At 64.3% G+C, this 113,646-nt stretch carries 98 protein-coding genes and 6 pseudogenes (1 of these 104 running past the window's edge); 64 read left to right on the top strand and 40 right to left on the bottom strand.

The window, feature by feature from the left end; all coding sequences use genetic code 11:
* The 3 genes from AruCF_RS23440 to AruCF_RS23430 form a co-directional block, all read right to left on the bottom strand.
* On the bottom strand, positions 1-700 hold the start of the coding sequence (locus AruCF_RS23440) for an efflux transporter outer membrane subunit (protein ID WP_049076548.1). Its footprint begins 788 nt before the window's first position; 700 of the gene's 1,488 nt are visible here — the first part of the coding sequence; its start codon is at positions 698-700; its stop codon lies beyond the left edge, outside the window.
* A gap of 67 nt (positions 701-767) precedes the next feature.
* Positions 768-3,983 carry an efflux RND transporter permease subunit gene (locus AruCF_RS23435; RefSeq protein ID WP_049076547.1) on the bottom strand — a complete coding sequence of 1,072 codons (3,216 nt, stop codon included), beginning with the start codon at positions 3,981-3,983 and terminating at the stop codon, positions 768-770.
* Between the two features lie 36 nt (positions 3,984-4,019).
* Positions 4,020-5,210: an efflux RND transporter periplasmic adaptor subunit gene (locus AruCF_RS23430; RefSeq protein WP_080977511.1), complete on the bottom strand. Its 1,191-nt coding sequence runs from the start codon at positions 5,208-5,210 to the stop codon at positions 4,020-4,022.
* A gap of 411 nt (positions 5,211-5,621) precedes the next feature.
* Here AruCF_RS23430 and AruCF_RS23425 point away from each other — a divergent pair, with 411 nt between their 5' ends.
* The 4 genes from AruCF_RS23425 to AruCF_RS23410 all read left to right on the top strand — a co-directional run bounded on the left by AruCF_RS23425 (position 5,622) and on the right by AruCF_RS23410 (position 10,008).
* Entirely contained in the window at positions 5,622-6,668 is a 1,047-nt protein-coding gene (locus AruCF_RS23425; protein ID WP_083036899.1) for a LysR family transcriptional regulator, read from the top strand.
* Positions 6,669-6,862: 194 nt separating this feature from the next.
* Positions 6,863-7,975 (top strand): AI-2E family transporter, encoded by a 1,113-nt coding sequence (locus tag AruCF_RS23420; RefSeq protein WP_049076543.1) that lies wholly within the window; start codon positions 6,863-6,865, stop codon positions 7,973-7,975.
* 178 nt (positions 7,976-8,153) lie between these two features.
* Positions 8,154-8,927 (top strand): phytanoyl-CoA dioxygenase family protein, encoded by a 774-nt coding sequence (locus AruCF_RS23415; RefSeq protein WP_049076541.1) that lies wholly within the window; start codon positions 8,154-8,156, stop codon positions 8,925-8,927.
* Positions 8,928-9,180: 253 nt separating this feature from the next.
* The gene (locus tag AruCF_RS23410; protein ID WP_049078169.1) at positions 9,181-10,008 is read left to right on the top strand and encodes an IclR family transcriptional regulator; all 828 of its coding nucleotides are present in this window, start codon (positions 9,181-9,183) and stop codon (positions 10,006-10,008) included.
* Positions 10,009-10,059: 51 nt separating this feature from the next.
* Here the strand turns inward: AruCF_RS23410 and dapA are convergent, their stop codons facing one another.
* From dapA to AruCF_RS23385, 5 genes are read right to left on the bottom strand one after another with little or no spacing between them, the layout of a single operon-like run.
* The gene (gene dapA, locus AruCF_RS23405) at positions 10,060-10,962 is read right to left on the bottom strand and encodes a 4-hydroxy-tetrahydrodipicolinate synthase (protein WP_049076539.1); all 903 of its coding nucleotides are present in this window, start codon (positions 10,960-10,962) and stop codon (positions 10,060-10,062) included.
* Between the two features lie 36 nt (positions 10,963-10,998).
* Complete coding sequence (locus tag AruCF_RS23400) at positions 10,999-12,774, bottom strand: ABC transporter permease subunit (protein WP_049076536.1); 1,776 nt, start codon at positions 12,772-12,774, stop codon at positions 10,999-11,001.
* Positions 12,775-12,778: 4 nt separating this feature from the next.
* The gene (locus tag AruCF_RS23395; protein WP_049078166.1) at positions 12,779-13,867 is read right to left on the bottom strand and encodes an ABC transporter ATP-binding protein; all 1,089 of its coding nucleotides are present in this window, start codon (positions 13,865-13,867) and stop codon (positions 12,779-12,781) included.
* A 22-nt stretch (positions 13,868-13,889) separates the two neighbouring features.
* A complete protein-coding gene (locus tag AruCF_RS23390; RefSeq protein WP_049076534.1) occupies positions 13,890-14,972 on the bottom strand; it encodes an ABC transporter substrate-binding protein in 1,083 nt (360 codons plus the stop codon).
* 39 nt (positions 14,973-15,011) lie between these two features.
* Positions 15,012-16,439, bottom strand: coding sequence for an FAD-binding oxidoreductase (locus AruCF_RS23385; protein ID WP_049076533.1), 1,428 nt, complete (start codon positions 16,437-16,439; stop codon positions 15,012-15,014).
* Positions 16,440-16,658: 219 nt separating this feature from the next.
* Between AruCF_RS23385 and AruCF_RS23380 the strand changes: the two genes are divergently transcribed.
* A complete protein-coding gene (locus AruCF_RS23380) occupies positions 16,659-17,807 on the top strand; it encodes an alpha-hydroxy acid oxidase (RefSeq protein WP_049076531.1) in 1,149 nt (382 codons plus the stop codon).
* 17 nt (positions 17,808-17,824) lie between these two features.
* On the top strand, positions 17,825-18,631 hold the full coding sequence (gene proC, locus AruCF_RS23375) for a pyrroline-5-carboxylate reductase (protein ID WP_049076529.1): 807 nt from the start codon (positions 17,825-17,827) through the stop codon (positions 18,629-18,631).
* 1 nt (position 18,632) lies between these two features.
* Here the strand turns inward: proC and AruCF_RS23370 are convergent, their stop codons facing one another.
* Positions 18,633-20,078, bottom strand: a complete 1,446-nt coding sequence (locus AruCF_RS23370) for an MFS transporter (protein ID WP_049076527.1) — start codon at positions 20,076-20,078, stop codon at positions 18,633-18,635.
* Positions 20,079-20,174: 96 nt separating this feature from the next.
* On the opposite strand from AruCF_RS23370, the gene AruCF_RS23365 reads away from it, so the two are divergent.
* From AruCF_RS23365 to AruCF_RS23340, 4 genes are all read left to right on the top strand, one after another.
* Positions 20,175-21,101, top strand: coding sequence for a helix-turn-helix transcriptional regulator (locus AruCF_RS23365; RefSeq protein WP_235432714.1), 927 nt, complete (start codon positions 20,175-20,177; stop codon positions 21,099-21,101).
* A 73-nt stretch (positions 21,102-21,174) separates the two neighbouring features.
* On the top strand, positions 21,175-22,071 hold the full coding sequence (locus tag AruCF_RS23360; protein WP_049076525.1) for a DMT family transporter: 897 nt from the start codon (positions 21,175-21,177) through the stop codon (positions 22,069-22,071).
* Positions 22,072-22,283: 212 nt separating this feature from the next.
* Entirely contained in the window at positions 22,284-23,219 is a 936-nt protein-coding gene (locus tag AruCF_RS30025) for a PadR family transcriptional regulator (RefSeq protein WP_235432713.1), read from the top strand.
* A gap of 25 nt (positions 23,220-23,244) precedes the next feature.
* Positions 23,245-24,060 carry a siderophore-interacting protein gene (locus tag AruCF_RS23340; protein ID WP_049076524.1) on the top strand — a complete coding sequence of 272 codons (816 nt, stop codon included), beginning with the start codon at positions 23,245-23,247 and terminating at the stop codon, positions 24,058-24,060.
* Positions 24,061-24,133: 73 nt separating this feature from the next.
* Here AruCF_RS23340 and AruCF_RS23335 read toward each other — a convergent pair whose 3' ends face one another.
* On the bottom strand, positions 24,134-25,012 hold the full coding sequence (locus tag AruCF_RS23335) for a LysR family transcriptional regulator (protein ID WP_049076523.1): 879 nt from the start codon (positions 25,010-25,012) through the stop codon (positions 24,134-24,136).
* A gap of 107 nt (positions 25,013-25,119) precedes the next feature.
* Here AruCF_RS23335 and AruCF_RS23330 point away from each other — a divergent pair, with 107 nt between their 5' ends.
* Positions 25,120-25,980, top strand: coding sequence for an isocitrate lyase/PEP mutase family protein (locus AruCF_RS23330; protein ID WP_100504921.1), 861 nt, complete (start codon positions 25,120-25,122; stop codon positions 25,978-25,980).
* 60 nt (positions 25,981-26,040) lie between these two features.
* Here the strand turns inward: AruCF_RS23330 and AruCF_RS23325 are convergent, their stop codons facing one another.
* The 4 genes from AruCF_RS23325 to AruCF_RS23310 all read right to left on the bottom strand — a co-directional run bounded on the left by AruCF_RS23325 (position 26,041) and on the right by AruCF_RS23310 (position 33,684).
* A complete protein-coding gene (locus AruCF_RS23325; protein WP_049078158.1) occupies positions 26,041-28,929 on the bottom strand; it encodes a WG repeat-containing protein in 2,889 nt (962 codons plus the stop codon).
* 2 nt (positions 28,930-28,931) lie between these two features.
* Positions 28,932-32,030, bottom strand: a complete 3,099-nt coding sequence (locus tag AruCF_RS23320) for a WG repeat-containing protein (RefSeq protein ID WP_049076522.1) — start codon at positions 32,028-32,030, stop codon at positions 28,932-28,934.
* 193 nt (positions 32,031-32,223) lie between these two features.
* Positions 32,224-32,787: an RNA polymerase sigma factor gene (locus AruCF_RS23315; protein WP_049076521.1), complete on the bottom strand. Its 564-nt coding sequence runs from the start codon at positions 32,785-32,787 to the stop codon at positions 32,224-32,226.
* Positions 32,788-33,045: 258 nt separating this feature from the next.
* Positions 33,046-33,684, bottom strand: a complete 639-nt coding sequence (locus AruCF_RS23310) for a response regulator (RefSeq protein ID WP_049076520.1) — start codon at positions 33,682-33,684, stop codon at positions 33,046-33,048.
* Between the two features lie 120 nt (positions 33,685-33,804).
* Between AruCF_RS23310 and AruCF_RS23305 the strand changes: the two genes are divergently transcribed.
* Positions 33,805-35,172, top strand: coding sequence for a sensor histidine kinase (locus AruCF_RS23305; protein ID WP_144419174.1), 1,368 nt, complete (start codon positions 33,805-33,807; stop codon positions 35,170-35,172).
* A gap of 153 nt (positions 35,173-35,325) precedes the next feature.
* On the top strand, positions 35,326-36,516 hold the full coding sequence (locus AruCF_RS23300; protein ID WP_049078156.1) for an MFS transporter: 1,191 nt from the start codon (positions 35,326-35,328) through the stop codon (positions 36,514-36,516).
* Between the two features lie 47 nt (positions 36,517-36,563).
* On the opposite strand, the gene AruCF_RS23295 is transcribed toward AruCF_RS23300, so the two are convergent.
* Entirely contained in the window at positions 36,564-36,944 is a 381-nt protein-coding gene (locus AruCF_RS23295; RefSeq protein WP_049076519.1) for a cupin domain-containing protein, read from the bottom strand.
* Positions 36,945-37,030: 86 nt separating this feature from the next.
* Here AruCF_RS23295 and AruCF_RS23290 point away from each other — a divergent pair, with 86 nt between their 5' ends.
* The 4 genes from AruCF_RS23290 to AruCF_RS23275 all read left to right on the top strand — a co-directional run bounded on the left by AruCF_RS23290 (position 37,031) and on the right by AruCF_RS23275 (position 40,068).
* Positions 37,031-37,513 carry an SRPBCC family protein gene (locus tag AruCF_RS23290; RefSeq protein WP_049076518.1) on the top strand — a complete coding sequence of 161 codons (483 nt, stop codon included), beginning with the start codon at positions 37,031-37,033 and terminating at the stop codon, positions 37,511-37,513.
* 86 nt (positions 37,514-37,599) lie between these two features.
* Positions 37,600-37,839: an Arm DNA-binding domain-containing protein gene (locus tag AruCF_RS23285; protein WP_049076516.1), complete on the top strand. Its 240-nt coding sequence runs from the start codon at positions 37,600-37,602 to the stop codon at positions 37,837-37,839.
* Positions 37,836-38,384, top strand: coding sequence for an ureidoglycolate lyase (locus tag AruCF_RS23280; protein ID WP_049076514.1), 549 nt, complete (start codon positions 37,836-37,838; stop codon positions 38,382-38,384). Before AruCF_RS23285 ends, AruCF_RS23280 begins: the two co-directional genes overlap by 4 nt.
* A gap of 301 nt (positions 38,385-38,685) precedes the next feature.
* Positions 38,686-40,068 (top strand): DUF1254 domain-containing protein, encoded by a 1,383-nt coding sequence (locus tag AruCF_RS23275; RefSeq protein WP_235432712.1) that lies wholly within the window; start codon positions 38,686-38,688, stop codon positions 40,066-40,068.
* A 94-nt stretch (positions 40,069-40,162) separates the two neighbouring features.
* On the opposite strand, the gene AruCF_RS23270 is transcribed toward AruCF_RS23275, so the two are convergent.
* On the bottom strand, positions 40,163-40,861 hold the full coding sequence (locus tag AruCF_RS23270) for an XRE family transcriptional regulator (RefSeq protein WP_049076513.1): 699 nt from the start codon (positions 40,859-40,861) through the stop codon (positions 40,163-40,165).
* A gap of 273 nt (positions 40,862-41,134) precedes the next feature.
* Between AruCF_RS23270 and AruCF_RS23265 the strand changes: the two genes are divergently transcribed.
* The 14 genes from AruCF_RS23265 (at position 41,135) to AruCF_RS23205 (ending at position 53,033) form a co-directional block, all read left to right on the top strand.
* Positions 41,135-41,728 carry a hypothetical protein gene (locus tag AruCF_RS23265; protein WP_080977597.1) on the top strand — a complete coding sequence of 198 codons (594 nt, stop codon included), beginning with the start codon at positions 41,135-41,137 and terminating at the stop codon, positions 41,726-41,728.
* 251 nt (positions 41,729-41,979) lie between these two features.
* Entirely contained in the window at positions 41,980-42,447 is a 468-nt protein-coding gene (locus AruCF_RS23260) for a phage tail tube protein (protein ID WP_049076510.1), read from the top strand.
* A gap of 5 nt (positions 42,448-42,452) precedes the next feature.
* Positions 42,453-42,926, top strand: a complete 474-nt coding sequence (locus AruCF_RS23255; RefSeq protein WP_049076508.1) for a phage tail assembly chaperone — start codon at positions 42,453-42,455, stop codon at positions 42,924-42,926.
* Positions 42,926-43,216 (top strand): phage tail assembly protein T, encoded by a 291-nt coding sequence (locus tag AruCF_RS23250; protein ID WP_049076506.1) that lies wholly within the window; start codon positions 42,926-42,928, stop codon positions 43,214-43,216. Before AruCF_RS23255 ends, AruCF_RS23250 begins: the two co-directional genes overlap by 1 nt.
* A 57-nt stretch (positions 43,217-43,273) precedes the next feature.
* The gene (locus AruCF_RS23245; protein ID WP_063568762.1) at positions 43,274-44,557 is read left to right on the top strand and encodes a phage tail tape measure protein; all 1,284 of its coding nucleotides are present in this window, start codon (positions 43,274-43,276) and stop codon (positions 44,555-44,557) included.
* A 2-nt stretch (positions 44,558-44,559) separates the two neighbouring features.
* Positions 44,560-44,898, top strand: coding sequence for a phage tail protein (locus AruCF_RS23240; protein WP_049078148.1), 339 nt, complete (start codon positions 44,560-44,562; stop codon positions 44,896-44,898).
* 184 nt (positions 44,899-45,082) lie between these two features.
* Positions 45,083-45,811, top strand: coding sequence for a phage minor tail protein L (locus AruCF_RS23235; RefSeq protein ID WP_049076505.1), 729 nt, complete (start codon positions 45,083-45,085; stop codon positions 45,809-45,811).
* A gap of 2 nt (positions 45,812-45,813) precedes the next feature.
* Positions 45,814-46,593, top strand: coding sequence for a C40 family peptidase (locus tag AruCF_RS23230; RefSeq protein WP_049076502.1), 780 nt, complete (start codon positions 45,814-45,816; stop codon positions 46,591-46,593).
* On the top strand, positions 46,590-47,195 hold the full coding sequence (locus tag AruCF_RS23225) for a tail assembly protein (protein ID WP_049076500.1): 606 nt from the start codon (positions 46,590-46,592) through the stop codon (positions 47,193-47,195). The genes AruCF_RS23230 and AruCF_RS23225 overlap by 4 nt, the downstream gene beginning before the upstream one ends.
* Positions 47,192-50,815: a TipJ family phage tail tip protein gene (locus tag AruCF_RS23220; RefSeq protein ID WP_053086028.1), complete on the top strand. Its 3,624-nt coding sequence runs from the start codon at positions 47,192-47,194 to the stop codon at positions 50,813-50,815. The genes AruCF_RS23225 and AruCF_RS23220 overlap by 4 nt, the downstream gene beginning before the upstream one ends.
* A gap of 4 nt (positions 50,816-50,819) precedes the next feature.
* Positions 50,820-51,185 carry a hypothetical protein gene (locus AruCF_RS29290; protein ID WP_144419173.1) on the top strand — a complete coding sequence of 122 codons (366 nt, stop codon included), beginning with the start codon at positions 50,820-50,822 and terminating at the stop codon, positions 51,183-51,185.
* Positions 51,166-51,381 (top strand): hypothetical protein, encoded by a 216-nt coding sequence (locus AruCF_RS23215; RefSeq protein ID WP_049076499.1) that lies wholly within the window; start codon positions 51,166-51,168, stop codon positions 51,379-51,381. The genes AruCF_RS29290 and AruCF_RS23215 overlap by 20 nt, the downstream gene beginning before the upstream one ends.
* Positions 51,378-51,974 carry a tail assembly protein gene (locus tag AruCF_RS23210; RefSeq protein WP_049076496.1) on the top strand — a complete coding sequence of 199 codons (597 nt, stop codon included), beginning with the start codon at positions 51,378-51,380 and terminating at the stop codon, positions 51,972-51,974. The genes AruCF_RS23215 and AruCF_RS23210 overlap by 4 nt, the downstream gene beginning before the upstream one ends.
* A 129-nt stretch (positions 51,975-52,103) precedes the next feature.
* Positions 52,104-53,033, top strand: a complete 930-nt coding sequence (locus AruCF_RS23205; protein WP_049076494.1) for a LysR family transcriptional regulator — start codon at positions 52,104-52,106, stop codon at positions 53,031-53,033.
* Positions 53,034-53,088: 55 nt separating this feature from the next.
* On the opposite strand, the gene AruCF_RS23200 is transcribed toward AruCF_RS23205, so the two are convergent.
* Genes AruCF_RS23200 through kce form a run of 3 tightly spaced genes read right to left on the bottom strand, consistent with a single transcriptional unit; the run spans position 53,089 to position 56,130 of the window.
* Complete coding sequence (locus AruCF_RS23200; RefSeq protein WP_049076493.1) at positions 53,089-53,907, bottom strand: SDR family oxidoreductase; 819 nt, start codon at positions 53,905-53,907, stop codon at positions 53,089-53,091.
* Positions 53,908-53,938: 31 nt separating this feature from the next.
* Positions 53,939-55,138 (bottom strand): ABC transporter substrate-binding protein, encoded by a 1,200-nt coding sequence (locus tag AruCF_RS23195; protein WP_049076492.1) that lies wholly within the window; start codon positions 55,136-55,138, stop codon positions 53,939-53,941.
* A 56-nt stretch (positions 55,139-55,194) separates the two neighbouring features.
* Positions 55,195-56,130 (bottom strand): 3,5-dioxohexanoate:acetyl-CoA acetone transferase, encoded by a 936-nt coding sequence (gene kce, locus AruCF_RS23190; RefSeq protein ID WP_049076490.1) that lies wholly within the window; start codon positions 56,128-56,130, stop codon positions 55,195-55,197.
* A 339-nt stretch (positions 56,131-56,469) separates the two neighbouring features.
* Here kce and AruCF_RS23185 point away from each other — a divergent pair, with 339 nt between their 5' ends.
* The 4 genes from AruCF_RS23185 (at position 56,470) to AruCF_RS23170 (ending at position 60,923) form a co-directional block, all read left to right on the top strand.
* The gene (locus tag AruCF_RS23185) at positions 56,470-58,041 is read left to right on the top strand and encodes a xylulokinase (protein WP_235432709.1); all 1,572 of its coding nucleotides are present in this window, start codon (positions 56,470-56,472) and stop codon (positions 58,039-58,041) included.
* A gap of 147 nt (positions 58,042-58,188) precedes the next feature.
* Positions 58,189-59,133: an ABC transporter permease gene (locus AruCF_RS23180; protein WP_049076486.1), complete on the top strand. Its 945-nt coding sequence runs from the start codon at positions 58,189-58,191 to the stop codon at positions 59,131-59,133.
* 14 nt (positions 59,134-59,147) lie between these two features.
* A complete protein-coding gene (locus AruCF_RS23175; protein ID WP_049076484.1) occupies positions 59,148-60,107 on the top strand; it encodes a sugar ABC transporter substrate-binding protein in 960 nt (319 codons plus the stop codon).
* A gap of 45 nt (positions 60,108-60,152) precedes the next feature.
* Positions 60,153-60,923, top strand: coding sequence for an ATP-binding cassette domain-containing protein (locus tag AruCF_RS23170; RefSeq protein WP_049076483.1), 771 nt, complete (start codon positions 60,153-60,155; stop codon positions 60,921-60,923).
* A 229-nt stretch (positions 60,924-61,152) separates the two neighbouring features.
* On the opposite strand, the gene AruCF_RS23165 is transcribed toward AruCF_RS23170, so the two are convergent.
* A complete protein-coding gene (locus AruCF_RS23165; RefSeq protein ID WP_006385706.1) occupies positions 61,153-61,434 on the bottom strand; it encodes a peptidylprolyl isomerase in 282 nt (93 codons plus the stop codon).
* Positions 61,435-61,574: 140 nt separating this feature from the next.
* Here AruCF_RS23165 and AruCF_RS29285 point away from each other — a divergent pair, with 140 nt between their 5' ends.
* Entirely contained in the window at positions 61,575-61,913 is a 339-nt protein-coding gene (locus AruCF_RS29285) for a hypothetical protein (RefSeq protein ID WP_144419172.1), read from the top strand.
* Between the two features lie 12 nt (positions 61,914-61,925).
* Entirely contained in the window at positions 61,926-62,510 is a 585-nt protein-coding gene (locus AruCF_RS23160; RefSeq protein WP_080977506.1) for an HNH endonuclease, read from the top strand.
* 46 nt (positions 62,511-62,556) lie between these two features.
* On the opposite strand, the gene AruCF_RS23155 is transcribed toward AruCF_RS23160, so the two are convergent.
* Positions 62,557-63,573: an amino acid ABC transporter substrate-binding protein gene (locus AruCF_RS23155; protein WP_049076481.1), complete on the bottom strand. Its 1,017-nt coding sequence runs from the start codon at positions 63,571-63,573 to the stop codon at positions 62,557-62,559.
* Positions 63,574-63,866: 293 nt separating this feature from the next.
* Here AruCF_RS23155 and AruCF_RS23150 point away from each other — a divergent pair, with 293 nt between their 5' ends.
* Complete coding sequence (locus AruCF_RS23150; protein WP_049076479.1) at positions 63,867-64,190, top strand: YXWGXW repeat-containing protein; 324 nt, start codon at positions 63,867-63,869, stop codon at positions 64,188-64,190.
* 137 nt (positions 64,191-64,327) lie between these two features.
* Here AruCF_RS23150 and AruCF_RS23145 read toward each other — a convergent pair whose 3' ends face one another.
* The gene (locus AruCF_RS23145; RefSeq protein ID WP_049076477.1) at positions 64,328-64,690 is read right to left on the bottom strand and encodes a hypothetical protein; all 363 of its coding nucleotides are present in this window, start codon (positions 64,688-64,690) and stop codon (positions 64,328-64,330) included.
* 59 nt (positions 64,691-64,749) lie between these two features.
* Here AruCF_RS23145 and AruCF_RS23140 point away from each other — a divergent pair, with 59 nt between their 5' ends.
* Positions 64,750-65,145 carry a type II toxin-antitoxin system RelE/ParE family toxin gene (locus AruCF_RS23140; RefSeq protein WP_269880653.1) on the top strand — a complete coding sequence of 132 codons (396 nt, stop codon included), beginning with the start codon at positions 64,750-64,752 and terminating at the stop codon, positions 65,143-65,145.
* The gene (locus AruCF_RS23135; protein WP_049076473.1) at positions 65,142-65,444 is read left to right on the top strand and encodes an addiction module antidote protein; all 303 of its coding nucleotides are present in this window, start codon (positions 65,142-65,144) and stop codon (positions 65,442-65,444) included. Before AruCF_RS23140 ends, AruCF_RS23135 begins: the two co-directional genes overlap by 4 nt.
* A 390-nt stretch (positions 65,445-65,834) precedes the next feature.
* On the opposite strand, the gene AruCF_RS23130 is transcribed toward AruCF_RS23135, so the two are convergent.
* The 6 genes from AruCF_RS23130 to AruCF_RS23105 all read right to left on the bottom strand — a co-directional run bounded on the left by AruCF_RS23130 (position 65,835) and on the right by AruCF_RS23105 (position 75,527).
* A complete protein-coding gene (locus AruCF_RS23130; protein ID WP_083036897.1) occupies positions 65,835-68,345 on the bottom strand; it encodes a DEAD/DEAH box helicase in 2,511 nt (836 codons plus the stop codon).
* Positions 68,338-69,135, bottom strand: coding sequence for a PD-(D/E)XK nuclease domain-containing protein (locus AruCF_RS23125; protein WP_144419171.1), 798 nt, complete (start codon positions 69,133-69,135; stop codon positions 68,338-68,340). Before AruCF_RS23125 ends, AruCF_RS23130 begins: the two co-directional genes overlap by 8 nt.
* Positions 69,136-69,638: 503 nt before the next feature.
* Positions 69,639-71,891 carry an argonaute/piwi family protein gene (locus tag AruCF_RS23120; protein WP_080977504.1) on the bottom strand — a complete coding sequence of 751 codons (2,253 nt, stop codon included), beginning with the start codon at positions 71,889-71,891 and terminating at the stop codon, positions 69,639-69,641.
* Between the two features lie 264 nt (positions 71,892-72,155).
* Positions 72,156-72,386: an antitoxin VbhA family protein gene (locus AruCF_RS23115; protein WP_080977503.1), complete on the bottom strand. Its 231-nt coding sequence runs from the start codon at positions 72,384-72,386 to the stop codon at positions 72,156-72,158.
* A 601-nt stretch (positions 72,387-72,987) separates the two neighbouring features.
* Positions 72,988-75,210 carry a DNA/RNA helicase domain-containing protein gene (locus AruCF_RS23110; RefSeq protein ID WP_083036895.1) on the bottom strand — a complete coding sequence of 741 codons (2,223 nt, stop codon included), beginning with the start codon at positions 75,208-75,210 and terminating at the stop codon, positions 72,988-72,990.
* Positions 75,207-75,527: a nucleotide pyrophosphohydrolase gene (locus AruCF_RS23105; RefSeq protein WP_049076465.1), complete on the bottom strand. Its 321-nt coding sequence runs from the start codon at positions 75,525-75,527 to the stop codon at positions 75,207-75,209. The genes AruCF_RS23110 and AruCF_RS23105 overlap by 4 nt, the downstream gene beginning before the upstream one ends.
* A 492-nt stretch (positions 75,528-76,019) precedes the next feature.
* On the opposite strand from AruCF_RS23105, the gene AruCF_RS23100 reads away from it, so the two are divergent.
* Positions 76,020-77,396, top strand: a complete 1,377-nt coding sequence (locus tag AruCF_RS23100) for a tyrosine-type recombinase/integrase (RefSeq protein WP_144419170.1) — start codon at positions 76,020-76,022, stop codon at positions 77,394-77,396.
* Positions 77,397-77,631: 235 nt separating this feature from the next.
* Here AruCF_RS23100 and AruCF_RS23095 read toward each other — a convergent pair whose 3' ends face one another.
* Genes AruCF_RS23095 through AruCF_RS23085 form a run of 3 tightly spaced genes read right to left on the bottom strand, consistent with a single transcriptional unit; the run spans position 77,632 to position 80,342 of the window.
* Entirely contained in the window at positions 77,632-78,858 is a 1,227-nt protein-coding gene (locus AruCF_RS23095) for an NAD(P)/FAD-dependent oxidoreductase (RefSeq protein ID WP_083036894.1), read from the bottom strand.
* Positions 78,859-78,867: 9 nt separating this feature from the next.
* Positions 78,868-79,185, bottom strand: a complete 318-nt coding sequence (locus AruCF_RS23090; RefSeq protein WP_049076458.1) for a non-heme iron oxygenase ferredoxin subunit — start codon at positions 79,183-79,185, stop codon at positions 78,868-78,870.
* Positions 79,182-80,342, bottom strand: a complete 1,161-nt coding sequence (locus AruCF_RS23085; RefSeq protein ID WP_049076456.1) for an aromatic ring-hydroxylating oxygenase subunit alpha — start codon at positions 80,340-80,342, stop codon at positions 79,182-79,184. The genes AruCF_RS23090 and AruCF_RS23085 overlap by 4 nt, the downstream gene beginning before the upstream one ends.
* Before the next feature lie 131 nt (positions 80,343-80,473).
* Here AruCF_RS23085 and AruCF_RS23080 point away from each other — a divergent pair, with 131 nt between their 5' ends.
* Complete coding sequence (locus tag AruCF_RS23080; protein ID WP_049076454.1) at positions 80,474-81,784, top strand: citrate/2-methylcitrate synthase; 1,311 nt, start codon at positions 80,474-80,476, stop codon at positions 81,782-81,784.
* Here AruCF_RS23080 and AruCF_RS23075 read toward each other — a convergent pair.
* A complete protein-coding gene (locus tag AruCF_RS23075; protein WP_235432707.1) occupies positions 81,776-82,693 on the bottom strand; it encodes a LysR family transcriptional regulator in 918 nt (305 codons plus the stop codon). The genes AruCF_RS23080 and AruCF_RS23075 overlap by 9 nt on opposite strands.
* Positions 82,694-82,826: 133 nt before the next feature.
* On the opposite strand from AruCF_RS23075, the gene AruCF_RS23070 reads away from it, so the two are divergent.
* The 3 genes from AruCF_RS23070 to AruCF_RS23060 all read left to right on the top strand — a co-directional run bounded on the left by AruCF_RS23070 (position 82,827) and on the right by AruCF_RS23060 (position 86,616).
* Positions 82,827-84,392, top strand: a complete 1,566-nt coding sequence (locus tag AruCF_RS23070; protein WP_235432706.1) for an FAD-dependent monooxygenase — start codon at positions 82,827-82,829, stop codon at positions 84,390-84,392.
* Between the two features lie 48 nt (positions 84,393-84,440).
* Positions 84,441-85,445 carry a Bug family tripartite tricarboxylate transporter substrate binding protein gene (locus tag AruCF_RS23065; protein WP_049076451.1) on the top strand — a complete coding sequence of 335 codons (1,005 nt, stop codon included), beginning with the start codon at positions 84,441-84,443 and terminating at the stop codon, positions 85,443-85,445.
* A 502-nt stretch (positions 85,446-85,947) separates the two neighbouring features.
* Positions 85,948-86,616, top strand: coding sequence for a FecR domain-containing protein (locus AruCF_RS23060; protein WP_083037082.1), 669 nt, complete (start codon positions 85,948-85,950; stop codon positions 86,614-86,616).
* Here AruCF_RS23060 and AruCF_RS23055 read toward each other — a convergent pair.
* Positions 86,558-87,466, bottom strand: coding sequence for a LysR family transcriptional regulator (locus AruCF_RS23055; RefSeq protein ID WP_083036892.1), 909 nt, complete (start codon positions 87,464-87,466; stop codon positions 86,558-86,560). The genes AruCF_RS23060 and AruCF_RS23055 overlap by 59 nt on opposite strands.
* Before the next feature lie 140 nt (positions 87,467-87,606).
* Here AruCF_RS23055 and AruCF_RS23050 point away from each other — a divergent pair.
* A pseudogene (locus tag AruCF_RS23050) lies at positions 87,607-88,036 on the top strand (transposase domain-containing protein); the annotation flags it as partial.
* Between the two features lie 116 nt (positions 88,037-88,152).
* Here the strand turns inward: AruCF_RS23050 and AruCF_RS30260 are convergent.
* Positions 88,153-88,365, bottom strand: a pseudogene (locus AruCF_RS30260) (IS110 family transposase); the annotation flags it as partial.
* A 360-nt stretch (positions 88,366-88,725) separates the two neighbouring features.
* On the opposite strand from AruCF_RS30260, the gene AruCF_RS23040 reads away from it, so the two are divergent.
* The 16 genes and pseudogenes from AruCF_RS23040 to AruCF_RS22965 all read left to right on the top strand — a co-directional run bounded on the left by AruCF_RS23040 (position 88,726) and on the right by AruCF_RS22965 (position 105,353).
* Positions 88,726-89,007: a helix-turn-helix domain-containing protein gene (locus AruCF_RS23040; protein ID WP_049076450.1), complete on the top strand. Its 282-nt coding sequence runs from the start codon at positions 88,726-88,728 to the stop codon at positions 89,005-89,007.
* 35 nt (positions 89,008-89,042) lie between these two features.
* Complete coding sequence (locus tag AruCF_RS23035; protein WP_049076449.1) at positions 89,043-89,612, top strand: Hsp20/alpha crystallin family protein; 570 nt, start codon at positions 89,043-89,045, stop codon at positions 89,610-89,612.
* A 93-nt stretch (positions 89,613-89,705) separates the two neighbouring features.
* Positions 89,706-92,557: pseudogene (gene clpK, locus AruCF_RS23030) on the top strand (heat shock survival AAA family ATPase ClpK).
* A 17-nt stretch (positions 92,558-92,574) separates the two neighbouring features.
* The gene (gene cls, locus AruCF_RS23025) at positions 92,575-94,005 is read left to right on the top strand and encodes a cardiolipin synthase (RefSeq protein ID WP_049076447.1); all 1,431 of its coding nucleotides are present in this window, start codon (positions 92,575-92,577) and stop codon (positions 94,003-94,005) included.
* Positions 94,006-94,032: 27 nt separating this feature from the next.
* The gene (gene ftsH / locus AruCF_RS23020) at positions 94,033-95,862 is read left to right on the top strand and encodes an ATP-dependent zinc metalloprotease FtsH (RefSeq protein WP_049076445.1); all 1,830 of its coding nucleotides are present in this window, start codon (positions 94,033-94,035) and stop codon (positions 95,860-95,862) included.
* Between the two features lie 78 nt (positions 95,863-95,940).
* Complete coding sequence (gene hsp20-GI / locus AruCF_RS23015) at positions 95,941-96,399, top strand: small heat shock protein sHSP20-GI (RefSeq protein WP_001275372.1); 459 nt, start codon at positions 95,941-95,943, stop codon at positions 96,397-96,399.
* Between the two features lie 22 nt (positions 96,400-96,421).
* Positions 96,422-97,336, top strand: a complete 915-nt coding sequence (gene yfdX1, locus AruCF_RS23010; protein ID WP_049076443.1) for a heat resistance protein YfdX1 — start codon at positions 96,422-96,424, stop codon at positions 97,334-97,336.
* 102 nt (positions 97,337-97,438) lie between these two features.
* Positions 97,439-98,326, top strand: a complete 888-nt coding sequence (gene yfdX2, locus AruCF_RS23005) for a heat resistance protein YfdX2 (RefSeq protein ID WP_049076441.1) — start codon at positions 97,439-97,441, stop codon at positions 98,324-98,326.
* 96 nt (positions 98,327-98,422) lie between these two features.
* Complete coding sequence (hdeD-GI, locus tag AruCF_RS23000) at positions 98,423-99,034, top strand: heat resistance membrane protein HdeD-GI (RefSeq protein WP_049076439.1); 612 nt, start codon at positions 98,423-98,425, stop codon at positions 99,032-99,034.
* Between the two features lie 79 nt (positions 99,035-99,113).
* Positions 99,114-100,259, top strand: coding sequence for an RNA polymerase sigma factor (locus AruCF_RS22995; protein WP_049076437.1), 1,146 nt, complete (start codon positions 99,114-99,116; stop codon positions 100,257-100,259).
* The gene (trx-GI, locus tag AruCF_RS22990; RefSeq protein WP_049076434.1) at positions 100,249-100,689 is read left to right on the top strand and encodes a heat resistance system thioredoxin Trx-GI; all 441 of its coding nucleotides are present in this window, start codon (positions 100,249-100,251) and stop codon (positions 100,687-100,689) included. The genes AruCF_RS22995 and trx-GI overlap by 11 nt, the downstream gene beginning before the upstream one ends.
* A gap of 3 nt (positions 100,690-100,692) precedes the next feature.
* The gene (kefB-GI, locus tag AruCF_RS22985; RefSeq protein ID WP_049076433.1) at positions 100,693-102,408 is read left to right on the top strand and encodes a heat resistance system K+/H+ antiporter KefB-GI; all 1,716 of its coding nucleotides are present in this window, start codon (positions 100,693-100,695) and stop codon (positions 102,406-102,408) included.
* Positions 102,405-102,902, top strand: coding sequence for a heat resistance protein PsiE-GI (gene psiE-GI, locus AruCF_RS22980; protein ID WP_049076431.1), 498 nt, complete (start codon positions 102,405-102,407; stop codon positions 102,900-102,902). Before kefB-GI ends, psiE-GI begins: the two co-directional genes overlap by 4 nt.
* Positions 102,880-103,845, top strand: a pseudogene (locus AruCF_RS22975) (zinc metalloprotease HtpX). The gene psiE-GI and the pseudogene AruCF_RS22975 overlap by 23 nt, the downstream one beginning before the upstream one ends.
* A gap of 24 nt (positions 103,846-103,869) precedes the next feature.
* A pseudogene (locus AruCF_RS22970) lies at positions 103,870-104,562 on the top strand (S1C family serine protease); the annotation flags it as partial.
* Positions 104,563-104,603: 41 nt separating this feature from the next.
* Positions 104,604-105,353, top strand: coding sequence for a TonB-dependent siderophore receptor (locus AruCF_RS22965; RefSeq protein ID WP_235432835.1), 750 nt, complete (start codon positions 104,604-104,606; stop codon positions 105,351-105,353).
* Positions 105,354-105,569: 216 nt separating this feature from the next.
* On the opposite strand, the gene AruCF_RS30200 is transcribed toward AruCF_RS22965, so the two are convergent.
* The 5 genes and pseudogenes from AruCF_RS30200 to AruCF_RS22940 form a co-directional block, all read right to left on the bottom strand.
* Complete coding sequence (locus AruCF_RS30200; RefSeq protein ID WP_080977502.1) at positions 105,570-105,728, bottom strand: M48 metallopeptidase family protein; 159 nt, start codon at positions 105,726-105,728, stop codon at positions 105,570-105,572.
* Positions 105,724-107,190 (bottom strand): annotated as a pseudogene (gene tnpC / locus AruCF_RS22955) (IS66 family transposase); the annotation flags it as partial. The gene AruCF_RS30200 and the pseudogene tnpC, both read right to left, overlap by 5 nt.
* 62 nt (positions 107,191-107,252) lie before the next feature.
* Complete coding sequence (tnpB, locus tag AruCF_RS22950) at positions 107,253-107,597, bottom strand: IS66 family insertion sequence element accessory protein TnpB (protein WP_158324582.1); 345 nt, start codon at positions 107,595-107,597, stop codon at positions 107,253-107,255.
* Positions 107,585-107,923: an IS66-like element accessory protein TnpA gene (gene tnpA, locus AruCF_RS22945; protein ID WP_080977500.1), complete on the bottom strand. Its 339-nt coding sequence runs from the start codon at positions 107,921-107,923 to the stop codon at positions 107,585-107,587. The genes tnpB and tnpA overlap by 13 nt, the downstream gene beginning before the upstream one ends.
* Before the next feature lie 69 nt (positions 107,924-107,992).
* Positions 107,993-108,874: a helix-turn-helix transcriptional regulator gene (locus tag AruCF_RS22940; RefSeq protein WP_144419169.1), complete on the bottom strand. Its 882-nt coding sequence runs from the start codon at positions 108,872-108,874 to the stop codon at positions 107,993-107,995.
* Between the two features lie 921 nt (positions 108,875-109,795).
* Between AruCF_RS22940 and trfA the strand changes: the two genes are divergently transcribed.
* Together trfA and AruCF_RS30015 are read left to right on the top strand one after the other, a co-directional pair.
* Positions 109,796-110,893, top strand: coding sequence for a plasmid replication initiator TrfA (gene trfA, locus AruCF_RS22935; protein ID WP_049076427.1), 1,098 nt, complete (start codon positions 109,796-109,798; stop codon positions 110,891-110,893).
* 277 nt (positions 110,894-111,170) lie between these two features.
* On the top strand, positions 111,171-113,039 hold the full coding sequence (locus AruCF_RS30015) for a site-specific integrase (RefSeq protein WP_235432705.1): 1,869 nt from the start codon (positions 111,171-111,173) through the stop codon (positions 113,037-113,039).
* A 123-nt stretch (positions 113,040-113,162) separates the two neighbouring features.
* On the opposite strand, the gene AruCF_RS22925 is transcribed toward AruCF_RS30015, so the two are convergent.
* Entirely contained in the window at positions 113,163-113,642 is a 480-nt protein-coding gene (locus AruCF_RS22925) for a helix-turn-helix domain-containing protein (RefSeq protein ID WP_080977499.1), read from the bottom strand.
* Between the last annotated feature and the right edge of the window lie 4 nt (positions 113,643-113,646).

Below are 113,646 nucleotides of genomic sequence, written 5' to 3'. Positions count from 1 at the left end.
GGTCCAGCTCGCTGATGTCGCCCGCGTCATAGCGGCGCTGGATCAGTTGCAGCGTCTCGGTGCGCAGTTGCACTGTCTGGCGGTACAGCGCGGCTTCGGCATCCTGCTCGCGCACCAGGAAATAGGTGGTGGCGACATCGGCCTGCAGCGCCAGCAGCACCGAGCGGTACAGCGCCTCGCTCTGCTGCGCATCGGCGGTGGCGGCGTCGGCGGTGGAGGCGACGCGGCCGAACAGGTCGGCCTCGTACGACACCGTGCCTTGGGCGCGCCAGGTGGTCACCGGCCGCGTCGGCGTGCCGTCAGGCAGGCCTTGCGACACCGCCGAGGGGCGCTGGCGGTTCGGGCCGAAGCCCGCGTCCAGGCTGGGGAAGAAGCCTGCGCGGGCCTCGCGTTGCAGCGCGCGGGCCTGGGTCAGACGGGCGGCGGCGGCCTGCAGGTTCTGGTTGGCCTTCAGGGCCTCTTCCTGCAACTGGTTCAGGCCTTCGTCGCCGAACACCTTCCACCATTCGCCGCGCAACTGCTCTTCCGAGGGCTGGGCGGTCTTCCAGGTGCCCGCTTCCGAGGCGGGCAGGGCGGCTTCCTTGTACGCCGCCGGCGTGGCGGCCGCGGGCCGTTCGTAGGTCGGACCCACCGCGCAGCCGGCCAGCACGAGCAGGACGGCAAGCAGGGCGGAACCGCGGATCAGTCTTTTGGTCTTCATGACGATTCTCTTGGGCGCGCGCCCCGCCGTTCGGGACGGGACGCGCTGGCTATTTTTGCGGGCCGGATCAGGCGTTGTGCTGCGGCGCGGGTGGCGCGTGCGGGTCGATGTGCGGCACGCACACAGGCGCTTCGTGCGGCGCGGCCGAGTGCAATTTCTTGCCGCCCATCGAACGCAGCAGCACGTAGAACACCGGCGTCAGGAACAGGCCGAACAGCGTCACGCCGAGCATGCCGAAGAACACCGCGACCCCCATGGCGTGGCGCATTTCCGAACCGGCGCCGGACGACAGCACCAGCGGCACTACACCCATGATGAAGGCGATCGACGTCATCAGGATCGGACGCAGGCGCAGGCGGCTGGCCTCGATCGCGGCTTCCAGCGGCGAGCGGCCGTTCATCTCCAGCTCGCGGGCGAATTCCACGATCAGGATCGCGTTCTTCGCCGACAGCCCCACCAGCACCATCAAGCCGATCTGGGTGAAGATGTTGTTGTCGTTGCCGGTCAGGTAGACGCCGGTCAGCGCCGCCAGGATGCTCATCGGCACGATCAGGATCACGGCCAGCGGCAGGGTCAGGCTTTCATACAGCGCGGCCAGCACCAGGAACACCAGCAGCACGCTGATCGGGAACACCCACAGGCCGGCGTTGCCCGCCAGGATCTGCTGGTAGGTCAGGTCGGTCCATTCCAGCTTCATGCCGCGCGGCAGGGTTTCGGCGGCCACGCGCTCGGCCGCGGCCTGGGCCTGGTCGGACGAATAGCCCGGCGCCGGTCCGCCGTTGATGTCGGCGGCGGTGTAGCCGTTGTAGCGCACCACCATTTCGGGGCCGAAGGTCTGCTTGACGGTCACCAGCGACGACAACGGCACCATGTCGCCGGCGGCATTGCGGGTCTTGAGCTGCAGGATGTCATCGGCATGCGCGCGGTATTGCGCGTCCGCCTGCGCCCGCACCTGGAACACGCGGCCGAACCGGTTGAAGTCGTTGACGTACATCGAACCCAGGTAGATCTGCATGGTGTCGAAGACTTCCGTCACCGGCACGCCCAGCTGCTTTGCCTTGACACGATCCAGGTCCACGTCCAGCTGCGGCACGTTGATCTCGTAGCTGGAGAACGCGGGGCCGAGCTCGGGCGCCTGGCGCGCCTTGGCCAGGAACGCGGACTTGGCCTTGTCCAGTTCGGCGTAGCCGGCGGCGCCGCGGTCCTCGATCTGGAACTTGAAGCCGCCCAGTGTGCCCAGGCCCATCACGGGCGGGGGCGGGAACACGGCGATGAACGAGTCCTGGATGGCCGCGAACTTCTGGTTGAGCGAAGCCGCGATGGCGTTGCCCGACAGCGCGGCGCCCTTGCGCTCGTCGAAGGGTTTGAGCATCACGAACACGATGCCGGCGCTGGAACTGTTGGTGAAGCCGTTGATGGACAGGCCCGGGAAGGCGATGGCGCTCTGCACGCCGGGTTCCTTCAGGGCGATGTCGCTCATGCGGCGGATCACGGCGTCAGTGCGGTCCAGCGAGGCGCCGTTGGGCAGCTGGGTGAAGCCGATCAGGTACTGCTTGTCCTGCGCCGGCACGAAGCCGCCCGGCACCAGGTACGACACGCCGATGGTGGCGGCCACCAGCACCGCATAGACGCCCATGGCGCCGGCCTTGCGGCGGATCACGCCGGACACGCCCACGCCGTAGCTTTCCGAAGCGCGGCCGAACATGTTGTTGAACCAGTTGAAGAAGCGGCCGAACACGCGGTTCATGCCCCGCGTCAGCCAGTCCGGCTTGTCGTGGTGGCTCTTGAGCAGCAGGGCCGACAAAGCGGGCGACAGGGTCAGCGAGTTGAACGCCGAGATCACCGTCGAGATGGCGATGGTCATGGCGAACTGCTTGTAGAACTGGCCGGTCAGGCCCGTCATGAACGCCAGCGGCACGAACACCGCGCACAGCGTCAGCGCGATGGCGATGATGGGGCCGCTCACCTCGCGCATGGCGCGATAGGTCGCGTCGCGCGGACTCAGGCCCGCCGCGATGTTGCGCTCGACGTTTTCCACCACCACGATCGCGTCGTCGACCACGATCCCGATGGCCAGCACCATCCCGAACAACGACAGGGCGTTGATGGAATAGCCGAACATCAGCAGCAGGCCGAACGTACCCACGATGGACACCGGCACCGCCAGCAGCGGGATGATGGACGCGCGCCAGGTCTGCAGGAACAGGATCACCACCAGCACCACCAGCGCGATGGCTTCCAGCAGCGTGTGCACCACGGCCTCGATACTGGAGCGCACGAACTGGGTCGGGTCGTATTCGATGCGGTATTCCACGCCCGGGGGGAAGTCCTGGGCCAGCTCGGCCATGGCGGCGCGTACCTGCGACGACACGTCCAGTGCGTTGGCGCCCGGCGACTGCATGATGCCCATGCCCACCGCCTGCTTGTTGTCCAGCAGCGAACGCAGGCCGTATTCCTGGGCATCCAGTTCCACGCGGGCCACGTCCGACAGGTGCGTCACGGCGCCGTCGGGCGAGGTCTTGAGGATGATGTCGCGGAATTCCTCTTCGGTCTGCAGGCGGCCGCGCGCATTCACGTTCAGCTGCAGCGGCACGTCGCCCAGGGTCGGGGACGCGCCGATCACGCCGGCGGCGACCTGCACGTTCTGCTCGCGGATGGCCGCGACCACTTCGGCGGCGGTCATGCCGCGCTGCGCGACCTTCTGCGGGTCGAGCCACACGCGCATCGAGTAGTTGCCCGCGCCCCACACCGTCACTTCACCCACGCCGGTAATGCGCGCCAGGCGGTCCTTGATGTTCAGGATCGCGTAGTTGCGCAGGTAGGTGATGTCGTAGCGGTCGTTGGGCGAGATCAGGTGCACCACCAGGGTCAGGGTGGGCGAACTCTTGGTGGTCGTGACGCCCAGCCGCTGCACGTCCGGCGGCAGGCGCGGCAACGCCTGCGACACGCGGTTCTGCACCAGCTGCTGCGCCTTGTCCGGGTCCACGCCCAGCTTGAAGTTGACCGTCAGCGTCAGGTTGCCGTCGCTGTTGGCCTGCGACTGCATGTACAGCATGTTTTCCACGCCGTTGATGGATTCCTCCAGCGGCGAGGCGACGGTTTCGGCGATGACCTTGGGGTTGGCGCCCGGGTACTGCGCGCGCACCACCACCGAGGGCGGCACCACTTCCGGGTATTCCGAGATCGGCAGCTGGAACATGGCCAGCAGGCCGCCCAGCAGCACCAGCACGGACAACACCCCGGCGAAGATCGGCCGGTCGATGAAGAATTTCGAGATATTCATGAACGTTCTCGTTCTGCTTTGCGGTTCACCGGCGGCTTAGTTGGCGGCCGCGGTCTTGACCGGGTTGCGTTGCGCCGCGACCATCGGCACCACGGTCGGGCTCACGGCGTCGCCGGGGCGCACGCGCTGCAAGCCATTGACCACGATGCGTTCGCCAGGGGCCAGGCCGGAGTCCACGACCCGCAGGCCTTCCTGGTTGGCGCCCAGCTTCACCTGGCGGTAGTTGGCGTGGTTCTTGTCGTCCAGCACCAGCACGTAGCGCTTGTCCTGGTCGGTGCCGATGGCCCTCTCGTCGATCAGCACGGCGCTGCGCGGCTCGCTGCCGCCCAGGCGGATGCGGGCGTACAGGCCGGGCAGCAGGGTGCCGTCGGCGTTGTCGAACTCGGCGCGCACGCGGATGGTGCCGGACGTGGCGTCCAGGCGGTTGTCCACCGATTGCACGAAGCCGGTGCGCGAATAGCCTTCCTCGTTGGCCAGGCCCAGCTCGACCGGCACCGAGCCGGCCTTGCCGTTGCGGGCCGGGTTCACGTACTTCAGGAAGGTCTGCTCGTCGACGTCGAACGAGGCGTACATCTTCGAGACCGACACCAGCGTGGTCAGCGGCACCGAGGTGGCGCCGGCGGCGACCACGTTGCCGACCGTGACTTCCGCGCGCGACACGCGGCCGGCGACCGGCGCCTCGATGCGGGTGTAGCCCAGGTTGAGCTTGGCGTAGTCCAGCGCGGCCTGCGCGCCCTGCAGGTTGGCCGCGGCTTCGCGCGCGGCGTTCTGCTTTTCCTCGAAGTCGCGGCGGGCGATGGCGTTGTCGGCCAAGAGGCGCTGGCCGCGTGCCAGTTCGGTGGCCGTGTACGAGGCGCGGGCCTTGGCGGCGGTCAGGGCGGCGGCGGCGCGGTCCACTTCGGCCGCATAGGGACGCGGGTCGATGGTGAACAGCACGTCGCCCTTCTTGACGATGCTGCCGTCCTGGAAGTGCACGGCGGTCAGGGTGCCGGAGACCAGCGGGCGGATGTCCACGCGGTCGATGGCTTCCAGGCGGCCGGAATAGCGCTGCCAGTCGACGATGGTCTTGTTGACCACTTCCGCCACTTCGACAGGGGGCGCGGCGGGCGCGCCCTGGGCCTGGGCCGCATTGGCGCCCGCCGGGGCGCGAAACAGGGCGTAGCCACCGCCGGCCGCGATGACGGCCGCGAAAACGACGAGCATAGCAATACGATTACGCGAAACCATGATGTTCCTTGTGGGTGATGTCGGGGTGAAGCGCGCTTGCCGGAACCGCGAGGGGGCGGGGGGCGGCGGGGGCGGGCATCGCGGCGGGTCTGTCAGTCCTGAAACACCGATGTCATATTGCAGTGCAACATGCAACGCGGTTACGTTTCCCTGGTGAAATCCGTCTATTTGGGGACGGGTTCTACCGGGATCGGAATCTGAGGATTGACAGGCCCTGGGGATGGCGCCGGGCGGCAAGGGCACTTCAAGATGGTTTGCATTCTGAGTGTTTTGCCGGCGCGGATAAACACTGCTATCTCGGCAACACTGTTCGGTGGATTTGTCTAATCCTGGCCGAATTCGGGTTATGCTCCGTACACCCCGACCAAATTGCCCTTATAGGACACCGTCGCCAAGGACCGTTTTCAGGCTATGCAGGTGTTTGTGCGCGTCGTGGACGCCAATAGCTTCACCCGGGCGGCCGACAGCCTCTCGCTTCCGCGCACCACCGTCACCACCATCATCCAGAATCTCGAACGCCTGCTGGGCGTGCGCCTGCTCAACCGCACCACCCGCCGCATCGGCCTGACGCCCGACGGCGCGGGCTACTACCAGCACTGCGTGCGCATCCTGGCCGATGTCGAGGAAACCGAGGCCTGCTTCCAGGAAGCGGCGCTGCGCCTGAAGGGCCGGCTGCGCATCGACGTGCCGACCTGTATCGGCCGGCTGATCCTGATCCCCTCATTGTGTGATTTCCACGACAAGTACCCCGACGTCGAGCTGGTGCTCGGCCTGGGCGACCGGCCGGTGGACATGGTGCAGGAGGCCGTCGACTGCGTCATCCGCGCCGGCGACCTGGAAGATTCCAGCCTGGTGGCGCGCCGCATCGGCACCCTGCAGACCGTGACCTGCGCCTCGCCGACTTACGTCGCGCGCCATGGCATGCCGCAGACCATCGAGGAACTGCGCAATCACCACGCGGTGCATTATTTCTCCAGCCGCACCGGCCGCAACTGCGCCTGGGATTTCAAGATCGACGGCAAGCACCAGGAAGTGGACATGCGCGGCACCGTGGCGGTGAACGAAGCCGGCGCCTACCTGGACTGCGGCCTGAAGGGCTTCGGCTTGATCCAGACGCCGCGCTACATGGCGCTGCCGTACCTGCAATCGGGCGAGCTGATCGAGGTGCTGCCGCAATGGAAGCCCAGCGCCACCGCGATCTCGGTGCTGTATCCGCAAAGCCGCCAGCTGTCGCCCAAAGTGCGCGCGTTCGCCGACTGGGCGGCCGAACTGTTCGCCAGCTGCCCGCTGCTCAGCGGCCGCGACGAGACCGATCCGGCCGCCGCCAGCTGCGGCGTGTTCCAGCAGCGCCAGATCAGCCAGGCCAAGCAGATGGCCGTGGCGGGCGTGGCCGCCGCCAACGATCCGCTGCCGCGTCGCCGCACCGCGCGCGAAGAGGCCGCCGAGTACGCCCTCTAGGCGAATCGCCGGGGCCAAGGTGGCGGGCCCCGTGGGTCCGCCACGCGGGCAATTCGCCGGTAATTCGCCGGCAAAATCCCGGAAAATCAGGGGAAACCCCGTAGTAAATACAGGCCTTGCGTCCCTCGTATTTTGCGAAACGTCTGTATAGTCCGACAGTCAAAGCCTCAACGCATTCACTGTCGATCCGCTCCATGCAGCCCGTCCTCCCCGCTTACCTGATCGCCCGTTGGCTTTTACTGCTCGTCCTGTTGGCGGGGGTGTATTTCCTCAGCGGCTTCCTGGTGCCCGCGCTGGCCGCGCTGATCATCGGCCTGGCCAGCTGGCCGCTGTACCAGCGGCTGGTCGAACGCTGCGGCGGCCGCACCGCGCTGGCCGCGTCGCTGGCGCTGCTGGTGGTGGTCGTGGTGCTGATCGTGCCGATGTCGCTGGCGCTGTCGTATGCCATCAAGGAAGCCAGCACCTTCTTCGCCTGGGCCATCGCCGCCAACCGGCATGGGGTCGACGTTCCCAACTGGATCACCTCGATGCCGGTGGTCGGTGACCGGCTTTCCGAATACTGGCAGGCCTACATCGGCCAGCCGCATGCGCTGGGCGCGCTGGTCGAAGCCGTCAGCGGCGAACACCTGGGCAATATCTACCGCATGGTGCTGGCCGCCACCGGCAACGTGTTCCAGCTGCTGCTGACCGTGCTGTTCATGCTGATCACGCTGTTCTTCGTCTACAAGGACGGCGTGCGCATGGTGGCGCAACTGGACGTGCTGGGCGAACGCATCCTGCCGGCGCGCTGGCAGCGGTTTTCGCGCGTAGTGCCGGCCACCATCAACTCCACCGTCACCGGCATGGGCCTGATCGCATTGGGCGAGGGCGTGGTGCTGGGCATCGCCTACTGGGTCGCGGGCGTGCCGTCGCCGGTGCTGCTGGGCGTGGTCACCGGCTTCATGGCCCTGATCCCCGGCGGCGCGCCGCTGTCGTTCACGCTGGTGTCGCTGTATCTGGTCGGTTCCGGCCACATGGTGGCGGGCATCGCGCTGATGGTGTGGGGCAGCGTCGAACTGTTCATCGTCGACAAGACGCTGCGGCCGCGCCTGGTGGGCGGCCCGGTCAAGCTGCCGTTCCTGCCGACCTTCTTCGGCCTGGTGGGCGGCGTGAAGACCATGGGCATCGTCGGGCTGTTCGTGGGCCCGGTGCTGATGGCGCTGCTGGTGGCCGTGTGGCGCGAATGGGTGCACCACGAGGAAGTCGAGCGCGATACCGCCCGCCTCCGGGCCAGCGCGTCAACCGACAACACGCCGGCCGGGGGCTAGCGCCGCCGCGCGGCCTGGCGCCTGGCGTCCGGGCGGCTGAGAACAACCGGCCGCCCGCGCATTTGGGTGTAATCTAGCTCTCCCCGCGCTCGCCGGCGCCTCGTCCGGCACGCGCCTGCCCTGTGCGCAGACGCTTTGCAGCTTACGCCGCGGGGTCCGAGGGGTTGGCAGGTTCATCATGTCCGCGTCGTTGCAAGAAGATGAGTTAGCGGTCCTGCGCGAGCAGGGTTTCGTGGTCGCGCGCCAGTTCGCCGACCCGGCCGAGGTGGCGGCGCTGCGCGCGCTGGCCGAGCGGCATTTGCGCGAGCACATCGCGCCCATCGAGTACGAGGCGGACCTGCGCTATCCCGGCGCGCCCGAGTCGCGCAATGCCGAAGGCGGCCTGACCGTGCGGCGCCTGCTCAGCGCCTACGGGCGCGATCCGTTGTTCGCGCAATGGGCCACCCATGCGCGCATCGGGCAATCGCTGGCCCGTTATTTCGGCGAGACGCCGGTGCTGTCCACCGTGCACCACAACTGCGTGATGACCAAGCATCCGGCCTATGGCAGCCTGACCGGCTGGCACCAGGACATCCGCTACTGGTCGTTCTCCGACACCGATCTGGTGTCCTGTTGGCTGGCGCTGGGCGACGAAACCTGGGACAACGGAGGCCTGTCGTTCATCCCCGGGTCGCATGCGGCCGCGTTCCAGCCCGCGCAGTTCGACGAACAGAAATTCTTCCGCGACGACGCGCCCGAAAACGCCGAATGGATCGCGCGCGCCGTCTGCCCCGAGCTGCGCGCTGGCGACCTGGTGTTCTTCCATTGCCGCACGTTGCATGCGGCGCAGGGCAACCGCAGCGATCGCGTCAAGCTGTCGCTGGTGCACACGTATCATCCCCAGTCTTGCCATCCGTTGCCAGGCACGCGATCGGCCAGCCAGCCGGGCGTGCCGTTGGCCGCGGCGGATTGACGGCGGGCCTGCCCGCGCTTGGATCGGGGGCGGGGAGGCGCCGCGGGCTGGCGGCGCTGTCGACGGACGGGGGCCGCAGGGTTGCCGCGCGAGCGAATATCCAACGGGCGCCTGCCGCATTTGATAATTGGAATTTGCTATTAATAATTGAATTACAATTAAATGGTGTGCGATACGCGTGATTGCCGCCGGCAAGCTGGCAACCGCGCCTTCCAACCTGCGCGCACGTTCCTTCCTCAATAGGCTGTTTCCCGTGCCCAAAAGCAAGCCCGACGATACGGACAAGACGCAGGCGGCGACCGAGACCCGGTCTTCGCTGTTTGTAGGCTCGACCGAAAAAGCCTTCCAGGTGCTGCATGCTTTCGACGGCCCCAAGCGCCACATGACGCTGGCCGACATCGCGCGCGCGTCGGGCCTGGACCGCAGCGCGACGCAACGCCTGGTCTACACGCTGGAAATGCTGGGCTATCTGCGCCGCATTCCGGACACGCGCAATTACGGACTGACGCCGAAGGTGCTGCAGTTCTCGTACAACTACGTGCGCGCCAATGAGTTGATCGACAAGGCGTCGCCCTATCTGCTGGACATCAGCCGCACCCTGGGCGAAACCACCAACCTGCAAGAACTGGACGGGCACGAGATCGTGTTCGTGGCCCGCTTTCCCGGCCATCACCTGGTCAACGTGGACATCGCCGTGGGCAGCCGCCTGCCGGCCTATTTCACCGCGTCGGGCACGGCGATCCTGTCACGCCTGTCGGATGAGCAGCGCCGCGAAATCCTGGCGCGGACTCGCCTGGAGCCGATCACGCCCTACACGGAAGTCAATCCCGACAAGCTGCTCGAGCGCGCGCAGCGCGTGGCCGAGAAGGGCTACGCGATCATCGTGAACGAAACGGTGCTGGGAGATATTTCGGTGGCGGCGCCGGTGATCGATCATCGCGGATTGGCGGTGGCGGCGATCAACATCTCCGTGCCGACGACGCGGTGGACCGTTGCCAGGGTCGAGGCGGAGTTGGCGCAGCACGTGCAGGTGGCGGCCACGTCCATCTCCAAGTCCAAGTTCTCGGCGTATTCGAGGTAAGGGCCGGGCGCCATCGATCGATCGCGCCCAGTCCTTCCCGAATCGCCTGTCTCAAACGCCTTCGAACTCCGCCAGCAACGGCTTGACCACCGCCCGCAAGGACGCCTGCAGGTCGGCCCCGGGCTGCACCAGGGGATCCAGGACTTCCGGCGCATCGACGCCGATCAGGTCCATCACGGACTTCATCGGTCCGGGATTGGTTTCGGCGAATGCGAGGTTCATCAGCGGGATCAGGCGGCGGTGCAGCAGCATGGCGTCGCGCGTGCGGCCCGCGGCGGCCAGGTCATAGACCTTGCGCCAGGCCTTGGGCAGCAGGCTCGCCGTCACCACGATGCCGCCTTGGGCGCCGGCGGCCAGGTGAACCGGCAGCAGCGTGTCCTCGCCGCTGAACACGGCGAACGATTCGTCCACGCCGGCCACCGTGCGCAGGAAGTGGTACATGTCCGTGTTGCAGGCCTTCATGCCGATGATGTTCGGGTGGCGCGACAGTTCGTGCAGCACTTCCGGCGCGATCGCGATGCGCGTGCGATACGGGATCTCGTAGATCATCACCGGCAGCGGCGATGCGTCGGCGTAGCGCAGGAAATAGTCGCGGATGCCGGCCTGGGTGGGGGTCGTGTAGTAGGGCGTCAGCACCATCAGCGCGTCGGCGCCCGCGTCGGCGAACTCGCGGCCGGCCTGCAGGGCGTCGTGAAAGCCCGGGTCCAGCACGCCGGGGATCACCGGCACGCGCTTGGCCACGGCATCCACCGTCAGCTGGCACATGCGGATGCGTTCGGCCCGCGCCAAAGCCCCATATTCGCCCGTGCCGCCCAGCGGCACGATGCCGTCGATGCCCTGCTTGAGCAGGTAGGCGATCAGCGCCTGGGCCGCCGGGGCGTTGATGGTGTCGTCGGCGTTGACCGGGGTGGGAATCGCGGGAAACACGCCGCGCAGGTGGCTTGCATTCAACATGGAAAAATCCTGATGGAAGGGAAACGGCGCCGCGCCTCAGCCCGCCAGGCTGCGGCGGCGCAGCCGGTCGGCGAGCCAGATCAGCGCGGCGATGAAGATAAACAGGCAGGTGGACACGGCGGCGATCACCGGGGAGATCTGCAGCGTCACCTCATCCCAGAACTGCTTGGGCAGGGTGGCGTTCAGGCCGCCCGAGGCGAACAGCGCGATCGTCAGCTCGTCGAACGAAGTCGCGAAAGCGAACAGGAACGATGACATCAGCCCCGCGCCAAGGATCGGGAAGGTCACGAAGCGCAACGTCGCCCAGGGGCCCGCGCCCAGGCTCTGCGCCGCCAGGTCCAGGCGCGTGTCGTAGTTGCGCAGCACCGCCATCATGGTGATCACCACGTACGGCACCGCCACCACTGTATGCGCCAGGATCAGGCCGACGGTCGAACCGACCAGGCCGACGCGGGCGAAGAAATAGAACATGCCCACCGCGATGATCATGCGCGGCACCACGATGGGCGACAGCACGAAGGCCAGCATGGCGGATTTGCCGCGCATGTCGGCGCGCACCAGCAGGAAGGCGGCCGGCGTGCCGATCAGCATGGCCAGCAGGCCGGTGCCCACGCCCACGACCAGCGAGCGCGTGATGGCCTGCATCCACACCGGCGACGTGAACATCTGCTCGTACCATTGCAGCGAAAAGCCCTTGGGTGGCCAGGTCAGGCCGGAACCGGAATCGAACGACAGCGGGATCATCAGGAAGGCGGGCGCGGACAGGAAGGCCAGCACCGCCAGCACGATCCACCACAGGGTGCGGGATTGGCCGGTGCCCGACACCGAACGGCGCAGGCGCGTGGGCAGCAGCGAGAACAGGCGGTCGGACAGCGCGGCCAGCAGGTCCAGCAGGGCCTCGCCCGCGCGGCGCGCCAGGCCGGGCTTGGCCGAGGCGCGGGGGCGCGACGCGCCGGCGCCGGTCATGGTCGACAGGCCGAGTATCCGGTCGTACAGCGCGAACACGGCCAGCACCACCACCAGCAGCAGCACCGACACCGCGCCGGCGAATTCCCAGTTCATGGTCTGCTGCACCTGGTCGATGATGATCTGGGTGATCATTGTCTCCTTGCGGCCGCCCAGCAGCGCCGGGGTGATGAAAAAGCCGATGGCGGTGACGAACACCATGATGGCCGCGGCGGCCACGCCGGGCATGGACAGCGGGAAGTAGATCTTCCAGAACGCGGTGCCCGGGCGCGCGCCCAGGGTGGAAGCGGCGCGCGGCAGGTTGCGGTCGATGTTTTCCATGACCGACAACATCGTCAGCACCGCCAGCGGCATCAGCGCATGCACCATGCCGACCAGCACGCTGCCGAAGTTGTAGAGCAGGTTGGCCGGCGCATCCAGGATGCCCAGCGCCTGCAGCATCTGGTTGACCACGCCGTTGCGGCCCAGCAGCACGACCCACGCGAAGGTGCGCACCAGGAAGCTGGTCCAGAACGACAGCAACACCCAGAACAGCAGCGACGTCTTGCGCCGGGCCGACAGGCTGGAGATCAGGTAGGCGACCGGGTAGCCGGCCACCACGGCAAAGAAGGTCGTCCAAAGCGAGATCTTCAGCGTGATGAGCAGCACGTTGACATACACCGACGACTCGAACAGCCGGTGGTATTGCGCCAGCGAGAAGCCCTGGTCGCCGTAGAAGCTCAGCAGCAGTAACTGGCCGACCGGATAGATCAGCAGCACCAGCAACAGGATCGCCAGCGGCGCGGCCATGAGGAAATGGCGGCGGCCCTGGCTCATGCGCTTGCGGGGAGGGGCGAGGGGGCTCATGCGCTCACTCCGCGATGGCGACCGCGTCGGCGGCCTGCCAGGTCACCGACAGCGGCTGGCCGATGGCGTACTGCTCGGCCTGGCGGCGCGTCGGGTAGGCGACCACGAGCGGGGCGCTGTCGGGCGCGCCCGAATCCAGATAGAGCTTGGTCAGGCTGCCGGTCACCATCACGTCGAGCAGCCTGCCGGTCAGGGCCTGGCCGTGTTCCCGGGCGGGGCCGGCCTGCAGGTTCTGCGGCCGCACCATCAGCGTGACCTTCTGGCCGACCTTGATCGCGGCGCCGTTGGACAGGGCCTGCCCGGTGACGCCCTGCTGCGCCAGCCTGACCGTCAGGGTGGGGCCGTCGATGGCCGTGACCTCGCCCCGCAGCAGGTTGGATTCGCCCAGGAAGTCCGCCACGAACAGGGTGCGCGGACGGAAGTACAGGTCGGCTGGCGTGCCCAGTTGCTCGATCGCGCCGCCATTCATCAGGCAGATGCGGTCGGACATGGTCATGGCCTCTTCCTGGTCATGCGTCACGTAGACGATGGTGGTGCCCAGTTCGCGGTGGATGCGCTTGATCTCCAGTTGCATCTGGTCGCGCAGCTTCTTGTCCAGCGCGCCCAGCGGTTCGTCCATCAGGATGATCGCGGGGCGGTAGACCATGCAGCGCGCCAGCGCGATGCGCTGCTGCTGGCCGCCCGACAGTTCGCGCGGCAGGCGCGCGCCGACCTGCGGCAGCCGCACCATGTCCAGCGCTTCCTGCGCGCGCCGCTTCGCCTCGGCCGCCGGCACCTTGCGCATCTTCAGCGGAAAGGCGATGTTCTCCAGGATGGTCATGTGCGGGAACAGCGCATAGTTCTGGAACACCATGCCGATGTCCCGCTCGTACGGCGCGCCGTGGGTGACGTCGTTGCCGTCAATCAGCACGCGGCCCTCGTCGGGCCTGGCCAGGCCCGCGATCAGGCTCAGCAGCGTGGTCTTGCCGGACCCGGACGGGCCCAGCAGGGTCAGGAATTCGCCGCGGGCGACATCCAGGTGCGTGGGCGCCAGGGCGACGAAATCGCCGTAGCGCTTGCCCAGGCCCGAGATCTGCAGATTGGAAGAAGACATGGTGTTCGGCGTATGCAAGGTGTTACTTCAAGACCCAACCGTTGAAGCGCTCGAGCACGTCGCGCTGCTTGTCCAGCCAGTAGGCGGCGTTGATGTGCAGGCCGGTCTTGATGTTGTCGGGGTGGGTGGGGCAATTGCGCGCCACGTCGGGTTTGATGTGGTCGAACGCGGCGGGTTGGGTCACGCCGGCGGCGAAGAACTCGACCAGCGCGGCCTGGCGCTTGGGGTCCGAGGCGAACTTGATGAATTCGCGGCAGGCGTCGGCGTTGGGCGTGCCCTTCAGGATCGACCAGTTGTCGCAACCCCAGATGTTCTGGTCCCACACGATCTGCACGGGCGCGCCGTTGGCGATGGCCGATTGCGCGCGGGAAACCCAGGTGGCGATCATGTCGACTTCGCCGGAGCCCAGCATCTGCTCGACCTGGGCGCCGGTGTTCCACCACACATCGACCGACGGCTTGATCTTGTCCAGGCTGGCCAGGGCGCGGTCGATGTCGCAGGGGTAGACCTCGTCGGTCGGCACGCCGTCGGCCATCAGCGCTTCCTCGATGGTGTCGAACGGATGCTTGCGCAGGCCGCGCCGGCCGGGGATGTTCTTGACGTCCCAGAAGTCCGCCCACGACGCCGGGGCGCGGCGGCCCTTGAAGGCGTCGGTGCGATAGGCCAGCACCGTGGTGTAGACGTTGTTGCCCACGCCATAGGGCGACATGTATTGCTTGGGGATGGTGGCCACGACCGGGTCCGATTCCAGGCCGTGTTTTTCCAGATAGACCTTGCCGCCTTCGGTGAGCATCAGGATGGCGGGCTGGCTGATCTTGGCCATGTCCCAGGTGTAGTTGCCGGTGTCCACCATGCTGCGGATCTGCGCGGTGGGCTCGGCGTTGGCCTGCACGCCCACCACCTGGATGCCGGTGGCGTCCGTGAACGGCTTGTAGAACACCGCGCCGTAGGCCTTGCTGTAGATGCCGCCGTCATCGCGCACGACGATGCGCTTGGAGGCCGCGCGCGACGGCGTCCAGATCATGGGCATGGCCAGGGTGGCGACGCCGGCGGCGGCGGTCTTGAGCGCGCGGCGGCGCGAGGCGTTGTAGGAGGGGGATTTCATGGAAGGGCTCCAGCGGGACGGCGGACGGGAAGGGCGGCTTCAGGGCAGCAAGCGACCGGGATTGAAGAGGGCGGCGGGATCGAAGCTGGCTTTCAGCGTGCGCATCATGGCCAGTTCGACCGGGGACTTGTAGTGCGCCATTTCGGCCAGCGACGTGCGGCCCACGCCATGCTCGGCGCTGAAGGTGCCGCCCAGCGCATCGGCCACGTCGTTGACGGCGCGGCGGATGGCGGCCGCCATGGCGTCGCGCTCGGGCAGCGCGTTCCAGGCGTCGAACGTGAAAAACGGAATGAAGTGGACGTTGCCGTCGCCCAGGTGGGCGACGATCAGGATGGGCAGGTCGGGCACCAGGCGGCGCACGGCGTCGGTGGCGGCGGCGATGAATCGCGGCACGCTCGAGACGGGCACCGCGCTGTCGGTGGTCAGGCCCACGCCCGCTTTCTTGTTGCCTTCCGAGACGCTGTGGCGGACTTCCCAGAGCGCGGCGCGCTGGCTGTCGTTGCTGGCCACCACGGCATCGTGCAGCAGGCCCTGTTCGGACGCCTGCTCCAGGATCTGCTGCAGCACGTCCTGCAGTTCCGTCCCGCCGCCGGTGTCCGACAGCTCCACCAGCACATGCCACGGATGCGCGCCACTGAGCGGATTCTTGCGCCCGGGCACGTGCGTCATGACGATGTCCAGCTGGTTGCTGTCGATCATCTCGAAGGCGGACAAGCGCGAGCCGCACTGCTGTTGGAACAGGCCCAGGATATCGAGCGCGGCCTGGGGATCGGTGGGCGCCAGCCAGGCGATGGCGTGGCGGGTGGGCAGCGGGTGCAGCTTCAGCACGGCCGCGGTCACGATGCCCAAGGTGCCTTCGGCGCCGATGAACAGGTGCTTCAAGTCGAAACCCGTATTGTTCTTGCGCAGGGCGGTCAGGCCGTTCCAGACGGAGCCGTCGGGCAGCACGACCTCCAGGCCCAGGATGTTGTCGCGCGTATTGCCGTAGCGCAGCACGCCGGTGCCGCCGGCGTTGGTGGCGATGGTGCCGCCGATCTGGCATGAACCTTCCGCGCCCAGGCTGATGGGATACAGGCGGCCTTGTTCCGCGGCGGCCTGCTGCACGGCGGCCAGCACGCAGCCGGCTTCGACTTCCATCGAGTTGTTGGCCGGGTCCACGCGGCGGATCTGGCGCAGGCGGGAGAGATTGACGATGACGGGGGGCGGGCCCGCTTCGTCCGGCACCGCGCCGCCGCACAGGCTGGTGTTGCCGCCTTGCGGCAGCACGGGGGTGGCGTGGGCGTTGCACAGGCGCACGATGTCGGCGACCTGCTGCGTGGAATTCGGCAGGGCCACGCAGAGCGCCGCGCCCTTGTAGCGGCCGCGCCAGTCTTCGGTGTAGCCGGCCATGTCGGTGTCGGTGCGCAGGATCGCGCTGTCGCCCAAGGCCTGGATGAGCGCATCGAGCAGGGAGGTGCCTGTGGTCATGTCTGTCGTCCCATGGAGATCGGGGGTAGAAAAGCCGATCACGTTGAGACACAGCATACGATTACTTAAATCGCTTTTCGATTTAAGTAATCGTATAACGATTGAATTGAGGGTATGTCCTAGGGCGGAACATCCTGGCAATCGTCTAAAAAACAATCGAAATACAATCGATACGTTCGATATGTAATTTAATTGGATTCCCGCCAACAAGGAAGAGAGATGCTGCCCAGCGTGATGGATTACCGGGCGCAGGCGCGCAAGCGACTGCCTCGGCTGGCCTTCGATTATCTGGACGGGGGCGCCGAGGACGGCGCCTCGTTGCGGCGCAACGTGGCCGCCTTCGGCGCGCTGGAATTCGTGCCCGAGGTGCTGGCGGACGTCACCGACTGCCAGCTGCAAACCACCGTCCTGGGCGCGGCCGCGGCCATGCCCGCGATCGTCGGGCCGACGGGCCTGAACGGGCTGTTCTGGCCCGACGCGGACGTGCACCTGGCGCGCGCCGCGCATCGAGCGGGGCTGCCGTTCGTGCTGTCCACCGCATCGACCTCGCTGCTGGAGGAAGTGCGCGCGGCGGGCGCGGGCGAGCTGTGGTTGCAGTTGTACGTGCAGCGCGACCGCCGCATCGCCGAACACCTGATGGACCGGGCCTGGAGCAGCGGCTACACGGCGCTGTTCCTGACGGTCGACGTGCCGGTGCATGGCAATCGCGACCATGACAAGCGCAACGGCTTCCAACTGCCGCTGCGTCCTTCCGGCCGCTTGCTGCTGGACCTGGCGGCGCATCCTGGCTGGTGCTGGCGCATGCTGCGCGGCGGCGGGCCGCAACTGAAGAACCTGGCCGTCAGTTCCAACGCGCGGGAGAACATCACCGAACAGGCGTCCGCCCTGAGCCGCCAGATGGACCTGGCCTTGACCTGGGACGACATCGACTGGCTGCGCCGCCGGTGGCGCGGCCGCATCGTCATCAAGGGCATCCAGACGCTGGCCGATGCGCGCCGGGCCAAGGCGCGTGGCGTGGACGGCATCGTGCTGTCCAACCACGGCGGCAGGCAGTTGGAGTGTGCTCCCTGCCCGCTCGAAGTCCTGCCGGAGGTCGCGGCCGAACTGGGGCAGTCGCTCGACGTGCTGGTGGATGGCGGGGTGCGGCGCGGCAGCGATATCGCCAAGGCGGCGGCGCTGGGCGCGCGCGCGGTGCTGCTGGGCCGCGCGCCGCTGTATGGACTGGCGGGTCGGGGGCCAGGCGGCGCGGGCGAGGTGCTGGCAATCCTGCGCGCCGAGCTGGAAAACACATTGCGGCTGCTCGGGCGCACTCGCATTGGCGCGCTGGATGCCACGGCGGTGCGCAGGCGCCGGGCCATTTTCGATTGAGGAAAGGAATCAGGATCATGCAAGAAAAAATCGTCTTCATCGGCGGCGGCAACATGGCCAGCGCCATCATCGAGGGATTGCTCGGACAGGGCCGCCAGCTGGCGGATTTCCTGGTGATCGAACCCTTCGAGCCCACCCGCGCCGGCCTGCTCGCGCGCGGCGTGAACTGCCGCGAGAGCGTCGGCGCCGAGATCGCCGACGCGGCGCTGTGCGTGCTGGCGACCAAGCCGCAGGTGTTGCGCGAGGCGTGCGGGCAAGTCCAGGCGCATCTACGCGCGCAGACGACGGTGGTCAGCATCGCGGCGGGGGTCAATCTCAGCGCGCTGTCGCAATGGCTGGGCGGCCATGCCCGTATCGTGCGCGCCATGCCCAACACGCCGGCCAAGGTCGGGCTGGGCATGACGGGCCTGTACGCCAGCCAGGCTTGCGGCGCGGCGCAGCGCGAGCAGGTGGACGCATTGTTCGCCGCCGTGGGCGAGCGCATCTGGGTCGATCGCGAAACCCTGATCGACGCGGTCACCGCCGTGACCGGCAGCGGTCCGGGCTATGTGTTCCATTTCATGGCGGCGCTGGAAAAGGCGGCGCTGGCGCTGGGCTTTGACGCGGCCGACGCGCGCCGCCTGTCGGTGGCGGCGTTTCGCGGCGCGGCCGAGCTGGCCGCGCGCGACGAAGCGCCCCTGGTCGAACTGCAGGAACGCGTGACCTCAAAGGGCGGCACCACCTACGCCGCGCTGGCGCATCTGCGCGAGGCGGGCGTGGCGCCCGCCATTACCGAGGCGGCGCTCAAGGCGGAGCAACGCGCGCGCGAATTGTCGGCGGGCTAGTTCAGCGCCGCCGTCCCAGCCACCATAGCAGCAATACCGACGTGGCGATCGCCGCCACGTTGAACTGCATGGCGCTGGCGAACGCGCGCGCATAGCGATCGCCGAGCGCCGCGTCGGCGTGCGCGTCCAGCGCGCCGCTGAACAGCATGCCGGCGGCGGACACGCCCAGCGCCGCGCCGACCTGTTGCAGCGTCGAGACCACGCCGGCGGCCATGCCCGCGTGATGGTCCTGCACCAACCCCAGCGCGAGGTTGACCAGCGGTGTATTGACCGCGCCCTGCGCGGCGCCCAGCCAGATCAGCGCCGGCACCAGCGACCAGGGCGCAAGCAGGGCGCCGGCCGCGTCCACCTGCCACATCAACGCGGCCGTGGCGCCGCCGTACAGCATCGCGGCCACCATGATGGCGCGCGTGCCGAAGCGCGCCACGAGTCGCGGCGCGGCCATCGAGCCCGCCACGAAGCCGACGCTGGCGGGCGCGAACACCGCGCCCGCTGTCAGCGCGTCTACGCCCAGCCCGGTCTGCAACAGCAGGGCGTAGCACAGGAACATCGCGCTGGCGGTGGAGAACACCAGCGTCACCAGCAGGCAGCCTGCCGCGAATCGGGGCTGCGCCAGCAGCGCCATATCGACCAGCGGCACGCGCCCGGCGGCGCCGGCGCGGCGCTGCGTCCACACGAACAGCGCCAGCAACGCGACCGCCGCCGCGCCGCAGGCCAGCGTCCACGCGGGCCAATGGCGCGCCGGGCCTTCGACCAGCGCCAGCAACAACAGGCCCAGTCCCGCCCCGACCAGCGCCGAGCCGCCCCAGTCCATCGGCGCGCCGGCGGCGTCGCGCGATTCGGGGATGTGGCGCGCCAGCCGCCAGGCCAGCACGCCAAGCGGCACGTTCACCAGGAAGATCGTGCGCCACGCCAGGCCGAACAGGTCGGCGTGCACGATCCAGCCGCCCAGCACCTGGCCGGCGATGGCCGCCAGCCCCAGCGTCATGCCGAGCAGGCCGAAGGCGCGGCGTCGCGCGTGGCCGTCGTAGCTGACGCGGATCAGCGCGTAGACCTGCGGGAACAGCATGGCCGCCGCCACGCCCTGCAGCACGCGCGCGCCGATCAGCGTGTTGGCATCGGGCGCCAGGCCGCACAGCGCCGAGGCCAGGGCGAAGCCGGCCATGCCCAGCATGAACAGGCGCCGGCGGCCATGGCGATCGCCGAGCCGGCTGCCGGCGATCAGCAGCACGCCATAGGCCAGCTCGTAGGCGACGATGATGAAATTGATCTGTGCGAAGCTGGCCGACAGCGTGTGTTGCATGCTGGGGATGGCGACGTTGACCACGAACAGGTCGAAGATCGTGATGAAGCCGCCGGACAGCAGCACGGCCAGGCCGAGCGGGCCCGGCGTGGCGGGGCGGGCGGAGGTGTCGGGGCAGGGCGAGGGCAGGGTGGCGCAGGGCATGGACTAGGCCGCGGGAGTGGGGATCGGCGCTATTCTGTGAGCTGTTCCAGACTTATACAATTTAGCTGTTTATGCTATTACTGAAGGCAATAGCCTATGCCCCGTTCCCCTTCGCATGACGCCGCGCCCGCGCCGCGCACCGGCGCGCTCGACACGGGCGCGCAGCGGCTGGACCGTACCCGCGCCGACCTCGCCGAATTCCTGCGGCTGCGCCGCGAGCGTCTGAGTCCGGCCGCGCTGGGCCTGCCCGCCGGCGGCCGCCGGCGCACCCCTGGCCTGCGGCGCGAGGAAGTGGCGGCGCTGGCCGGCGTCGGCCTGGCCTGGTACACCTGGTTCGAGCAGGGCCGCAACATCAGCGTGTCGGCCACCTTCCTGGAAAACCTGGCGCGCGTGCTGCGGCTGGACGCGGCGGAACGGCGCCACCTGTACCTGCTGGCGCACCAGCGTCCGCCGGCCGAGCCGGGGCGCACCTGGTGCACCGTGCCGCCGCAGGTGCGGCGCCTGATGGACGACCTGCCCGCGCGTCCCGCCTACATCCTCAACCTGCGCTGGGACGTGGTGGTGTGGAACGCCGCCGCCGAACGCGTGTTCGGTTTCGGCGCGCAGCCGACGGGGCGGCGCAACCTGCTGTGGATGCTGTTCGTGGATCCGGCGATGCGCGAACTGTTCGTCGATTGGCCGGCGCAGGCGCCGGCCATGCTGTCCACCTTCCGGCGCGATTTCGCCTCGGCCTCGGGCGCGCCGGACATCACCGAACTGGTCGACGAACTGGAGCGCGTCGCGCCCGAGTTCAAGGCCTGGTGGCGCGAGCACGACGTGCACGGCGCCTGCATGGGGGTGCGCAGCCTGCGCCTGCCGACGCTGGGCGAGGTGGCGTTCGAGCACGCCACCCTGTCGGTCGATGAAAGCCGCCACCTGCGCCTGGTGGTGTACGCGCCCGCGCCCGACGAGCCTCAGGCCATGGCCTTCGCGCGCTGGCTGGCGCGCAAGCCGCGCACGGCCGTGCGTGGCTCCAGAGATTAGGCGCCGCGTGGTTCTACGGCGGGGGCGCGACGCGATTCTATAGTCGGGGCGATCCGCTACTTCCGCCCACGCCATGTCCACTGAAATCCTGCCTCGCCGCCAGGCCTTGTCGCTGCTCATCGTGGTGGTGCTGGCCTGGGGCTTCACCTGGATCGTCAGCAAGCTGCTGCTGCAATACATGACCCCGCTCTGGGCGGTGGCCGCGCGCAGCGTCGTCGGCGCCGCCGCGTTGCTGGTGCTGGGCGTGGCGCTGCGGCGCGTGGCGTTGCCGGTCAGGGCCGACATTCCGGTGATCCTGAGCGTGGGCCTGCTGCACATGGGCGCGTTCGCCGCGCTCGTCAGCCTCGGGCTGCAATACGTGCCGGCCGGCCGTTCGGTGGTGCTCGCCTACACGACGCCACTGTGGGTCATCCCGGCCGCGCGCGTGTTCCTGGGCGAGCCGATCGGACGCGGCCGGCAACTGGGGCTGGCGCTGGGCCTGTTGGGCCTGGCCGTCATCTTCAATCCGTTGGCGTTCGACTGGGGCAATCACGAGGCGGTGTTCGGCAACGGCCTGGTGCTGCTCGCGGCGCTGTGCTGGGCCGCCAATATCGTCTACGTGCGCGCCCACCGCTGGGTCACGCCGCCGTTCGAGTTGGCGTTCTGGCAGGCGCTGCTGGCCTCCGGCGTGCTGGCCGCGGTGGCCTGGGCGGCGGAAGGCGCGCCACGCGTGGTGTGGCATGCGGACCTGGCCTGGCTGTTGGGCTACGGCGGGGTGTTTGGCATCGCCGTGGCCTATTGGGCGGCGGTGAACGTGAACCGGTCCCTGCCCGCGGGCGTCACCGCGATCGGCCTGCTGGGCGTGCCTGTGGTGGGCCTGCTGTGCTCGGCGGCAATGCTGCATGAGCCGTTGACCCTGCCGCTGTCGCTGGGGATGGCGTTCATTGTGGGCGGCATTGCCGCCGGGGTGCTGGACAAGGGGCGCGGCTAGGCGGGGCAAAAAAAGCGGGGCAAAAAAAGCGGAGGAAAAAGGCGAAGGAAAAAGGCGAAGGAAAAAGGCGAAGGAAAAAGGCGAAGGAAAAAGGCGAAGGAAAAAGGCGAAGGAAAAAGGCGCTTGACGGCCGCAATCGGGTCTGTGTATCGTACGATCTATATCTTAAGATATATCTTAAGTAGTACGTCAGATACCCAGCGAGGCCATTCATGCGCCACTTCCATTTCCTGACCGCCTTTGCCCGTGGCGCCCGCCACGAATCGCGCGATGCCTACCCGGGCGGCCATGGCCACCCCGGGCATCGTGGCCAACACGCATTCCACGAGCACCCGGACCGCCACGATCATCATGATCGCCACGGCCATCATCACGACCGCCACGATCATCACTCACGCGGCGACTATCACGGCCATCAAGGCCTTCACGACCACCAGGCCGTCGACGGTCATCGGGGCCCGCGTGGCCACGGCGCGGACTTCGCGTCCGGCGGTTGGCACGCGGGCGGCCGCGGCCGTCACGGACGCCACGCCGGCGGCGGCGGGGGTGGCGGCTGGTTTGGCGGCCCGTGGGGCGGCCGTGGCGGCGATGCCGACGACAGCTTCGGCGGCGACGGCCGCCACTTCGCGCGCGGCCGCAAGGTCACCGCCGACGACCTGCAGCTGATGCTGCTCGGTCTGCTGGAGCAGAACCCCAGCCACGGCTACGAACTCATCAAGGCGCTGGGCGCCCTGTCCAACGGCTTTTACACGCCCAGCCCCGGCATGGTCTATCCCGCGCTGACCTACCTGGAGGAACTGGGCTACGCCACCGTCGAGCAGGAAGGCAGCAAGAAGCGCTACCACCTGGCAGACCCCGGCCGCGCGCACCTGGACGCCAACCGCGAGCGGCTGTCGGTGATGTTCAACAAGCTCAAGCATGTTGCCCGCAAGATGGACTGGATGCGCCAGGCCTGGAGCGGCGAACCGCGCGCGGCCGCCGGCAACGACGAGGACGCCGCCGGCTGGATCGACGAATTCGTGCACGCGCGACAGGCGATCCGCCATGCGTTGCTGCAACGCACCGACGCGTCGCCGGCCGAGCAGCGCCGCATCGCCGCCATCCTGCGCCGCGCCACCGAGGAAATCACGGGCAAGGACTGTGCCTGATCCCGTTTCCCTCATTGGAGATCCCATGACCCAGACCGACCTGACCGTCGAACGCGTGCGCCATCCGCTCAAGATGCGCACGCTGACCGTGGCGCGCGTCGAACGCATCGCGGGCCTGCTGGCCCGCGTCACCTTCCGCGGCGAAGACCTGCGCGACTTCGTGTCCGCGTCCTTCGACGACCACGTAAAGCTCTTTTTTCCCGCCGATCCGTCGCAGCCGCTGGTGTTGCCCGAAGCCGGTCCCGATGGCATCAAGTTCCCCGAGGGCGCGCCGCGCCCGGCCGCGCGCGACTACACGCCGCGCCGTTTCGACACGGCGCGGCAGGAACTGGACATCGACTTCGTGCTGCATGGCGATGGCCCCGCCTCCACCTGGGCCGAGCAGGCCGCGGTCGGCCAACGCCTGGGCATCGGCGGCCCGCGCGGTTCGTTCGTGGTGCCCACGGGCTTCGACTGGCACGTGCTGATCGGCGACGAAACCGCGTTGCCGGCCATCTCCCGCCGCCTGGAGGAATTGCCCGCCACGGCGCAGGCGCTGGTGCTGATCGAAGTGCCGGGCGCCGCTAACGAGATCGCGCTGGCTACCCGGGCCCAGGCCTCGGTGCGCTGGCTGCATCGCAACGGCACCGCGGCCGGCTACAGCACCTTGTTGCTGGAAGCCGCGCGCGAGCTGGCGCTGCCGCCGGGCGAAGGCTACAGCTGGATCGCGGCGGAGTCGGCCGTGGCCAAGGCGGTGCGCGAGATCATGGTGGCGCAGCATGGCGTCGACAAAAGCCGCATCCGCGCCGCCAGCTACTGGAAGCGCGGCGCCATCGCGGTGCACGAGTCGCACGAAGACTGAGGCCGGGCGCCCGCCGCCGACGACCCGGGCGCGATTCCCGCAGGCGACAGCCGTGGCCCGGCCATTGGCGCGCCTATCCTTGCGCCAGCGCCAGCAGATTGGCCACGCGCCCGCCGGGCGCGTCCTCGCGCACCGCCAGCCCCAGCACCGCGCGCGGCCAGTCCAGCGCGAAGGGGCGATAGACCACGCCGTCCGGGCGCAGGTGCCGCAGCGACGCGGGCACGATGGCCACGCCCATGCCCGCCGCCACCAGGTTCACCGCCGATGACAGCTGCGGCGCGCGCTGGCCGGGCAGTGGATTCAGCCCGTGCTGCCGGCACGCCGCCATGATGTCGGCGCTCAGGCCGTAGCCGGACTTGCGCGAATACTGAATGAAGCGTTCCCGCGCCAGGTCGGCCGGCGCCAGCCGCTTGCGCCGCGCCAGCGCATGGCCCAGCGGCAGCGCCACCACCAGGGGCTCTTCCGTCAATTGCGTGAAGCGCAGGCCGCCGTCCATGGCGAATGGCGGCCGCACGAAAGCCGCGTCGATCAGGCCGTCGCGCAGGCGCGCCACCAGCGTTTCGCTGTCGTCCTGCGACAGCGTCATTTCCACATCGGGGTATTGCTGGCGGTACAGCCGGATCAGTTCGGTCACGACCGGATGGAACGAGGCCGATTCGGTGAAGCCCAGCGACAGCTCGCCGACCTCGCCGCGCGCCGCCCGTTGCGCCGTCCGCACCGCGTCCTGTGCGCGTTGCAGGATGTCCTGCGCGCACTCCAGGAAGGCGCGCCCGGCGTCGTTCAGGCTGACGCCGCGGCCGCGCCGGTCGAACAGCGGCGTGCCGACTTCCTCTTCCAGTTGCCGGATCTGCTGCGACAGCGGCGGCTGCGCCATGCCGAGCTGCTCGGCCGCGCGGGTGAAGTGCTGGGCCTCGGCCGTGACAACGAAATAACGCAGATGGCGCAGTTCCATTCAGGTACTCAAAAAGTATTGATTAAAAATTTTCCATATATTGGACATTCTAGTTTGGCGGAACGATGATGCGCGCATCGACGTTTCGTTTTTCAAAGGAATGCTTCATGGCTACGACCCTGACTCCCGGCGCCCGGCTGCGCCAGCATCTCGCCCAGGACATTGTGGTGGCGCCCGGCGCCTACGACGGGCTGTCGGCCCGCCTGGTGGCGGCCGCCGGCTTCAACGCGGTCTACGCCAGCGGCGGCGCGATCGCGCGCGCGGCCGGCTATCCCGACATCGGCCTGCTGAGCTTCACCGAGGTCATGGACCGGGTGGAGAAGATCGTCGATGCCAGCGGCCTGCCGGTGGTCGCCGATGCCGACACCGGCTTCGGCGGCTCGGCCAACGTCGAACGCACCGTGCGCGTCATGGAGCGCGCCGGCGTGGCCGCCTTCCATATCGAGGATCAGTCGTTTCCCAAGCGCTGTGGCCACCTGGATGACAAGAGCCTGGTGGATGCCGCGGAAATGTGCCGCAAGGTGCACATCGCGCGCCAGACGCTGGCCGATGCCGATACGCTGGTGATTGCGCGCACCGACGCCATCGCCGTGGAAGGCTTCGACGCCGCCATCGCGCGCGCCGAGCGCTATGTTGAGGCGGGCGCCGACATGGTGTTTGTGGAGGCGCCGGAAACGCTGGAGCAGATCCGCGCCATCGCGGACCGGCTGCCCGGCCTGAAGCTCATCAACATGTTCTATGGCGGCAAGACGCCACTGGTGCCGCTGCCCGAGCTGGCGGCCATGGGCTATCGCCTGGCGATCATTCCCTCGGACCTGCAGCGCGCCGCCATCCACGCCATGCAGGCCACGCTTGCAGCCATCCGCGAGACAGGCGACAGCAGCGCGCTGGCCGACCGCCTGACCAGCTTCAAGGAACGCGAAGAGATCGTGCAGACGCGCCGCTACCTGGCGCTGGACACGCAGTAGGCCGCGCGCGGCGCGCGCCAAGGCGGGCGGGCGCGGTCATCGCGCGCCACCCGCGCGGCGTCACCGGCGGCAGTGCTGCGGCATGGACAGCGGCCACAGGCGCTGGTTGTAGGCGCCATAGAGCGTGCGGATGCCGCATTCCAGCGTGACGCGCGCCACCATCGCGCCGCGCTCGTCCAGGATCATCGACTGTTCGCGCGTCGACACCACGGCGCGTTGGCCGGCGTAGTCCGAAGCCCACAGGTAGACCGGCGCGATCGCCATCCGGCCCTGGCCATCGGCGTAGCCGTAACGCTCGCCCACGGCCGCGACCGACAGGCCGTTGCGGCGCGGCCCCAGGTGGGCGAAGGTCGGCCCGGAGGCGGCTCCCTTGTCGTTGATCGCGCGCATGCCGCCGTTGGGCAGCGCCAGCGCGGCCTGGCCTTCCGAGAACGCGGTGCCGTCGCCGGCCAGCGTCAGGCGGGTCTTGCCCGTGGCGTCGACGTAGGTGGTGGTCGGCTTGCCGTTGTCGTCGCTGCCATGGCGCATCAGCCAGGCCGATCCCGCCGGCCAGTACCATTGGCCGGCCGGCAGATTGACGACGGTCTTGCCATGTTCGTCGATCAGCCGCGCGCCGTCGTCGCCGCTCACCAGCGCGCGCGCCGGCGTGCCCTGGAAGCGCGTGCCCGCCACCGGACCGGGCGCGACCTGCCAGCGGCCCTGGCCGTCGACATAGCCGTGCCGGTCGGCGCGGCGGATCGCCAGCCAGTCGCCCATCTGCGTATAGCTAGCGTCTTCCAGGTCGAGCGTGCCGGAAGCGTCCGGCGAGACCAGCCAGCGCTGTTTTTCGCTGTAGGCCAGGTAGGTGCCATTGGCCTCGCGCGACACCTCCAGCGCCGGCTGGAAGGCGGTCAGGACGCGCCCATCGCGGTTGACCAGCGCGGTCGGCCGGCGGTATTCGTTTTCCTGCGGCCCGGGCTGCTGCACCAGCCACAGCTTGTCGCTGACGCGCTTGACGGCGTGATAGCGCGGCGGCACCACCCACTTGCCCTGCTGGTCGATCACGCCGGCCTTGCCGGCGCCCAGCGAGGCGGCGGCCTGGCCGTGCTGGAATTCGCCGATGTACTGGAAGGCCGGCGGCGACACTTCCTTGCCCGCGATGAAATCGTACAGGCCCCACGGGTCGCCCTCTGCCGCGGTCTTCAGGTAGCGCACCAGCCCGGGCGCCACCACCTCCGCCTCGAAGTAATCCGGCAGCGAATAGACCTTGCCGCCGCGGTCGATGAGGCGCGTCTGGCCCTTGTTGTAGATCAGCGCGTAACCCTGGTGGAAGGCGCCGATGTGCTGCTGCGGCGGCAGGTCCAGCGGCTTGCCGCGGCCATCGAGCAGTTGCACGCCCGCTTCGGTCTGCGCGGCAAAGCGCAGGTCATCGGCGCCGAGCGGCGCGGGCTCGGCCTCTTCGTCGGTGGCGTAGTCGTCACGCGGCTCATCCAGCGGCACGACCTCCGTCCAGTCCTTGTGGGTGGCGACGCTGCCGTCCGCCAGCACCAGGCCGGCGCCGCCGTCGTTGCAGTGGCAGTAACCCTGGCCCAGCAGGCCCAGCGGGCCGCCCGGCACGTTCAGCGGCAGGTCGCGCAGTTGCGCGCCCTGGGCCGCCGCCAGGGCATCGGGTTGCAGGATCGCGCGGCCGTCGGCGTCCAGCGCGTTGAGCAATTGGCCGTCCTGGCCGGACAGCCACAGCTTGCCCTGCCGCAGCGTCATGCGGCCGACGTCGGCCAGCCACGGCGGCGCGCTGTCGCCGTGCAGCCACGCGCCCTTGGGCGTCAGCAGCCCGGCCACCTGGCCCGCCTGGTCGCGGAACAGCAGGTAGCCTTCCTCGTTCTGCTCGGGGCGCATGCCGCTGCCCAGCGTCACCGGTTCGGCGCGACCGGCCACATAGGCCTTGAGCGTATCGCCGGATACATAGACCAGGGTGTTGTCGTAGATCTCCGAAGACTGCGCTTCCTCGGCCGTGAGCGCGCCCAACGATTGGCCCGCCGCGTCCAGCAGGGCGTAGCCCTTACCGCGCGGCAGTTGGGCGCTCCAGAAGGCCTTGCCCACGCGCTTGATGCGCTCGTAGCGCTTGCCTTCGCCGATCACCTTGCCGGCGGGATCGATCAGCACCACTTCCTCTTCGCCGATGCCCAGCGCCAGAGCGTTGCGGTCCAGCCGCGAGATGTCGCTGTATTGCGGCGCCACGCGCCAGTTCCAGTCGCCGTCGAGCAGGCCATGCATGCCATGGTTGTCGACGCCGATGAACAGGCCATCGCCATAGCTGGAAATCACCTGCACGCCGGGCTTGGCGTAGCGGCGCTCGCCGCTGGTTGAACGGAATTCCTCGCGATACGTGATCGACAGCCGGGCCGGCTTGCCTTCGCCCAGGCGCACGCTGTCGACGCTGGCATCGATGGCGTCGCCCACCGCCTTGCCGGCGCGGTCGATCAACTGGTACCGGCCATCCACCGTCACCACCGCCAGGCCGCCCTCGACGAAATCGGAGGCGCTGTCGTAACGCGGGGGCACCGCCATCTTGCCCTTGGCGTCGATGTACCCCCACTTGCCCTTCCAGCGCACCGCGGCCAGGCCGTGATGAAAATCGCCGACCCGCTCGAACTGCGGCTCGACCGCCAGTTTGCCGTTGGCGTCGATAAAGCCCCAGGCGTGGCGGCGCAGCGAGGCGTCGGTGGGGACGCGGTCGATCTCTTCCAGCGAGGACGGCAGCAGCACGGCGGCGCGATTGTCCGACAGCGGGCCGATGCAGCCGGCGGGACCGGCGTCGCCGTGGCGGGTGTCCTGGACCGCGGTCAGATCCATGGGGCCGTCGACGCAGGGGATGCCGTTCTGGCGGTATTGGGCGTGGGCCGACAGCGAGAGTCCCAGCGCGGCCAGGGCGCAGGCGAGACGGGTGGCGTGAAACGCGCGTGATGTCATGGTCATTGTGCTTGGGCGGATTCAGGGGCGGGCGCGTATTCAAGGTCGCCGGCGTCGGGGCAGGTCAGCTTTTCGCGCGGCCAGGTCAGGCGACCCTGCGCGTCGAACACGACGACTTCGCCGCAGATCAGGCCGAACAGCGTCATGGTCGTGCCGCGCGTGTCGATGAATTCCAGCAGGCCTTCACGGCGCACCAGGGCGCGGCCTTCGCTGAAGTCATCGGCCCAGCCGAATTCCGGCGGGATGACGTAACGGCCGCTCAGGTCGATATAGCCTAGCAGCTTGCCGCTGCGCTGCTCGCGCCGCGCCAGCGCCAGGCCGTCGCGCAGCGGGCCCAGCTTATCGAAGTACGGTCCGACCACGCGCTTGCCGTCGGCGTTGACGAAGCCATAGCGGTCGCCCTGGCCGCGATAGACCACCACGCCCTCGCTGGCGCTGCGTTCGTCCAGCGTGAATTCGCCCTTGAAGCGGGTGATTTCGCTGCCCTGCAGATCGGTCATCACGCTTTGCGAATTCTTGCTGTCGCGGAACACCGCGCGCTTCATCGACGCCAGCGGCGTGCCATCGCCACGCGCTTGCAGCAGCGTCTTGCCGTTCTCGTCCATCAGCCGGTAGCGTTGGCCGTCGGAGACGCGCGCCAGGCCCTCGGGCTGCACGAAGAATGGGTTGAACTCGCCATAGGTGGGGGGCACCTTGAAGTTGCCGCGGGCGTCGATGGCGCCATTGCGTGAGCGGTACTGCACGTAGATCCAGTCGCCGAACTGCTCCTTGCGCTCGGGCTCGCCTTCGAATAGCCGCGTCATGCCGCCCTGGGCGTCGAACAGCAGCGTTGCGCCGTCCTTGCCTTGCGCCAGGTAGCGGCCCTGCTTGAGATCCTGCGGCCGGTCGTGCAGCGCCACGCTGCGCTTGCCGGTGCGAAGATTGATCAGGCGATAGTCGTCGCGGTAGCTGGAGCTGTCTTCTCCCTTGGGTTCGCGCGCCAGCAGGTAGCCGTTGCCCAGGTAATCGAGTTCATAGCTGCCGGAGTACGTGGCGGGCACCACCCATTTGCCCTGGCGGTCGATGACGCCCCAGCGATCGTGGTCCTGCGCCTTGGCCCAATCGTCGGTGAAGTCCTCGATGCGGTCGAGCGTCGGTTTCACGGTCTCGCTGCCTGCGCGGACGTTCCACAGGCCCCAGCGACGGTTGCGGCGTTCGTCCAGCGCATAGAAGTAGAGCAGGTCGCCGTCGAGTTTTTCGCCATTGACCTCGATGCGCGCCGGCAATTTCTGCGGATTGCCGCGGGTGTCGATCAGCACGGCGGCGTTGCGGTCCATGTCGGGCGTGCGGGCCCAGGAATAGGGGCCGTTGAAGCCGCCGATGCCGGCATATTTCGGCGCCAGGATCCAGTTGCCCTCGGCGTCGATGGCGCCGACGGTGCGCTCGCGGGTCTGCACCAGCAGCGGCGCGGTGGCGTCGTAGCTGCTCATGTCGTCCCATTCCGCATTGGTGACGATCTTGCCCGAACGCGTTAGGATGCCGGTCGGCTGGTTGTAGTCGTGGGGCCGCAGCAGCGCCAGCGGCAGCGCGTCGGCGTCCGCCCGGCCGTCGCGCGCCTTGCCGGCCGCGCGCTTGGCGCTGAACGGCATGACGCGGTATTGGCCCAGGCGCGCGACGGTGTCGGCGTCCAGCAGCGGCGTGCCGTCGGGGCGATAGATCTGCGCCAGGGTCGCTTCGGATTCGTAGCCGCCCGCATCGGCGCTGACGGCGGCGTCGCTGGCCGCCGTGGCGGCATCGGCCGCCGCATCCGCAGCGGCGTCTGCCGCCGCCGCATCCGCAGCGGCGTCTGCCGCCGCCGCGGCCTCGACGGCTTGCGGCGCGGCAGTGGCGGCGTCAACCGCCTGCGGCGCGGCGGTCGCGACATCCGCGGCCAGCGGTGGCGAGGGGTCGAGGGACGCTGCCGAGGGCGCCGCCACGCTGGCGGCAATGTCGGCCTGCGCGGCGGACGGCGCCGCCCCCGCACCGGCCGACTGCTGGGCGTTGATCCAGGCCAGGCCGTTTTGGATGGTGACGCGGCCGAAGGCCGCGGGGACCACCTGCGGTTTGCCGTCGGGCGGGATAAGGATCACCGCGTCGATGTCGGTCAGCACCTTCCAGCCATCGGTCGCCTCGACGCCGACATACTGATTGGTGAAGCTGCGCAGCGGCTTGAGCTGGGCGTCCAGCAGTGCGTAGGGACCGTCACCCTTGGGCTTCACCAGCCACAGGCCGGACGCCACGCGCGTCACGTTTTCATAGCCGTCGCCGTTCAACGCCGAGCCGTCGGGCCGCACGAACCGCCAGGTGTCTTCGCGCTGCACGGCCAGCGTGTCGCCGTCGCGCAGCGGCGGTTGCTGCGAGCGCAGCACGTCGGGCGCGATGGCCCAGCGGCCGTCGGCATCCAGCAGGCCCCACCAGCCGCCATAGCGCGAACTGCGCCGCTGCGCCGGCAGGGAGCCGGCGTCGTCGGAGGACGCCAGCATCATCACATCGGCGGGCAGCGTCAGTGCGCGGCCGGTCGCGGTGTTGAACAGCCGCGGCGGCTGCGGCACTTCCATCTCGGCCAGCTTCTGGCCGCGTTCGAAACCCCACGAGCGCGTGCCCAATTCGAACGTCTTGACCACCTGCCCCTGGCGATTGATCAGCACGTCGCGTTCGTCCAGTTCGACCAGCGCGGTGCCTTCCGCATTGAAGCCCGAGGCGCGCGCATAGCGAGGCTTGACGGCCCAGTTGCCGCGCTTGTCGATATAGCCCCACAGCCCCTCCTGGCGCACCGCGGCCAGGCCGTTCTGGAACGACTCCGCTTCCTGGAACGCCGGCTTGATGACCATCCGGCCTTGCTTGTCGACGTAGCCCCAGGTGCCGGCCGAGTCGCTGGCCTTGCCGGTGATCACCCCGGCCAGCCCTTCGGCATAGGCGCGTTGGCAGCTGACGTCAGGGGTGATGGCGTAGGTGCGGCCGACGCAGTCGTGCTGCCAGTCTGCGTATTCGTCGGCGCTGGCCGGCGCGCTGCCCAGCGCGGCCAGCGCCACGGCCAGCGCCAGCGGCCGCAAGCCTGTTCGCAAACGCAAAGCGGCGCTCATGATGCGGCGCCCCCGGGTTGCGCCAGGGCGCGCGTGGGCGCGGCGGAAGGGGACGAGCGAAGCCGGACGTGCCGCATGGTCGAAGTGCCTGTCTAAAAAAGGGACGAGGACAGCACTGTAACCAGCAGTAGCACTCAAAAAAACGGCAAATGTAACGATAGAAAACGAACCGTTAACATCGCGCCGCGCGGGGTCAGGCGTCGAGCCAACCGCCTTGCTGGCGCGCCCGGGCGCGCAGCTGGGAGCGGGCGCGCGACAGCCGGCTGCGCACCGTCCCGATCGGCAGATTCAACTGCGCGGCGGCTTCTTCGTACGACAGCTCTTCGGCGCAGATCATCCGCAGCACCTCGGCCAGGTCCACCGGCAAGGCGGCCAGCGAATGGTCCAGCAGGCGGATCGCCTGTACCAGTTCCAGGCGCGCGGCAGGATCCGAACGGCAGTCATGTTCGCCCGCCAACTCCTCCTCGCCGACAAACGCGTAGCGCCGTTCGGGAGCGCGCGAGAGGTGATTGCGGATCAGGTTGCGGGCGATGCCGAACAGCCAGGTCGATGGCTTGCTATCGCCGCGAAAGCTGTCGTAGGAGACCGACATCTCGACAAAGGCCTGCTGGGTGATGTCGTCGGCGTCGGGGCCGTTGCCCACGTGGCGCAGCACGAAGCGCCGCAGGCGCTCGGATTCCTCGCGCACCAGCTGGCTGACCGGATCGGGACGGCGGGAGGACGGAGCGACGGCGGCGGATCGGGGAGCAGGGCGCATGGTGGGGCTGCATGACATGGACGGGATGCTCGGCGCGGCGGCGCGGGCGCACGGCTTCTGCGCGCGGGCCGGGGCGATCCGCGCCAGGAAGGGGGAAAGGTGTCGGGAGGTCCGATGCGGGGCCGCGGTCTTCCGGGGCTCTGGTGGAGGGAGCGCCCGGCCCAGCAAAACCAGTCTACGTTTGGAAGATTCCGTAGCAAATACGACGCGTGCCGTATTTTTTTGGCGGGCGCGGGCGCGGGCGCGCCCGGCGCGGTTTCAGGCGCCCGGCAGGCCCAGGCGCACCGCGTAGGCCACCAGTTCGGCGGTGCTGTGCAGGCCGAGCTTGCGCATCAGGTTCTCGCGATGCTTGCGCGCGGTCAGCGGACTGATGTGCAGGGCCGCGCCGATCTGCGCGGCGGTGCTGCCCTGCGCGGCCAGCGCCAGCACCTGGTGTTCGCGCCGCGTCAGTGTTTCGGCGGGGGCCGGCGTGTGGGTCGGGCGGACGCGCGCCGGCCCGCCGACGTGGCCATCGTGCAGCCGCCGGATCGCCGCCATCAACTCGCGCGAGCTGCCCGTCTTGGCCAGGTAGTCGTCGGCGCCGGCCTCCAGGATGGCCTGGCGGCTGCGCGCGTCGGTATTGGCGGTGAGCACCAGGATGTAGAGCGCGGGATGGCGTTCCCGCAGCGCTCGCACCCAGGCCGAACCGGCCACCCCGGGCATGCCCAGGTCCAGCACCAGGACATCGGCGCCGTGCGCGGCCAGCAGGGCCAGCACCTGCTCGCCCGTGGCGGCCTCGTCGACCGAGCCAACCATGGCGACCGCCTGGCGCAGCACCATCGTCAGGCCCTCGCGCACGATGGCATGGTCATCGGCCAGCAGCACGCGCAGGAGGGGTGGCGGGGAGGAAAGGGGCATCGGGAGCGGCGGCGACGCCAGAGTATGTGTCAGAATGATGCACCATTATAGGGACCGATCCAGGCGCATGACCGCCCCCGCCGCGCTACCCACGCCCCGCCCGCCGGGCATCCTGTTGCCATGACCGGCGCGCCGGGGGTGGCGCCGGTTGCCGAGGCCGTCGCGGCCGAACTGGCGACCCTGCTCTACAGACAATCCTATGGCGTGCTGTTCGCCAATTTCGCGGTGGCGGTCCCGGTCGCCTACGTCATGCGCGAGATCGTGCCTGGCGGGCCGCTGCTGGCGTGGCTCGGCGCGGTCTACCTGCTGACGCTGGCGCGCGTGGTCGTCTGTCGCCGCTTCCTGCGGCGCGGCGCGGGCCCGCTGCGGCCCTGGGTCGCGGGGTTCTGCGCGCTGTCCTGGAGTTCCGGCCTGCTGTGGGGGCTGGCTGGGCTGGCCGCGGTGCTGTCGGGGCAGGACATGATGCTGGCGTTCGGCTGCGTGATACTGGCCGGCATGTGCAGCGGCGCGGTGCCATCGTTGTCGGCCTATCCTCCGGCCTATGCCGGATCGGCGCTTGGCATGGTGGCGCCGTTCATTCTGGCCTGCCTGGCGGCGGCGGACGGCCTGCACCTGGTCTACGCCGCCTTTGGCGTCTGCCTGCTGGCGGTCAACCTGTATTTCAGCGCCGTCACCTATCGCAGCCTGAAGACCACGGTGGCGCTGCGCTTCGAGAACACCGCCCTGATCCGCGGCCTGGAGCGCGAGCGTGACCGTGTCGCCGCCGCCGATCGCGCCAAGACCCGGTTCCTGGCCGCGGCCGGGCATGACCTGCGCCAGCCGGTACACGCGCTTGGCATGTTCACCGACATCCTGGCCAGCCGCGCCGAGGACGGCAGTGTCACGGCGCAGGACGCGCTGCACGTCGCGCGCCGCCAGCAGGCCGTTCTGGACAGCCTGAACCGCCTGCTCGACGGCTTGCTCGACGTATCGCGCATGGACGCGCACCTGTTGCGGATCGAACGCCGCACGGTCCACCTGGATGCGCTGTTCGACGACATCCGGCTGGACTTCGAGCCGCAGGCGCGCGCGCGCGGCCTGCGCCTGTCGGTGGCGCCCACCCGGCTGGCGCTGGACACCGCCCCGGCCCTGCTGCGCCGCATTCTCGACAACCTGCTGCGCAACGCGCTGTCGTACACGCTCCAGGGGCGGGTGCTGCTGTCGGCGCGGCGGCGGCGCGGGGGCGTCGTGATCCAGGTGTGGGACACGGGCGTAGGCATCGCGCCCGAGCTGCAGGAAGCCGTCTTCACCGAGTTCATGCGCGGCGCCGGCGCGCCCGCCGCGCCGGGGAGCGAAGAGGGGCTGGGCCTGGGCCTGGCCATCGTGCGGCGGCTGGCCGGGCTGCTGCATGGAGAGATCTCGCTGCGCTCGGTGCCGGGCAAGGGGTCTGTGTTCTCGTTGTGGGTGCCCGCTGGCATTCCCGCCGCGCATGCCGCCGGCGAAAAATAATCAGTTGAAGGGCCGCCGCCGCGCCCCTGTAATAGCGGTTAGTCGCCCGCGCGCGGGTTCGAGGTATCACGCCAGAGGGTCGCCATGTCCGCCGCCATTCCGTCCGTCGCTGCTTCATCCGGTCCCGCCACGCCGTCGCGCAACCTGTGGCTGATGGTGCTGGCCGGCGGCATCGTCATGGGCCTGGCGCTGGGCGTGCGGCACGTGCAGGGCCTGTTCCTGCTGCCCATCACCATGGACCGCGGCTGGTCGCGCGAGACCTTCGCCATGGCCCTGGCGGTACAGAACCTGACCTGGGGCGTGGTGCAGCCGTTCACCGGCATGATCGCCGACCGCTACGGCTCGGCCAAGGTGATCCTGGGCGGGCTGGTGTTCTACGCGTTGGGGCTGGCCGGGATGGCGCACGCCACCAGCGCGGCCGCCTTCATGTGGAGCGCCGGCATCTGTATCGGCGTGGCCCTGTCGGGCACCGCGTTCGCGGTGATCTACGGCGCGCTCAGCCGGCTGGTGCCGCCCGAGCGGCGCGGCTGGGCCCTGGGCGTGGCGGGCGCGGTCGGCGGGCTGGGACAGTTCACCATGGTGCCGGCGGCGCAGTGGCTGATCGGCGGCGCGGGCTGGGTGAGCGCATTGCTGGTTTTCGCAGTGGTGCTGGCCGTGCTGACGCCGCTGGCCTGGCCGCTGAAGGAAACGGAGCGCGCGGCATCGAAGGCCGGCCCCGCGCAGCCCGACCAGCCGCTCGGCGCGGCGATCCGCGAGGCCTTTTCCCAACGCGGCTTCTGGCTGCTGAACCTGGGGTTCCTGGCCTGCGGCTTCCAGCTGGCCTTTATCGGCACGCACCTGCCGGCCTACCTGATGGACAAGGGCATGCGGGCGGCGGATGCCGTCGCCGCGCTGGCCATCATCGCGCTCGCCAACGTGGCCGGCACCTACGTCTGCGGCATCCTCGGCGCGCACCATCGGCGCAAGTATCTGCTGGCCGGCATCTACCTGCTGCGCACCGCCGCCATGGCGCTGTTCTTCCTGCTGCCGCTGTCGCCGTGGTCGGTCTATGTGTTCGCCGCGGTCATGGGCTTCGTCTGGCTCGGCACGGTGCCGCTGACCAACGGCCTGATCGCGCAGGTGTTCGGCGTGCGCTACATCACGACGTTGTTCGGCTTCGTCTTTTTCGGCCACCAGCTCGGCTCGTTCCTCGGCGTCTGGCTGGGCGGCGTCGTGTTCGAGGCGACCCACTCGTACGACCTGATCTGGCTGGGCGCGATGGCGCTGGGCGTGTTGTCGGCGGCGCTGCACTGGCCCATCGACGACCGCGAGCTGCCGCGCGTGCGCGTCGCCGTGGCCGCCTGAAGCGGCCGTCCGGGAAGGCCGGCGGCCCGCGCGCGGCGCAAGCGGGCCTACAGCGGCCGGTGCTGCGTTCCCGCGCCCAGCGTGACGTGCAGCATGCGACAGGGCTCGATCACCTTGACGGTATGCCAGGCGCCCTTGGGGATCACATAGGCGTTTCCGGCTTCCAGTCGCACGGACTGGATGCCGGTGGGCCATTCCAGCTGCAGCTCGGCCGTGCCGGACATGAGGCGCACGATTTCGTCGGCCTGTGGATGCATTTCCCACTGCGGCCAGTCGGCGCTGAAGCTGTACTCCGACAGCAGCCAGCCATGGCCGTAGGGTTCCAGCGCGTCGCGCGGCAGGGACCAGAAGGCGTCGCCGCCCTTGACCGTGGCGGCATGGCCGCTGGCATCCAGAAAAATGTAATGCGACGACAGGTCGGTGGGCATGGGGCTTCTCCAGGGGGCGGCCTATACGCGTTATAACAGGGTCGTCGGCCGCGTCCGCCGCGCGTCATCGAGGCAAGGAATTCCGCATGCAGATCGAATCCCGCTGGTTGTTCCCATACGAGCCTCGCCATATCTGGCCGCATTTCCTGCACGCGCGCATGGACGACACCCGGCCGTTGCTGTTTCGCCTGGGCGTGCCCAAGCCGATCAGTTGCAAGGTGCTCGAAGGCGTCCCCGCCGTGGGCCACACGCGCCAGTGCACCACCGACCGTGGCACCATCGACCAGCGCATCCTGATCCTGCAGCCCGACCAACGTCTGCGCTACCAGATGCAGCGCAGCACGGTGTGGTGCGCGGACTGGGTCGGTTCCCTGGTCGACACCTTCGAGTTGCGGCCGGTGCCGGGGCAGGGCACCGAGGTGCGGCGCGTCACGCAGTTCGAGGCCGCGGGCGCCCTGCGCTGGGCCAAGCGGCTGGGCCTGTGGGCCGGTCTGCGCCAGGCGCACGCCTATGCCAGCCGCAATTGGCGACGGCTGGCGGCGGCCAGCCAGGCCTCGGAAAACCGCTGAAGCCGCGAGCTTCGTATCGGGCAAAAACTGCGATAATCCCGAACTTTCGAGCAGGCGCCAGCGCGCCTGTGGCGCGAGGGGGCGGCATGAGCAAAGGGTTCGACGGCGTCAGGCCGGCATCCGAATCGTCCATCGAGATCGGTTTCTTCTACCAGGGCCGCCATTGCGTGGAGCGCATCCGCGTCAAGCCCACTGCCGCCAACCTCAAACGCGCCGCCGGCCGCCGCGCCGCCATCCTGGCGGCCATTGCGCGCGGCGACTTCGATTACGACGCCGAATTTCCCCGGCGTGCCGCTGCCTCTCTTCCCGCCAAGGACCCGACATGACCCGCGCCGCCGCCTTGCCCGTGCACGACCTGACCGCCGATGCCTTCACGTCCTATGGCTGGATGCTGGGCAAGCCCATACCGCTGGGCAACGGCGTGCCCCTGTTCAGCAACGAGGCCACCGACTTCTGGCAGGAGCATGTCTTCAACACCGGCGCCGGCGGCGACGCCGAAGTGCTGTGGGTCAATTACCGCAGCGCCGAGGGCGAGATCGCCAGCCTGGAAAAGCACCTGCTGACGCAGCAGGCCATCGTGCCGTTGACGGGCGCCATCATCCAGGTGGTGGCACGCAGCGCCGCCGACGGCAGCCCCGACCTGGAGACGCTGGCGGCGTTCCGCGTCGAGCCGGGGCAGGGCGTGTGCATGCGGCCGGGCTGTTGGCACGCCACGCGCGTGGCCGACGCGGAAGTCACCTGCCTGATGCTGACGCGCCGCTCCACCACGCTGGACCTGATCCAGCACCTGACCACCGACGCCGCCGCCAGCGAAAGCGCGATCACGCCGATTCCGGCGCGGCAGCTCGAGGGCCTGCGCTTGCCGGATTGAATCCCGGCAGGGGTACTGGCGCGCCGCGCCCGTGCGACATGGTGTTGGCGCGTTGCATCGTCAGGCCCGCCGCGCTCGAAAAGATAGTGCTGTCATCTCCGTGCGGTTTCACTACCTCGGGGAAATGTGCCAGAATTTCAGCGACTGTCTGTCCCTGTCCGCGACGCTGCCGCCATTCGGGCGTTGCCAACCGTTACCCGAGTTGGAGCATGGAATGCGCATACGCCGCGTCGGCGTCGGATCTTCTCCCCGGCCTTTTCCCGGGCTCGCCCTTTGTCTGCGAGGCCTCGCCGTCCTGGCATTGATCGCCGGCGCCAGCGGTTGCAGCTTCACCTCGCCCGACGCGGCGACCGGCTCGCAGTACGTCGGCATCGACGGTGTCGCGGCGCCCGAGGCGCAACGCATCGCCAAAGAGGCCTACATCTACGGCTACCCGATGGTCGCCACCTACCAGGCCATCCACGCCGCCAGCATCGATGCGGGCAATCCGCACTACCAGGCCCCGTTCAACACGCTCAGTCATGCCATGCCCGACGATGCCGCGGCCTTGGCGCCCAGCGTCGACGCCCCGGTATCCTCGGCCGTGCTCGACCTGCGGGCCGAACCTGTCGTCATCAGCGTGCCGGCGATGGAAGCCCGACGCTATTTCTCGGTGCAACTGCGCGACCTGTATGGTTTCAATTTCGCCTATCTCGGCAGCCGTGTCAGCGGCCATGGCGCAGGCAGGTATCTGGTGATCGGCCCGCGCTGGAACGGCGCCGAGCCCAAGGGTTTCACCAAGGTGATCCGGGCCGAGACCGAACTGGTCAGCATGACGGTGCGCACCCAGCGGTTCGCGGCGTCGGACCTGGCCCAATTCAAGCGCATCCAGGCCGGCTACCAGGTCCAGCCGCTGTCGGCCTACCTGCGGAAAAAGCCGGCGCCGGCGCCGGCCCCGGTGGCCTGGATAGTGTCCGCGCCGCCCGCGCAGATGCGCAGTTCGCTGGAGTTCTACAACCAGCTGGGGTTCCTGCTGCAATTCGCGCCGGTCCAGCATGGCGAGCGCACGCTGCGCAAGCGCCTGGACAGCCTGCGCATCCGGCCGGGCGCGCCGGTCGTCACCGAGTCCATGAATCCCCGGCTGCGGCAGGTCATGCAGGAAGGCATGCACGATGGCCAGAACGACATCGACAGGCACCGCGTGGCGCTGGCCGGCAAGACCGACACGCTGTTCGGCGACCGCCAGTCCCTGCGCCATGACTATCTGGCGCGCGCCACCGGCGCCCAGGTCAGCCTGGGCGGCGACAGCCGCGAGGAGTCGATGGCCACGGTGCTGACCACTGATGCCGCGGGCCAGCCCCTGGATGGCGCCCAGGCCTACACCCTGCGCTTCGCGCCGCGCGGCCTGCCACCGGTCAACGCGTTCTGGTCGGTGACGCTGTACCGCATGCCCGGACAACAATTGGCGCCCAATCCCATCAAGCGCCACGTGATCGATGCCGCGATGCTGCCCACGCTCAAGCGCGACCGCGACGGCGGGCTGACGCTGCGCATCCAGCACCAGTCGCCGGGCAAGGGCGGCGATGCCAACTGGCTGCCCGCCCCGGCCGGGCCGTTCATGTTGACGCTGCGCTACTACTGGCCCAAGCCGGCCTTGCTGGACGGCTCCTGGCAGCCACCGCAGGCGCAGCGCGTGGGGCTGTAGCGGCGTTGCGGGCGATGGTGGATTGACGGCTGGATTGACGGCGACGAGGCGGTCGACACCGCGACCGTCCTGCGCGGCCAGGTGGCGGTGACCGCTACAGGTCCTCGCTGCGCCAGACCTTCAGCACGCGGCCGAAGATCTGCAGGTCCATGTCTTCGGTGATGTCCCAGGCGTCGTACTTGGTGTTCTCGGATTTGGCTCGGATCAGCAGCCCCTGGGCGCTGGGAATGCGTTGCAGCCGCTTGATGAAGCCCTCGTTGCCGACGCGAAAGAAGAACACGCCATCGACGTCGGCCTTGACCACGCCCAGGTCCACCAGCAACGGATCGCCCGGGTTGTACATGGGCCGCATGCTGTCGCCGAAACCCGTCACCACGCACAGGTTGGCGGCCGCGGTGTAGTGCCGCAGGTTCTTGTGCAGCCATTCCTGGCTGACGCGCAGGCTCTGGATCACGCCGGGCTGGTCACGCAGTTCCACCCCCGCGCCCATGGCGCCGCCGGTGTCGAAGCGCGGAATGCGCAGGTCGCCGGCCGCATCGTCGGCGGCACGCGCCAGATCGCCGCCGGGCTCGGCCAGCACCACATCGGGGGGATATTGCGCCGCCTCGTCCAGTAGTTGTTCCAGCGACAGTCCCAGCCCCGCCGCCAGGCGGGCCGCGTACTTGGAGCGTTCGCTGTCGCGCCCTTCGAGGGCGGCGATGGTGCCGACCCCCACGCCGGTGCGCGCTTCCAGCTGTTCCAGGGTGAGACCGAGGGCGGCGCGGTAGCGCCTGATTTGTTTTCCGAGAGCCATGGCGGGGACGCTAAACAGTTGTGGAAAATTGTGCAACAACAAGTGTTGAAATCACGATTATACATTTGTAGAATTCTACACATGGATTACCCAAAACGTGTGCTGTTATCAGACGGAAGCGTGGGTAGCGTATCGCTACCAAAGGGCTTCTCCCGGCAACCCGACCGGACGGCGGCAACGCCCGTCCGCACCTCCGGCGCCTCCATGGCGCCCACCCGGCACCCCGCGCAGGCGGCGGGCGCCGCCATCGAATCCCACAGCAAGGAGCGGCAAATGAATCAGGCAGGAAACATGGCGCTGCGGGCGCCGCAGGACTGGATCGCCGCGGCATCCCAGGCGGGCGCCGCGATCGCGCGTTCGATGGCCGCGCGGCCGGCCCCGCCACAGGCGGGCCGCCAGGAAGGCGCGCGCGGCCAGCAACCGAAGGGGCAGGACATGACGCGAGAGGAATCGGACCAGGTCGAAGCACTGATCATGGAGTGGTACCACTGGAGCCGCGGCTACCGGCCGCAATTGGGTGTGGGCAGGGTCTCGGCTTTCGCGCGCGGCATGACTTCCGACGAGGCCTACGATGACGAGGACGTCGACGCCCGTCTGGCCGCCACCCGTGGCGAGCAGACCGAGCTGTGCATCGACGAACTGCCGTGGCAGCAGCGCTCCGCCATCGGCGTGCATGCCGGCAACAAGGCCGCCGGCGCCCACGTCTTCAGCAATCCGCGCCTCACGCCCGCGCAGCAGCATGCGGCCTATCAGGAGGCCAAGGCGGCGTTGCTGCCCGCCTTGCGGCGGCGCGCGCTGGTGACCACCGCGCAGGTGCGACACGCGGATCGCGCCAAGCCTTGCGATGCGCGCGGCGCGTCCGCATAATTGAGTCGTCGGGCAAGTTGCGCCCGCACCAAATCGGCCCGCTGGGATTGCACTTGCACCCGCGGGTTTTTTTATGAGAGCCGTCTGAACCGATGCCGCGCTGTGCGCGTGCCGCGCGGCTTGCTTCCCCTTTTTCCGCTACACCGATCCAGCCCCGCGGCATTCGCCGCGGGGCTTTTTCGTGGCTGCTCCGGTTTGCCGTGGCGGTCACCGCTGCCCGCCACTGGCGGGCTTTTTTATTGGAGTCTGCAATGGCAGGTACTACCGTTTCGCAATTCGTTCAAACCCAGGGCACGCAACTGGAAGTGTCGACCACGGCCACCGAAGACCTGGGCGCCGCCGGCCTGACCTATGCCGATCTGGCCATCACCATCAAGGACCCGAACTTCCAGGGCGGCCAGACCACCGAGATCGACGTCACCGTGCTCAAGTCCACCGCCAAGGAATACGCCCTGGGCCTGGACGACAGCGGCACCTTCAGCATGGCCGGCAACTGGAAGGCTGGCGATCCCGCCCAGAAGGCGCTGGTGGCCGCGCGCAGCGACAAGAAGACCCGCGCCTTCCGCGTGACCTTCGCCGACGGCGCCAAGTTCGAGTTCCTCGGCCTGGTGACGCAATACCAGTGGCAAGGCCAGCTGGACAACGTCGTGTCCGCCACGTTCAACGTGCGCGTCACCGGCGCCGTCAAGCTGACCGACGCGCCCGCCAACGGGGGCTGAACGCCATGACGGACACGTCGATCCATTCCCCGGCCCGCGTCGCTGGCCTGCGCGGCCTGGCGGTCGATCCGCTGGCCGGCTTCGCCCACGAAACCCTGACCGTGCCGCAATGGCAGGATGCGCGCGTCATCGTGCGCGCGCCCAGCGCCGGCGATCACCTGTTCCACATCCGCGCGATCTGGGCGGCGGCGGGCGTGCTGCCGGGCGAGGACAACGAGGTGGTGCGCGCCAAGCTGGACGCGCCGGGCGTGGACTACACCCGCGCCTCGGCCAGTCTGCTGGTGCGCACGCTGTTCGAGCAGACCGAACAGGGGCCGCGCCGTGTCTTCGACGACGAAGACGTCGACGTCGTGGCCGCGGCCTACGGCCCGGCGCACGCCACGCTGGTGGCCAAGGCGATCGAGCTGGGCAACCTCGGGGAGGGAGCGCAGGCGCGCGCAAAAAAGCCCTCCAGGAAACGCCAGACCTCCGTTTCCTGATGGTCCTGGCCCTTCGACTGGGGCGCACGCTGGGCGAGTTGATGGACACCATCGACACCCATGAAGTGTCGCTATGGCGCGAGTGGGACCGCACGTCTCCGCTGGGAGACGACCGGGCCGACGTGCTCACGGCCAGCCTGGCCGCCACGGTGGCGCAGGCGGCCGGCGCCAAGGTGCGCGCCACCGACATGCTGGTGCGCTGGGGCGCGCAAGACGAGGAACCTCCCGCGGAAGCGGGGGCGGACGCGTTGAAGGCGTTCCTGATGTCGAAGGTCAGGAAGGGGTCTTGACGACGTGTCCGGCCCGCGCAAGCGGGCCGGAGGCGGATCTATGTGAGGTATAGGACCATGGCAGACAACAACAACGCCGCGAACATCGAGGCGGAAAACAGGGCGCTCAGACAGAACACCGTCGAGCTCAATCGCAACGCGGCGGCCCGGCGGGCATGGGAGAGCGCCGTTGCGAGGGCCGCGACCGAGTGCCGGAAGAGCAACGACGCCACCAACAAGGGCACCGACAGCAAGAAGAAGTCGACGGACGCGCTGAACAAGCATGCCCAGGCGATCCGGTCCGAGGCGGTCGAGCAGGCGCTGGCGGAAATGAAGAAGGCCGGCGCGATGCTGGGCCGTTCATCCGAAACCGCGAAGATGGAGTACGAAACCGAGGCCGGCCGGTTCGCGGGTGAGAGTCCCAGCGACAAGTACAGCCTGACGACCGCCGCGTGGGATCTCGACAGGCTGCGCGACCAGACGAAGATGCGCGCCTACATCGAGAATCTCGCGGATCCCGATGCGGAATCCAGACGCGAGAGGACTCAGAAGCAATGGGCGCTCGACGACGCGCTGCGGGACGGCACGCTCACCCAGGACAAGTACGACAAGGAACGGCGCAATCTCGGGCTCGTCGAGAAAGACGGCGACTTCATGGCGAAGGTGAACGACAAGCTGATCGAATCGGCGCGCAATGGAGCAGGCAAGATCCAGGACATCCTGGGCACCAAGATGTATGACTTCGTCTCCGAGAAATTCGACAAGATGGGGCTGTCGTTCCTGGACAACGTGGCCAAGATGGTGACGTCGGCCGCCTCCGCCAAGCTGATGGAGACGCTGCTGGGCAAGGAATTCATGTTGGGTTCGGGCGGCGTGGGGGGCTGGATTAGCCAGGCGGGCGGCTTCATTGCTGGGCTGTTCGGTTCGGGTGGCGCAAGTACCGCCAGCGCCATCGTGCCATCGGTGGCCCAGGCGTTTCCCGTCCAGTTCGCCAAAGGCGGCGCCTTCACCAACGGCATGACCGCCAGCCCCGTCGCCTTCCCCATGGGCGTGATGGGTGAAGCCGGTCCCGAGGCCATCATGCCGCTGCATCGCGGCGCCGACGGCTCGCTCGGCATCCGCGCGGCCTTCCCGAATGTGGGCGGCGACACCAACCCGGTCGCGGGCGGCGTGGCCGTGAATGTCTACGTGCAGGACGGCAAGGTCAGTTCCTCGAGCGAATCGGGCGAGGGCGGCTGGCAGCAGTTCGGCCAGCAGATCGGCGAATACGTCACGCAGCTGGTCGACCGCCGCATGACGCAATCGTATCGCCAGGGCGGCCTGGCCTGGCAAGCCAACAACAACCGTTTAGCGGGGGCATGATCATGGCAATCGAAACCTTCACCTGGTCGCCGCGCGTCAATCCGCAAGGGCGGACGAAATTCCGCGTGTTGAGCGCGCAGTTCGGCGATGGCTACAGCCAGGTCGCAGCCGATGGCATCAACAACAAAGTGGCTTCATGGCCCTTGCAGTTCTCGGGGGCGGCCGGGCAGATCGAGCCGATCGTGGCGTTTCTGGATCGACACCAGGGGTACCGGGGCTTCCAATGGCAACCGCCGCTGGGCGAGCCAGGCTACTACACCGCGACGGATTACGACCTGACCGCAATGGGCGGCGAGATGTACTCGCTGGCCGTCACTTTCCAACAAGTCTTCAGGCCTTGACGCCATGGCGGCGCGCCGCGCGCGAAGCCGCGGGGCGTCGACAGCTCCCGGCGGGTGCCGCGCATCGTGTGCGGCATGCAAGCAATGAGCCGTCGTATCGAAGCATGGGCTGGCCAGGTCGAGCGCCGGGGGGCAGGCCTGGCATATCCGGGCAACCGTCGCGGCAGGCCGCGGAGGAATAGAAATGGGCATTTACTCAGACGTACAAAAACTTGAAGTGGGCGCGTTGGTCGAGCTGTTCGAGCTGGACGCTACCGAGATCGGCGGGCAGGTCCTGCGCTTTCACGGCTACACGCAGGTGGGGCCTGTCTGGTGGCAAGGGCGGCAATACGACCCTTGGGCGATCCGGGCCGAAGGATTTGAACAGGTGGGAGAAGGGCAGCAGCCCTCGCCGACGCTGTCGGTGGGCAATATCGGGCAGGATGGAAAAGGCAAGCCTGTTGTTGGCGTGATCTCCGCTTTGTGCATCCATCTTGACGACCTGGTCGGCGCGCGCGTGGTGGTTCGCCGCACGTTGGGCAAATACCTGGACGCCGCTAACTTTCCCGAGGGGAACCCGACGGCCGACCCCCAGGAGGAATTGCCGCCCGAGGTCTGGATCGTGCAACAGAAAACCGTCGAAACGGCGCAGGTCGTGGAATTCTCGCTGTCCAGCGCGCTGGATTTCAATGGCCAGAAATTGCCCGATCGTCCGATCATCGCCGGCGTGTGCTCGTGGCTGCGCAAGGGCGGTTATCGCGGTCCCTACTGCGGTTACACCGGCAGCCGCATGTTCGACCTGGATGGCAAGCCGGTCAGCGATCCGACGCTGGACCGCTGTTCGGGCCTGATGTCCGACTGCAAGAAGCGCTTCGGCGAATACGAAGTCATCAACTTCGGCGGCTTTCCGTCCGCCGACCTGGTCAGGGGATAGCCATGCTCAAACGCACGATGCAGGCCATCCGCGATCATGGCGTGGCGACGTATCCGCAGGAATGCTGCGGGCTGGTGGTCAAGGCCGGCCGGCGCGAATGGTATGTGCCGTGCCGTAATACGGCCGCCAGCGAAGAACATTTCGTCATGTCGGCCGAAGACTATGCCGCGGCCGAGGAAAGCGGCCGGATCGTGGCGGTGGTGCATTCCCACCCGGATGCGCCGGCCATTCCCAGCGAGGCGGACAGGGTCGCATGCGAGGCGTCCGGCCTGCCGTGGTACATCGTCGCCGTCGAAAAGGACTTCGATGGGCGCGTGAGCGCGGGGGAAATCCGGGGCTTCACGCCGGAGGGCTTCCGGGCGCCGTTGCTGGGCCGCCAGTTCGCGCATGGGGTGCTGGACTGTTATTCACTGGTGCGCGATTGGTATGCGCGCGAGCGTGGCATCACGTTGCGGGATTTTGCGCGCGAAGATGGCTGGTGGGAGCGCGGGCGAGCGGGTGACCTCTACATGGAGCACTACGCCGAGGCCGGCTTCCGGCCCCTGGCGCCGCATGAGACGCTGGCGCCGGGCGACGTGGTGGTGATGCAGGTGCGCTCGGATCGCGCCAACCACGCGGGCGTCTTTCTGGGCGCGCAGCCGCTGCGCGAGGCGCCGGACCTGTTTCCGCTGCCTGACGCAATGTTGCATCACCTGTATGGACGCGACTCAGAGCGGGTCGTCTACGGCGGGTTCTGGCGCGAAGCGACCCGGTTGGTATTGCGTTATGGAGAAGAAACATGAGCGACAAGGTGCGTCTGGTGCGGCTGTACGGTTGGCTCGGCAAGCGCTTTGGCCGCGAACACCGCCTGGCGGTGGCCAGCCCGGCCGAGGCGGTGCGCGCGCTGTGCGCCCTGTTACCGGGGTTCGAGCGGGCCCTGCTGGATAGCGAGCGGCGCGGCGTGCGCTTTGCCTGCTTCGCCGGCCGTCGCAATCTGTCGGAAGACGAACTGCGGCATCCGGTGGGTTCGGACGCCATCCGCATCGCGCCGATGCTGGCGGGCGCCAAGAACGGCGGACTGTTCCAGACGGTGCTGGGGGCGGTGCTGATCGCCGCGGCCGCGATCTACAGCGGCGGCTTGACGGCGGCGTTCCAGGCCGGCGGGCTGCTGCAGGCCACGGCCTCCATGGGCCTGTCGATGATGCTGAGCGGCGTGGCCCAGATGCTGTCGCCGCAGCAACGGCAGCTCAGCGCCAGGGACCGCCCCGAAAACGGTGCGTCCTACAACTTCAACGGCCCGGTGAACACCACTGCCCAAGGCAATCCCGTGCCCCTGCTGTACGGGGAAATGTTCGTCGGCAGCGCCACGATCTCCGCGGGCATTTATTCGGAAGACCACGTATGAAACAACGACATCGAATCAGGAACCAGGCGCCCGCGGGCGCCTTTTCTTTTGCCGGCAAGGGGCGGCCGGAGGAAGCGGCGCTGGTCGGCCACAAGGGCAAGGGCGGCGGCGGCGGCCGCACGCCGGTGGAATCGCCCGACAGCCTGCACAGCACCGCCTATGCGCGCGTCATCGACCTGCTGGGCGAAGGCGAGATCTACGGCCCCGTGCATGGCATGGACAATGCCCTGCGCGACGTCTACCTGAATGGCACCCCCGTGGCCAACGCGGACGGTTCGCTGAACTTCACCGGCGCATCCATCGACTTTCGCACCGGCACGCAACTGCAGGACCCGCTGCCCGGCTTTCCCGCGTCGGAAAGCACGATCGGCGTCAGCGCCGAGCTCAAATCGAGCCAGCCGTGGACACGGCTGTTCACCAACCTGCAGGCCTCGGCCGTGCGCGTCACGCTGGCGGTCGAAGGCCTGAGCCGCGCGGACACCAAGAACGGCGACATCAACGGCTATCGCGTTGAATACGTGATCGAATTGAACACGGACGGCGCCGGCTACCAGACCGTGCTGTCCAGCGCCTTCGATGGCAAGACCACGCAGCGCTATGCGCGCTCGCATCGCATCGACCTGCCGCGCGCGCGCCAGGGCTGGACCCTGCGCGTGCGCCGCATCACGCCCAATGCCAACAGCAACACGATTTCCGACCGGACAGTGGTGGACACGGTCACCGAGGTCATCGATGCCAAGCTGCGCTATCCCATGTCCGCGCTGGTAGGCATCAAGATCGACGCCTCGCAGTTCCAGAGCATACCAACGCGCGCCTATCACGTGCGCGGGCGCATCATCCGCGTGCCGTCGAATTATCATCCCGACCTGCGCAGCTATGACGGCGTGTGGGACGGCACCTTCAAGCTGGCCTGGACCAACAATCCGGCCTGGGTCTTCTACGACCTGGTCAGCAACGACCGTTACGGCCTGGGCACGCGGGTGCCCGCCGGCTGGCTGGACAAATGGGGCCTGTACCAGATCGGCCGCTATTGCGACGAGATGGTCGACGATGGCTTCGGCGGCAAGGAGCCGCGCTTCACCTGCAACGTCTACCTGCAGCAGGCCGCCGACGCCTATCGGGTGGTACAGGACTTCGCTTCCGTTTTTCGCGGCATGGCCTATTGGGCCAACGCCGCCGTGTTCGCCTCGGCCGACATGCCGGGCGATCCGGTCTATACCTTCTCGTCGGCCAACGTGGTCGATGGGCGCTTCAACTATGTCGGCTCGGCGTTGACCACGCGCTATACGGTGGCGCTGGTTTCCTGGAACGACATGGCCGAGATGGGCCGCCAGAAGGTCGAGTATGTCGAGAATCGCGAAGGCATTGCACGCTATGGCATCCAGCAGGTCGAGGTGACGGGGTTCGGCTGCACCTCGCGCGGCCAGGCCCACCGGATCGGCAAATGGATGCTGCTGACTTCCAATTCGGAAACGCGCTCGGTCACCTTCTCGGTCGGCCTGGACGCCTGCCGCGTCCGGCCCGGCAGTGTCATCCGCGTGGCGGATCAGCACCTGGCAGGCCGCCGCATCGGCGGCCGCATTCGCGAGGGTTCGGTAAGCAAGGTCACAGTGGATGCCGAACTGGGGGTGAGGCCGGGCGACCGCCTGACCGTCAACCTGCCTAATGGCCTGTCGGAGACGCGCGTGGTCGCCACCGCGGTGGGCACCGGCCTGACGGTGGACAACACCGCCTTTACCGTGGATTCGACCGAGCTGACGGCGGACCTGGTGGGCTTGCCGGGCACGGTCCTGCATATCACCGTGACGACGCCGTTCTCGCAGGCACCCGAGGCCGAGTGCGTCTGGACGCTGGAATCCGAAGCCCTATCGGCGCAAACCTTCCGTGTGCTGAGCGTCAAGCGCAAGCAAGGGCTGGTGGCCGAGATTGCCGCTGTTCAGCACGAGCCGGGCAAGTTCGACAATGTCGACTTCGGCACCCGCCTGGATCCCAAGCCGATCACCGTGGTGCCGCCATCGGTGCAGTCCGCGCCCGTGAACATCCGGCTGGCCTCGCGTTCGGTGATCGATCAGGGTATCGCGCGCCATGTGGGCGTCATCAGCTGGGATGCGGCGCCTTCGGCTGTCGCGTACCAGGTGCAATGGCGGCGTGACAACTCCGACTGGGTCGAGGCCGGCCGCACCGGCGCGCTGACGCTGGAGTTGCCGGACATCCGCGCCGGCGCCTATGTGGCGCGGGTGCGCGCCATCAATGTGTCGGACATCTCGTCGGTGTGGGCCAATTCCGCCGAAACGGCGCTGGAAGGCGATATCGCGCCGCCGCCGGCGCTGGCCCTGCTGACCACCAAATCCCTGGTGTTCGGCATCGAGTTGCGCTGGGCTTTCCCGGAAGGGCGGTTCACCGCGCAGCGCACCGAGATCTGGTACAGCGCGTCCAACGACCGCGCCAGCGCCATCAAGCTGGGCGATTTTGCTTTTCCGCAAAACGCCCATACCCTGATGGGCTTGGCGGCCGGCAAGCGCTTTTACTTCTGGGGGCGCATCGTCGCGCTCAATGGCGAGATCGGCGCCTGGTATCCGGGCGACCAGGGCGTGATGGGCGAATCCAGTTGGGAAGCCAGCGAGATCCTGGAATACCTGAACGGCAAGATCAGCCGCGACGAGCTGGCCCAGGAACTGACCGGCACCATCGACGGCCTGACCAGCGGCCTGGATGAGACTCGCGCCGCGATCACGGCGGAGGAAACCAAGCGGGCCGATGCCGATGGGGCATTGTCCTCGCGCGTCGATACCGTGCTGGCGGCCGCCAATGGCGCCGCCGCGGGTGTCGAGGAGACGCGCAATGCGCTGGTGGACGTGGATGGCAAGCTCAAGGCCACCTGGAGCATCAAGGCCCAGGTTGCGAAGGACGGCAAGATCTACGCTGCGGGCATGTCGGCAGGCGCCTATTCCCAGCCCGACGGGAGCATGCAGACAGCGGTGTATTTCCTCGCGGATCGGTTGGCGCTGCTGAACCAGGCGAATGGCGCGACCACGACGCCGTTTGTTATCGAAAACGGGCAGACGTTCATCAACGACGCGGTGATCGGCACGAGCCGGATAACCAATGCGATGATTCGTAGCCTGGACGCGGGAAAGATCGATGCGGGCTACATCAGCGTAGATCGATTGGATGCGAATGCGTTGACCGCCAAATTGGCGAACCTTGACAAGGCGTACATATCGCGGGCACACATCCGTGAGGCGCAGGTGGATACCCTGTCGATCGCAGGAAATGCGGTCACGATTCCCGTGTCGTGGGCGGGGACAAACTCGGGCTCGGTTGTCTTGGTCAGCAATGTGGAGGGGCCTGCAGTCATCATTGCGTATCGAGGCGGCTATCCCTCCCAGCCAACCGCTCTGAGGATTTACGCGAATGGCGAGGAAATCGATCGGGTCGACCCCGCGTACACCTCCACGACCCCGAATGAGGGCGGGGGCCTGCTCTACAACACGATGCCGTTATCGGTGATGGCAGTAAAGACGCTGCCTGCTGGTAGTTCGGTAATCACGGTCAATTCGGCACATAGCTACGCGAGCGGCGCGCCGCTGCGATTGATCGTACTGATGACCAAGAGGTAATGATATGAAAACCGCTTCTTTCTATGACGCTGAGGGTCGGATTGTTGGCGTGATGACTGGTCCGCTGGACTGCGTGGTGGCGACTGGTCGGCACAATCAACAGTTCTGGGTGGAAGGGGCTGGAGACCCCGACGTGCAATGCGTGATGGACGGAAAACTGACGCCAAGGCCACAGAGTCCGGCGACGCTTTCCGGCCTGACGTTGACCGAACTGCCGGTCCCTTGTTTCATCAGGATTGGCGATAGCGGCTATCCGTGCACAGAACGGGTTGCCGAGCTGGAGTTCGCTCAGCCTGGAAGCTATCTCGTCATCGTCGAAGCCTGGCCCTATCTCAACAAGGAGTTCACCGTTGAAAATCCGCCACTATGAACCCTACGCGCCGCTGCGCGCCCGCGCCTATCCCGCCATCGGCGACCAGCTCGACGCGATCATGAAGTTCGCCGCGCACCTGCAGGCGTCGGGCCAGGCGCTGCCCGCCGAGGTGACGCAATGGGTGGCGCAATGCCAGGGCGTCAAGCAACGCTATCCGAAGCCGGTCATCGATGCAGAGGGGGACGCGCCATGAGCCAACCCCTCGCAACCGTCCGCCTCTACGGTCGCCTGGGCGCGGAGTTCGGGCGTATGCATCGGCTGGCTGTTTCCAGCACCGCCGAAGCGATACGAGCGCTATGCGTCCTGCTGCCCGGCTTCGAGAGCCGTCTGCTCGACAGCGAATCCAAGGGGGTGCGCTATGCCTGCTTCATCGGCCGCCGCAATCTGGGCGAAGCCGAGCTGGCGCGCCCGTCCGGCACCGAGGACATCCGTATTGCGCCCATGCCCACCGGCGCCAAGCGTGGCGGCCTGATGCAGGTGGTGGTGGGCGTGGCGATGATCGTGGCATCGTTTATTCCGGTGGTCAACGCGGCGCTGTGGGCGAGCGCCAGTACCTCGCTGTTGACCATGGGCATGGCGATGACGCTGGGCGGGGTGGTGCAGTTGCTGACGCCGCAACAGCGCGCGTTGAGCGTCAAGGACGGGCCCAACAACGGCGCGTCGTACAACTTCAACGGCCCGGTCAACACCACGGCGCAGGGCAACCCCGTGCCGGTGCTGTACGGCGAGATGTTCGTGGGCAGCGCCACCATCTCGGCGGGTATCTACTCCGAAGACCAGGTGTGAGGCGAGCCGGCAGTCCAGGCATACCGGACGGGTTTCCCGTCCGGTATGCCTGCCTTCAGCGGCAAGACGACCTAGAATCAGGCATCGGGTGGAGCGGCGCTTCGCCCTGACGGGGAGCCGCGACACCGCATGAAACGCAATTTCAACATCCACGACCTGCGCATCTTCTACACCGTGGTCATGACCGGATCCACCCGGCAGGCCGCGCAGGCCATGCACCTCACGCAGCCCGCCGTCAGCCACGCCATCTCGCGGCTCGAACAGTCGACCGGCGTGCAGTTGTTCGACCGCTCCCACAAGACGCTGCGGCCCACCGAGGCCGGCCAGTACCTGTACGGCGAAGCCAAGTTCGTGCTGGATGAATTGGTGCGCATCGACGAGGCGCTGCACAGCATCGAGCAGTTCGGCGGCCGCGGGCTGCGCATTGCCTGCTCGCCCGCGCTGGCGCTTTCGTACGCGCCCGACGCGGTGCGCCGCTACCTTAAAGCCAATGGCACGAGGCCGTTCTCGCTCGATCTGGAGTCATCGGTGCAGGCGATCAGCGCCGTCGACACCATGCGCGCCGATTTCGGGCTGGGGGCGGTGTCGCAGCAGAGCGCGCGGCTGGCGTTCCGGCCGTTCCTGCGCACCGAGGTCATGGCCATCGCGCATCGCGAGCATTGCCTTGCGCGTGGCGATATCGTGAGGGTGGGAGACATCCGCCCCGATAGCTACGTGCAGCCCTTGTGGTCCGACTACGTCATGCCCCAGGGCGACATCGCCGAGTCGATGCAGTTGCGTTCCGGCATGCGGGCCCATATGTCGCTGCTGGCCGGCACCGTATGCGCGGTGCGCGGTGTCAGCATGGTCAACGCGCTGTCGGCGGCCGACATCGCGGCAGCCTATCCGGAACTGGTGGCGCTGCCGTTGGCTTCGCGCCAGTGGTTTGATTTCGTGTTGATCGCGCGCAACGAGGCGGCCAGCCAGGAGCCGGCCGAGCGCCTGGTCGAGGCGCTGCACGCGGCCGCGCGCGAACGGCAACGCGGGGTGTACGAGCAAGCGATCCAACTGCTCGCTTAGGCACCGGGCGCCGAACGCCGGTGGCCGCGCGCCCCGGTGCGGCTGGGGAAAATCCTCAGTCCGCGGGCGGTTGCCACGGCAGCGATTGCAGGTCGCCGTCGATGCTGATGGCCTGTCCGCTGACCATCGCGCCGAAGGGGCTCGCCAGGAACAGCGCCATGTTGGCGATGTCCGCCGCGCGCACGAACTGCCCCAGGCTGACGCCGGCCAGTTCGAGCCGGGTTTCCTCGGCCACCGTCACGCCCATGTTGCGGGCGCGGGCCGCGATAACCCGGTCGATGCGCGGTCCCGCCACCAGGCCCGGCAGCAGCGCGTTGACGCGGATGCCGTAGCCGCCCAGCTCCACCGCCAGCGAGCGGGTCAGGCCGACCACGCCCCACTTGGTGGCGGCGTAGGGCGTGCGCATCGGCACGCCCATGCGGCCGGCGACCGAGCTGATGTTGATGATGCTGCCGCCGCCCGCCTCGCGCAGCGCGAGCAGCGCGTGCCGCACGGTATGGAACTGCGCGGCCAGGTTGATGTCCAGCGTCGCCTCCAGGTCCTGCGGGGCGATGTCGCCGATGCCGGCGGTCGGCCCGGCGATGCCGGCGTTGTTCACCAGCACGTCGAGTCCGCCCAGGTGCGACAGCGCCTCGCCCATGTAGCGGTCGATCTCGTCGCGTCGGCTCACGTCGGCGCGCGAATGGGGATGCGGGCACGCCGCCAGCGCCTGTTCGTCCACATCGCACACATGCACCCGCGCGCCGCGCGCCGCGAAAGCGCCGGCGATGGCGGCACCGATGCCGGCCGCGCCCGCCGTGACGATGACGCGTTTGCCCGACAGGTCCACGGGCAGGGCGCCGATGTCCGCCGGGACGGGGTTCTTCACAGTCATGCTGGTTCCTCCAGGGATGACCCGCGCGGGGTCAGGGTTTCATCAGGCGGCAGGTCGATTCGGCCGGCGAGGTGTAGATCTGGTCGCCCGGCGCGCGCGCCACCAGCTTGTAGTAGTCCCAAGGCCCCTTCGATTCCGCGGGCGCTTTCACCTGCATCAGGAACATGTCGTGCACCATCAGGCCGTCGGCGCGGATCCTGCCGTCTTTCACGAAGAAGTCGTTCACCGGATTGGCTTTCAGCCACTTCATCACCGTGTCGCCATCGGTGCTGCCGGTGGCGGCCACGGCCTTCAGGTAGGTGGTGGTGGCCGAGTAGTCGCCGGCCTGCAGCATCGACGGCTTCTTCTTCATCTTCTCCTCGAAGCGCGCCGCCCACTGGCGCGACGCGTCGTCCTGGTCCCAATACCACGCCGTGGTCAGGTACATGCCCTGCGCCGCCGGCAGGCCGAGCGCGTGAATGTCGGTGATCAGCACCAGCAGGCCGGCGATCTTCATCTTCGGCGTCAACCCGAATTCGGCGGCCGCCTTGACCGCGTTGCTGGTGTCGCTGGCGGAGTTGGCCAGCCCCAGCACCGAGGCGCCCGACGCCTGCGCCTGCAGGATGAAGGACGAGAAGTCCGCCGTGTTCAGCGGATGGCGCACGCGCCCCTTGACCGTTCCGCCCTCGGCCTGCACGACGGTCGACGCGTCTCGTTCGAGCGCCTGCCCGAAAGCGTGGTCCACCGTCAGGAAGAACCAGTCCTTGTTGCCTTCCTTGAGCATCGCCCGCGCCGTGCCGCGCGCCAGCGACACGGTGTCGTAGACGTAATGGACGGTGTAGGGCGTGCATTGCGAATTGGTCAGTTCCGAGGCGCCCGCGCTCACCACGAAGAACGGCGTCTTCTTCTCTTCGGCCACCTTGGCCATGGCCAGCGCGGCCGCCGAGTTGGCGCCGGCGATCAGCATGTTCACGCCTTTCTGGTCGAGCCATTCACGGGCCCGCGACGAGGCGATGTCGGCGCGGTTCTGGTGGTCGGCCACCAGCACCTCGACCTTCTTGCCCGCCACCAAGCCGCCCAGGTCCGCCACCGCCATCTTGATGGCCTCGGCGCCGCCGGGACCATCGGCGTCCGCCGACAGGCCCGACATGTCGGTGATGAAGCCGATGCGGATCACGCCCTCATCGGCCCGGGCCGCGCCCGTCCATCCCAGCACGGCGGCCAGCGCGGCCGCGCACAGTGTCTTTTTCATGTGTGTCTCCTCGATCCCGCGGATCTCGTTGTGGTGGATGGCCCTGCCGCCTTGGTTCAGAAGGCGACGTCCTGGCCGCCCTTCAGTTGCAGGGTCGCGCGCGCTTCATCGGGCGTGGCGATCTGCAGCGACAGGTCTTCCAGGATGCGGCGGATGCGCCGCACCTGGTCGGCGTTGGACCGCGCCAGTTCCCCTGGCCCGTCCCACAGCGAATCTTCCAGTCCCACTCGCACGTTGCCGCCCATCGTCGCTGCCATGGTGGCCAGCGGTGTCTGCTTGCGTCCGGCCGCGAGAACCGACCAGGTGTAGTCGGCGCCGAACAGGCGGTCGGCGGTGCGCTTCATCATCATCACGTCCTCGGGGTGCGTGCCGATGCCGCCCCGGATGCCGAACACGGACTGGATCAGGAAAGGCGGCTTGAGCAGCTTGCGGTCGACGAAGTGGGCCGCGGTGTACAGGTGGCCGATGTCGTAGCACTCGATCTCGAAGCGCGTGCCGTTGTCGCCGCAGGATGTCAGGATGTGCTCGATGTCCTTGAAGGTGTTCTTGAAGATCAGGTCGTTGCTGCCTTCCAGGTAGGGGCGTTCCCAGGTGTGCGAGAATGTCTTGAAGCGCTCCAGCAGTTCGTACATGCCGAAGTTCATCGAACCCATGTTCAGTGACGCGACTTCCGGCTTGAAGCGCAGCGCCGGCGCCATGCGGTCGGCCAGCGGCAGCACCGGCGAACCGCCCGTGGTGATGTTGATCACCACATCGGACGCGGCTTTGATGCGCGGCAGGAACTGCGCATACAGCGCCGGGTCCTGCGTCGGCTGGCCGGTGTCCGGCCGGCGCGCGTGCAAGTGCACGATGGCCGCGCCCGCCTCGGCCGCCTCGATGGCGGAGCGGGCGATCTCGTCGGGCGTGACGGGCAGGTGGGGCGACATCGACGGCGTGTGGACCGAGCCGGTGATGGCGCAGGTGATGATGACCTTGTTCCTGGATGGCTTCATGGGCCTGGACCTCTTGGATGTGAAGGCCCGGCTGTCTCCCGCCAGGCGCAGGCCATTCTGTCGCACGCCGCCGGCCGCTGTCACCTGAACAGAAATTATCAATTGATAGGGAATCCGGTGCTGCGGCGCAACGTAGGGAGGGCCGGCGACGGAGGGGGGGCGGGATTGGGGGCAGGGGCCCGTGCGGGTCGGCGAAGCGGCCTTTCAGTGAGTGCCTTCCTCGTATATCGAAGTATGGGCGGGGGCCGTGCCATCGCTTCCATTGATGCGCCGGAAGGGGCGTTTTCGTAATATGCCGGTTCCGGCGCGCCCGTCCCCTTGCCCTTTTCGATCGATGTCATGAATGCTTCTGTGAACTACGTCCTCGCGGTGGACCTGGGCGGCACGCGCTTTCGCGCGGCGCTGGTCGACGGGGAAGGCGGCATCGCCCATTCCTGCTTCATCGACAGCCCGGCGGGTGTCGCGCCTCAGCCTGGTTGGGACGAGATCGACGCCGACGCCTGGTGGCGCGGCCTGCAGGCGCTGGCGGACACCCTGGCGGCGCAGGCCGGCGCGGCGGCTTTCGACGCGGTCCAGGCCATTGCCATCTGCGGTGTCACGCGCACGCAGGTGTTCGTGGACGCGCACGGCGCGGCCATCCGGCCCGCCATCACCTGGCGCGATACGCGGGCGGCCGCGGACCTGCCCGAATGGTTGTCGTCGCTGCCGGCCGGCCATCCGGAAATCGGACAGATCAACGCCTTTCATCCCTGGGCGCGCATCGCCTGGTTGTTGCGCAGGGAACCGGCGCACGCGGCCCGCGTGCGGGCGGTGCTGGATCCCAAGGATTACCTCAATCTGCGCCTGACCGGCCGGGTGGCCAGCGACACGGTTTCGCTGGCTCGCCTGGCGGCTGCGGCGTCCCCTGTTCCGATATACGCCGGGCCGGCGTCCCCGGCTGTTGCGGAGGTGCCGGGCTCGGCGGCGCCCGCCAGCGACCTGCTCACCGCCATCGGCGCCGACCCCGCCTGGGTGCCCGACCTGCTCGATCCCCTGGACACCGTCGGCCCGGTGCGGTCCGGGCTGCCGGGCGCGCTGGCCCGCCTGGCCGGCCGTCCCGTGATTGCCTGCGCCAACGACACCTGGGCCGCCGTCGCCGGCCTGGGCGCGTTGCGCCCGGGGTATGCCTACAACATCTCGGGCACCACCGAAGTGTTCGGCGCGGTCGGCGCCGAGCCGGTGCATGCCGAGGGCCTGATGACCGTGGATTGGGGCCGCGGCCATCACCAGGTCGGCGGGCCGGGCCAGAATGGCGCCGACACCATTGCCTGGCTGTTGCCTTTGCTGGGCCGCCTGGGCGCTGAAGGCATGGCCGGCGTCGGCCCGGCGATGGATGCCCTGCTGGGCGCGCCGCGCGATCCGCAACCGGCGCTGTTCCTGCCGTACCTGCAGGGCGAGCGCGTGCCTTACTGGGATCCGCACCTGCGCGGCGCCTTTGTCGGCCTGAACCGGCGCCATGGCCCGGGCGACCTGGCCTGGGCCGTGCTGGAAGGCGTGGCGTTCCTGAACCGCATCGTGCTGGAGCGCGCCGAGGCGGCGCTGGGCCAGCCCGTGGCCGAAATCCGTTTCGGCGGCGGCGCCGCGTCCAATCCGCGGTGGTGCCAGGCCAAGGCAGACATCTGCGAGCGTCCCGTCATCGTCGGCCAGGCCGACCAGCCCGGCATTCTTGGCGCGGCGGCCACGGCCTGGACCGGGGTGGGGCGTTACGCCAGCTTCGCGGCGGCGCAGGATGCGCTGGCGCGCGTCGCCCGGCGCTACGCGCCTCGCGCCGATCGGCTCGCCGATTATCGGGCCCTATATGCCCAGTTCCGCGCCGCCGAAGCCGCGCTGGCGCCCGTGTCGCATGCATTGACGGCGCTGCGGCTGGGGTAAAACCCTAGGCGCGATCCGGCGCGCCGCGCTGCCGGCGCGCGTGTGCCGGGTATACACTACGACGCCACAGGCCCGGACCACGATCCGGCCGGCGGGCGCGGCATGATGGACGCCCCGCCATCAATCACATGCAGCAAGGGCGAGTCGATGCGCGGCATCCTGGAAAAGTACGGTACGGCAATCGCGGGATTGGTCCTGGTGGGCTTTTTCGCGATAGCCGCCCCGAATTTCGCCGCGCCCGGCAACCTGCTGAACATCGCCAAGGAAACCAGCTTCCTGGCCATCATCGCCATCGGCTTCACGCTGGCGCTGGTGACCGCGGAACTGGACCTGTCCGTGGCCGACGTGGCCAGCCTGGCCGCCGTGGTCACCGGCGCCCTGGTGCATACCGGCCAGCCCGTGCCGCTGGCGATTGCCGCCGGCCTGGGCGTCGGCCTGTTCTGCGGCCTCTTCAATGGCTTTGCCGTCACCCGGCTGCGGGTTCCCTCCCTGATCGCCACGCTCGGCATGGCCGCCATGGCGCGCGGCTTCGCCTTCATGCTGACGGACGGCGTCTCGTACGTGGGCCGCTGGCCCGCCGCCTTCACCGACCTGGCGCGCGGCAAGCCTTTCGGCATTTCCGCGCTGGTGCTTTGGATGGTGGGCGCGGTGCTGCTCGCCTTCTTCCTGGTCAAGTGGACCCCCACCGGCGCCCGCATGACCGCCACCGGCGAGGCCGGCGAGTCCGCCCGCCTGGCGGGCATCAACATCCGCGCCATGAAAAGCATCGGCCTGGCGCTGTCGGGCCTGTGCGCCGGCCTGGCCGCCGTGCTGCTGACTTCCAGCCTGTCCTCCGCCGCGCCCAACATGGCCGGCGACTATTTCCTGTACGCCATCGCCGCCGTGCTGCTGGGCATGACCATGTTCAATCCCGGCCATGCCAACATTCCCGGCACGCTGGTCGCCGCGCTGATCCTCAAGGTCCTGGGCAATGGCCTGGTGTTGATGGGCGCGGCCTATTACGTGCAGGACATCGTCCTGGGCTTCATCATCGTCGCGTCCGTCGCGGTGTCATCGGCCGTGCTCAAGAAAGCGGCCTTCAAATTCGGATAGGAAGGGGAAACAGCATGAACCGATTCATCAAGCGCACGTTGCTGCTGGGCGCGTTTGCCGCGCAGGCGCTGGCGGCCAGCGCCGCGCACGCCTTCGACGTCGGCGTGGTGGCCTTCCAGATGTCCTCGGAGACCCACGCGCGCGCCGCCAACGCCGCCGCCGAGGCCGCCCGCGCCAAGGGCTGGACCGTGACGCAGTTGAACGCCGAAGGCTCGCTGCCCAAGCTGGCCGAGCAGCTCGACACGCTGGTCAACAAGAAGGTCGACGCCATCGTCATCGCCATGGGCAAGCCGGTCGAGACCGACGCCCAGTTGCAGGCCGCCAAGGAAAAGGGCATCGCCGTCGTCGGCGTCATGTCCGGCGCCAGCCCGCACATGCTGTTCGACGTCGAGGTCAATGAATACGCCACCGGCGCGCAATCGGTGCTGTACCTGCTGGGCAAGATGGGCTACCAGGGCAACATCCTGTCGGCCCGCTTCGACGGCAACTCCGGCACCCGCATCCGCGGCAAGATGCTCGACGCGGTCCTGTCGGAAAACACCGCCGTCAAGGACCTGGCCAAGTTCAGCATGGCGCGCACGCAAAGCTGGCGCGACGACGTGCGCAACGGCATGCAGGCGCTGTTCCTGCGCAACCAGGGGCAGTTCAAGGGCGTCTGGGCCTCGTTCGACGGCCAGGCCTACGTGATTGACGACCTGCTGCAGGCGCAAGGCATGAAGAAGGGCGACATCACGCTGGTGTCGGTCGACGGTGGCCCGGAGACCTATCGCCGCATCGCCGATCCCAACAGCCTCATCACCGCCACCATGATGATTCCGTTCGAGCAGTTGGGCGTCACCGCCGTCGACGCGATTGACCGCATCGTCGTCAAGAAGGAAGCCAAGGACAAGATCGCGTCCGGCCCCTACCTGTTCATGGACTCGGTGCTGGTCGATGCCAGCAACGTGCAGAAATTCCTGACTCCCGCCAAATAGGCCCACGGCAGGCGGCGTGCCGCGCCGCCCGCCGCCGCATCATTCATGTCCGCTTCCGCCACCATGACCGCCGCTCCGCCCGCCGCGCTATCGCTTCGCCAAGTCCGCAAGTCCTACGGCGCCGTCGAGGCCCTGAAGGGCGTCGATCTGGAGGTGCCGGCGGGCCGCGTCATGGCCATCTGCGGCGACAACGGCGCGGGCAAGTCCACGCTGATCCGCATCATCTCGGGCGCCCAGGCGCCCACGGGCGGCGAGTTGAGCCTGGATGGCAAGCCGGTGGTGTTCGGCTCGCCGCATGACGCGCTGGCGCAGGGCATCGCCACCATCTACCAGGACCTGGCGCTGGCGCCGCGCCTGTCGATCTGGGAAAACGTCTTCATGGGCGCCGAGCTGGTGCGCCGCATCGGCCCGCTGCGCGTGCTCGACAAGCGCCGCATGGCGCAGGAGGCGCGCGGCTACCTGCAACGCCTGTCGGTGCCGATCGACGACATGGACCGCCCGGTCGAACGCATGTCGGGTGGCCAGCGTCAGGCCGTGGCCATCGCGCGGGCGCTGCGCTGGGATGCGCGCGTCGTCATCATGGACGAGCCCACCGCCGCGCTCGGCGTCAAGGAAACCGCGCTGGTCCTGAACCTGGTGCGCAAGCTGCGCGAGGAAGGGCGCACCGTTATCCTGATCAGCCACAACATGGCGGACGTGGTCGCCCTGGCCGACCGCGTCGCGATTCTGAAAAGCGGCGTCAAGGTCGTGGAGCGCGACGTGGCGGGCCTGGACGCCGACGCGCTGGCGCACATGGTGATGACGGGCAAAGCCTGATGGCCGAGGGACCCATGGCGTGCTGCCGCGAGCGGGCAGAAGTGCGACATGGCCGCGATCAGAGAACGGACAAGGTCGGGCGCGAACGTCGTGGAACGCCACACGGATTCCGCATGTTAGCGGCGTGTCTCGTTGCCGATGCCGCGCGCCTTGCCCATGACGCTGGACGTAAAAAAACCGCCGCCGGCGTTGCGCCGGCGACGGTCCCTTGACCTGACGCGACGAGGACTCAGTCCTTGCGGCTGGTCACTTCGACCAGGTGATAACCGAATTGGGTCTTCACCGGGCCCTGGACTTCACCGACCGGGGCGCTGAACACCACGGTGTCGAATTCCTTGACCATCTGGCCCGGGCCGAACGTGCCCAGGTTGCCGCCGTCGCGGCTGGACGGGCAGCTGGAGTTTTCCTTGGCCAGCTGGGCGAAGTCGGCGCCGTTTTCGATGGCGGTCTTCAGTTCGTTGGCCTTGGCTTCGGTCGAAACCAGGATGTGGCGGGCGGAGGCTTGTGCCATGTTGGGCTCCTTGCGGGGGAATGATTGGGGTGGGGAGAGTAACGCATTTGGGCGGACTCGCTACGACGCCATCATAAACGGGCGGGGAGTGAGGGGCTTCCATCTGCTCCACGAATTTGCATGTGATTTCAAGTTGATCCATGAATGTCGCTACTATTACAAAAGATAACAAGGAGCGATGGATGAACTTCTGGTGGGTGAATCACAGCAAGTCTTACAAGAAGGAGCTTGAGGGCGGGTACATCTGGTGTCCGCAAGTTCGTCCGGGCCATGTGCAACGAATTCCTTGGCTGAATGTCGCGAAGGTTAGGCCTGGTGACGTGATCATTTCTTATGCCAAACAGCATGTTCAGGCGATTGGCATTGCCCTACATGCCGCAATAGATTCTTCTCCTAAGCCTGGGTATGCGGAGATGGGATGGGATGTCCCTGGTTGGGAGGTAAGCGTTCGATGGGAGCGGTTACCTATGCCCTTTTAGTTGCAGCCCTACATGGATACGATTCGAACGTTCTTGGCACCTAGAAATGCCCCATTGCTGCCCAACGGCAACGCTCAATTGGCTTATCTCTCGGCTATCAGTAATGAGTTTGGACGCTGGGTTCTGGGTAATGTTGAGACGAACGAGGCGTTGATTGTTGGCGTATCAGCGGATGCAGAATTGGAGGCGCAGGCCATTCCCGCAACGGAAAAAGCACGCCTTTATCAAGCGCGTATCGGGCAGGGCGCCTATCGTCGAGAGGTTTTGAAACTGGAGCCAAAGTGCCGACTGACCGGCGTGTCCGATCCGGGGTTTCTGGTGGCCAGTCATATCAAACCGTGGCGGCATAGTTCCCATGCCGAACGTTTAGATGGTCATAACGGTTTGATGTTGGCCCCGCATGTCGACCGTCTGTTTGATCAGGGTTGGATTTCTTTTCAAAACAATGGTGATTTGCTGGTGAGAGAGGCAGCGTTGGCGACCCTGAGAGCTTGGGGGCTACCGGAACGGGAAAATGTGGGAGCATTTTCGGCCCAGACCGCGGAGTACTTACAGTTTCACAGAGAAATGGTCTTTAGAGCAGAGCGGGTTGATTAAAAAACGGGCGCCTCTTGCGCCCGTCGTTCCATTCAGCTATGCCGCGTCACCGCACCGGCCACCCATACATCAACCCGCCATTCCGATACGACGCGTTCAACCCCCGCGACAGCTTCAGCGGGCTGCCGGCCCCCAGATTCTTCTCGAAGCTCTCGCCGTAATTGCCGATCTGCTTAATGACGTTGTAGGCCCACTTGTCATCCACGCCCAGGTTCTTGCCCATGCCCGGCGTCACTCCCAGCAGGCGTTGCACGTTGGGGTTGGTGCTCTTGAGCATCTCGTCCACGTTCATCGAGGTGACGCCGTATTCCTCGGCCTCCAGCATCGCGAACAGGGTCCAGCGGACCACGTTGAACCACTGCTCGTCGCCCTGGCGCACCATGGGGCCCAGCGGTTCCTTGGAGAAGTTCTCCGGCAGGATGTCGTATTTCTCGGGATTCTCAAGATTGGTGCGGGCCGCGGCCAGTTGCGACTTGTCGCCGGTGAAGGCGTCGCAGCGGCCCACCGCGAAGGCGCGGACGATTTCATCCATGCGCTCGACCACCACCGGCTTGAAGGCGATGTTCTGCGAGCGGAACCAGTCGGACAGATTCAATTCGGTGGTGGTGCCGGGCTGCACGCAGACGGTGGCGCCGTCCAGCTCCTTGGCGCTTTTCACGTTCAGCGACTTGTTCACCATGATGCCCTGGCTGTCGTAGTAGTTCACGCCCACGCCGATCAGGCCCAGCGTGGTGTCGCGCGTCATGACCAGGGTGGTGTTGCGCGGCAGGACGTCGACTTCGCCGGATTGCAGGGCGGTGAAGCGCTGCACCGCGCTGACGGCCATGATCTTGGACTTGGAAGCATCGCCGAACATGGTCACGGCCAACGCGCGGCACAGGTCCACGTCCAGGCCGGTCCAGCCGCCCTTGCTGTCATTGACCGAGAAGCCGGCCACACCGGTGGACACGCCGCACTGCACGAAGCCTTTGTTCTTGACGTTCTCGAACGTCGCGCCCGCGCTGGCGCCCCACGACGAGAGAAGGAGCGCGGCGCCTGCCGCGACGGTAGTCAGTGCTTTCATGGTGTCTCCGCGCGGGCGCGCAACTTATGGGTCTATGTCCGCCGGGAGGCGGAAATGCGGCGAATGGTATCGGCCGGGCCTGGGGCGGAGAATCAGGGAATTCCCGTTAAATCCACTGGGCGGAATTTACGGGGCCGGATGGCGCCAGCGAGGACCGCTGGCGTGAGGAGCGCCACCGCGGAAATCCACTGAAACCGTCTGCCCCCGGCGCGTAACCATTTCGATAATTCCTTCCGCGCACACTGCCCTCACCGCGTCCGCATCGGCGGACGCGATTGCGAGGGAGATGCATCATGAAGAGTCTAGTCAAAGCCGCCATGACCGCGGGTGCCGCGGCGGTCCTGTCCCTGGGGGCGCTCGCCGTGCCCGGCGTCGCGCAGGCCGGCGTGGCCATCAGCATCGACGTGGCGCCGCCGCCGCCCCGGGTGGAAGTCGTGCCGCCGCCGCGCGTGGGCTATGTGTGGGCGCCGGGCCATTGGGAATGGGTCGGCGGCCGCCATGCCTGGATCGAGGGCGCCTGGCTGCCAGCGCGGCCGGGCTATGTGTATCACCGTCCCGAGTGGCGCCAGCGGCATGGGCATTGGGTGTATTACGAGGGGCGCTGGGGGCGGTATTGAGGTGGCGCCTGGCGTGAAGCAATGATCACGCTCAGGCGGAGGGAAGCTCCGCGCGGATCATGATCGCTCGCGCCGGCGCGCCCGCCGCCCAGCCTTCGGCGAAGATCAGTTTGCCCTGGAAGCGGGCGTGGGGATATTCAAGCAGGACACGGGGGGCGGTCCTCGAAATGCAGGCCGGCCCTGATCAACCGCGCCAGGCGGGACTGCACACGCTGCGGCGTCTCCGCATCGGAAATGTCCCGGGCGTGTGAGTCATGGTCCGCCGGCCACGGCATGCCAACGTGTTCGCGCACGCCATAGCCGAACGACACGATCTGGAAGTTGAAGTCGTTCTGGTTGGGAAGAAAGGTCCTGGCGATCTCGCCATACATGACCTTGCCATCCACATCGACCGCATAGGTGTCGTGTCCGCGTTCGTCCCAGCCGCGGATGCTCCCGGCGAATCGGACTCGCCCTTCGGCCGCGGGCACCCAATCGAAAGGGCGCTCGTAAATGTCCATGTCGAGGTCTCCGTGCTTGTCGGGGAGCTTACTCTGCTAGTTGATGGCCCGGGCGGCTGATGCGCTTTCCTGTCGCGGATGGCGCACGGCGCGTCTTTGCGCCGTGTGAAGTTGGGCTTTTATCCCTTTTGAGCGACAATGCTGAGATGTTGAGGTTCCGCGAAACCGACGTTTTTTCAAGATGGATCTTGGGGTTGCGGGACATGCGGGCCAAGGCGCTGATCTTGCGTCGGCTGGCCCGTGCAATGGCCGGGCATTTCGGCGATATAGCGCCTGTAGGTGACGGCATCAGTGAAATGCGGATCGACGCGGGCGGTGGTTATCGGGTCTATTACCGCCGCCAGGGGCAAGACCTGTACTTGCTGCTGTGCGGTGGCGACAAGAAGTCCCAGGCGCGCGACATTGCGACCGCGAAGCGGCTGTGGGCCGAACTCAAAGGGAAGGCATTCAAATGACCCAGTTGCGTGATTTCGATCCGGCGAATTATCTGGCCGATGACGAGACCATTGCGCATTACCTGGCGGACGCGGCGGCCGATCCCGATCCGGACGCTTTTCTCCAGGCGCTTGGCGATGTTGCCCGCGCGCGCGGTATCGGGGCCATTGCGAAGGAGACCGGCCTGGCGCGCACGAACCTTTACCGCGTGCTCGCGCCGGGTGCCAATCCAAGCTACCTGACGCTGCGCCGGGTCATGGATGCATTGGGCGTATCGCTCACGGCCGTCGCCAAGGGCAAGGACACCGCGCACGCATAACGCCGCGCAAACAAAAAGCCGCTCTGCGTTGCAGGAGCGGCTTTTTCAATCTGGTGCCCGGGGCCGGAATCGAACCGGCACGCCTTGCGGCGGGGGATTTTGAGTCGGTGATTTACAGTGTCTCTACAGGGAAATGGGGCGAATTCTAGCGTAGGTTGAAATAGGTAAAACCAGTTTCAAATCAGTAGGTTAGAGTATTTTAGCTGAATTGGTGAAAACTGATCACTGTACTTGTACTGTCCCGAAAATATGCTCCATGCATAGCGCCTGTACTTTGGACCGGCTCGGCGGATACTCGCTCTCCGGTGTGTGTCGGTACCCCGATTAGATACATTAGCGGTGGAGATCGAGTCAGAACACGGTCATGGCACGGTACTTACTTCTGACCCATCATTCATCAACAAACCTAGTGAGATATGACTTAGATAGCCTGCGTGCTTCGACAGGAGAATTGACAAGCTGCCGTGCGCACTCAGCAACCAGTTCTGTCGACGGAAGTTGTGATTCGCACAACTGTGTGAGGAGTGTGCGCGCGTCCGAAATCAAAGAGGTAAGCTTTTCATAAGTCAGAGGGTAGGAATCTGTTGCCGCCGCAGCCTTGGTGGCTACGCTCCTTGCATGGACGGACACGCGCTGGCAGTGCGCCCCTTTGTAGTGTTTTCGGAACCACTCTTCAGCCACGAGCAATTGCCCATGCTCCTCTTTTGTGAGGGCCTTTGTTCCGCTCTTACGACTTTTTGCTTCGATCACCCATGCTTCGGCGTCTGGCAGCAACCACAATACGTCTGGGCCTTGTCCGTTGGAGTCATGGCGTTCCGTCGAGATGCCGATCATCGTGCCAAGCTCTCCAAGTGCTTGTTCGAATTGATTGGCGGACGCTTCGGCATGTAGGTGAGAAATCACTTCCTCGAAGCGCTGGAGAAAACCCCGTCGCATGCGATAGCTGCTGATCGCATCCGCGATTGCGCTGGCCTGGGCGCCGGGAACGGGAAGTGCTTTATACGGGGAGGGGACCTTCGGTCGTACGAGGTTCCGATTGTTTGCGTAGGCCTCCCGCTGAAAATCCTCCGCGCGGTCCCGTTGCCCCCACTGATCCGCAACGCGCGCTGCAAATTGCTGCAACCATCCGCGCGTTTGAGCGTCCATGCTTTTCGATTCAGAGAGCATCCGCTCAATGCGGCTTAGGGATTTTTGATGGTAGCCGTCGTGCCAAAGGTTGAAAGCCTTGCGTTCGTCGGCAGCCTGAGAAAAACGTTCAGAATCAGCGTGCTCGGCTTCCACGTTTTCGGCCAGGGTTTCTGCGTGATATTCAACCCAATCGGAGTTACGGTCATAGCTTTTGCTAATAGTGCCAGCGAGCTCTTTAAGGCTATTCACCGCTTTGCTAACCGTCGATCCCATGTCAAGCTGGGCACGGGTCGCGCTGGTCAGCAGTTTGAAGTTGGCATCTTTAGCGACCCAACTCGCCAAGCTTGCGCCCATTAGTAGCACCACACAATGATCGCCGGAACCACGTGCGCCCCGACCAATCCCTTGTTCAATTCGTTGTGCAAGCATGCGAGAAATCGTGGCGCCGCCGTACAAGGCACTAGCGCGAAAGAGTTCGTAATCAGACGTTCCCGCCGGCAAACCATCCATGATCAATAGCCGACAAGAGTCTGCGGGCAAGTCGATTCCGTCGTAGCGACTAGCGAACACGACGGGCCCGCGCGACGATCCGTCTTGCAGACTGCTGACTTGCTCTTGAACTTCCTTCGAACCTTTAGCTACCGTTGCCACATCTGCCCATCGTTCCGCTGCTGCATCAGATGGAACAAGAACCACGGCGCCGCAATCCTTCTTCTCTGTCGTCCAGCTCAATAACTTGTCCGCTGCCTTTCGGGCATCGAACTTGAACGGCATGAGGTCCGGAATAAGGATCATGCGTTCGCTGATGCCCGCCAGGGACCTCGAGGTAAGCGCTTCATTAACTAACTTCGGGTCGGCGTCAAAGGTTCTAACTATCTCGCTGTCATCGGCAATGGTGGCGGACATGTAGATCCTCCGGGGCGCCTCGGAGAATGTGGGGAAGAGATTCACCAAAGGGAGCGCCGGTGTGATCGTAAATGCGTCCTTGCTGATCAACGCGTGGCATAGATGCAGATTGTCTCGTAGCAGAGGCCAAGTTAGAGCATACTTGCTCGCATCGGAGCGAAGTTGTTCACGCACCGCGTCGAGCTGGTCGTTCCAGGCCGAATACGGTACCTCTAGCACGCCGTAGCTCAAGCCGGACAACGTATCATCAAAGGTTCCGAGTCGATCCATGTCGCGAAACGCTTTGCGAAACAGCCCTGTCAGTTCCTTATAGCGCGCTCGCTCGTCCTCGGCTGTGACTTCAAGTGTGAAGGTGTCACGCACAACGGAAAATGCTACATGAGCATCATCGAGAATAATCGCAGCTGTTTTCAATGGGGGCTGCGCTCCTCCTCGGACGCCGAACTTGCTTAGCCCATTAAAAAGGGCTTTGTAAGTTGCGACCATGACAGCTTTCCCATTGACGAATTTGTCGTCGAGTGACGCCCCCCTTTGATATGGAACCGCTGCGATTCCAAGCGATTTGGCTTTCTCAAGCGTCTGACTGACCAACTGTGTCGTCGGAGCCAAATAGAGAACCGGCTCGTTCGTCTCGTTAATGGTCGATTGCGCCATTAGTAGACCGACAAGCGTCTTGCCGCCACCTGTGTGGAGTTTCAAAACAATGTCGCGCTGTTTGCGCCGTTGGTACCATGTGTCCAATACTTCGGCTTGACTGGTATAGAGATCATTGATTCCGGGAGGCTTGGGCAGCCGACGGAATATCTCCAACGGTTCTGTCTGTGTTGCTTTCTTCTTCTGTGTTCTGAGCTGTGCGAAATCAACCATCGGTTTTTTTCCTCTTTGATCTGACTTGCGGCGATGCATCTGCTCCTTGCACCGCCACCGACACTGTCGCTTTCTCCCATGCTGTGCGGTCGGAAGACTGGGGCAAATGGGATGGCCGGCTGACGATGAGTACGTCGGCAACGCCTGGCACTGTGATGAGCGCATGGCGTGTGGTCTCATGTTCCTGGACACTGCAGGAGTCGTCATAGATGAACACTAATACCTGCCTGTAGCGCTCCGGCGACCTTAGATAGGGAACTATGTCCTCGAGCACCTGCTTCTCGATCTCCTTGAACTCTGTCGCCGATCTCGCAAACTTCACTTCGATGAGCAGCCCGAGGCTGGGAATACCTAAATCAGCACGATAGGTGGAGTGGCCGAACTTCGGTAGCGTGTCTTCGTCTTCCAGGTCGGGAAACATACTCCGAAGGATGATCCAGAGAATGTCCTGCACCTCACGCTCGCTGCGGATTAGCCAATTGACCGGCACTTTCAGATCAGCGGAATCCCAGCGCCAGCGGCGTAAGCTGCTTTCAAACTGGCCGAGGATGTGCGTCACCGTAGACGTTGATTGAAGCAGTGATCCGCTGCCGTCGGCGACTGCAGCTCTCAGCGCACGCCATAGTAACGCCGCCTGATGTGCTGACCGATGGCCCGTGAACTCCGCCAGTGCGCGTTCCACTAGCGCGGCGCGCAAATTCTGTCGCTGTTGCACATTGAGGAACGGTTCGGCTTCCGCATGGTCGCACCACCAGTCGACCGCCGCGCAGTAGTCGAGTGGTGCATGCAAGTCGAAATGTGGCCGGCCAATGCGAGCCCCCGCCAACTGAGCCGCGTAAGCAAGTAGAGGGTCAATACGAACAGTCGCCGCACTCGCGATTGCGCTTACGGCCCGAGCACACCAGGCGAGATACTGCGGGTTGCCATTGTGTAGCATGCGGGCGGCAAGGATAAGCCCGATCAAAACTGCCGGGTCATGTAGAGCGTCACCCTGTCTCGCTATGCTTGGATCTCGGGCACTCGCCCGCTGAAGACCTTCCTCAAGCAAAGTGCCGTATCGTAGCCCCGATTGATACGTGGCCGTGTACCCAAGCGCGGCGACACTGGGAAGACTCGAGGGGTCATAGCTTTTTTGAAGCCAGTTTTCATCGCAGTCCACGTCCCAAGTTACTTCGAGGCGTGGATCGCCGCCGACTATGTGTCGCGCTAGCAAGCCTTCGACGTTCCCTCTAATGTTCGCTGTCGTGATGTCCGACCTACATCGTTGAAGCAACTCTGAGAGTGGGCGTTCCATCATAAGAACCACCTGCTCTCTTTCAGTTTGGTGATCAAAATGTCTGGATTAAAGTTCTGAATCAGTCGGAGGTTGGCAAGCAAATCTACAACTAGATTAGGATAGGCGATAGAAACCGGGTGAGTCGAAGGCATAAATGTGCGCCATGACATGAAGGTCAGGTCAAAAACCTGTTTGGCAATGTAGTCGAGACTGCTGAATGTTGAATTTGGATGAACACTCACTAGCATGGGACTCGGACATCCCTGTAGATCGGTCTTCAGTTGCTGCGGCCCAGTAAGGGTAACCAGGGCCGCGCGTGGTCCAAGCGGGACGATCTGACCACGCTCCGGCACGGCGATACCTTTGCGGGACTGCCGATATACGGCGCCCTGTGACGATGCGTCGAATAATTTCCAATCGTGATCTCCGCTGACCTGCACGAAGGCATACTCAACTTCGAATTCTCTGAGTTCATTGACTAGGCTTTCCACCGCCTGCGCCTCGGTTTCTTTGTAGCGCTTGAACGCCTGATGGAAGATGATCCGCAGTTTGTCACCCGCTCGCCAGCCGAAGCGCCGTTTTAGCTCATCAAGCGACATTCGCAAGGAGTTAAGCAGAGCCACCTGATACTGATCGGCTGTTGCCTCGGTCGTGGCATTGCCCAGCAGATAGTTCCCATCACCACTGAACACTGTGGTAATTCCGACTAAGCGTTCACGCTCGGACAACCGGTCAAAGCCAATCCGGGCGCTGCCAATACCAACGACGATCTCGTGGACCAAACGCTGTTGCACCGATAGGGTCCACGGAATGCCCCCCAATTTTGCGTATAGGCCCAGCGCCAGATTATTCAGGCTATAGGCAACGTTGTTCTGCAGGATTGTCGCTAAGCGCACTGCCTGTACTGGCACTCCTTGTGACATAAGCACCGCCTTGGCGGTGAAGTATGGACTCTGGGCTCCAAGGAGAAGGCGGTCCTCGTCCGTGATCACGACTAAGGCCACGTCGACGTTGCGTTGGACTGCGGCCAAGGCAGCCTGACGATAAGCCGGTGCTTTTTCTCCTCCTCTAGTGTCAACCTCGACAAACTCGAAGTCTAGGCTCTGAAGGCGGTACTTGCGTACCATGCCTTGCTGCATGGGGGTGTTTCCATTTTGGGACGGTACGCCATCTCGCAACTGCGCAGCAAACCGCTGGACATGCCCCTTCTGGTCAATTGGAAACAACACTGCAACTCGGGGTTGTTTGTGTTCAAAGCTGTCCGCGTCGAAAGGGCCATTGGCATCAAGCTTGGGATCGACTGGCCACGGAACCGTGATAGAGCCACCAGGCCGAAGGCTGCACTGTGGAGTGTGTAACTTGCGTGAAAGTCCGACGCCGATGCCTTGGCTAACCTCGGTTAGATGCCCGTCTAGGGAGATCGATAACCCGACGCAGCAAGGAAGTTCACCTTGCAGGTCCTTGAATGTGCCAACGATCTGCTCGAGCCGCGCTAGTTGTTTCTGAGCCGCCGAAACTTCGTGCAGGCGGGGCAGCATTTGGCGCTGAAAGGCTTCATAGGCTGAGCCAAGAAGCTTACGTCCCACGCGCTCGAAGTTTAATCGGCTGGGCTCAACATGCGCCTGACTTAGGGCAACACGCTCTTGCCTAGCGTCGGCCAAGATGGCGTCGTCGCCGTCGATTCGCTCGATGCGACCGACAAGCCGACGATTAAACATTGGCAGGATATACGGGTCATCCACATCGTTCTCGCCTACCACGTACAACCCGACTGGATCGAGTCCGCGGTCAATTAGCTGTGCGACGCTAGGCATGATCAGCAACCTCGCGCCAAAGTTGACAAGAACGCCGTTGACGAAAGTGCCCTCCTGGGGTGCGAGCGGTCGCACATCAAAGGAATACTCGGGGAATACTGCGAACGTGTCTGCGCCTTTACCCGAGAGAAGGTTGGAATTCTCTCGGACGATCCTCACAGGTCTGACTCCCGAGATGCTCCGACCTCGAACGAAGAAGGACCGGAGCAAGGCCTGTCGCGCTAAGGCATTAGCGACTGAATGGTCGGCCGTTATGTCGAACTGGATGGTCTGCCCTTCGGTCTTCGCACCGCGTTCATAGGGGAAAAGAAGAATGTTGTCGCCAGCACGCAGGACAAAGTGGGTTCGGACCAGGCGATGACGGAGGGTACGGAGATGGTCGCCGCTCTGGTATTGAATGCGGAAACCAGAGAATCTCTGTGCCGAAAACGTGATCGGTAAGTGATTTAGCTGCATGCTTCCCTCTTCTCCTCTAAACCATACATGTGCTGGACCATTAACGGATGTAAGGCTATGGGCAGAGCTTCAGTGATCGCTTGGTTTATCGCAGGCCTCAAAAACTCTTGTGCACTTTTAGCGGACCGATAAACCGGTGATCAAAAGCGGTAGTCGTTGGGATTAGTAACGGGAGAATGCATACGAATGAATATGCCTCGCATGTGACAAAAACCGGCGACAGCCTATCCTGCACTAGTCCCCAAATCCTAAATTTCTTCGTCATTACGAAGACTTTAGGAGTGCTAATGCGTCAGCGCGCGGTTGCACAAACTCTTGCAGGCTTATCTGACCATCGACGAAACGCTGAGCGTGGGCCTCATCTGCTTCACTGAACGAGAAACCTTCTAGACCGACGGAGGCCCGCGCATAGTTAACTACCGATTGCCGGAGGCTGCGTTCGGTATCCGATATGGTTTTGTGGGGCTGTTGCCTGCATTTACCCGTGCCTGCCATGGTGCCTCCTTGCCGTAGGTAACTCGATCTTACAAGAAGTATGGGTAATTTGGTTTAGGTACGCGCAGCCGCAGAGGTGGTGCGCTGAAATTGTCTTGTTTTACCTGCTATGGACCCCAATATCGGCTGCGTACTAGCCGTAGTTTCCAAAGAGGCTTTGCCTCTCTGGACTCTCCACCCTCGCCGGCGGGAGCCTCGGGAGAAGGGGGGCGGGCTCTAGCCTGGCACTCCTGCCCCCCGGGCATAGCGTGGTGGCGCTCCTGCCGCGTCAAGGGGCCATGTCCTCGCCCTGTGGGCTGCGGGCCGCGCCAACCCTTTGATCCGTCATCCGCTTGACAGCATCGCTACTAACGTCGTTTGGCCGGAAGAGGCATCAGGGGCGGCACCGGAAGTCGCAGCCCGAAGCGCAGCGCAGGGAACGGGTGAGGACTCCGGGCCCGTCCGGCAAGAACGGACGCGAGAGACTGCCGCACAGGTTTGAGGCGAACAGAAAGGCTGCCCGAATCGCTGCGCGCTGCGCTAATCGGGGCAAAAAAAAGCCTCGCCAAAGGCGAGGCCACCAAGTCGGAATGCCAACGTCACCGGACAAGAAGTCTGCCCATCAATCCGCGGCTCCCTCGCTCGAATCCGCCTGGCCGATCACTCCCAAAAACTCGCCCACCACCCGGTAGCGATGTTCGTCGTCTTCCCTATTGAGTTCAATCGGAAGCAAGTCCGGATTGGTGGATCGCGGTTTCAATAGGATCTGCTGATTCTCAGTCCCGTCTGCGGTTCGCACCTTGAAGCTCTGATATTCCTTCACCGTGTATCGCGAACCGGCGTCGCCGTCCTGTGTATCGGCACATTCCACTAGCACGATTTTTCCATTCCGGCTGCCGCCAGGGTTCAAGCGGAACAGGCAGATGGCGCCGTCGGGGATGACCTTGTTCATTGATTCACCGATGACATGACAAGCAAAAATATTCGTTCCCACGGGCATGTCAGCAGGCACCGCCACCCAGTTTTCATGTTCGACGTGTTGGAGCGCGCTGAAACCGCCAGCCGCCGCTCTCAGGTCATAGAGCGGGACCGCGTTGACGTAAGGTTCCAAGGGCTCGCCGTCAGGTCGCGGGAAAGCGATGACGTTGGATTTGTAGCTGTCCACGTGCCGCTTCAGATAGCGCCTCAAGCTATCGTCGCATGCGTAGAGAAACGTGCCGCGTATGCCGCGCAGCATGATGGTCCGGTAGATGTTCAGTATGTACTGCTTGAGCTCATCCGGATCTTCAATGGTCAGCTTACCGTTCCGGTCATGATAGTTGCGCGGGTCAATGACGATCTGGTCCAGCTCTTCGTCATAGCGAATTTCGTGGCCGAAGATTACGGCGGTGTAGTTCAGATCATAGCCTTGGGTGGTATGAATGCAGCCCACCTCGTCCGCGGCGCCTTTCGCGTTGATCCAATCCACAGTGGTGCTGTTCCACCGCAGCCGCACGTCACCGATCTCGATGTCATGTTGGTAGGGGGGCTTTCTGGAAACCCAGGGCCAGGAGAAACCGGCCACGAGCCGGGCCAAACCGTAGCTGGCGTCTCTTTGTCCTATCTCCTTCACCATGTCGGAGAGTTCGTCAAAAACCAGAAACTCATATTTGTTGGAGCTGAACTTCTCGTCAGCCGGAAGCCGCATGTGCAGGAGATCATCAACGAACCGCACGTAGTGCTGCCCGGCGCGTACACGGAACTGGGACGCCAGTGTTATGACCGTGCTGTTCGGCGAAGATTTGATCTCCTCGAAGTCGGCTGCCTCGGCATCGGATGGCTTGATGCTCTGGCCTGGGTCGTAGAAAAAGACGGCTTTGTCTGACTGGCGCGTCACCCAGTCCACCTCACTGCATGTATTCTTGTCCAGTCCAAGCACGGCGCAGGCCGCGTCGAAGCTCCCGAAGTAGGCTCCCAGGTTTACGCGCTTGCGCAAGCGATGCGACTCGTCCACCAGGACAATGTCATAGCGCCGCTTTGTCAGCTCGGAAGGACTGATCACCATATCGGCATGTAGGCCCGAAACGTTTCGGAACGCCTTCTTGAGCGTGCTCCTGAAGGAGCTCATGGGGACCACCAGGGCCATGCGCGGCTGTGGAATCGACTGCTTGATTTGCCGCAGCAGGTCTCGGACTTCCTTCTCTTCATCGGAAAATTCGCGCAGATCCAGTTCATCAAGGTCGGACTGAATGAGCTTGAATAGGAATATCGCCAATACCGATTTTCCGGTTTCGGCGCCTCCCTGGACCACGACATGTCTTAGCCGGGGATCAACCAGCGAGCGCATTATCTCGATCAGGCCTTGTTGTTGGTCGGCAGACAGAGATTTGTACGGCGAGTATTTAAAAACGTCGGAATTGTCGATGGCCTCGATCGACCGTTGAGCGATTCCGTGCTGACGCAGCCTGTCCCAGGTCTCCCGAAATATCCTGGAATAGAGTTCGTCCCTCTGATAGTAGTTGTGGTCGCTCAGCCCCAGGTTGCCGTTCAACATGCTGAATCGGCCATCGGCCGACATGTACTTTATGAGGGAAGACTCTATATCGAGAGTCGCTGACTTGTTGAAGCGTTCACTGCTGACGAGGTGTACCGTCGTCAATGATCGCTTCTGAGGGTGTTTGAGATGCGTACCCAGGCGAGCCAGCGTGTCCGTCGTCTCGCCGACGTAGGCGCAACGTGTCTTTCCATCGCTGAGGATATAAACAAGCGGCCAATTGTTCGCTGCGTATGCGTTGGTCTCGATTTCGGTCAGCGTTTCTACGGAGAACCGGTAACGGTTCACTTCGACAAGATGCGGCTGGGTCATAGCTCGTTGTATTTTTTCGCGGTTCCCTTTGCTTTCTGTACGGGGTACTTAAGTTCGTTCTTTTCGATCTTCTCCAGAACGATTTTCTTGATGTCGAAGTTGTACGTATCGGACAGCAGCAGCGCGTAAGCCAAGACATCGGCCAGCTCTTCTTTCACCCTTTCGCGATCGGCGGCTTCAGGAGGTTTCCATAGGAAAACCTCCAGCAGTTCGCTTGCCTCGATGCTGAGGGCCAAGGCCAGGTCTTTAGGGTTGTGGAATTGTTGCCAGTTTCGCTCATCACGAAACTGGCGTAGCCGCTGAATGACTTCTTCCATTTCCTGTCTTTGCGGATGTGATGTTGTTGGAATGCATGATAGACCGCTTGGCCTCTAGTTGCACTTTTGGCGTTTTTTTTGCGGGGAAGGGCGGATGCGTCACGAGGGGAGGCCCGCCAGTCCGCTTTTGGGGAGCAGCGACGTCGTTGTGACGGGGGTAAATTGCCGGGACGCCTATGCTTCGCCATCGCGGAAGCGGCATCCGGGTTTATCGATCGGGAGATTCCCTGATATCAGGGGAAGTGAAGAATCACACCCGATGCTTGCAAACACCGGCGATTCTAAAGATGGTGCCCGGGGCCGGAATCGAACCGGCACGCCTTGCGGCGGGGGATTTTGAGAGCGGCAATCCTGGACTTTCCTGGACTTTTTTAGACAGCCGAAAAATTATAAGTTATTGATTAATAAGTATTTATTGTCTACTGATGTCTGCTATAGTTTTATTCCATCTTGCGATAAACTGTGCACAAAACTGTGCACGAGATCAGCTAGATGAAAAAACAGATGACGTTAAAAACCGCGATTGAGACGATTAAACCGAGGCAATTTTTGCGGATTGAGTCGGTGTCGCCACGCGGTAGTCTTGAGATTAGAAAGGCAGCCAAAGACGGGATCACTTTTTATTATAGATTCACTCACGACGGTAAGCCGGATCGAGTGCAGATCGGTCTATATGACAAGCTCGCTCCGCCCAAGAGTGTCAATCCTACAAAGCAAGGTTACTCACTTTCTGCTGCTCGTTTTGCGGCGGCTGCTTTGGCAGCTCGGCACTATGAGGCCCGCGATGAAGGCGGCCTGCGGGGACTCTTGCAGCAGGCGAAAGCAGAGGTAGAGGCCAAACAAGAAGCAGAGGCCTTAGCTGCTGTTGCCAAGGGTTATACCTTGGAGAAATTGATGACCGTGTATGCAGATGGCCTGCGCAATCCTGCGACGGCTAAGGATACAAGGAACTCGGTTCAGAAGAACGTGAAGGTAGCCTTCCCCAAGATTGCCGCCACTCAGGCTAACCAAGTGACAACCGAGCAGATTTCGACTGTGCTACGCAAGATTTTGGAGGCGGGGCACAAAACGACTGCGAGACAGGTAAGGGCGTATCTTCATGCTGCATATGAGCAGGCCAGGAAGATCAATAACGACCCGGCTGCTTCCAAAAGGTACGCTCCGTTCAACGTCAAAATCAATCCGGTTTCTGATGTATCAAGTATCCCGAACTCCTATGGCGTGGACAAGAACCCGCTGATGCCAGAGGTGATGCGGGAGTATTGGAAGGTCATCAACGTCCCTGGCAGAGAGTCGGCGTTCCTGCGTTTGCACCTCTTGCTTGGCGGCCAGCGACTGGAACAACTGCTTCGGCTAAAGAGTGAAGATGTGCGCCCCAACGCTGTTGTCCTGGAAGATACCAAGGGACGCTCGGGCAATGTGCGCCTCATTCTCATTCCGTTGATTGAGGCAGCTGAGACGGCGCTTAACGAATTGCGGTACACAGAGGGCGAGTTTGCTTTTTCAATAAATCCAGGTACGCCCCTGAGTGCGACCACTCTGCGGCGCTGGGCCAAGAATGTCGTGGGAGATTCCATCGAGGGTTTCTCACTGAAGCGAGTGCGTTCTGGCGTGACCACCTTGCTGGCCAAGCTGAAGGTGCCGAAAGAATTTCGTGATGAGCTTCAGTCTCATGGCCTGTCGAGCGTGGAGAAGCGGCACTACAACCTCTATGAGTACTTCGATGAGAAGAAAGAGGCGCTACAGGCGATGTATGACTTTCTGAATGCGTCTGGCGAAGAAAAGGAGCGGGAGCGCCGGCCGCGGGAGCGACGTGCCAGAACAAAGTCGCTAACAGGGCTTGGTGCCTGGAGGAAGCAGAGGCGCTAAAGTGTACGAACCCAGACTCGATCTGACATACACTGTCATCTCAAGTCACAACTGAGCTCCAATAGCCGCTTTCGGCCAGAAGCGGTCATCGGCGATTCTCTTTGGTGCCGTACATCAGGCGGGCTGGTTGCCAACCTTTCGAGCGGAGAAGGATGAGGGAGGCCAGCACGAAACTGACGTCCCATGTCGGCACGCTCATCCTTCCCGCTGATTCCTGTATTTCACGGCGAGCATGCTACCCCTTAAATTTCTCCAGGCGGTATGCGGAGTCTTCCAGTTGAGTCGCGCTGGGAGAATTGCCTGCCAGCATCCACCGCTTCGCTAACTTCAGGTCCCGCGCAGCGTTGACGGCGATCACAGAATGAAGCCGGCCGTCGCGAATCTGGAAGAGGCTGAACTTGTCCCCTGTCATGTCACCCCGAACGACATAGGGTTCTTCGGCAGAGGGCAATCCGAGCACCTGTAAATTTAAATTGCATTGATCCGACCAAAACCATGGGATCTCGGCTACCGAAGCAGGCAGCCCCGCCAGGGATCGTCCCACCGCAATACCTTGGTTCTGAGCGTTCGCCCAGGACTCGAAACGGATACGCGCGCCAACTTGTGTACTTGGCCAGCCGCAAGGTTGGTTTGCCACATCACCCACCGCGTAGATATCCGGGTCAGACGTGCACCCAAATGCGTTGACCAGGATGCCATTGTCGACGTCCAGCCCGCATTCGACAGCAAGCTCAACGCCTGGCGCGAGGCCCACTCCTATCAGCACTAGGTCTACCGTCTGCCGGCCCTGGCTGGTAATGGTGTCGAGGCTCCCATCTGAACTCCGCTCGATGGCCAAGAGTGAGCTGTTTAGCCTGATGTCGACACCGTTATCGCGATGCCTTTGCATCAAGAAATCCGAGATCACGGGCGGAACAGATCGCGCACACAAGCGGGTGTTTTCTTCCAGCAATGTCACCTGCGCGCCGAGCTGAGTGGCCGTCGCGGCGACCTCCAGACCAATCCAGCCGCCACCAAGAACAAGCAATCTGCCGCCGCCAGCTCGCTTTAGCGCGATCCGTACTTTCATCGCGTCGTCCCAACTCCGCAGTGTATGGACGCCGGGGAGCTCTATGCCAGGAAAATTAGGAACGCGGGCGCGGCCCCCTGTGGCAATAACAAGCTTGTCGTAGGAAATATGGTCGCCACTGGACAAGGAAACTACCTTGCAATGCCTGTCGATCCCAGTTGCCCGGATACCGAGCCGCAAGTCGATTCCAACCGATTGCGCCTGCTCAACAGATAGCAGATACGCCGGTTCGATTTCCGAACCGGCCAGTATGCTTTTGGACAATGGAGGACGCTCATATGGTGCGAGCGCTTCTTCTCCGATCAGGGCAACCTCGGCATCGGGCATGTGCTCGCGCACGGTGCGTGCAACCCAGGCGCCGGACTGACCGGCGCCGATGACCACAGTTTTCATTTCGATTTCCTAGCGGGCCGCGGGACGCAAATAGATGACCCCGCCCTCCACCTTGATCTCATGGCAATGCAAATCCTGCGTGCAGGGAGCTCCTTTCGCCTTTCCCGTACGAATATCAAAAGTGCCTTCGTGAAGGGGGCATTCGATTAGACCGCCCTCCTGAATAAGGCCATCCGACAAGGCCGCGTCGCCATGGGTACATTGGTTATCAGTGGCGAAGACTTCGCCGTCCAGGTTGTAGAGGCAAATTTTCTGCCCATCGACCTCTATGGGTAAAGTCTCCTCGCCTTCGATATCTGTGTACGGTGCCACGTTGATCCAGCTCATGATTGTGACCCCTTCTGTAGTTCGTCCGTCATCAAGTCGATGTAATGGTTTTCCATGTGGTGCAGCGCCTCTTCCAGCGGCGCCATCGGGCCAGGCTGGAAAAATCTTGACCCCGAAGCGTTTTGCAGCGATTCAACCATCACCGCGTCCTCTGCGATGATTTGTTTAACAAAGGCTCGATACTTAGTCAGCTCTTCCTCGTAGTTGGGAATGGAGAAGGCCGCTTCGGGGAAAAGCAGATAGCAGACGACGCGTGTTTCGTTGGGCGAGATCGGCCAGACGTGCCACATGCGCAGGCTGTCCGAGCGCATGGATAGATTCAGATTGGGATAGATCCCTGCCTTGCAGGCGATGCCGGACGACTTGTCGGTTGCCCACGGCAGCGTGGGGAACACCTGCTGGCCGCTTGTGGAGTGGGGCCGCGCTTCGTACTGCGTGTGCCAGCCGCCATTGGCCTCGAGCTGAAATTTTAGCTTCTCGCCTTTAACGAAGCCGCCAAAAGTACTTTTATGAATCACACCAACGTGATAGATGTCGATGAGATTCTCGACGAGAAATTTCCAATTGCATTTGACGTCGATCTCGACCTTATCCGCGACCTTGCACTCGCCAGACTGAAACCACCACAGTCCTTTCTCGTACGGCGCGATGTATTCCTCGAATGACATGGGACGTTCGGCGAAATTGGTGAAGATCCAGCCGCGCCAGATCTTGACCGGCAACGGCTTGAGCCGGGCGCCGCTCATGTCGACTTCGGATTCCTTCATGCCCGGTGCCGCAATTAGCTTGCCACCGACGTCGAATAGCCAGGCGTGATAGGGACAGCTGAAGTCCTTGGCGTGGCCACACCCACTGGCAACAGCCACCCCTCGATGCAGGCACATGTTCATGCACACCTGGATTTCGTTTTCGGCCGGTCGCGAAATCAGGATGGGCTCGTTCATGACGCTGAAAGTCATGTAGTCGCCGACATTCGGAATTTCTTCGACGCGGCCGACGGAAAGCCAGTGTGTCATGAAGATGCGCTCTTTCTCCAGCGCATAGATTTCTTCGGAGCTGTAGACGCCGCCGGGCAAATGGCGCGCACGCAGAAGGCTCTCGCGGGTTTTCTCGAAGCGGGGCGATAGCTCTCTCAGCTGGATGGTAGCGGTTTGCATCTGGTGTCTCCGTGGTTAGTTAATACTGTGGAAAGAAGTTTATGATTGACATCGATCGATGTATAGATCGACTATAAAATCGATATAAAATTACGCGACAATGACCCCAATATTCGAAGAGGAAACTGCCCATGAGTAAGCCGCACCAGTCTTCCGACGATGCCGTCGCGCTCACTCCCGGCGAAACCGGCCGCCGCGTCAACGACGTGGACTATGTGCGCCGTGACGAAGCCCTAGCCATGTTGGGAATCAAGAAGGAATCGCTTTACACATATGTCAGCCGTGGCCTGATCAAGACGCTGGCCGAGCCCGGACGGCGCACCAGCCTGTATCGCAAATCCGATCTAGAGAAGCTCAGTACCCGCGTCGGCGCCAAAGGCGGCGGAGCGCCAGTGGCTCAGTCGCTGCGTTATGGCGAACCGGTAGTGCAGACTTCTATTTGCGAAATCAGCACGGCAGGGCCGAGGTACCGCGGGCAGCCAGCCACGACCCTGGCCCGGGAAGGCCGTTCGCTGGAATACGTGGCGGACCTTTTGTGGGGCGGTCTGCCGCCGGCGCGCGATCGTCCGTGGACAGTCATGGAAGATGAATCGGCCGAGATGCTGGGCAAACTGGCCTCGATGCCGCAGCAGGCCGACGCCTTTTCGCCAATCCGTGTCCTGGCGATGGCAGCGCTGCAACTCAGCGCGCTGGAGGCCGCTGGCGACGCTCGCGGCCATGGCGATGCACGCGTGAGCGGATTGCGGCTGATCAACGCGTTTTCCGGAATATCCGGATACTTTGGGCCGGACCACGCTTACGCTACCGTGATGGCCGACGAATTCGTGGCGTGGCGCGTGCTGCGTGGCTTCGGCCTGGCCGGGCGGCCGGACGCGGACCAATTGCTTGCGGCGATCAACGCTGCCCTGGTGCTCAGTGTGGACAACGAACTGTCGGCCCCCACCTTTTGCGCACGCATCAGTTCTTCCACCGGCGTCGACATGTACGCCTGCGTGGCCTCGGCATTGATGGCCCAGGCCGGCCCCATGCAGGCTGGCGGCATGATGGATCTGGAGCAGTATTTGGCCGAGGTGTTATGCGGCGACCGTCCGATGGCGTACACGGGCGTGCCGTGCTTCGGCCATCCCTTGTACGATCGTGACCCTCGAGCCGAGCTGCTGCTGGAGATGGTGCGCGACCTGTCGGGCGAGGCGGCGACGCGGGAGCGGCTACTCGAATTCGTCGACGCGGTGCATCGCAGAACCGGCGCCTACCCCAATTTGTTCGCCGCATTGGTGATTTTGGCGCACGTACTAGGCCTGCCTGCAGGCGCGGCGGTGTATTTGCACTGCCTTGGCCGAACCGCCGGCTGGGTGGCCCATGCAGCTGAGCAACGGCTGTCCGGCGTCATGCTTCGCCCGCGCGCGCGCTACGTGGGCGCGCGTCCGGCTGGCTCATTCTAGGATTTGTCCGGCAATTAGCTGACGCAGCCATTTGTGTGCCGCGTCGGTATGCGCGCGACGGTGCCAAAACTGTCGCACCCGCGCCTTAGGCATTCTAAAGGGCAGCGGATAGGCCTCCAGCCCTTCCATGCCTTTAACTGCGTTGCCCGGCACTGTGGCGATCAAGTCCGATTGCAGGACGATAGCAGCGCAGCGGTGGTAGTGCGTGACGGTGAGCTTCACGTCGCGTCGCTGCCGGCGGCCAGACAGCGCTTCTTCCACCAGGGCATCAGTGCTGCCCGCGGTGGACACCACATGCTGCTGGGAGAGGTAGAGCGCCAACGTGAGCTTGCCCCCCAGGCCTGGGTGGCCCTTGCGCGCGATGCAGAAATAGCGGTCGTCGAACAGATGCTGCTGGTAGAAGCCGGTATGCAAGAAGCTGATGTTGCCGATTGCCAGGTCGGCTTGGCCGCTTCGCAAGGCCGGGGCATAGTCGGCCAGGGGGATGCGCGAGGCTTCAATGCTCACTCCCGGCGCGACGGCCGCCAGGGCACGCATAAGCCGTGGCAGCACCACCATCTCGCCGACGTCGGACATGAGCAGGTGGAACATGCGGCTGCTAGAGGCTGGACGGAAATCGCCGACATGCTCGAAGCAGGTCTCAATGCCGGTCAGAGCGGTCTCAAGCGGCGCAAATAAGCCATTGGCGAGGGCGGTGGGCTCCATCGCGCGGCCCGAGCGTGTAAATAGGGGGTCATTGCACTGTTCGCGCAGGCGGCGCAGTGCATTGCTCATAGCCGGCTGAGTCAGGCCGATGGCGGTGGCAGCGAGCGAAACGCTGCGCAGTCGATACACCATCACAAACACCCGCAATAGGTTCAAGTCGAAATTCTTGATATTCATGGCATGAATTGAGGAACGTTCGATCATTGATTTGACCATAGCCAGGCCGCACCGCGAACATCCAGGCTATGCGTACTTTGATCGAAAGGTAGAAGTCATGTCGGAAGCAATAGAGGAAGTACCGGTCTTGATCGTGGGCGGCGGACCCGTCGGCTTGGCCATGAGCATCGACCTAGCGCGGCGCGGTGTGCACTCAGTGTTGCTGGAGCAGGGTGACGGCACGATCGAGCATCCCCGCACCGGGCTAGTGGCGATACGCACAATGGAGGCATTTCGCATGTGGGATATCGCCCATCAGGTGCGGGAATGCGGTTTTCCGGAGGACTACAACCTGTCGATGGTGTTCTGCACTTCGCTGAATGGCCTGCTGCTGGACCGCGAGCCATATCCTTCCATGCGCGACAGCCCCACGCCGCCCGAGACACCCGAGAAGAAGCAGCGCTGCCCCCAGTTATGGCTACAGCCCATACTCACCGAAGCCGCGCTAGCCAGTCCGCAGGCCCGCATCCTGTTCGAGCACCGTTTCCTGCGCCTGGAGCAACACGGTGAAGCGGTATCAGTCGACGCAGTCGACACGCGTACTGGCGCGACGAAATCATTCCGCGCACGTTATGTGCTCGGGTGCGATGGCGCCACCAGCCAGGTTCGCGAGCAACTAGGTATAGCTTTGCAGGGCCGGTTGCTGAGCTATTCGGTCAATATCCTCATCCGGGCTGAAGGCCTGGCCGACCGGCACGCAATGGGACAAGCCGAGCGCTACATGTTCGTCGGTCCCGACGGCATGTGGGGAAATCTCACAGTCGTGGACGGCGCTGACATTTGGCGCCTGACAGTGCTGGGTTCGGAGGAAAAGATGGACCTGGCGTCGTTTGACGCCGAGTCCTGGGTGCGGCGTGCGCTAGGTGGCCCGGGCGCGCCCGAAATCGAGTTTGAGGTCCTCTCGGTCACGCCGTGGCGGCGCAGCGAGATGCTGGCCGACAGTTATGGCCACGGGCGCATATTCCTTGTGGGCGATTCGGCACACACTATGTCGCCGACCGGCGGAATGGGGATGAACACCGGCATACAAGAGGTGCTGGACTTGGGCTGGAAGCTGCAAGGGATGCTGGAAGGCTGGGGTGGTCACAATCTGCTGCGAAGCTATGAACTCGAGCGCCGCCCGATCGCGCAGCGCAACACCAGCTTTTCCACGCAGAACTTCCGCGCCTGGCAAGACACGCCCGATCCCAGCGCCGTATGCGACGACACGCCTGCGGGCGCACGCACCCGCGCGGCACTGGGCCGGAGGCTGCGCGATTCAACGCGAGTCGAGTGGGAGTCGATGGGGCTGCAGATCGGCCACCGGTACGAGCAGTCACCAATATGCGTTCCAGATGGCACACCGCCCGTGCCTGACGACTTCCGGATCTTCGTACCTAACGCACGTCCCGGAGCCCGAGCTCCTCATGCATGGCTGAAGGATGGGCGGTCGACCCTAGATCTGTTCGGCGAGTCGTTCGTGCTGCTCGATTTCGGCGGGGATGAATCTCCAGATGTGCATACTCTGCTGGCCGCGGCGCAGCGCACGCGCGTGCCGCTGCGACGAGTGGTCCTGGATGAACCGGAGGTGGAGCGCCTGTACGCGGCCAAGCTCGTACTGGTGCGGCCCGACGGGCACGTCGCGTGGCGGGGGGGGGCAGTCGGCGACGCCCGGCGCATCATTGATGTAGTGCGGGGCGCCACCTGAGGGTCGGTGGTTCCGCAAAAACACGACAAAATACCGAAGGAGACAAAAATGAATCAATCCACCAAGCGAAAATTTCTGCGCACCGCACTCTGTGGCCTAGTTGCCGGGTTCTGTCTGCCTACATCGGCGGCGCACGCCGCAGACGAGGGTTATCCGAGCCGGCCCATCAAGTTCGTAGTGCCGTATACCGCCGGCGGCAGCAACGATGTGGTGGGCCGTGTGCTCGCGCAAAAGTTGTCCACGTACTGGGGGGTGCCCATCATCGTAGAGAACAGGCCAGGCGCGGGCGGCAACCTGGGCGCGGCGCAGGTCGCACGTTCTGCGCCGGACGGCTATACGTTCCTGGTCACGCCAAATAACCTGCTGACGATGAATCCTTATATTTATAAGAAGACCGGCGTGGGCTACGACCCGATCAAAGATTTCGCTCCGGTGTCGCTGATGGCGACTGGACCGATCCTACTGGCGACCAATGCCAAACTGCCGGTAAATTCTGTGAAGGATCTGATCGCATATGCCAAGGCAAATCCGGGAAAGTTGAGTTATGCGTCCGCCGGCATCGGGACGCCGCATCATCTCAGCGCCGAGTTGTTCAAGTCGCTGACCGGCATAGACATGGTGCACGTGCCCTACAAAGGGGCGGTGCCGGCGATCAGCGACCTGACTGCGGGCCGCGTTGATGTCATGTTCGGGATTCCCAACAGCCTGACGCCCTTCGTAAAGACCGGTCAACTGAAAGCATTGGCAGTCAGTGGCCTAAAGCCCTCCTCCCTTCTACCCGAGCTGCCCACCGTGGATGCGTCCGGCGTACCCGGCTTCGACTCCTCACTGTGGATCGGCCTCACCACGACGGCCGGCACACCGTCAGCGGTGATCACCAAGGTTTCCCAGGGAATTGCACAGGCCATTCACGATCCAGAGGTGAAAGCTAGTCTAGAGGCGCAGGGGCTATCTCCGGTTTCGAGTACGCCGAAGGAACTCACGGGGCTGATCGAGCACGATGCTGCGCGCTGGTCCAAATTGATCGACGAGCGCCAGCTGACCGCTGACTGATACGTCGACACCTCCGATCTTCTTGATTTTGAGAGCTGGTGCTCCATCGAAAAGGCGCTTTCGGCAACTGGGAAAACCCGAAGCTCCAACTAACCTTAAACGCAGACCGGTCTGTCTCTCTCGGGCCGCGCAGTTGTGCTGCGGCGGCGGATTCGTCCATGGTGGCAATGTTTGAGCGTAGTGAGTCGGTGCAAGTGTCTTCACGCGCTGGTCTGGAAGCTGACGACTACGGTCGTCAGCTTCCGGCCAGGAGCGGACGCCGACGACACCCGCGCCCCAGAACGAATGAGCGGCTCCCTCGCGCTATGCATTTCCAAATGCGTTATCATTCGCCTCGATTAATGAAAATACGAATTAGTTTCGTTTACAAAACCTGGACGGAGAGGCCCCACCGCCGCGGGTCGGAATGAAAATGCAGTCTGAAGGATACGGTGAACGGATGGCGCCGTCTTCGCGCAATCCGCCTTCCGACATTGTGGCCCAGCCCCCGGCGGACGGTGCAATGAAAGCCGATTTCGACAGCTTGCAGCAGGCCGCCGACTGGTTTGCGTTGTTGCGTGCGGATAGCGTGACCGAGGGGGACAGGACGGCTTGGCAAACTTGGCTGCACGAACGGGCCGAACCCGCGACCGCGTGGCATCACATCGAAGCTGTCAGCCAGCGATTCGGGCCGCTGCGCCAAGGGGGGGCAGAGGCGGCGCTGGCGGGTGCCGCCATGGCGCGCAAGGCTGCGCTCAAGCGGCGCCAACTGCTCAGCACCGGCGCCGTCGTGTTGGGCACGAGCGTGTTGGGCTGGCTGGGCTGGCGTCACACGACGCTCCCCGGCCTGGCTTTAACGTTTGCCGCCGACTATTCCACGGGCACCGGAGAACGGCACGACCTGCTGCTGGCAGACGGATCAAGAATCTGGCTCAACGCCCGCAGCGCCCTGGATGTGGACTACCGCGACGCCGTGCGCCGCTTGACGCTGCGGTCAGGAGAGATCCTGATCGAAACCGCGCCCGACCTTGCGCACCGGCCGTTCTATGTCGAGTCGCGCTTTGGACGGCCGCCGATGCAATGCGGGTCAAGGTCCAGACCGAAAGGGAATCGTACCGTCCAAAATCCCCGCGTCACATCGGGCGTTGATCGGTGCCTTGCGGGCGTCCGACACGCTCCACGCGGTCGATGAACTGCCGCAGCGGCTCCATGATTTCGCCTTCGGGTCGCAGTAGATAGGTCGTCAGCGAAGCGGTCTCGTCGGCCAGCGACCGCACGACGACATCGGCCTGATGGCAACCCGCCAGATGCGCCGCGCTCGAAAAGCCCACGCCGTAGCCGGCGGCCACGAGGGCCAGCATCAGGGAATGGGTCTTGACGTACTCGGCTACCGTCGGCTGCGCATCCACCGTGCGGAGCAGCCGTTCGCGCTGCCGGCTGCAACCTTCGCAGACCTGGGGATCGCACAGCACCAGCGGATAGCTCGCCACTTCCTCCAGCGGCACTTCCTCGAAAGCCAGCAGCGGATGCCTGGCGGGCAAAGCCACCACCAGCGGGTCTCGCCACACCGGCATGGCGACGATGCCGGCGTCCATTTCACCAGCCAATGCAAAACCTGCGTCATACAAGTCGTTGCGCAGTCCAGTCACCAACTGCGCCAGTGGCGTTTCAAGTATCCGAATGCCGACCTGTGGTGCCTCCTCGCGGCAAAGCGCAAGCAACGCCGACAAGCGGGCCTGCCCCATGTCACCAGATAGTGCGATGCGCAGCGTGTTCCGCTGGTTCGCTGCGGCGCGTGCCTTGGTCTGCGCTTGGTCGAAGGCCAGCAGTACGCGCCGGGCTTCTTCGAGGAAGACCTGTCCCGCCGGTGTGAGACGAACACTGCGTGGCAAGCGGTTGAGCAGCGGCACCCCTAAATCCGCCTCCATCTGGCGGATCGTGCGCGACAGTGGAGACTGTTCGATGTGCAGCCGTCGAGCAGCCCGGCCGAAGTGCAGTTCCTCGGCTACGGCGATGAAGCAGCGAAGATGGCGTAAGTTCATGCTTTCTCCCTGCCGATGTGATCAGTCCATATCATCGTAGGGAGCCGAATAGTGCGGAGGATTCACCTCTGTATCGAGATGAGAGCCATCCTGGGGGGGTGATGCTCGGATGCTTTTCGCCCATGTCGGCGCCTACGGCGAAGCTCTCGTTCGAGATCGCCCAGCTGCGACGCCTGAAGTTCGGCAAGAAGAGCGAGCAGCTCGATGCCGAACAACGCGCGCTGTTCGACGAGGCTCTGGACGCCGACCTTGCCGCGGCTGAGGCGCAGCTCCAGGAACTGCTGGGCAAGAAGAAGCCGCCGGCTACGCCTGGCGCGATGCCTAAGCGCACCGCCTTGCCGGCGGACCTGCCGCGCGTGGACTGCCACCACGAGCCCGAGAACACCCGCTGCGCGTGCGGCTGTGCGCTCAAGCGCATCAGCGAGAAGCTGGACTACACGCCGGGCGTGTTCACGGTCGAGTGCCACATCCCCGGCAAGTGGACCTGCGCATAGGTGCCGAACGCTGACCCAGGCGCCGGTCCCGGCGGAGATCATCGCCAAGGGCATCCCCACCTCCGGGCTGCTCGCGTAGGTGCTGGTCGCAAAGGACTCCGACCATCTGCCGCTTACACGGTCGTCCCTAGGCAAGCAGGAATAAGCTGCGTGAGTGAATCGGGAGGTTTGCGTAGCTGATGGCTGGCCAGCAGCGATCTGCGCCGGCGGCTTCACCGGCACGAAGCGCATGTGCGGGCGGGTTGCAGCCTCGCAGATCGCTGCGGCATCGGCCGCACCGTTCTTGCGTCCCTTGCCGGCCATGCGGTAGGGCGTGACGAAGTGGCCTGCAATCAGCCGCGCATCCAGCCCATAGCCGCGCAGCTTGCGTGCCCAGTGATGCGCACCGCCGCAGGCCTCCAGGGCCACCAGGCAGCCGGGATGCAGCTCCACGCACCAGGCCGCAAACTTGTCAGCGGCCAGCGCCTTGGCAACTACCACGCGCGCATCCACCGCATGCACCTAGATAACCCGCTTGGCCAGATCCGCCCCGACTCGGGCAATCTCGTTCATGGACTTCCCCTTTCACATGGCTGCAGATTGATGACTTGGGGAGCACCATCGCGGTGGCAGCCAACATTTGTTTCCTGGCTGCTTACGATTGAGTCACATCAATCGGCCAGCAGATCGCTGGATGTTAACTCTTGACTTTCGGCGTGTTGTGCGCAATAACTTGCAAGAATTTCCTCAGGCGAGGCCGCGTGACGACGGAACTTGTGGGGTGGTATGACAGCGCGCCAGCAGGCGATCTTCACGCTCGACGAGTTGGCTGCCTACTTGAAAGTCGGCAAGCGGACGCTTTACCGGCTCGCCTCGCACGGGGAGATTCCGGCCTTCAAGGTCGGCTGGACGTGGCGGTTTCGTCAAAGTGAAATCGATCGATGGATCAATGATCAGATCCAAGCAGGCAGAAAGAAGGAGGGGATACGCACAGATGAGCAGCCAAAGTCAGCGGAACACTCCGTGTCGTCTGGGCGCGCTGTCCGTCGCCGCAGGCAAACGGAGTGAGCGAGAGTCTTCAATTTTTCTTCTGGAGGTGTGACATGGACATTGATTTCAAGAAATTGGCTCCCTGGAACTGGTTCAAGAAGGAGCAGGAAGAACAACAGAGCACTGCCTCGCTCCCGGTGCTGCGCAATGACCTGCCGGTGGCGGGTGGGCCCGTCAGTCCCATCCTGCAATTGCATCGCGAGATCGACCGCCTGTTCGACGACGCGTTTCGAGGCTTCGGTTTCCCGACGCTGGCCATGCCACGCTGGCCGTCGGACTGGCCAGGCATGCTGAAGCCGGCGCTGGACATCCAGGAGACCGACAAGCAGTACAAGATCGCCCTGGAAGTACCCGGCATCGAGGAAAAAGACATCCAGATCACGCTCGACAACGACGTGCTGCTGGTGCGCGGTGAAAAGCGTCAGGAGCAGGAAACGAACGACGGCGGTTTCCACCGGGTGGAGCGCTCCTACGGCAGCTTTCAGCGCGCTCTGAACCTACCGGCCGATGCCAACCAGGACACGATCAAGGCCGCTTTCAAGAACGGCGTGCTCACGATCACGATGGAAAAGCGCGAGGCCAGTACGCCCCAGCAGGGGCGCTCGATCCCGATCAACGGCTGACGCGGGGCAGCGCGTTTTTCTCAAAAACCACAAAGAGATGAGGCACCGTGATCGGCGGTGCCTCGTCAGATCAATCTTTACAGGAGCATCAGCATGGCCAGAAAACAATGCGAAGTCTGCGGCCAGCCCGCCACGGTGCGGGTGGAAGCCAATCTCAATGGTCGCCACAGCACCATGCTGTTGTGTGACGATCACTATCGCCAACTGGTGCGCCAGCAAAAGCGCACCGTCTCACCGCTGGAAGCCTTGTTCGGCTCGCGCAGCGGGCTGTTCGAAGACTTCCTTGGCAGCGACTTCTTCCGCATCGGTGACGACGCACCGTCCATGGCGGCCGATACCGACGAGGTCGTCGATGCCTCGTTCGGCGAACCCGCCCCGGCCGGTACGGGCGCCGCGCGCCGTCGCGGCAGTGGGCTCGCCAGCCGTATCAGCGAACAGTCCGAGGCCCTATTGCAGGAGGCCGCCCGACACGCTGCAGAGTTCGGGCGCGCCGAAGTCGATACCGAACACCTGCTGCTGGCGCTATCCGACAGCGACGTGGTCAAGACCATCCTGGGGCAGTTCAAGATCAAGGTCGATGACCTCAAGCGCCAGATCGAATCCGAAGCCAAGCGCGGCGATAAGCCGTTCGAGGGCGAGATCGGCGTGTCGCCCCGGGTCAAGGACGCGCTCAGCCGTGCTTTCGTGGCCTCCAACGAACTCGGCCACTCTTATGTCGGGCCGGAGCATTTCCTGATCGGGCTCGCCGAGGAAGGCGAAGGTTTGGCGGCCAACCTGCTGCGCCGTTACGGCCTCACGCCGCAAGCGCTGCGCCAGCAGGTAAGCAAGGTGGTCGGCAAAGGGGCCGAGGATGGCCGCGCCGAGACGCCGACCAACACGCCGGAACTCGACAAGTATTCGCGCGACCTCACCAAGATGGCGCGCGAGGGCAAGCTCGATCCGGTCATCGGCCGCGCGCAGGAGATCGAGACGACCATCGAAGTGCTGGCCCGGCGCAAGAAGAACAACCCGGTGCTGATCGGCGAACCCGGCGTCGGCAAGACCGCCATCGTCGAAGGGCTGGCGCAGCGCATGGTCGCCGGCGAAGTGCCCGAGACGCTGCGCGACAAGCGTCTGGTCGAACTCAACATCAACGCCATGGTGGCAGGCGCCAAGTACCGCGGCGAGTTCGAGGAGCGCGTGCAGAAGGTGCTCAAGGAAGTGACCGAGCACCAGGGCGAGCTGATTCTCTTCGTCGACGAGGTGCACACCATCGTCGGTGCAGGCCAGGGTGGCGGCGAAGGCGGGCTGGACGTGGCCAACGTGTTCAAGCCGATGATGGCGCGCGGCGAACTGAACCTGATCGGCGCCACCACGCTCAACGAGTATCAGAAGTACATCGAGAAGGACGCCGCGCTGGAGCGTCGCTTCCAGCCGGTGATGGTGCCCGAGCCGACGGTAGCGCAGACCATGATGATCCTGCGCGGCCTGCGCGACACCTTCGAGGCGCACCACAAGGTCAGCATCACCGAGGATGCGATCATCGCTGCCGCCGAGTTGTCGGACCGCTACATCACCGCGCGCTTTTTGCCTGACAAGGCCATCGACCTGCTCGACCAGGCGGCCGCACGCGTGAAGCTGTCGGCCACGGCCCGCCCGGTGGCGGTGCAAGAGCTGGAGTCCGAACTGCACCAGCTGCGGCGTGAGCAGGACTATGTGGCCTCGCGCAAGCAGTACGACAAGGCCGCCGAGCTGGGCAAGCACATCGAGGCCAAAGAGGCCGAACTCAAGAAGCTTGTCGAGGAATGGGAACGCGAGCGCGCCTCGGGCAGTGCCGAAGTCAAAGCCGAGCATGTCGCGCAGATCGTCTCGCGCCTGACCGGCATTCCGGTCAACGAGCTGACGGTGGAAGAACGCGAGAAGCTGCTGCATCTGGAGCAGCGGCTGCACGAGCGCCTCGTGGGCCAGGACGAAGCGGTGCGCGCGGTGGCCGATGCCGTGCGGTTGTCGCGCGCGGGCCTGCGCGAAGGCAGCAAGCCGGTGGCGACTTTTCTGTTCCTCGGGCCGACCGGCGTGGGCAAGACCGAGCTCGCCAAGGCGCTGGCCGAGTCCATCTATGGCGATGAAGGTGCGCTGCTGCGCATCGACATGTCCGAGTACGGGGAACGCCATACCGTGGCACGCCTGGTGGGGGCGCCTCCGGGTTACGTCGGCTACGACGAGGGTGGCCAGCTCACCGAGAAGGTGCGGCGCAAACCCTACAGCGTGTTGCTGCTGGACGAGATCGAGAAGGCTCACCCCGACGTCTACAACATCCTGCTGCAGGTGTTCGACGACGGGCGGCTCACCGACGGCAAGGGCCGGGTGGTGGATTTCACCAATACCATCATCATCGCCACCTCGAACTTGGGCTCGGACATCATCCAGCGTCGGCTGAAGGCCCGTGGCGCCGCCGGCGAGGAATACGAGAAGACCAAGGGCGAGGTGATGGACGTGCTGCGCGCGGACACTTCCGCCCCGAGTTCCTCAACCGCATCGACGAGATCATCGTCTTCCATGCGCTGGGCAAGGAGGAGATCCGCCATATCGTCGGCCTGCAGCTCGATCGTGTGGCCCGCAACGCCGCCAGCCAGGGCGTGACGCTGACCTTCGATCAGACCTTGATCGATCACTTCGCGGAGGAAGGCTACAAGCCCGAGTTCGGCGCGCGTGAGCTCAAGCGGCTGATCCGCAGCGAGCTGGAAACTGCTCTGGCGCGCGAGATGCTGGGTGGCGGTATCGGCAAGGCCGATCACGCCAGCGCCCGCTGGGACGACAAGGCCGAACGGGTGGTCTTCGAGCGCCAGGAGCCACCCGCGAAGCCGGCCGAGCCTGAGAAGCCCGATGCCGCGAACGTGGCCGAGACGCCGCCGAGCGACGCGAGCAAGCCTGCGCGCAAGAAGAAGTCAGCGGGCGGCGAATCTTGAGTCATGGGGAGGCTGTCGTGTCCGACCCCAACGGGCTGACATGGGCAGCCACCCTCGTGTCGCTGGCGGTCGCTATCCCCACAGCGGGGCACGCGGTCATCTACAAGCGTGACCCTCGATCGGCCACGCTGTGGGTGCTGCTGATCGCGCTGTTGCCGCTGGGCGGTTCGCTGCTGTATGGGCTGTTCGGCATCAACCGTTACCAGCGGCGGGCGCGGCGGCTGTTTCCGGGGGCAGATCCTGCTGTTCGGCAGGACCTCGCGCCTACGATGCCCCAGGCCGTATCGGCGCCGTTTGCCGGCCTGGCGCACCTGGTGGGACGTGCCACCGGCCAGTCGCTGACCAGCGGCAACCGCATCGAGCCGCTCGTCGATGGCGAGCAGGCCTACCCGGCCATGCTCGCTGCCATCGAGTCGGCGCGGCACAGCGTCGCGCTGGCTTCGTACATCTTCGACAGCCAAGGCATCGGGGCGCAGTTCGTCGATGCGCTGCGCCGGGCTCATGAGCGCGGCGTGCAAGTGCGGGTGCTGATCGACGACGTCTATGCCCGCTGGAGGCCCCGCAGCGCTTACCGCGCCTTGCAACGCGCCGGCGTTCCGGCGGCGACGTTCAACCCGACGTTGATTCCCGCGCGCCTGCATGCCGCGCATCTGCGCAATCACCGCAAGCTGCTGGTGATCGATGGCGAGACGGGTTTCACCGGCGGCATGAACATCTTCAGCCCGTATTGGCGGCCCGATGCGCCGGAGCAGGCCTGTCACGATTTGCACTTTCGTCTGCGCGGGCCGGTGGTTGCGCATCTGATGCGGTGCTTCACCGATGATTGGTGCGATACCACGGGCGAGCGGCTCAGCAAGGGTTTCTGGGGCGAACCGCCCGCAACGGCTGATGAGCAAGGAACCTCTTGGGCGCGCGGCATCGAGGCCGGTCCCGATGAGGCCCTGGACAGGATGCGCTGGACCTTCATGGGCGCTTTGAGCGCGGCGAAGCATTCGGTGCGCATCTGGACACCTTACTTCGTGCCCGATCAGCCGATGATCGCGGCGCTGAGCACGGCCGCGTTGCGCGGCGTGCGCGTCGAGGTGCTGACGCCCGCAAACGGCGACCATCCCACGGTGCAATGGGCCGCGCGCGCCCACTACTGGCAGGTGCTGGAGCACGGTGTACGCATCTTCGAACGGCCTGGCCCGTTCGACCACAGCAAGCTGATGCTGATAGACGGCCAGTGGTGCTGCCTGGGTTCGGCCAATTGGGATGCGCGCAGCCTGCGCCTCAACTTCGAGTTCAATGTGGAGGTGTACGACACCGCGCTGTCTACGCGGCTGGAATCCCTTTTTGATGCCGCTCGTGATGCGTCGGGCGAGATATCGGCGAAGGCGTTGCGCGCCCGCCCGCTGGCCATCCGCTTGCGCGACGGGGTGGCCCGTCTGTTCACCCCCATTCTCTAGCGACACGACTTGCGAGGAACATTGCCCATGGAAAAGAAAGATCAATGGAACATGGGCTACTGGATCGTCGCCGGCCTGTTGCTGCTGACGCTGCAGAACTACTGGCAGGCGGCCAAGACCGTCGAGCCCGTGCCCTACAGCGAATTCGAGAAGGCGCTGGCCGAGGGGCGCGTCGCCGAAGTGCTGGTGTCGGACCGCACGGTCACCGGGCGCCTGAAATCGCCGGACAGCCGGGGCAAGACCACCATCGTGGCCACCCGTGTCGAACCCGACCTGGCCGAGCGGCTGTCCAAGTACGACGTGCCCTATGCGCGGGTGGTGGAAAGCACCTGGCTACGTGATGTGCTCTCCTGGATTCTGCCGGCGGTGGCCTTCTTCGGCGTCTGGTTCTTCCTGTTCCGCCGCTTCGCCGAGAAGCAGGGCATGGGTGGCTTCCTGAGCATCGGCAAGAGCCGTGCCAAGGTATTCATGGAGAAGAACACTGGCGTGACCTTTGCCGATGTCGCTGGCGTCGATGAAGCCAAGGCGGAGTTGGTTGAGATCGTCGATTTCCTCAAGAATCCGCAGGAGTATGGACGGCTCGGGGCGCGCATCCCGAAAGGTGTGTTGCTGGTTGGCCCGCCCGGCACGGGCAAGACCCTGCTGGCCAAGGCCGTGGCGGGCGAGGCCGGGGTACCGTTCTTTTCCATCTCAGGCTCGGAGTTCGTCGAGATGTTCGTCGGCGTGGGTGCAGCGCGCGTGCGCGACCTGTTTGAGCAGGCCCGCGGGCAGGCGCCGGCCATCATCTTCATCGACGAGCTCGATGCGCTGGGCCGCGCGCGTGGCGTCGGCGGCCCCATCGGCGGCCACGACGAGCGCGAGCAGACCCTCAACCAGCTGCTCACGGAGATGGACGGCTTCGACAGCTCGGTCGGGCTGATCATCCTCGCCGCAACCAACCGCCCCGAAATCCTCGACCAGGCGCTGCTGCGCGCCGGTCGCTTCGACCGTCAGGTGCTGGTGGACCGGCCCGACAAGAAGGGACGGCTGGACATCCTGAAAGTCCACGTCAAGAAGGTGACGCTGGCTCAGGATATCGATCTCGAACAGGTGGCTGCGCTGACCACGGGCTTTTCGGGTGCAGACCTCGCGAACCTGGTCAACGAGGCCGCGCTGGCCGCGACCCGGCGCAAAGCGTCCGCCGTGGAGTTGCAGGATTTCACCGCCGCCATCGAGCGCATCGTGGCGGGCCTGGAGAAGAAGAACCGAGTGCTCAATCCCAAGGAGCGGGAAACCGTGGCCTATCACGAGATGGGCCATGCGCTGGTGGCGCTGGCGCTGCCCGGCACCGACCCCGTGCACAAGATCTCAATCATCCCGCGCGGCATCGGCGCGCTGGGCTACACGCTGCAACGCCCCACCGAAGACCGCTTCCTGATGACGCGCGCCGATCTGGAACACAAGATCGCCGTGCTGCTGGGCGGTCGTGCGGCCGAGAAGCTCGTGTTCGGGGAGCTGTCCACCGGGGCTGCCGATGACCTCGCACGGGCCACCGACATTGCCCGCGACATGATCACCCGCTTTGGCATGGACGAAGGACTGGGCTACATCGCCTTCGAGGCGCAGCGGCCACGCTTTCTCGATACACCGGAACTGGCCCACGGCGGCTGCCGGGTGGCCGAATCTACCCAGGCGCGCATCGATCAGGCCATCCGCGACATCGTGATGGGCGTGTTCGAGCGCGCCTACCGGATCCTCGACACCAACCGCTCGGTGCTGGAGCGTTGTGCGCGCGAACTGCTGGCGCGGGAAACGCTCGACGAGAACGACATCCTTCAATTGACCCAAGGACTTGTTCTTGATGGAAACGAAAAGTAGTAGGCGCTATTCAGAGTAAGCCGACGGCTCTGTTCAGTGCGTCATCCAATTCGTCGGCATTGTTCAAGGAGAACCGATATGTCTGCATTGACTCCGTGGGACCCCTTCCGGGAACTGGATGAATTGCAAAACCGCCTGGCGACGATGTTCGGACGAATACCCCAGCGACAGGGCGCCCGTACCGGCAACGAAGCCATGACCACGGCGGACTGGGCACCAATGGCGGACATCAGCGAGGATGAGAACGCATTCCTCCTCAAGCTGGATCTGCCGGAGGTCCCCAAGGATGCCGTGCGCGTCAGCGCGGAAAACGGTGTGCTCACCATCAGCGGCGAGCGCAAACTGGAAAAAGAGGAGCAGGGCAAGAAGTTCCACCGCATCGAACGTGCGTATGGCCGCTTTGTGCGCAGCTTTGTCTTGCCTGACAACGTTGATCCGACCAAGGTGACGGCTTCCATGAAAGACGGCGTGCTGGAAGTGCGGCTTGTCAAGGCCGAGCAAGCCAAACCGAAACAGATTGAAATCTCAGTCAACTAACTTCAATCAAGAGCCCAAGATCATGAATATCAAACAGCCACAATACACCTTCTCCGCACTTGCCCTGGCGGTCGTCGTCGGACTGAGCGGACCGGCTCAGGCCCAATCGGCGGCAGGTTCTAGCCCAGGTGCTGCAGCACCCTCTGCCGCATCCAAGGCGGCGCAGCCACAGGTAGATGACAAGGCCGCCCGGGAAGCCGAAAAAAAGCGTGCTGAGCTCACTCAGGACGCCATCACGGCGCTCACCAAGACCCAGGAGGCTTTGACACTCCTTGATGCAAAGAAGACCAAGGAGGCGCTCGCTGCGCTGGAACTGGCCAGCGGAAAGCTGGAACTGGTATTGGCACGCGACGCCAAACTTGCTTTGGCGCCGGTCGATGTACGCGTCATCACCCACGATATCCACGCCAACGTGGAATCGGTGAAGAATGCGGTCAAGTTGTCTCGGGAGTTGTTGGGTGATGGCGAGGTGCAAAAGGCCCGGCCCATCGTCGCCAATCTGGCCAGCGAAATCGTGATCGAAACCGACAACCTGCCGATTGCAACGTACCCGGCAGCGATCAAGTCGGCCGCACGGCTCATCGACAGCGGCAAGATCGACGACGCCAAGGCGGAACTCGCCCGAGCACTGAACACGCTGGTGGTGACCTCGGTCGCCTTTCCTCTGCCCATGCTACGGGCTGAAGCCGCGATGGCAAAAGCTGAAAAGCTGGCCGAGACCGACAAGCGCGATGCCAAGCAGAACGAGGAGCTCAGCACCTTGCTGTCGTCCGTGCGCACGGAGATCTCGATGGCGCAGATCCTGGGTTATGGCAAGAAGGCGGATTTCAAACCCATCTTCGATCAGGTGAAGTCCATTGAGCAAAAGTCGGCTGGTGGCAAAAGCGGCAAGGGATGGTTCGACGAGTTGAAGACGCGCATCCAAAATCTGTTTTGAGGTGATGAAGGGGCTGACTTCTCTGTCGGTCAGTCTCGCGATGTTCGCATTCAGCCCCAATAGATTCGCCTATTTTCACTATCTCATACGAGGCATATCACCATGAATGAGCAAACACCGAATCCCAATGCGACGAACGAAGGAATAAACGAACAGGCCGCGGTAAGCAGCCTTCCTGTCAGTCCAGAGTCCAAGCCTGAAGTCGTCACGGAGGTACAGCCTGAGGTTCAGAAAGAAACGGACTCGCAGGCGGCAGACAAACGTAAACAAGTCCTCGATGAGGCAGTCTCGGCCTTGTCGCTGACCAAATCAGCGCTGGCCGCACTTGACGGCAAGGACACTGCACGCGCATTGGCAACGCTGGCCGAAGTGACGGGAAAGCTGGAGCTGATCGTTGCGCGCGAACCCACGCTCGCCCTGGCCCCCGTTGATGTGCGCACCATCGTGCACGACTTGTTCGCCAACACGGAAACCATTGAGGCGATGACCGACGAGGCGCTGGATGCCCTCAAACATAGCGAGGTGCAACAGGCTCGCCACGTGCTGGCTTTGCTGGCCAGTGAAATCGTGATCACGGTCACCAACATCCCTTTGGCGTCCTATCCCGCAGCCGTGAAGGCAGTCGTGCCGCTGATCGATCAGGGCAAGATCGAAGAAGCCAAAGCCGCGCTGCAGTCAGCGCTCAGTACGCTGGTCGAGGAGCGCAGCGTGCTTCCGCTGCCCGTCCTGCGTGCGAAGCTGCTCCTGAAGCGCGCCGAGACCTTGGTAGAAGATGGTCAGCGGAGCGAAGCGTCCAATGAGCGCCTGGAGACATTATTGAACGAAGCGCGGCAGCAGTTGGAAATGGCAGAACTGCTGGGCTATGGAAAGAAGAAGGACTTTGAGCCCCTGTATGCTGAACTCAAGAAAGTCAAGCAAAAGACGGCTGGGGGAGGCGGCGGAAAAGGCTGGCTCGATGAAATCAAGGCAAAGCTGTCCAAGTTGTTCTGAAACCGCTGGATAGGGCGTAAGAGGGGCGCGTCGCGCCCTCTCTCTTGTCCCATGAGTGTTTGATTTTTTATTTTGTAGATCTTTAGGAGATATTGCATGAACACAGACACCATCGCCAATTCCAATGCGGATGACCCCACCAAAGCACTGTGTTCGCTGAGCCAAAATTGGTGGCTTTTTGTGCTGCGCGGTGTCTTGGCATTGATTTTTGCAGCCCTCGCGTTCTGGATGCCACAATCGGCTCTGTTGGCCATGACCATCATGTTCGGCGCATTTTCCTTGGTCAATGGCGCGTTCAACTTGTTTGCAGCGGTGCGCCATATCCAGAAAAAAGAGCGCTGGGGCTGGCTGCTGTTCAGCGGCATTGTCGGCATACTTACGGGCGTCGTCGTCCTGGTTGCTCCTTGGGTCGCCACGATAGTCTTGGCTTCTTTTTTATGGGCTAGCGTGGGCTTCTGGGCGATTTTCACCGGTGTGCTGGAGATATCCGCCGCCGTTCGGCTGCGTCGGGAAATCAAGGGTGAAATCTGGCTTGCCCTCAGTGGACTGCTCTCGATTATCCTTGGCGCTATCGTCTTGTGGACACTTTTTACCCGTCCGGTCGAGTCATTCGTGGCCGCAGGCTGGCTGTTGGGCTTCTATGCGGCAGTCTATGGTGTCACGCTTTTGTTCTTGAGTTGGCGTCTTCGCAAAACGCGCCAGGGATAAGAGCGGGTCAAACTAGATTCTATGGATATGAGCATTTTCGGTTCGTGCCTCCATAGAAATGACATCAAAGGAGTCATGCATGCAGATTCAATATAGATTTCGAGCTATCGACAAAGAGTTTCATGAACCATGGCAGAGAGCTTTGGGAAATGTGATCGAGCACGCCCTCAAGCCATTGCTCGACAAACACACTAAAGATTCAGCGCAACTTCAAATCGTCCTTGATCGCGACAAGATCAAGCGGCAATTTCTGGCCAGTGGCTATATGCACCTGCCCGGCAAAAAGATTGTCAGCGTTACTGCATCACATGACGAGCTGACGCCCCTCGCGCAGATGCTCGCACAGTCGTTGTTCCGTCAGGCCAAGAAGCATTTTGACCGGCTGCATGCTCAGGATCAAATCAAGCGCAAAGCACGACGCGAGCGCTTGCGCGAGCTCAAGGTGCGAATTGCTGCAAAACCCGCGTCAGCCGCCCATGAGGCCAAAGAGACCCGAATGCCTCTACTGTCGAAACTTGAGGCTGTCGCAAGGCGTGAGCTGGCTTATCTGCGGGCCGTCGGCGATTTACCGCGCGATTATCCGACGCTGCGCGACGTGGTGGATGAAGCGATTGTCCGAGCTGAGGTGGAATGGCAATCCGTGCCGGGGGAAAAAGAGGCTTACACCGGTCTTTTGAAGCATCTGTTCGCCGTCCTGGATAACGAAGTGGCAAGCAGCCGGCAATTTGGCGAATTCGTTTCTATGGACGCGCCGGTCGAAGCGGATGCCCAGGACGTGGCCGAGGCCATGGTGGAAGAGGAAATCTTCGAATTTTATCAGCCCGATGACACACTCAGGCTGGCCGATATTATCGCTGACAGTCAGCATCCCGATGCCGCAACGATCGCGGAACAGGAGGAGCTAGTTGATCGGTCGAGCGAGTTCGCTTTTGCATTCGACCTGCTGAAGGACATGCCGCGTTTGTGGCGGCGCGTTTTTCTGCTTCTCCGTGTGGACGGGCTGGATGCCAGCAGCGTCTCTGAAATCCTGCTGATTCCTAGTAAGGAAGATACTGTCCAAAGGTGGCTGATGCAGGCCGAAGCGTTTATCGCTGCTCATTTGGAAGAGGCCGGAGTAAGCAAAGACGGGAACGATTGGCTCCAAGGCGTTGATTGGTCGGCATTGTCTGTGACCCGAAGCGCGGCAGCCTCACTGTGGTCCAAGGAGGCGAACCATGAAGAATGATCTTCACCTCGTCTGTCCGCATTGCCAGTCCATCAACCGCGTACCGACTGCGAAGCTATCGGAACATCCCAACTGCGGCCGCTGCCAGCAGCCCTTGTTCACGGGCGAACCCATCGAGTTGACCACGGCGACGTTCTCGCGCCACGTGGAGCGCAGCGATTTGCCGCTGCTGGTCGATTTCTGGGCGCCCTGGTGCGGGCCGTGCAAGATGATGGCGCCGCAGTTTCAACAAGCCGCGCGCCAGCTCGAACCCAGGATCAGGCTGGCAAAGGTGAATACCGAGGCTGAGCCCCACCTGGCCGCGCAGTTCGGTATCCGCAGCATTCCGACGCTCGCCCTGTTCCAGGGTGGGCGGGAGATCGCCCGTCAGGCCGGCGCCATGGGCGCGCAGGACATCGTGCGCTGGGTATCGGCACAGCTTGGGCGCTGACCGATGCAGGGCCTGCTGGGCGTTACGCTGAGTCTGCTGGCGGCGTGCAGTCTGGCGGCCGTGGTGACGGCGGCGTTCAGAGTGCCCGCCTTGCTGGGTTACCTCGCCGCCGGCGCCTTACTGGGCCCCTCAGTCACCGGCGTGATCGCGCCGGGAGAAGCGCTTGATTTTCTGTCCGAGCTGGGAGTGGCGCTGCTGCTGTTCATGGTCGGACTGGAATTCTCCCTCGGGCACTTTTGGCTCACTCGCAAGACCGTACTGGTGGCTGGCAGTTTGCAGATGGTCGTTGTGGGCGCACCTCTGACCCTGATGCTGATGGGGTTGGGGCAGCCAGCTCAGAGCGCTGCGCTGCTCGGCGCTGCGGCGGCCATGTCTTCCACGGCGCTGGTCAGCCGGCAGTTGGCCGACCAGGGTGAACTCACCACACGCCATGGCCGCAGCGCCATCGCCGTGCTGGTCTTTCAGGATCTGGCCAGCGTGCCCCTGTTGGCCTTGCTGGCGATCTGGGCGCGCGGCGAGTCGCCGAAGGTCGAGAGCATGCTGCTCGAAGTGTTGGGCGTGCTGGTGTTGTTCGCAGCAGCGGCGGTTGCTTCGCGCCGTCTGTTGCATGGCCTGCTGGGCTGGGTGGCTCGCCAAGGTCATGAGGAAGCGTTCATGCTCGCCTCCCTGTGTGTGGTCGTGGCCGCGGCCGCCGCTGCGCACGCCGTCGGAGTATCCGCCGCCCTGGGAGCGTTTCTGGCCGGGATGGTGCTGGGCGAGAGCGACGTCCGGCACCACATGGAAAGCCACCTCAAACCGTTTCGCGATGTGTTGTCGGGGGTGTTCTTCGTGACCATCGGCCTGCAGTTGGACGGAGCGCAGATTCTTTCGGCACCACTGGCGGTGTTCGCGTGGCTGGCAGTGCTGGTACCGGTCAAGATCGGGCTCAACACCCTGGCCTTGCGGGCGACGCGCCTGTCCGCCCTCGATGCCTGGCGCACGGGCATAGCGTTGGGGCATGGCGGCGAGTTCGCCCTGCTGTTGTTGGGCATGGTCTTGCAGCAGCATCTGATTCCCGCGACCGTCGTACAACCCATGCTGGTCGCGCTGGTGCTCAGCATGGCCTTGGCACCGCTGCTGATCCGCCATCACGATGTACTTGCCCGGTTCTTGAGCCGCACCGGCGGCGTCATTCAGCCACCCCAGGCTGAAGAAGTTGAGATCACCGCGCAGACAGCGCGATTTCGAGACCACGTCATCATCTGCGGCGCGGGCGAGCTTGGCCTGACCGTCAGTGAGATTCTTCGCCACGCCGGCGTGGCGCATCTGCTGCTGGAAGCAGACGAGCAGAAGGTAGAGGCCGAGCGTGCCGCCGGCGTGCCGGTGTTCCATGGCGATGCGAGTCGGCCCGATACCCTGCTGGCTGCCGGGTTGGCGCAGGCGCGTCTGGTGGTGCTCACGTTCGCCCATGCCCAGCAAGTGCTGCGCATCGCCCAGGCGATTGCCGAGCGGCGTCCGGCGCTGACCTTGTGGGTGTCATGCAGAAGTACGACCGCGGCCGATGCATTTCGCGCCATGCCCAACGTGCGTGTGTACCAGCAATCCTTTGCCGCAGGCCTTGGGCTGGCGGAACAAGTGATGTCGTCGCTTGGCATGTCGGCCGAGCTCGTCGAACGAAACATCAGTGCGATGCGCCGCCGTCTCGACAGCGGCGATGTCGCAGGGAGTCCATCTGCATGAAGTCAACAGGCCGCAATCCATTTCAGGTCTTCCGTGACCAATGGGCCATCATGAGTTTATACGAGCGCTTCGAGCAGGTCGTCGCCCTCGTTCTGTCGGCGGTAATTGCCGTCATGATCGTGGTGTCGCTGTTCCAGCTCATCGCCATCGTCTTCACGCTGCTGGTCCTCGAAGCCTTCAATCCCCTGGATCACAAGGTATTCCAGAGTGTGTTCGGCATGATCATGACGCTCTTGATCGCGATGGAGTTCAAGCATTCCATTGTTCGCGTGGCGCTGCGTCGGGACAGCATCATCCAGGTCAAGACCGTGATCCTCATCGGTCTGATCGCGCTGGCGCGCAAGTTCGTGATCCTTGACCCCGAGGCGAGCCCCGCAAAGATAGCCGCGCTGGCAGGCGCCACGTTGGCTCTGGGTGCGACCTACTGGCTGCTGCGCAAGCGCGGCGACCCCGCCGCCGAGACCTCTGAGCATGACCCGTCATCATCCCAGTGATCCGCGCACGGCGCTGTTGCAACACCGCTGGCTCAACCGCCTGCAGACCGGGCTGTTGGTCCTGACCCTGGTCGGGATCGCAGCCGCAGCAGGGAGACTGCCGTTTGGGGAAGGCGGCCTGTGGCTCGCGCTGTTTGCCGTTGCAGGTGCGTTGCTGCTGGAACCGGTAGCCGCGTCGGCGCTGAGCTTGCGCCTGTACCGCGTACGGGCCTTGCACCCGCAAGAAGCCCACGAGATGTGGGCCCTGTTGCGCGAGCTGCCCGCCCGTGCCGGTTTGCCCGCCACGCCGGTGCCGCACTATGTGCCCAGTGCCGTCGTCAACGCCTTCGCCACCGGATCGAAGCAGGAGGCATCGATCGCCCTCACCGATGGCCTGCTGCGCAGCCTGAGCCCACGCGAGCTGGCGGGTGTGCTCGCGCACGAGATCGCGCACATCACCAATGAGGATATGCGCGTCATGAGGCTGGCGGATTCCGTCAGTCGCCTCACGAGCCTGCTGGCCCTCATGGGACAAATCGCGATCCTGCTCAACCTGCCCGCGCTGCTGGTTGGCGCGGCGGAGGTCTATTGGCCTGGTCTATTGTTATTGGCCGCATAGCCCCAGCTGGCCCTGCTCGCACAGCTCGGCTTGTCTCGCGTGCGTGAGTTCGACGCTGACCGCCTCGCGGCGGAACTGACGGGCGACCCGCAGGGGCTGGCGTCCGCGCTGGCGAAAATCGAGCGGGTCAGCCGCTCCTGGCGTGCCTGGCTGTGGCCGGGATGGGTCAATCCCGAGCCCTCCTGCTTGCGCACGCATCCGGCAACGCAAGAGCGTATCGCACGCCTGCTGACGTTGGCGCCTGGGCCAGCATCAGCGTTGCCATTCCACGCGCCCCATTTCTTGCCGGAATCCGCTGTGACGCCGCGCCCGCCGCGCTGGCACCCGAGCGGGCTGTGGCGCTGATTGCCTATAAACAGGAGACTTCTCATGGCCTACCCCGACCCGTACCCACGCTCCGCACCGGACCCCTTCATCCGGCGCTGGCTCTTCATCACCGCCTGTATTGCCACGCTCATGCTGCTGTGGCAGTTCCTGCCCGCCATCGAGGCCTGGTTCAGTCCGCGCGAGGCGGCAGATCGCACCGTGACGGCGCGTGGCGATCTGGCGGCGGACGAGAAAGCCACCATCGAACTGTTCGAAGAATCGCGCGCTTCGGTGGTCTACATCACCACCGCGCAGCTGGTGCGCGACGTTTGGACTCGCAATGTCTTTTCCATGCCGCGCGGCACCGGTTCGGGCTTTATCTGGGACGATGCCGGCCACGTCGTCACCAACTTCCACGTCATCCAGGGTGCTTCTGAAGCCACGGTCAAACTCGCCGATGGCCGCGACTACCAGGCCGCGCTGGTGGGGACGAGCCCAGCGCACGACATCGCCGTGCTCAAGATTGGCGTCGGTTTCAAGCGCCCGCCGGCCGTGCCGGTCGGCACCAGTGCCGACCTCAAGGTGGGTCAGAAGGTGTTCGCTATCGGCAACCCCTTCGGCCTGGACTGGACGCTCACCACCGGCATCGTCTCCGCGCTCGACCGCTCGTTACCCGGAGAAGCGGGCGGCCCGGCCATCGATCACCTGATCCAGACCGACGCCGCCATCAACCCTGGCAACTCCGGTGGTCCGATTACAACTACGACTACTACTACGAGAGCCCAACCGACAATTTCCTGCAGACCTACAACATGCGTGCGCGCGGCGAAATCACCCCCTACGCAGGCATCGTCTATGACCTGACGCCCGAACAATCGGTCTATGCGAGCTACACCGACATCTTCCAGCCGCAATCGTCCCAGGATCGCAACGGCAACGTCCTCGAGCCCATCGTGGGCAAGAACTACGAGATGGGCTGGAAGGGGGAATTCCTGAACCGACGACTGAACACCAGCGTGGCCATATACCGGTCGCAGAAAGACAATGTCGCGGAACTGGACGCGGGCTACACCGTGCCGGGAACGGACAACTCGGCCTATCGTGCGGCCAAAGGCGCCAGAACTACTGGCATCGATCTGGAAGTGGCCGGTGAACTCCTGCCGGGCTGGAACATGCATGCGGGCTTTAGCCATGCCAAGAGCGAAGATGCACAAGGTTCGCAGTTGCTGACTCAATTGCCGGTCAACACGCTGCGCCTGTGGACGACGTACCGGCTGGGCGGTGCCTGGAACGGGCTGACGGTAGGCGGTGGCGTCGACTGGACGTCGAAGACCTCGTTGTACTTCAGCCGCTATGACATCACGGTCCAGCAGGATGCGTACACGCTGGTGAATCTGATGGCGCGCTATCAGTTCAACAAGAAGCTGGCGGCAACATTGAACATCAACAACCTGTTCGACAAGACCTACTACCAGGGCATTGGCGGCAGCCATGGCCACTATGGCTCGCCACGGTATGCTGCCGTGACGCTGCGCTACGACTTTTGATTCACGGCAGCGGCCGAAGTTATCGCATCGGCCGACCAGCCTGCATCAGAGTGAACAGGAAAAGGCGCATTGACCCGCCCGATGCAACAGAGCCCCCCGCCGTGAAGCTAATGACGGAAATGGGTCGTTTACGGTCTGACAGTGCTTGTCATATCAAGTCTAGATTTATACAGCTAAAGTTTGATCAGAAGACGTTGTGCTTAAGAAGCAACCAAGTTAAAACGTCCTACCGGCTCCGTTATCGCGCAGCCAAGCTGCCGCGTGCTTCCAGCCAGGCAGCGCTTTGTCCACTTCACCCCAGAACTCTTTTGTATGGTTTCGGTGCTTGATGTGGGCGAGTTCGTGCACGACCAGATACTCGAGCAATCCCCCCATTGAGCCGCGCCGACTGGATCAGGCTCATGATGGCGGCCGCACGCTGCCCGCCGCGCAGCGAGCCTGCGAACAACCAGTTCGAGCGCCCGATCGCCCAGGGCCGGATCTGGTTCTCCACCCAGTTGTTGTCGATCGGTGCATCGCCATCATCAAGATAGCGCGTGAGCGCCTCCCAGCGCTTGAGGCTGTAGTCGATGGCGCGTGCGGTACCCGAGCCATCGGGCACGCGCTGGCGCTGCGCGATCAGCCATCGATGCAAGGTCTCGGCGATCGGCCTGGCGCGATCCTGACGTATCCGCCTGCGCTCGTCGGCAGGCAGGTCGGCTACGTCCCGCTCTACGCCGTAGAGCGCGCCGAACAGATCCAGTGCCTCTCCGGCGATCTGGCTCTGGTGGCTCGCATGCAGGTCATGGAACTTGCGCCTGGCGTGCGCCATGCAGCCAAGTTCCTTGATGCCGGCAGCGAAGCCGGCCTTGTAGCCCACATAATCGTCGGTCACCAGTTTGCCGCGCCAATCTTGCAGGAACGTGCGGCAGTGCTCACCGGCCCGGCTTGGCGCGAAGTCGTAGAGCACTGCACGCAGGCTGTCGAACGAGGTCGGTGTGTATGCCCACAAGTAGGCCCGGTGCGTCTTGCCCGCGCCCGGATTGAGCATCTGCACTGGCGTCTCGTCGGCATGCAGCACGGGTTTGCCCAGCACCTCGGCCTTGAGCGCATCGACCAGCGGCTGCAACCGCAGCCCGCATACGCCGACCCACTCGCCCAGCGTCGAGCGCGGCAGCGCCAGACCGGCGCGCGCAAAGATGCCTTCCTGGCGGTATAGCGGCAGGTGGTCGGCGAACTTGGCCACCAGCACCTGCGCCAGAAGTCCCGCCGTCGGGATGCCCTTGTCGATGACCTGCGCGGGGACCGGCGCCTGCGTGAGCGTCTCGCAGTGCTCGCACACCCATTTGCCGCGGATGTGACGTTCGACCGTAAAGACGCCCGGCAGGTAATCCAGCTTCTCGCTGACGTCCTCGCCGATGCGCTTCAAGCCGCAGCCGCAGCGGCACGTCGTGGACGCCGGTTCGTGATGGATGTCGGTGCGCGGCAGTTCGGGCGGCAACCGCATGCGGCGCGGCGCTTGCGGCGGCGCAGGCTTGGCGAATATCGCCTCGCGCAGCGCGTTGACTTCCTCTTCGATAGCCGCCATGTCGGCATCCATCGTTTCTTCCAGAAGGCTTGCCTGCGCAGGGTTCAGTTGCTCGCTGCGCTTGCCGTAACGCCAGCGCTTGTACAGCGCCAGCTCCTGCATGAGCTGGTCGATGTGCGTCTGTTTGAAGTGCAGTACGCGATCCCGCTCGGCAACCACCGCATCGTGCGCCGCTATCTGGGCGTCACGCGCGGCCACCTCGCCCATCAGGCGTTCGGCCAACGCGCGCAGTTGCTGTGCGTCGAGGTGATCCAGGGATGCGGTACTCATGGCCCACAGTATGCCGCAGGGCTCGCAGCGGCGATATTGGCGTCTTGCCGGATTGTCCGGCGCTACAACACCGAGATCGCGCCTGCCGCGCCCACATGCTGCCAAGGCAGGCCCAGCACCAGCGCCTGCCACTGCTCACTGTCGACCGCGACGTGGGGGCCGCGCAGCGCATCGGCCCACACGAACTTGCCGCGGTTCAGCCGGCGCGCGGCCAGCCACACGCCGATCCCGTCATGTACCAGCACCTTCATGCGGTTGGCGCGCCGGTTTGCGAAGCAATAGGCGTGGTGCGGACGGGCCGAACCGAACACGGCCACCACCCGGGCCAGTGCCGTCTCGGTGCCGGCGCGCATGTCCAGCGGCTCGGTGGCCAGCCAGATCGCATCGACACGGATCACCGCAGCCACTCGCGTAGCCACGCCACACATGCGCCCGCTTCACTCACGGGCCATTGCACCGTCGCTTGCGCGGGACCGCGCGACAAGCGAATCTCGATGTGACGGCCTGACGAGGGCACCGCAGGCAACGCGACCGGCACGAACGTCGGCGCTACAGGGGCCTGCCGTTCGGCCTGGCGAATCCACTTATGCACCAGGTTCGCGTTCACGCCGTGCGACAGCGCCACGCCGGCAATGGAGGTTTCTGGCTGGCTGCACTGGGCCACGATCTGGGCCTTCAGCGCCTTCGGATAAGACCGACGCTTAGGAACCGGCGCTAATTCTGTCTTCGACATGGTGTCCACCTAAAAGTGGTGGACACTATCGAGGACAACGCACGCGCTCAATATGTGTTCGCCGGGCGCTTACGGATGACGGTAACCAGGAGCCAGCTTTGCGTTCTCGACGCCATAGAGTGCTAGCGGATCGCTGAGCCACAAGTGGTACTGCTCTTCTTGGAGGCTGTAATCGGGTGAGCAGTCCACACTCCAGCGCAGCAGCATGTAGCCTGCGACGGCAGCACGAACGCGCATCCGGATCGAACCATTCTTCATGGCGTAATCCATTCGAATGATTTCAGGACGATTTAGGCGTGGGTGCGGGACGAATTCCAGCTCAACGATTCGTGTCCACTGGATGTCATTGTCGGACCGCTCATTGGTCTTCGGCTCCTCGTCGAGCAAGACAGGCGCCTCTATTCGCGTAATGACGAAGTCGCGGAACTCTCCGCTCTTTCGATCGAATGCCCTCACGTGCCAGCGCAGTCCGGTGTCAACCAAGGCAAACGGTACGATTACTCGCTCAGACTCCCCGCTGCTCATTGAGTGGTAACGAATGGTCACTGGTCGCTTAGCGTGAATGGCTCGGCAAATAGGGGCCAGCACATCCATCCGGGGGCTAGTCAGCACCGAGGGGGATTCGCAAGGCAGTAGCGGTTGAGAGTCACCATTCACCCCATCACCGAAGCCCAAGGCAAGTGCCGACAAAACGCGCGGCGAGGCATGCTCGAAAACTGGAGTGAAGCTTCTGCCAATACGGTAGATTTTGCCGCTGCCATCGAACTCTATGTTTTTCGGGGCGATCTCTCTATACAAGGCGAGGTCTCTTGTTGCTCCCGCAGGAGCAATCTCGAACCGGCTGACGAGGTCCGGACGGCCGATCTCACCGAAGAAGTAGAGTCGGAAATCAATGTAGGCCAGCCGTTCACGCTGAGCATGGCTCAGGTCGTCGACACTTTGGGAACGCAAAGCTAGTGTCCCCTTAGCCACGAGAACGGGTGAAACGGCCAGAGAAGTACGCTTTTCTTATCATTCTTAGCCTGATATTATAATCAAAATGATTATATTTTGAGGCTGTTTTTGTAGAAAAGCAAGGTTTAGCGACCATGCGGCAGCTTGTGATACACCGCGGTGTCCCTAGTGAACCATGGACAGCTGGCACCCAGGCGGCCAGCGGCCGCAGCAGCCTCCTGATGTTGGCCCCTGTACCTCGCCAGGGTTCGTCGGTGCAACGCCCGCACCACCTCGGCCCTGGGTGCAGAAACCGAGCATCCGCGCCCAATGAACTCCTCAACCCCAAATCGGGCGCAATGCCTCGGGTTGCTGGACGCCTCATCGCTGGCGCAGCATCTCAAGCTTGAGAGGCTCCATCGAATGAGTGGCTATACAGGCTACAGAGGTCTACCACGTCTATGGCTGTGTATATACACATCAAATCTCCTAGCAATTTAATGGCGTTTTTGGATGTCTGTCAGCCCAGCATGCTGTGGAGTACAAGTTTTGGTGCTGCGGAGTACAAGTCGCCGTGCTGTGGAGTACAAGTTGTAATGCTGTGGCGTACAAGTGGCTTGGGCAGCGGCTCCCTCGGAGCCTCCCTCTGAAATCGATGTTCGGAACTAACCTGAGTTGACTGACTCGGTCATGGACGCCCTGTTGTGTATATACACATCAAATCCCATTCTCCTACCGAGTTCCATATGAGCAGCACCGAGCCAACCAAGAAGAACGCATCTCGCCATTCCCCCACCACAGTCCAATTCGTTGCCCGGGTTCCTCGGGATTTGCATAGCAGCTTTCATGGCACGTGCCATCAGCTTGGCTTTAACGCATCGGAGGTTCTGCGCTCCCTAATGGAGAGCTTTGTGCGTATGAACCAGGCTGAGGTCAAGAATGGCTGAACTGACGAACCTCTCCCGCGCCGATAAGCTTCGAGCCCTTGCTGAAGCCACTGCACGCGCCGCCCGGAAGGCGGCCCCTGATGCGCGCGAAGAATTGCTTGAAGCCTCGAACACGCTATCTTCCCTTGCTCACTCCAGTGAGCTGCGGATCAAGAAGCAAGAAGAGCCCGTCAAGATACTGCCGTCGAACGCTACCCGGGACGAACTCACTTCGTCGCGAAGCCGGCAGGCGACCAGACGCGGCGCAGAAACCTACCTACCAACGCTCTCCGATGTGGCGCAAGTGCTGCCAAATGCTTTATTGCGCTGTGCCCTGTTCTCCAGCAGTCGCAAAGTGCCGACGCTGAACGACCAGGTGCTATCCGGCGATACATCCCTGCTGGTCGTCAACAAGACCATCGCGTCATTCAACAACGTCACCGTGACACTGAATGGCTACGAGCTTTGCCAGTTCGACCGTATCGTCTATGCGACCTGCCTGGACTACTACCGCGAGCGTCCGCTTTCTCCTGAGACGGAGAACAAGCATGTCGGGACTACCTTCTACGAGTTCGCTAAGCGGATGGGCCGCTCGTACAGCGTGAGACTGCATCGCTCAATCCGTGCAAGCTTGCTGCGGCTGAGTTTTGCCCAGCTTCGAATCCGGCGAGATCGTCTAAATCTCGAGGTGCCAAAATTCCTCTCGGTTTCATTTGAAGACAGCGAGCAAGGTGATGGGGCGCCGGCAACCGCCGGCGCTCCCCTGGGCAGCGATCGACTCTGGCTGCGGGTCAGTGAATCTGTTGCTGAGCTATTTGGGCCGGGAGCCTGGACGGCGCTGGAACGAAAGGCGCTGGATTACAGCGGGCTCCAGGGGTGGCTGGCAAGTTTCTATGCAACCCACCAAGGTCCGCTGTGGCTCAGCGTGAAAAAGCTCCATGAAATGTCCGGCTATGAATCCCGATTCAGCAACTTCCGAAAGGGATTGTGCGACGCGCTCGACAAATTAAAGGCCGACGACACACCTCTTTCGTGCCGTATTGCAGAGTATCGCTTCTCTCATGACGGAGTGAGAATCCAGGTCCATCGGGTGAGCTGGAAAGGGGAGTGAGAGCCCGAGTCTAGGTGCTGGAGTGATGCTAAAGCTCAATGTTCTGATCATGGTCGGGCTAATTTGCCTATACGGGAGGCGAAGTTTTTTGCTGAGCCACCTTCGCCCGATGATTACCTGAGATTTGTGCCCCTTTTCAGCTGAAAGGTGAAAACCTGTGAAAGGGAAAAAGCCAAACAAATCAGTTAATTACAAAGTCGTCAGGTATTTCACTCCGTCGTCTATAACTGCTTCGCAGACGACAGAAAACCAAGGTGGTTCGGCTAGAAAAAGATTTATGAGCCAACCATTGACCTATCAAGCTCTTCTTGACAACCTGAATCGTCAAGTCGAGATCCAAACCATCAACACCCAGACCGCAGCAAACCGCGCGACGGTACTGCGAAGCTTTCTACGGGCCAATCGCTTGAACATGGATGATGTTATCGGCAGCGAGATGCGCGTTAACCACATCGAGGCCTTGGAGCGCTTCTTCAACTATCTTGCAGACGAAGGCAAGTCGAATCGAGATATTTCCAACTATCGCTCAATGATGCGACGCTGGAAGGAAGCCGTTGTTGAGCTGGATACTACAGAGGCCCTCAACGCTGGCAGTCAGACGCCATTCCAAGAGACTCTCCGAAGCGTCATTGCAGACTTGCCCGTCGCCCTCGTAGCAAGACGAGCAGGCATCCCAAAAGACATGCTCTGGGGATGGCTGCGAGGAAAGATTCCTCGCGCCGGCAGCGCTCGCTACCTCCTGCGGCTAGAAAACTTTTTCGGCCTGGAGAGAAATCTGCTGGTGAACCTTTCCGGGATGCGTCCTTACGGCTTCAAGCAAACTGTCGGTGGTACGCCAGCTCCTGTGCCGTTCAATCAAAAGATTGTGGAGCTCACTAAGTTGCAGTTCTGCGTAAAGCCTGATGAGAGTTCCTTATTGCGGGAGCAGTGGAATGAGTTCCTCCGGTATAAGACTTCAGCCGCTCCAAGCTATAAACGCAGCCGCATGGCCAAGTGGCGGTTTTCTCCTTGCCCCATCACACCGCTAAGGCCATCGAGTTGGTTTGAGTTCCTGGATGGTCGAGAGGTCGCGTCAGCGAGAATCAATTGGTACAAAATGGCGTCGTACCTCGGCTGGCTTGGGCTCGACAAAAACGAAGGCGGGCTAGGTATGGCTAAAGAAGTGAGCGAAACAATGGCTTGGTTAGCAGTGCCAGACCATATCGAGCAATACATAGAGTGGCACCGCAAACGGGTGGGAGCACTGAACCGCGGAGTGCTGCAGTTCTTTGGGTTCATTGGGTCGGTTGTGCGCCCTGAGGTCGGTTATTTGCGCCAGCGCCCCGAGTTCCTGAAAACACTCCCGCCGGAGTACGGGAGTTATGACTGGGATGCGTTGTGCCAGCGTCAGTTTGAATTGCTCGATCAATTGACTCAGTCCTACAAGGATGAGATTGTCGCCTCCAGAACCTCCATGGAACCTTTGAAGCACATTTTGCAAGCTCCGCAGCCCATGGACGCCATGGCCGATATGATCCAGCGGATTCGCGCTGATCGTCCTGTTGGCCAGCCTCGTAGAGAGGCTTTTTGGGCCCGTGACTTGATGTTGCTGAGGATGCTGATAAGCAACCCGTTGCGGTTTCGTATGCTCGCAAGCTTGACTTGGAGGGCCGATAACACCGGCGAGCTGTACCAGCGTCCCGACAAGTCATGGTGGATTCACATCTCAAGGGCGAAGTTCAAGAACGTGAAAGGTGCTGCGGGTGATGGAGATTATGACAGCCAGATTCATCCGTCCGCTTGGCGAGATATTGAACGCTATCTGTTCATTTTCCGGCCCAAGCTATTGCGCGAACCGACGGACCTGGTTTTCTTGACGATGCCTTCCCATGGCGTTACGGAGCATAGGCCATGGGAGGGATTGAGCCAGCATGTGGCCAGGCTCACGGAGCGTTACCTTGTGCGCTGCGTTGGTATCCGTGCACACGCCTTTCGGCATATCGTCGCAACATCGATCCTGAAAGCGAACGGGGGTGATTACAAGACAGCAGCGCTGGTGCTCAATGATCGCCCTGTAACGGTGGAGCGCCACTATGCATGGCTGCGCTCAAATGACGGTAGTGAGCGCATGGCTGAGTTGCTGGATAGCTCTTTCAAGCGGATGTAGGAGCGTTCATTATGCGCCGCTCAGCCATTCTGGGCGGCACTAATGTTTGCGCGAATCCAGCTCTGCTCCTATGAGAAAAAGGCCCCCTACTCACAGTCTGAGTAGGGGGCAGAGTACACTCGCTTAGTCCTGGATAACAATACGCCTCGACTCCCACCATGCTTGCGAGGGTCGGAGCAGCTCAGTCTGTTGCGTTTGTTGATACAGCAAGGCAATGAGCATCTTCACTGGCACGGACAATGTTGCGAGATCACTTTCTTCGATCTGAGCTTCCGCTGCCGATGACGATGCGCATACCAATCTCAACGTCTTTTCCAGCCTTTCTTCTAATGGAGGGGGAGCCTCAAGGAAGTCCGACGCATTGAGTCTGCCTGCAAGCACAAATCCAGCGACTGGAGGTACGCCCAGGTAAGCCGCGAATGCTCTCAAGTGCTTATCGCTAACCTGCTCCATTGGTTTATCACCCCTCATGAGCTCTGACAGATAGCTCTGGCTGATTCCCACTTGCTTGGCGACGTATGACGTGCCGTGCGATCTCTCATGCATGGCCGCACGTAGTGCCAGCCTCAGGTGATGCCCCTTTTTTTCTATTTCCTTTCTCATATTG

It is taken from the genome of Achromobacter ruhlandii, from assembly GCF_002082135.1.
GTDB lineage: Bacteria > Pseudomonadota > Gammaproteobacteria > Burkholderiales > Burkholderiaceae_B > Achromobacter > Achromobacter ruhlandii.
Note: the sequence above shows the minus strand (reverse complement) of the source record. Positions and strands in the feature narration are given on the sequence as shown.

Excerpts from the sequence above, each read along its gene's own strand:
- AruCF_RS23370 (WP_049076527.1), bottom strand. The coding sequence starts at position 20,078 with ATGCCCTGCGCCACCCTGCCCTCGCCCTGCCCCGACACCTCCGCCCGC.
- AruCF_RS23160 (WP_080977506.1), top strand. The coding sequence starts at position 61,926 with ATGGATACGATTCGAACGTTCTTGGCACCTAGAAATGCCCCATTGCTG.
- AruCF_RS23080 (WP_049076454.1), top strand. The coding sequence starts at position 80,474 with ATGAGTAAGCCGCACCAGTCTTCCGACGATGCCGTCGCGCTCACTCCC.
- yfdX1 (WP_049076443.1), top strand. The coding sequence starts at position 96,422 with ATGAATATCAAACAGCCACAATACACCTTCTCCGCACTTGCCCTGGCG.
- AruCF_RS23170 (WP_049076483.1), top strand. The coding sequence starts at position 60,153 with ATGTCCGCTTCCGCCACCATGACCGCCGCTCCGCCCGCCGCGCTATCG.
- AruCF_RS23150 (WP_049076479.1), top strand. The coding sequence starts at position 63,867 with ATGAAGAGTCTAGTCAAAGCCGCCATGACCGCGGGTGCCGCGGCGGTC.
- AruCF_RS23280 (WP_049076514.1), top strand. The coding sequence starts at position 37,836 with ATGACCCGCGCCGCCGCCTTGCCCGTGCACGACCTGACCGCCGATGCC.
- AruCF_RS23165 (WP_006385706.1), bottom strand. The coding sequence starts at position 61,434 with ATGGCACAAGCCTCCGCCCGCCACATCCTGGTTTCGACCGAAGCCAAG.
- ftsH (WP_049076445.1), top strand. The coding sequence starts at position 94,033 with ATGGAAAAGAAAGATCAATGGAACATGGGCTACTGGATCGTCGCCGGC.
- AruCF_RS23130 (WP_083036897.1), bottom strand. The coding sequence starts at position 68,345 with ATGGTTGATTTCGCACAGCTCAGAACACAGAAGAAGAAAGCAACACAG.
- AruCF_RS23070 (WP_235432706.1), top strand. The coding sequence starts at position 82,827 with ATGAGCATCGACCTAGCGCGGCGCGGTGTGCACTCAGTGTTGCTGGAG.
- AruCF_RS23210 (WP_049076496.1), top strand. The coding sequence starts at position 51,378 with ATGAGCCAACCCCTCGCAACCGTCCGCCTCTACGGTCGCCTGGGCGCG.
- AruCF_RS23110 (WP_083036895.1), bottom strand. The coding sequence starts at position 75,210 with ATGACCCAGCCGCATCTTGTCGAAGTGAACCGTTACCGGTTCTCCGTA.
- AruCF_RS23340 (WP_049076524.1), top strand. The coding sequence starts at position 23,245 with ATGACCCAGACCGACCTGACCGTCGAACGCGTGCGCCATCCGCTCAAG.
- AruCF_RS23365 (WP_235432714.1), top strand. The coding sequence starts at position 20,175 with ATGCCCCGTTCCCCTTCGCATGACGCCGCGCCCGCGCCGCGCACCGGC.
- AruCF_RS23260 (WP_049076510.1), top strand. The coding sequence starts at position 41,980 with ATGGCAGGTACTACCGTTTCGCAATTCGTTCAAACCCAGGGCACGCAA.
- AruCF_RS23200 (WP_049076493.1), bottom strand. The coding sequence starts at position 53,907 with ATGACTGTGAAGAACCCCGTCCCGGCGGACATCGGCGCCCTGCCCGTG.
- AruCF_RS23400 (WP_049076536.1), bottom strand. The coding sequence starts at position 12,774 with ATGAGCCCCCTCGCCCCTCCCCGCAAGCGCATGAGCCAGGGCCGCCGC.
- AruCF_RS23175 (WP_049076484.1), top strand. The coding sequence starts at position 59,148 with ATGAACCGATTCATCAAGCGCACGTTGCTGCTGGGCGCGTTTGCCGCG.
- AruCF_RS23435 (WP_049076547.1), bottom strand. The coding sequence starts at position 3,983 with ATGAATATCTCGAAATTCTTCATCGACCGGCCGATCTTCGCCGGGGTG.
- AruCF_RS23250 (WP_049076506.1), top strand. The coding sequence starts at position 42,926 with ATGGTCCTGGCCCTTCGACTGGGGCGCACGCTGGGCGAGTTGATGGAC.
- AruCF_RS23140 (WP_269880653.1), top strand. The coding sequence starts at position 64,750 with ATGCGCTTTCCTGTCGCGGATGGCGCACGGCGCGTCTTTGCGCCGTGT.
- AruCF_RS23310 (WP_049076520.1), bottom strand. The coding sequence starts at position 33,684 with ATGCCCCTTTCCTCCCCGCCACCCCTCCTGCGCGTGCTGCTGGCCGAT.
- AruCF_RS30015 (WP_235432705.1), top strand. The coding sequence starts at position 111,171 with ATGAGCCAACCATTGACCTATCAAGCTCTTCTTGACAACCTGAATCGT.
- AruCF_RS23290 (WP_049076518.1), top strand. The coding sequence starts at position 37,031 with ATGCAGATCGAATCCCGCTGGTTGTTCCCATACGAGCCTCGCCATATC.
- AruCF_RS23240 (WP_049078148.1), top strand. The coding sequence starts at position 44,560 with ATGGCAATCGAAACCTTCACCTGGTCGCCGCGCGTCAATCCGCAAGGG.
- AruCF_RS23335 (WP_049076523.1), bottom strand. The coding sequence starts at position 25,012 with ATGGAACTGCGCCATCTGCGTTATTTCGTTGTCACGGCCGAGGCCCAG.
- AruCF_RS23325 (WP_049078158.1), bottom strand. The coding sequence starts at position 28,929 with ATGACATCACGCGCGTTTCACGCCACCCGTCTCGCCTGCGCCCTGGCC.
- AruCF_RS23205 (WP_049076494.1), top strand. The coding sequence starts at position 52,104 with ATGAAACGCAATTTCAACATCCACGACCTGCGCATCTTCTACACCGTG.
- AruCF_RS22995 (WP_049076437.1), top strand. The coding sequence starts at position 99,114 with ATGCAGATTCAATATAGATTTCGAGCTATCGACAAAGAGTTTCATGAA.
- dapA (WP_049076539.1), bottom strand. The coding sequence starts at position 10,962 with ATGTTGAATGCAAGCCACCTGCGCGGCGTGTTTCCCGCGATTCCCACC.
- AruCF_RS23395 (WP_049078166.1), bottom strand. The coding sequence starts at position 13,867 with ATGTCTTCTTCCAATCTGCAGATCTCGGGCCTGGGCAAGCGCTACGGC.
- hdeD-GI (WP_049076439.1), top strand. The coding sequence starts at position 98,423 with ATGAACACAGACACCATCGCCAATTCCAATGCGGATGACCCCACCAAA.
- AruCF_RS23300 (WP_049078156.1), top strand. The coding sequence starts at position 35,326 with ATGGTGCTGGCCGGCGGCATCGTCATGGGCCTGGCGCTGGGCGTGCGG.
- AruCF_RS23390 (WP_049076534.1), bottom strand. The coding sequence starts at position 14,972 with ATGAAATCCCCCTCCTACAACGCCTCGCGCCGCCGCGCGCTCAAGACC.
- AruCF_RS29290 (WP_144419173.1), top strand. The coding sequence starts at position 50,820 with ATGAAAACCGCTTCTTTCTATGACGCTGAGGGTCGGATTGTTGGCGTG.
- AruCF_RS30025 (WP_235432713.1), top strand. The coding sequence starts at position 22,284 with ATGCGCCACTTCCATTTCCTGACCGCCTTTGCCCGTGGCGCCCGCCAC.
- AruCF_RS23320 (WP_049076522.1), bottom strand. The coding sequence starts at position 32,030 with ATGAGCGCCGCTTTGCGTTTGCGAACAGGCTTGCGGCCGCTGGCGCTG.
- AruCF_RS23100 (WP_144419170.1), top strand. The coding sequence starts at position 76,020 with ATGAAAAAACAGATGACGTTAAAAACCGCGATTGAGACGATTAAACCG.
- AruCF_RS23060 (WP_083037082.1), top strand. The coding sequence starts at position 85,948 with ATGAAAGCCGATTTCGACAGCTTGCAGCAGGCCGCCGACTGGTTTGCG.
- AruCF_RS23235 (WP_049076505.1), top strand. The coding sequence starts at position 45,083 with ATGGGCATTTACTCAGACGTACAAAAACTTGAAGTGGGCGCGTTGGTC.
- yfdX2 (WP_049076441.1), top strand. The coding sequence starts at position 97,439 with ATGAATGAGCAAACACCGAATCCCAATGCGACGAACGAAGGAATAAAC.
- kefB-GI (WP_049076433.1), top strand. The coding sequence starts at position 100,693 with ATGCAGGGCCTGCTGGGCGTTACGCTGAGTCTGCTGGCGGCGTGCAGT.
- AruCF_RS23305 (WP_144419174.1), top strand. The coding sequence starts at position 33,805 with ATGACCGGCGCGCCGGGGGTGGCGCCGGTTGCCGAGGCCGTCGCGGCC.
- AruCF_RS23180 (WP_049076486.1), top strand. The coding sequence starts at position 58,189 with ATGCGCGGCATCCTGGAAAAGTACGGTACGGCAATCGCGGGATTGGTC.
- AruCF_RS23415 (WP_049076541.1), top strand. The coding sequence starts at position 8,154 with ATGTCCGCGTCGTTGCAAGAAGATGAGTTAGCGGTCCTGCGCGAGCAG.
- AruCF_RS23085 (WP_049076456.1), bottom strand. The coding sequence starts at position 80,342 with ATGCAAACCGCTACCATCCAGCTGAGAGAGCTATCGCCCCGCTTCGAG.
- AruCF_RS23330 (WP_100504921.1), top strand. The coding sequence starts at position 25,120 with ATGGCTACGACCCTGACTCCCGGCGCCCGGCTGCGCCAGCATCTCGCC.
- AruCF_RS23420 (WP_049076543.1), top strand. The coding sequence starts at position 6,863 with ATGCAGCCCGTCCTCCCCGCTTACCTGATCGCCCGTTGGCTTTTACTG.
- AruCF_RS23040 (WP_049076450.1), top strand. The coding sequence starts at position 88,726 with ATGACAGCGCGCCAGCAGGCGATCTTCACGCTCGACGAGTTGGCTGCC.
- AruCF_RS23095 (WP_083036894.1), bottom strand. The coding sequence starts at position 78,858 with ATGAAAACTGTGGTCATCGGCGCCGGTCAGTCCGGCGCCTGGGTTGCA.
- AruCF_RS23135 (WP_049076473.1), top strand. The coding sequence starts at position 65,142 with ATGACCCAGTTGCGTGATTTCGATCCGGCGAATTATCTGGCCGATGAC.
- AruCF_RS23185 (WP_235432709.1), top strand. The coding sequence starts at position 56,470 with ATGAATGCTTCTGTGAACTACGTCCTCGCGGTGGACCTGGGCGGCACG.
- AruCF_RS23285 (WP_049076516.1), top strand. The coding sequence starts at position 37,600 with ATGAGCAAAGGGTTCGACGGCGTCAGGCCGGCATCCGAATCGTCCATC.
- psiE-GI (WP_049076431.1), top strand. The coding sequence starts at position 102,405 with ATGAAGTCAACAGGCCGCAATCCATTTCAGGTCTTCCGTGACCAATGG.
- AruCF_RS23255 (WP_049076508.1), top strand. The coding sequence starts at position 42,453 with ATGACGGACACGTCGATCCATTCCCCGGCCCGCGTCGCTGGCCTGCGC.
- AruCF_RS30200 (WP_080977502.1), bottom strand. The coding sequence starts at position 105,728 with ATGGGGGGATTGCTCGAGTATCTGGTCGTGCACGAACTCGCCCACATC.
- AruCF_RS23225 (WP_049076500.1), top strand. The coding sequence starts at position 46,590 with ATGAGCGACAAGGTGCGTCTGGTGCGGCTGTACGGTTGGCTCGGCAAG.
- AruCF_RS23360 (WP_049076525.1), top strand. The coding sequence starts at position 21,175 with ATGTCCACTGAAATCCTGCCTCGCCGCCAGGCCTTGTCGCTGCTCATC.
- AruCF_RS23230 (WP_049076502.1), top strand. The coding sequence starts at position 45,814 with ATGCTCAAACGCACGATGCAGGCCATCCGCGATCATGGCGTGGCGACG.
- AruCF_RS23055 (WP_083036892.1), bottom strand. The coding sequence starts at position 87,466 with ATGAACTTACGCCATCTTCGCTGCTTCATCGCCGTAGCCGAGGAACTG.
- AruCF_RS23155 (WP_049076481.1), bottom strand. The coding sequence starts at position 63,573 with ATGAAAGCACTGACTACCGTCGCGGCAGGCGCCGCGCTCCTTCTCTCG.
- AruCF_RS23120 (WP_080977504.1), bottom strand. The coding sequence starts at position 71,891 with ATGCAGCTAAATCACTTACCGATCACGTTTTCGGCACAGAGATTCTCT.
- trfA (WP_049076427.1), top strand. The coding sequence starts at position 109,796 with ATGGCTGAACTGACGAACCTCTCCCGCGCCGATAAGCTTCGAGCCCTT.
- tnpA (WP_080977500.1), bottom strand. The coding sequence starts at position 107,923 with ATGTCGAAGACAGAATTAGCGCCGGTTCCTAAGCGTCGGTCTTATCCG.
- AruCF_RS29285 (WP_144419172.1), top strand. The coding sequence starts at position 61,575 with ATGAATGTCGCTACTATTACAAAAGATAACAAGGAGCGATGGATGAAC.
- AruCF_RS23065 (WP_049076451.1), top strand. The coding sequence starts at position 84,441 with ATGAATCAATCCACCAAGCGAAAATTTCTGCGCACCGCACTCTGTGGC.
- AruCF_RS23220 (WP_053086028.1), top strand. The coding sequence starts at position 47,192 with ATGAAACAACGACATCGAATCAGGAACCAGGCGCCCGCGGGCGCCTTT.
- AruCF_RS23245 (WP_063568762.1), top strand. The coding sequence starts at position 43,274 with ATGGCAGACAACAACAACGCCGCGAACATCGAGGCGGAAAACAGGGCG.
- AruCF_RS23145 (WP_049076477.1), bottom strand. The coding sequence starts at position 64,690 with ATGGACATTTACGAGCGCCCTTTCGATTGGGTGCCCGCGGCCGAAGGG.
- kce (WP_049076490.1), bottom strand. The coding sequence starts at position 56,130 with ATGAAGCCATCCAGGAACAAGGTCATCATCACCTGCGCCATCACCGGC.
- AruCF_RS22925 (WP_080977499.1), bottom strand. The coding sequence starts at position 113,642 with ATGAGAAAGGAAATAGAAAAAAAGGGGCATCACCTGAGGCTGGCACTA.
- AruCF_RS23315 (WP_049076521.1), bottom strand. The coding sequence starts at position 32,787 with ATGCGCCCTGCTCCCCGATCCGCCGCCGTCGCTCCGTCCTCCCGCCGT.
- AruCF_RS23105 (WP_049076465.1), bottom strand. The coding sequence starts at position 75,527 with ATGGAAGAAGTCATTCAGCGGCTACGCCAGTTTCGTGATGAGCGAAAC.
- AruCF_RS23115 (WP_080977503.1), bottom strand. The coding sequence starts at position 72,386 with ATGGCAGGCACGGGTAAATGCAGGCAACAGCCCCACAAAACCATATCG.
- proC (WP_049076529.1), top strand. The coding sequence starts at position 17,825 with ATGCAAGAAAAAATCGTCTTCATCGGCGGCGGCAACATGGCCAGCGCC.
- AruCF_RS23425 (WP_083036899.1), top strand. The coding sequence starts at position 5,622 with ATGCAGGTGTTTGTGCGCGTCGTGGACGCCAATAGCTTCACCCGGGCG.
- AruCF_RS23035 (WP_049076449.1), top strand. The coding sequence starts at position 89,043 with ATGGACATTGATTTCAAGAAATTGGCTCCCTGGAACTGGTTCAAGAAG.
- AruCF_RS23090 (WP_049076458.1), bottom strand. The coding sequence starts at position 79,185 with ATGAGCTGGATCAACGTGGCACCGTACACAGATATCGAAGGCGAGGAG.
- AruCF_RS23385 (WP_049076533.1), bottom strand. The coding sequence starts at position 16,439 with ATGACCACAGGCACCTCCCTGCTCGATGCGCTCATCCAGGCCTTGGGC.
- AruCF_RS23380 (WP_049076531.1), top strand. The coding sequence starts at position 16,659 with ATGCTGCCCAGCGTGATGGATTACCGGGCGCAGGCGCGCAAGCGACTG.
- AruCF_RS23295 (WP_049076519.1), bottom strand. The coding sequence starts at position 36,944 with ATGCCCACCGACCTGTCGTCGCATTACATTTTTCTGGATGCCAGCGGC.
- AruCF_RS23075 (WP_235432707.1), bottom strand. The coding sequence starts at position 82,693 with ATGATCGAACGTTCCTCAATTCATGCCATGAATATCAAGAATTTCGAC.
- AruCF_RS23270 (WP_049076513.1), bottom strand. The coding sequence starts at position 40,861 with ATGGCTCTCGGAAAACAAATCAGGCGCTACCGCGCCGCCCTCGGTCTC.
- AruCF_RS23265 (WP_080977597.1), top strand. The coding sequence starts at position 41,135 with ATGAATCAGGCAGGAAACATGGCGCTGCGGGCGCCGCAGGACTGGATC.
- AruCF_RS23195 (WP_049076492.1), bottom strand. The coding sequence starts at position 55,138 with ATGAAAAAGACACTGTGCGCGGCCGCGCTGGCCGCCGTGCTGGGATGG.
- trx-GI (WP_049076434.1), top strand. The coding sequence starts at position 100,249 with ATGAAGAATGATCTTCACCTCGTCTGTCCGCATTGCCAGTCCATCAAC.
- AruCF_RS23430 (WP_080977511.1), bottom strand. The coding sequence starts at position 5,210 with ATGGTTTCGCGTAATCGTATTGCTATGCTCGTCGTTTTCGCGGCCGTC.
- hsp20-GI (WP_001275372.1), top strand. The coding sequence starts at position 95,941 with ATGTCTGCATTGACTCCGTGGGACCCCTTCCGGGAACTGGATGAATTG.